We start from the raw sequence: 113825 nt of genomic DNA on the forward strand, positions 1-113825 counted from the left end.
GTTGGTGGCTCGCCCGGACGTAGCTTGCGGTAGATGTCCAGCAAGGCCTCGTCTTGGTCCTTGATGTTGTCCTTTTCCAAGGTGGCGCGAATGGATTCATACTGACCGAATTCGGCCAGGATCCGCTCTTCGCTCCAGCCCAGTGCCTTGAGCAGGACGGTGACTGACTGCTTACGCTTACGGTCGAGGCGCACGCCAATCTGATCACGCTTGTCGATTTCCAGCTCAAACCAGGCACCACGCGAAGGAATGATACGCGCGGAGAAAATGGTCTTATCACTGGTCTTGTCCGGAGCCGACTCGAAGTAGGCGCCCGGGGAACGAACCAGCTGGGAAACAACGACACGCTCGGTGCCGTTGATGACGAAGGTACCCTTGTCAGTCATCAGCGGGAAATCGCCCATGAACACGGTCTGCTGCTTGATTTCGCCGGTTTCATTGTTCATGAACTCGGCCTTGACGTACAGCGGCGCGGCATAGGTAACGTCGCGGTCCTTGCACTCGGCGATGGAGTACTTTGGATCGGCGAACTCAGGCTCCGAGAAGCTCAGGGACATAGTCTCCTGGAAGTCCTCGATCGGAGAGATTTCCTCGAAGATTTCTGCCAGACCGCTGACGTCTGGAACGCTGTTATCGCCCACGGCAACGGCCGCGGCCAGGCGTTCCTTCCAGCGCTCGTTACCGATCAGCCTGTCAAAGCTCTCGGTCTGCAGCGCCAACAGGTTAGGCACTTCAAGGGGTTCGTGAATCTTTGCAAAAGAAAGTCGGCCAGCGTACGCAGCGTCGCGAGCCGAACTAGCGGTTTGGTTGTTAGAGGTGCTCGAGGCGACCAAAATGGATCCTTCCACAGACCGTCAGGTTTCCGAAACGCCCATCGTGCCAAGGTATCAACGCGCGGCTGATAACCCCTTGTCACATGAACCCACCGCTATATGAAGGTCGCATGCGCAAATAGTACGGGCGCAAATTTCCACTCTACCCCAAGAGCACAAGCTTGTCGATAGCAATTTTTTGTATTCATGCTATAGTTTCCCACTCCGAATCGCGCTTTGCGCACAACAAGCTGGAAATGGAGCGCAGAAGAACCTAGTCAGCTATGCGTTGAGCGGCCAGCACCGAGCGGCGCTGGCCGCTCCCGGGCGATAAATGTGGCCAAGAGCATAGTCGACACGATCAGAATGACGTATTTTCGCAAATATTTATCTGTCGTTACGTCCGTGGTTGCGCTGAGTCTGCCGGCACCCGTGGTGAGGCAGCATTACCGGAGCCGGTGTGAGGTTGGCTGAGAGCCTCCGAATGTAGCAGAATGCCCGGTATGGATCGTGCACAGGAAGCTAATGATGCGCTGAGCCGGGTAACGCTTGATGCTCAACGCCGCTCCATTCCCATTGAGATCGTCCCGCGCCCGCCGGCCACCTCACTGGAGCATGCGGCGAGCCTGCTGGGTATCCCCGCTGCCAGGTTGATCAAGACCCTAGTGCTCAAACGCGCCGACGGCAGTTTCGTTTTTGCATTGATTCCTGGAGACCGGAGCATGAGCTGGCCGAAACTTCGCAAGGCTCTGGCGGTGAATAAGCTAGCTTTACCGGATGCGGATCAGGCCTTGGAAGTTACCGGGTATCGGCGTGGCACCATTACTCCCTTTGGTTCACGCAATGCCTTACCGGTAGTGATTGATCGGGCAACACTTGAAAGCCATCCGGGACACCCCATAACCCTTGGAAGCGGGGATCCGAACCACGCGCTGTTCGTGCAGCCACAGGATCTGGTTAGCGGATTTGGCGCCATAGTGGAAGATATTTCGGTTCCGTTATAGCTTGTGCGCGGCGATTGCGGTGAACGGTACGTAACGTGGATTCGAGCGTGCTGGCGAGCCGCGTGAATTCGTTGCGCAGCCAAAGCCCGGCAGGTTTCTCCACAAAGCGGGCCACCACGTAGGACAATCCCAGCATGGTCAGGATCGTAAGTGCCAGCAACACGTATTTGTTCAATGCACCACTGAATATCTCGATCAGCCACCATCCCCAGAGCTGGTGGAAGAGATACAGCGGGTAGGTGAGCATCCCGGCGGTGACCATCCATCGGGCGTGCACCGAACGTAACGGAGTTAGCGTGCACAAGAGCAACAGCCCCACGCACGCGAGCGTCAGCAGCGAGAAGTGCCAGGCTGGAATTTCCATCCCGGAAAGATAGCTCGCATCCTTGGCGCCCTTAATTCCGGTGAAGTAGCAGGCTAGAACCGTGTTGAACGCGAGTAATCCCCAGCGTAGGCCGGTGCGTTCCCCGCGGTACATCAGGTACACGATCATGCCAATAGCAAACAGCGGGGCGTACTGCCCCATCACCCATTCTTGAGCTTTCGGCGCCTCGATCAGATGTAGCACAACTCCGAGTACTGGCCAGAGAAAACTCAATCCCAGAATCACCTTATCGGTGACCTTTCTTAAGGCAACAAGGACCGCCAAGATGATGTAGAAACGCAGTTCTACCCAGAGCGTCCAGTACACCCCGTCCAGGTCCCGTACGCCCATGCCAGCTTGGGCCATGGTGAGGTTTGGGGCAATGTCCTCGGTGGTTCGTCCGTCCCGAATTTCGGGCCAAATTCCGAAGGTCAGTACGGCCGCCGCGACCACGGCTAACCAGTAAGCAGGATAGAGCCGCCCCAGACGTGAGGCGATAAAACTGATCAACCCCTTGCCTTGAACCGACATGAGAATCACGAACCCGGAGATCAGGAAGAAAAGTTGGACACCAATACTGCCGTAGATGGTGAAGTGAGAGAGCACAGGCCACGCTTCAGACACCGGAGTTCCCCAGTGCTGGTGTCCCCAAGCGGTGTAGTGGTAGAGAACTACAATCAGGGCTGCCAGAATGCGCAAAGCGTCCAACAGACCTAGCCGAGGGGCTCGTTTGGCTGAACGCTGGGATTCACTCACGGTCTTCACTTCATTACTCAGCACGGTTTATACCTTATGCCCCAAAAATGAATAACCCCTGTTAATACAATCGTTATAAACTGATTGTCTGGTTTATCGCTTTAACGGCCAAGGGCCTGAAGAACACGAAAGTGTTCTTCAGGCCCTTGGTAGTAAGGTGCGAGTGACCGCTGAAACTTACTTGAGGGTGACGGTAGCGCCAGCGCCTTCCAGAGCTTCCTTGGCCTTCTCGGCAGCGTCCTTGTCGACGCCTTCCAGGATAGCCTTTGGAGCGCCGTCAACCAGTTCCTTGGCTTCCTTCAGACCCAGCGAGGTCAAGCCACGAACTTCCTTGATGACTGCGATCTTCTTGTCGCCAGCCGATTCCAGAACTACGTCGAACTCGGTCTGCTCTTCAGCCGAAGCTGCGTCGCCGCCGCCAGCTGGGCCAGCAACTGCAACAGCAGCTGCGGTGACCTCGAAGGTCTCCTCGAACTGCTTCACGAACTCAGACAGTTCGATGATGGTCATTTCCTTGAAAGCTTCAAGCAGCTCTTCGGTGGTGAGCTTCGCCATGGTGGCGTCCTTTCGGTTATGGATCCCGCAGCGGGGAACCGCAATGTTTGTGGGTAATGTTTGCGAGAGAATCGCGAAGGCTTAGGCTTCTGCCGGAGCTTCCTCGGCAGCTGCGCCACCGTTCTCTTCGAGCTTGATGCGCAGTGCATCGACGATACGTGCAGCGGCAGAGGCTGGAGCCTGCAGAACGCCTGCAACACGTGCCAGTTGGTGCTCGCGGGACTCCAGAGCAGCGAGGGCAGCAATGCCGGCGCTATCCAGGGCGTTGCCCTCGAAGACACCAGTCTTGATGACCAGCTTCTCGTTGGCCTTTGCGAACTCCGTGAGGCTCTTTGCGGCAGCAACTGCATCGCCCTTAATAAAGGCAATTGCGGTCGGACCGGTCAGCTGACCATCGAATGCTTCGATGCCAGCTTCCTTCGCTGCGATAGCGGTCAAGGTGTTCTTAACAACCGCGAACTTGGTTTCCTGACCAAGCGAGCGGCGCAGTTCCTTGAGCTGTGCAACGGTAAGCCCACGGTATTCGGTCAGGACAGCTGCGGTGGATTCCTTCAACTCAGCGGTGATCGATTCGATCGCTGCGGTCTTAGTCTGCGTTGCCATAACACTCCTTCCGGGGTTCAGTTCGGTACCGTTCAATAACCGGCGGAGCAATAAAAAATGCCCCGCGCAGGAGCACAGGGCAGTTCAACTTTGAAAAAGTGAAACAAATCTATGAAACCTGCGTTGGTCGTCCTTGCGGACTCTTCGGAGCTCATTTCAAAATGATTTGGGCTCAACCGACGGTCTTCGGTGCTTCTATCCTAAAACGTCTGAACCGGTGAACACAAATCGAGAAAGGCGCACGGCATGTGAATTGAGCCTCACGGTCAGGATTGACAGGGCCAGGGAGAGCTTCGGCTGATTAAAAAGACAAGGCTCGTGGCCAGCACTTGGGGACGCTGGCGACGAGCTCTTGTCGACATGAAGCTTGGGGAAACTTCTATGTCCGAAGATTGCAGAGTCTTGGGGGTCCCATGCAATCTTCGCCGAAGATGTTCGGTGTCTTAACCGTACCACTGACCTACCCGAGTGAAGCAAATCGAGTTCTGCTTGTTCACTTGGAGCTAACCTCGCGTTCAGCTAGTTCGTGAATGCCCTTATTCCATTGAATATCAATAAAATATCCAACCGATCACAGCATTGCTTCCGAGTGCATAGCTCAAAGTCCCGGACAAATGCGGCGGGCTGGTCCAGAACGGCTAATATCGGGCGATAATTCTCAGAATTATCACAGGATCGGGCACAAGCTCTCGCAGAAAAGTGGCCATCCTAAGAGTAGGCTGAAACTACTCGACCGCCCTCACCAGTACGGTGGGGCGGTCGAGGCGTTTAGCTCAGATAGCGACTAGGCAGTTACGCGAGTCACGTTCGGGTCCAAGGCGATGCCTGGGCCGAAGGTGGTGGTCACGGTGGCCTTGGAGATGTAGCGACCCTTCGAAGCCGATGGCTTCAGGCGCAGAACCTCTTCCAGTGCGGCTGCGTAGTTCTCGGTCAGCTGCTTGGCATCGAAGGATGCCTTGCCGATGATGAAGTGCAGGTTGGCGTGCTTGTCGACGCGGAAGTCGATCTTGCCACCCTTGATGTCAGTAACGGCCTTGGCCACATCCATGGTTACGGTGCCAGTCTTAGGGTTTGGCATCAGGTTACGAGGACCCAGAACCTTACCCAAACGACCAACCTTACCCATCAGGTCTGGGGTTGCTACTGCAGCATCGAAGTCGGTCCAGCCGCCCTGGATCTTTTCGATCAGGTCGTCCGAGCCAACAAAGTCGGCCCCAGCTTCGCGAGCGGCTTCAGCCTTCTCACCGTTGGCGAAAACAACCACGCGAGCGGTCTTACCGGTGCCGTGTGGCAGGTTCACGGTACCGCGAACCATCTGGTCGGCCTTACGTGGGTCAACGCTCAAACGGAAGGCAACCTCAACGGTGGAGTTGGTCTTCTCGCCGGCGATTTCCTTGGCCAGTGCGATTGCCTCGGCTGGCTCGTAGAACTTGTCAGCCTGAATCTTGGCCGCTGCGGCCATATATGCTTTACTGCGCTTTGCCATCTGCGTTTTCTCCTTATGCAGTCGTGGTCATAAGGACCGCGCTCGGTCCTGCCACTGGCGGGGCTGTTGTCTAACAGCGTCCCTAATGAAAATTGTCTAGGTGTAGTCAACCGAAGTTGTCTACGAGGTCGGAGACCTTAGCCGTCGATGGTGATGCCCATGGAGCGGGCGGTACCGGCGATGATCTTTGCGGCAGCAGCCAGATCGTTGGCGTTGAGGTCTTCCATCTTGGTGTTGGCGATTTCCTCAACCTGAGCCATGGTCAGGTTACCGACCTTATCGCTCTGTGGAACGCCGGAACCCTTAGCAACGCCGGCAGCCTTCTTGATCAGCTCGGCTGCTGGTGGGGTCTTGGTGATGAAAGTGAACGAACGGTCTTCGTACACGGTGATTTCAACTGGAACAACGTTACCGCGCTGCGACTCGGTCGCTGCGTTGTAAGCCTTGCAGAATTCCATGATGTTGACGCCGTGCTGACCAAGAGCCGGACCAATTGGTGGAGCCGGGTTAGCGGCGCCTGCCTGGATCTGCAGCTTGATAAGTCCGGTGACCTTTTTCTTTGGGGCCATGTCGGGTCCTTCTACTTATGCGTTTCCCCTAAGCACAGGAGCGTGCTACGGGGTGTTGGTTGCCGTGGCGCGGCAACCGAACGTGTCAACCTCACGTAAGCACGCGTGAGTGACACGAAGTTTTAATCTTACTGGATCTTGGTGACCTGATTGAAGTTCAGGGTCACTGGAGTCTCGCGTTCGAAGATCGATACCAGCACTACCAGCTGCGCTGCTTCGAGCTTGATTTCCGAGATGGTCGCCGGCATGGTTTCGAATGGACCGTCGTTGACGGTGACCGATTCGCCAACCTCGAAATCGACGGTGACTTCGGTGATTGGAGCGCGGCCAGGCTTCGAAGCCGAAGGCTGCTCCACCGGATCAACCACGGTGTGCTCCAGCATCGAGAAGACTTCGTCCAGAGTCAGCGGGTTTGGGTCATGAGCGTTGCCAACGAAACCGGTGACACCTGGAGTGTGGCGAACAACACCCCACGAAGCGTCGGTGAGCTCCATGCGGACCAGCACGTAGCCCGGGATACGCACACGACGCACGATCTTACGTTGGGTGTTCTTGACCTCAACGACTTCTTCCATCGGGACCTGGATCTCGTAAATGAAGTCATCCATGTCCTGGGTCTGGATACGGGTTTCCAGATTCAGCTTCACCCGGTTCTCGTATCCGGCGTAGGTGTGGATCACGAACCAGTCACCTGGCTGGCGGCGCAACTTGGCGCGGAATTCTTCTTTCAGGCGCGCAACGGTGCTCTCGGGGTCTTCCTCATCGGCTTCGCCGTCTGCGGAGTCGCTGGGCTCTGCGGAGTCCTCGGCGTCAACCGTGGCCTCGGCGGCCGAAAAGTCAACGTCTTCGAAAAACTCGGAGGTTTCGGCAGGAACGTCTGCGTTGTCGACCTGCTCGTCAACGGTGTCGACGAACTCGGCTTCTACCTCGTTGTTGTTCTGCGGTTCGAGTTCCTGGTCGGACACTGCAGCTCCTGCTTTCTGTTACTGATCTACACCTTGGGCCCATGTACAGCACCGTGAACGGGCCGCACGGAAAATTTTACTGCTCTGGCCTGTTGGTGAACAACAGGGTCGAGCCGGCGCCGAAGACAAAGTCGAGGGCCGTGACAATGAGCATCACGATGGCTACGAACGCGATCACCACGAGCGTGTAATTCAGCAGCTCGCTACGCGTCGGGGTGACGACCTTACTCAGTTCGGCAATGACCTGGCGAATGAAGAGCACGATTCGACCAAAGAAGCCCTTATTGGACTGCTTGCTATTTCCCGATTGGGTGACAGCTGATTCGCTCACCGTGTTCCTCGTTTCAATAAAATTGTCCAGTTGAAACAATCACGGTGTGCCGCAGCCTGATCGACCACAACACACCGTGACGTGAGATTCGCTGTACGATTTTTCAATCGTTACTGCGCAGGGCAGACAGGACTCGAACCTGCAACCTGCGGTTTTGGAGACCGCTGCGCTACCAATTGCGCCACTACCCTTCGGGTGATTACCCCCAGGTTCTTTCAACTCTATCCGATACTTAGCTCGGAGCCGTCGAACCTCGATGCTTTCGCACCGAGAAATAACTCTACGCAATGATTTGGCGATTGTCGAACTGACCGGGCGCAGTGTGTTCCAGAACGCACCCGCATCCGGCTGGCGCGACAAGCTTTTGTCATCTTGCCTGTCAGATCGTGATTCAGCATGGCAGTTGGCTCTAAGCTAGAGAGACAGTTGATCCTTTTCTAGAGACCAGGATGCTCCAGATATGTCTAGAATTTCCCGCCGCATTGGCGCCATCTCCGAGTCCGCAACCTTGGCCGTTGACGCCAAGGCTAAGGCGCTGAAGGCAGCCGGGCGTCCAGTAATTGGTTTTGGCGCCGGTGAACCGGACTTCCCAACCCCCGACTACATCGTGCAGGCTGCGCTGGAAGCAGTCAAGGATCCTCGAAATCACCGCTACTCCCCTGCGGCAGGACTTCCCGAACTGCGCGAAGCCGTCGCCGCGAAGACCTTGCGCGACTCGGGCTACGCCGTGGAAGCTAATCAGGTGCTGATCACCAACGGTGGCAAACAGGCGGTCTACAACACTTTTGCCACGCTATTGGATCCGGGCGACGAGGTAATCATCCCCGCCCCGTTCTGGACTACCTACCCCGAAGCGGTGAGCCTGGCCGGCGGTATCCCTGTGTCGGTGTTCGCCGGTCCGGAACAAGGCTATAAGGCCACAATCGAACAGCTGGAATCGGTACTGACCGCTCGCACCAAGGTGTTGTTGTTTGTTTCCCCATCGAACCCCACCGGTGCGGTCTACTCCCCCGAAGAGGTTGCCGCGATTGGCCGTTGGGCACATTCCAAGGGCCTGTGGGTGGTCACCGATGAGATCTACGAACATTTGACCTACGGGGATGCTGAGTTCTCCTCGATCGCCACCTTGGTCCCAGAACTGGGCGACAAGGTCGTGGTGCTCAATGGTGTGGCGAAGACTTACGCCATGACCGGTTGGCGCGTGGGATGGATGATTGGCCCAAGCGACGTGATCAAGGCGGCTGCCAACTTGCAGTCACACGCCACCTCCAATGTGGCTAATGTGTCCCAACGAGCCGCCTTAGCTGCGGTATCCGGGCCATTAGATGCGGTCAATGAGATGAAGGTGGCCTTTAACCGGCGACGTCTGGCGATCGTCGAGGCACTCAATGCCATTGACGGGATTTCCTGCCCCACTCCGGAAGGCGCGTTCTATGCCTATGCCGATGTCCGTGGCCTGTTGGGTCGCGAAATCCGTGGCAAGGTCAGCCAGAGCAGTGCCGAATTAGCCGCGCTCATCCTCGATGAAGCAGAGGTGGCAGTGGTTCCGGGTGAGGCCTTTGGCCCATCTGGCTATATCCGTATGTCGTACGCGCTGGGAGATGCCGACCTAGCCGAGGGTGTGCAACGCATGGCTGCATTACTGGGTGAAGCGAAGTAGCCGCAGCACTAACAAAAAACTTCAGGGGCGTTCACCGGATCTTTTCTGGTGAACGCCCCTGCTAGTTTGGCAAAAGTTTGCGGATGCTGGCGGGCTAGAGAATTTTACGTTCAACGGCCCAACGGGTCAGTTCATGCCGGTTGGACAGCTGCAATTTGCGCAAGACATTGGAAACATGGGATTCCACGGTTTTCACCGAAATGAATAACTCTTTGGCGACCTCCTTGTAGCTGTACCCGCGAGCGATCAGCCGCATCACTTGTAGTTCGCGATCCGAGAGTAAATCTAATTCTTCGTCGACGTGCTCGACCGCGCCGCTGCCGAAAGCGTCGAGCACGAATCCGGCCAGTCGGGGTGAAAAGACCGCGTCCCCGGAAGCTACACGGCGCACTGCATCGGAGATTTCAGCACCCGAAATACTCTTGGTGACATACCCGCGGGCTCCACTGCGGATCACGGTCACCACATCCTGGGCAGCATCTGAGACGCTCAAGGCGAGGAACCGGGTGGTGGCCAATAAGGAGCTGCACCCGCGTAAGACTTCGGCGCCACCGCCACCTCGGCCGCCGGGTAAGTGAACATCCAATAACACCACCTCGGGGCGCAGTTCATGGATGCGTTCAATGGCTTCCTCCACACTTCCGGCCTCACCTACCACCGCGATATTGCGATCGAGGTCAGCCTTCAGACCGGAGCGAAAGATGGCGTGGTCATCGACTAAGACCACGTTGATAGTTTCCGGTTCACTGCCGCTATGCATTAGTTCTTGTCCTCTTCATTACCCAGGGGCATTCTCAACTGTACTTCGGTGCCATTTTCGTTGCTGCGGATACGCGCGCTGCCCCCGGCTCGTTGCATCCTGCCCAGCATGGATTCCCGCACGCCCAAGCGATCTTCGGGAATCTGTTCGGGATCGAACCCTTCGCCCCGATCGCGGACGAACACTTCCACACTGTCGGGGTGGCATTCAATGAAAACGGAGATGAGCCCGTCCGCGTGTTTAGCCGCATTCATCATCGCTTCCCGGCTGGCCTGAACCAGCGCTTGCTGCCCGGGGAAGGAACGCGCTGAGCCTACCGAAACCACATCAACCTCACGCAACATTAACTGTTCAAGCTGCGCGGCTTCGCTGGTGATCGCCACCACCACGTCATCCTGATTAACTTGTTCATCCCCATAGAGCCACTGCCGTAACTCGCGCTCCTGGCTGCGGGCTAAGGCCCGCACCGCGGCAGGTTCCGCGGCGCGCTTTTGAATGACGGCCAAGGTTTGCAGCACCGAGTCATGCAGGTGCGCAGCGAATTCGGCGCGTTGTGCAGCGGCCTGTCGGGAGGAGCGTTCTGCCAAATAATCACGCCAGAGACGGGTCCCCCAGGGCAATATGACCACTGCCGCTCCGGCGAAGATAGCTAAGGCGGCCCAGATCCCACCAAAGAGATCCGAGAGGCTAACCATTCCGCTAATAATTACCAGCAACCCACCGATCACCAGCAGCAGGCCAATCACCAGCCGGGTAATGGCGTGCACCGAGTGTGTGCGGGACCCGGAGAGGGGTTGTTGACCATCCAGCTGCAGCCAAGCTAGTAGCACTCCGGCCACAATCCCTAGGCTGGGCCAGATCAGGTCCCACCGAACATTCCAGCCCCACCATTGGCCCAATGCCAGCAGGGCCACGGCGACTAGTCCCGCGCCAATCAGTACTTCACGCATCGACCCAAGTTTCTGAGCCATCTCTCGTCCGCCACGAACGGTGGAGTCCGGGATACCCAGTTCCTCGGCTAAGGTGCGGCGGCGGGTGCCGACACTTCGTTGTGCGTCGGCGTGGGATTCCTCAATGCTGGGGGTAAAGACCCACAGCCAGGCATAGAGAATAATGCCTACTCCACCCAGCGCGGTGACCAGCAAGAAACCCAGACGAACGTATTGCACCGGCCAGCCCATGTGTTCTGCCAGCCCACCACAGACACCGGCCACTAAGCGTGACTCGCTACGCACAATACGCGGGTTGCTTTGCGGGGATTCCATGTTCCAAGTCAAACACGTTTGCTGGGCTTTCAGGGGCACTGACTAGTGGATTACGGGCGACTCAGGGTAAGAATCAGGGCAGTCCCGCATAGCGTGAAAACGCTGCGCGCGAGAGGATTGAAATATGAACACCGATCACTCAGCGCACAAATTCTTTGAGAGTCTGCGCAATAGCCGCATCAAACGCCGGGAGTCGCAGTGGCTGGGCGGGGTCGCCGCCGGGCTGGCCGAGAGGTATCAGGTAGATACGGTTCTGGTACGCGGAATCGCGGTGGCCCTATCGCTGTTCGGTGGTATCGGGATGATCGCTTACGGGCTTGCGTGGGCTTTCCTCCCCGATGAAAAAGGGCAGATCCATTTCGAAGAAGCTCTACAGAAGAACTGGACAACTGGGATGACCGGTGCGTTGACGGTCTTTCTTCTCGGTGTTGGTCCGGCGCCTTGGGTTTTCAGTAGCTTGGCTCCCTTCATTTGGCCGTTGCTGCTGATTGCTGCGGTGCTCTTTATCGTTTTTAGCCGCAAGAACACCAAATTTGCGAGCGGACCGAAGAAGCCTGCCGCTGGTTTCGGACCGGAGGGCTCCCCAACAACGGGTCAGGCAGCAAAGACCAGCGCAGACTACGGCTACACCACAGGTGATGATTACACCGCCACCACCCCGCTCAAGCCCTTCACCCCAGAGCCTGTGACGGAAGATCCATCTAAAGACTCGGGCTCCGAGGATTTTCGCGCTACCGCGGCCAGCTGGGAACCTTCGGCGCAACGTGGAGCCACAACCCACTTCCAGGACAAGGAGTATGGCATGAACGGCGAACCGGATGACGACTATGGCGCTTCCGCCGCGCAGCACAAGTCACCCAAGACCCCCGAGGCACCACCGGTTCCCGGATGGGTAGCAACCATCGTGGTGGGTGTGACAGCGCTGATCGTGGCCATTATTTTCTGCGCCGACTACTTTGACCTGTTCACCTTCCCCGGTGGCTCGTGGTCGCTAGCGCTCTCCTTGGGTCTACTCTTTGTGGGGGTGGTCTTAGTGATCGCTGCACTGACCCACCGCACTAGTGGGGGGCTGCTGGGACTGGCTATTCCCTTACTGGTACTGTCCTTGGTCTTTGGAAACACGGGCTTCAATGACAGCACCGGCTTCGGCGTACAGTCCGGAGGTGAGATACAGCAGAATTCTGATGGCGAATATAACGCGATTTTTTCCAACGCCACCGTTGATTTGCGACACTACGCAAATCTCAGCACTCCGGTTGAGGTTGAGGTGAACACCGTTTTCGCCTCGGTCGAACTGTTGCTTCCAGCTGGGGTTCCGGTACAGATTGAAAGCAACGGGGTCTTCCTCTCCCAGCAGGGAGATCAGCCTCAGGGACCAGGTGGAGATAACGCCACACCGGCAATCTTCGTTGAAGTCAACGGGGTCTTCTCCCGAGTCCTAAGCACTCAGGATCAGGCTGCTATCCCGTCTAACTCTTCAGATTTCTAAGGACTGTGTGAGCATGAATCCCGAAAATTACGATCGTCCCAAGTTTCCCACCGGTACACTCGTCTTTGGCTTGATCCTGGTACTCGTTGCCTTGGCGCAGTTGACCAAGCACGTGTTCTCCTGGAATTTCGATGCCCCGTTATTCTTCATCACCTTGATCGCATTAGCCGGCATCGCACTGATTTTCTCTGGCATCGCTTCGGCCCGCCGTGCCACCGCCAAGAAGAACTTGGCCCCGCCAACCGACCACAACGAATACTAAGGATGATATTCGATGGATAAATTCTTCAATTCACTACGTTCCATGCCGCTGCGCCGCGGTCCAGGTCGGATGCTTGGTGGAGTAGCTGGCGGTATCGCTGACAAGTTCGGCTGGGATATCTCGATCGTGCGCATCGTGATGCTGCTGTCCTTCCTGCTCCCGGGGATCGGCATTGCCGCCTACATCGTGGCGTGGCTCCTGATTCCGGCACAGGATGATTCAATCATCCTGCAGAAATGGCTACGCGGCTTCTAAACCAGCTATCGGCTTTCGGGCGGCGAGTTTCACGGAAAGTTCATCCGGGTTACTCGCCGCCTTGCTTATTTCCCAGTAGACTCGCGTTCAAAGACGGCTCAACGACGCGCTGCTGAACAAGGAACTGATCACCACCACCGGGTATCTTCCGGGGTTGGTGATCCAGAGGGAAGTGAGCGTCTATGCGTATTGGAATTTTTACCTCCGGTGGCGATTGCCCCGGATTGAACGCCGTGATCCGCGGAGCAGTGCTGAACGGTATCAAGACCCACGATTATAGTTTTGTGGGTTTTCGCGATGGCTGGCGCGGGGTAAAAGAGGGAGACATCCTTGACCTGCCACGGCATCAAGTCCGAGGTATCGCCAAACAGGGCGGTACTATCCTCGGTACCTCGCGCACCAACCCTTATGAAGGGGACAATGGCGGGCCCGAGAAGATTCAAGAAACCCTAGATCGTTTGGGCATTGATGCGGTCATCGCGATTGGCGGCGAAGGTACTCTAGCGGGGGCACAGCGGCTGTGCGACGCAGGTCTGCCTATTGTGGGGGTTCCGAAAACCATCGACAACGATCTGGACGCCACCGACTACACCTTCGGTTTTGATACCGCGAATCAGATCGCGGTGGAAGCGATCGACCGATTACGCACCACCGGCGAATCCCATCACCGTTGCATGGTGGCCGAGGTGATGGGACGTGACGTGGGTTGGATCGCACTGCATGCCGGGATGGCCGCTGGCGCACACGCCATCCTCATCCCGGAGGTCCCCACCAGCATGGAACAGATTTACACGTGGGTCCGTGAAGCCCACGATCGTGGGCGTGCCCCGCTGGTAGTGGTTTCCGAAGGGTTCGTTCCCGAAGGTTCCGACTCGGCGTTCAGCGCTCGCGGCGTTGATAGTTTCGGCCGTCCGCGGCTCGGTGGGATCGGCGAAGTGCTGGCCCCGCTCATTGAAGAGAATACGAAGATCGAAACCCGTGCCACAGTGCTTGGCCATATTCAGCGCGGTGGCGTGCCCACCGCCTTTGATCGGGTACTGGCTACCCGGCTTGGAATGGCGGCCGTGGAGTCGGTGGCTGCCAAACAGTGGGGCACTATGGTGGCCCTGCACGGCACCCAGATTCACCGTGTGCCCTTACGTGCAGCCTTGAATAACCTCAAACGGGTTCCGGCCGAACGCTACGCTGAGGCACGTATCCTTTTCGGCTAAACACGTTCCAAACCTCGTGTGGCCCGTCTCTGCTGAAGAGACGGGCCACACGGCTTAGGCTGATGAGTTATTTAGCAGTTGGCGGAGTGCGCAAGAACCCGGTGAAACGTCCGGCCACCTGACCGGCGTCCGGAGACACGATGATCTCTTGGGCTGCTGGATAGCGTGATTCACCGTCAACGACTTCCAACTGTGCCTCTGGTTTTACCGTACGGCGCAAGGTGGCCAAGGCAATGGGTCCGGCCTCAAAATGCAACGCCACGGATGTAACCCGACCAACCACACGTTCGCCGTCCATGACCGGGGATCCGGCGGCTGGCAGGGTGTGCATTGAACCGTCAAGATGCAACATCGCGATGCGACGCGGTGGATGCCCAATATTATGAACCCGGGCAATAGTCTCTTGCCCCTTGTAGCAACCCTTGTCTAGGTGTACCGCGGTGCGGATCCAATCCAGTTCGTGCGGGATGCTCTTCTCATCGGTGTCAACCGAAAAGCGCGGCTCCCAAGCGGCGATCCGCAAAGCTTCTACTGCCATGGTTCCTGCCAGCGGCAACTGGCCGACACGTTGTTCCAGCTCTGTCAACGGCACAATGTATTCGTACCACTCACGCTCGCTGCCAGGATGATCGGGCGTCGAGTAGGCGAAACCACCGACATGCACGTCCGGCCAAGGGTTTTTCCACACGACATCACCCAGCTCTGGCTTGGCCACGGTACTGGCCACCACCCCGTGGGTAAGCGACAAGTCCTCCACCTCCACACCAGACATGAATCGCATGGAATCGAGGAATTGTTGCAAGGCTGGTCCGTGCTGCGGCTCGGTAATGATCCACAACAGGTCTTCAGCTGCATAAACATTCAGGATGTGTTCAACACGCCCCTGCACGCTCAACAGCAGCGCTTGGGTGCTCTCACCGGGTTTCAGTCCGGTGATGTGCTGAGTGCTCAGCGTATTCAGCCAGGTCAAACGATCCTCGCCGCGAAGCTGTAGGACGTCGTAGTGGCTCAGATCCGCAACGGCTTTACCTTCGAAGAGATCACGAGCCTCACGGGTGGGAGCACCGTAATGCGCCGCAACGTTAGCATCGATCCCCGAGCCACCCACGGCGCCCTGCCTGTCCAAAAAGACGGAGCGATATTCTTGCGTCATCTGTTACTGCCCGACACTTTCTGCTTTGTCCTGCCCAGTACCGGACACCCGTTTCAGAGCGGCCGACGCATGGGCTTGCAGCCCCTGCTCGCCAACGGAAGTATCCCAACGCCAGAACAAATCGCCGCCAACCAGCCCAAAGATTCGGGTGGAGGAAGCATATGGTTTGGCGTTGGAACTGCGAAGCAATGCTTCGGTGGCCAATTGGATGCGTGGCCCGTTGATCAGCCCGTAGTACAGTTCGCTCAGTCCTCCGGGGTGGTTGATATTCACCTGGATTTTGAAGCCCTCGTCGGTACGGAACTTTTCCACGTCATCGGCCGAACGTAATACCGGGAAGGGATCTCCCGGGGTCATCCCCGGGCCTGGGTCGGCAGGTTCCAGCTTGCGGTCCAAGGACCAGAATCCGGTTTCAACTGCCAGTGTCCGCAGACGCGTTCCGTCGGCTTCGGTCAGCCACGACTCGGCGCGATATTCCAGATAGGCAAGCCCTACGTCACGGAAGCTGACCTGCTGCCAGAAGTACGCGTCATCCGCTTCGCCCTCACCCAAACGACCGGCACCTTCCCAGGTACCGATAAGCCAAGACAGGGGAACGAGTTCCGGGGTGAGATCCGTGGGAATTTCAATAGCCATTAAGGCACTCTCTTTCCGTGGATGTAAATGAAGAAGGCGCACACTGTGCAGTGTGCGCCGTCTTTACTTCTGACCCTTGAACAGACGCTTCAGGACCAAACCGGCGAACCCGGCCATACCGAGGCTGGCCAAGCCCAAGAGCGTCAGGAAGAAGATCTCTAATGCAAGATAATTTTCGTTCATAATCCCATCCTAGCGCCCTCTACTGGCACCGGGGTTAACCAAGGAGAGGTGAATCACGTCTATGTTGGCTTTGTTTCGTTTATATGTTGCCGGTGAGCTGCATTGCGTACCAGCTCACTGTCCCGGAAATCGTCAGAATCAGGGTGGCAACGGCCAAAATGTGGGTCCACGACTTCACCGCGCCGCTGGCTAAGATGACGGCACGCATTGCTCCGACCCAGATGCCCGAAAGCGCCCCGAGAAGCAAACTGTGAGACCAACTCAAGCCCAGTGGTAGCGCACTGAGGGCCGCGGCGAGCGCAGCGGCCGTCAGCAGCGCAAGGAGCAACACCGCCTGACTCGGGAGTTTGGTCATAGCTACCGCTCCGGCAACAAGCAGGCTCAGCACGGTCAGCACGATGATTCCGAAACCGCCAGGAACGGCGCCTAGTGCCGCTAGGCCAGCTCCTTGACTAACTAGCGCCACACCACTAATTCCGGCAACGGTATTGGTGAGGCGCCCTTCGGCTGCGGCTCCACGAAACACCTGCGTGACGAAGACCAGTAATGTGCCGGCAGCTAGCGCCAGCAGTGTGTGCTGCAGACCCGGGGTGTCCCAAAGACCCACCGCGCTCACACTGGATGCGATTGCGGCTAGAGCCAGGATGATGCGAATCGGCCAGGGTTTGAGGCAGCCAGTCAGTGTAGGCCAGCTATAGGCAAAGATTAGTTGCAATATTAAGGTCACCACCCCGACCCAGATACCGGGGGTGTCAAGGGCTGCTGCGACTAATACTGCGGCGGCCGCAAGTAATCCGCTGATCAATACCTTGATTCTCACACTATCCATCCTGGGCTGTTTCGTGGCGCGCACATGAGTCGACTCGCATTTATCGAACTAACTATTCCTTATACTGTGACACGTAAAAAAGTTTTTTCGCCACATCACCCGGCAGGAGGTTCCATCGAATGGCTCACCTGCTACTTCTTCAGGCCACCGATAACCAGCGCCCGCTTATTCTTCCCGCGCTCGAACTGTTGAGCCATGAGGTGTTGCTTTTACCTCCCCATGGTGATTCTTTGGCTAAGGCCGAGCACTGCGAGTTGGTGCTCATTGATGCCACTGGCGAGCTGGTCGCCGCACGCTCCCTGACACAGCTGGTCTCTTCGGTACTGGCATTGCCGATCCTGCTCGTGGTCAATGAGGGCGGGCTGACCGTGCTATCCCCCGACTGGAATTTGTCGGATTTTGTTTTGCCTACCGCCTCACCTTCTGAAGTTGAAGCGCGGCTACGTTTGCTCTTGATGCGCAGCGCCGCCCAGCACTCACCTGCTGCCCCCGAAAGTGTGGGTGGGCTACGTATCGATGAGCTGAGCTACACCGCCAAAATTGATCAGCGTGTTTTGGACCTGACGTATAAAGAATTTGAGCTGCTGAAATATTTGTCACAGTTTCCCGGTCGAGTGTTCACTCGGGAGCAGCTCCTTCACGAGGTGTGGGGCTATGACTACTACGGTGGCACCCGCACGGTAGATGTTCACGTGCGTAGATTGCGCGCCAAATTGGGTACCGATCACGAACAGCTGATCGGGACCGTACGCAATGTCGGTTACCGGTTCCATGTGGACAGTCAGTAGCTCGCCCGCTGTGAGCGGTCTCAGTCTGGCGTAAGTTTCCTAGCCGGGTGCGAAAAATCGGTCATGGTTTGGGTGCACGGCGCAAGCTAGGGTTGCTATATGAGCAATGACCCGAACCTTCAATTAGCACTGTCAGCACATTCCGGTGCGGTGTCCTCCGAGCTTCGCGAGCAAATCACTGCACTGGCTGCCACCGCCCAAGCACATGATGGCAACCCGCCATTGAATGATCAGACCTTCATTGAACTGGCTCAGGCCGATGATGAACGGCTAACTGCGGTTCTTGCCCACGGTTCGGCCGAACCGAATCAGGAAGAACTGCTAGGAACCGCGATCGCATTTCGTGACAGCGACTCCACGCAGTGGACCGTGGAGCTCGTGGTGGCCCCCAAAGCTAGGCGACGCGGTATCGCCAGCGCCATCCTGCAGCAACTCGAGGAACATGTCGGCGATCTGTCGCGAGTGCAGTCCTGGGCGCACGGGGATCATCCCGGCGCACAGGTGCTGGCTCAACGCTACGCGCTAAGCCGGCAACGTGATCTGAATAAGATGCGCCGTGAATTGCCTGAGAAGCTCGCGGTGCCGCCGCTGCCCGAGGACCTGACCTTGCGAACCTTCACAGTGGGGCAAGACGAAGTGGCCTGGTTGGCGGCCAATGCTGCGGCCTTTGCCGATCACCCCGAACAGGGTGGACTCACCCGGACGGATTTAGATGCCCGAATCGCCGAAGCATGGTTTGATCCGGCCGGGTTTTTTCTGGCCGAAGCTGCTAACGGTCAAATCCAAGCCTTCCACTGGACCAAACTGGTGGAACCCGAGACCCCGGACGCCGAACGGATCGGCGAGGTGTATGTGGTGGGAGTGCATCCTGCGGCCCAGGGTAAAGGCTTAGGCAAAGTACTCACCGCCACCGGTGTCAACTACCTATTGGATCGTGGGATGGATGCGATCATGCTCTACGTGGACGCGAGTAACACCGCGGCGGTGAAACTTTACCAGTCACTGGGGTTCACAGTCTGGGATGTCGACGTCATGTACGGCCCTACAAGGTAAGATAAGCACATCGCAGCTCATCGATAAATGCCGGTTTCCTTGTGGGCACCCTGGCATCGATCGAGGACGAGACTCTAGGTTAAGAAGCGAGAATTGCTGATGCCAAAAGCCGTGAACTACTCGACTAGCAAGCTCGAGGATGTCCCCTCGTCGCAGGCCACCGTGGACCGCATTGGTCTGCCGGATTTGGCCCCGATCACCGCACCGGCGGGTAACTTTTCCACCGAGAGGTTTCTCGACCGGGAGATCAGTTGGCTAGATTTTAACGCTCGGGTTCTAGAACTCGCCGAAGATGAGCAGCTGGCCCTGCTGGAGCGGGTGAACTTCCTCTCGATTTTCGCGTCGAACCTCGATGAGTTCTTCATGGTGCGCGTGGCCGGACTGAAGCGCCGCATCGCCACCGGGCTAGCGGTGCCCGCTGCCACCGGGATGAACCCGGTAGATCAGCTGGAACAAATTCTGGCCAGTGCCTATGAGCTGCAGTTGCGTCATGCCAAGGTTTTCGCGGAAACGGTTCGCCCCAAGCTGATTGACGAGGGCATCGAACTGGTGAAATGGAAGGATCTAAGCGGCAAGGAACGCGCAGAAATTACCGACTGGTTCACCAAGCAGGTCTTCCCGATATTGACCCCGCTAGCCGTTGATCCAGCGCATCCGTTCCCTTATATTTCCGGGCTGTCGCTGAATATGGCCGTGGTGGTGCGTAACCCGCAAACCATGAAGGAACTCTTCGCACGACTCAAGGTACCCGACACCATCACCCGGCTGATCTCGGTGGATGGACTGCGTGCGGCACACTCCTCACACCGCCAGGCTCGCTTTATCGCCTTAGAAGACGTGATCGCCCAGCACTTGGATCAGCTCTTCCCCGGCATGGAGATTGTCGAACACCACTTCTTCCGCATTACCCGTAATGAGGACCTCGAAGTGGAAGAGGACGATGCCGAGAACCTGTTGCAAGCCTTGGAAAAGGAACTATTGCGCCGTCGTTTTGGTCCGCCGGTGCGTCTGGAAGTAGCTGACGATATCAACCCGCAGGTCCTTGAGCTGCTGGTGCGCGAGCTGAACCTCGAAGAGGATGAGGTGTTTCGGCTGCCTACTCCCCTAGACCTGCGAGGGCTGGGTGTGATCGCCGGATTGGATCGCACCGAACTGCACTACCCGAAGCATATGGGTCACACCTCTAGCTTCCTGAACGTCTCGGAAACTTCGAAGGCCGCCAATGTTTTCGCGGCCGTGCGGCACCGTGACATCCTGTTACATCACCCCTATGAGTCCTTCTCCACCAGTGTGCAGGCCTTCCTCGAGCAGGCCGCCGCGGACCCGAAGGTCATGGCCATCAAACAGACCCTGTACCGCACCAGCGGCGACTCACCGATCGTTGATGCGCTCATCGACGCGGCGGAGGCCGGCAAACAGGTGCTGGCGCTGGTAGAGATCAAGGCCCGTTTTGATGAGCAGGCCAACATTTCGTGGGCACGCAAGCTAGAACAGGCCGGGGTGCATGTGGTGTACGGCATCGTGGGCTTGAAAACCCATTCCAAACTCTCCTTAGTGGTGCGCCGTGAAGGCGATAAGCTGCGCCGTTACTGCCATATCGGTACCGGCAACTATCATCCGCGTACCGCCCGTTACTACGAAGATCTAGGCTTACTGACCTGCGATGACCAGGTGGGCGAGGATGTTTCTAAGCTGTTCAACCAGCTCTCGGGTTACGCCCCACGCTCCACCTACCAACGGTTGTTGGTAGCCCCTCGCTCGTTGCGTTGGGGGCTGGTAGCTCGTATCGAGCAAGAGATCGCCAACGCTCAGGCCGGACTCGAAGCTCGGGTAGTGATCAAGGTGAACTCGATGGTCGATGAGACCATCATTGATGCCCTCTACCGTGCCAGCCAGGCCGGGGTGAAGGTGGATGTCATTGTGCGTGGCATTTGTGCGCTGCGCCCGGGGGTCGAGGGCTTGAGTGAAAACATTCGGGTACGTTCCGTTCTGGGCCGCTTCCTGGAGCACTCGCGGGTGTTCTCCTTCGCCAATGCCGGGGATCCGATAATCTACATCGGTTCAGCCGATATGATGCACCGTAATCTGGATCGACGGGTGGAGGCCTTGGTCTCGCTGGCGGAGAAGGAGGATATCAAGAACCTCATTGAGATCCTCGACCGGTACCTGGATGACAACACGTCATCCTGGCATTTGAACTCCGAAGGCGACTGGATTCGGCATCATCAGGACGAAAATGGGCAACCATTGCTTGATGTACAATCGTGGCTTATTGAGACACATTCGCGGCGCCGCAATCCCGGTCGCGGCAATTAGTGGCAGCTACCCAACAAAGGATTAATTACCACTGTGCTTTTGATTCAACGCTCCTCTGACCCAGAAGAAATCCTGCTCGGGGAGTTCGATATCATCGCTGCCGGCGCGATTCCGTGGCGAATCGTGGACGGGGAGCTTCGGGTATTAGTCATTCATCGGCCACGCTACGATGACTGGTCGTGGCCCAAGGGCAAATTGGATGATGGCGAATCTATCCCCGAATGCGCCAAACGTGAAGTGCGTGAAGAGGTGGGTCTTCAGCTACGCTTAGGCATCCCTTTGGAAGCTACCGCCTACACAGTCAACAACAAAGCTAAGGTCGTTTACTATTGGGCCGGCCAGGTCCTTGGCGATACCGCCCCAAAGGTGGACGGGGACGAATGCGATGAAGCCCGCTGGGTGGGCGCGAAGCAAGCGAAATCAATGCTCACCAACCCCACCGACGCGCTACCGTTGGACGATCTGATCGACGCGCATCTGGCAGGACTACTGGATACCCGGTCCTTCATCCTGGTCCGTCATGCCAAAGCCAAACCGCGGGCCAATTGGACCCGTGAGGAGGGACAACGCCCACTGGCTGCCACCGGACGCCGTCAGGCGTTGGCAGTGGCCCGGTTGATCGACTGTTGGCAACCGGATCATGTAGCCTCCAGCCCGTGGTTGCGTTGCGTACAGACCATCACTCCGTATGTCACCGAACGCAATCTCAAGCCCAAGATGGTCAGTTCAATGACCGAACACGCGGCGCAGCGCAAACCAGAAAAGACAGTTAAAGCGCTGAACAAGCTGCTGGATAAGGTTCGCTGCCAAGTCTTGTGCACCCATCGCCCGGTGCTGCCGCTGATCCTGCCGCTGATTTCCGCCCGGGCCCCGCAGGCGGTGCGTAAGTTATTACCCACCGTGGACCCCTTCTTAGAACCCGGCGGCATGATTGTGCTGCAACAACCCGCTGGGGAACACGAACGCATCGTATCCATCGAGATCCACGCCCCGTACAACGACTAGGCTTGGTCGTGGACTGTGCCCGGGTAGCGTACTAGGCTATCCTCATAGTGGTACACCACACATTGAAGGAGACATGCCATGTCATCACAGGATTCGGGGCAACTGCTACCAAAGATTGTGCATGAAGGACTGCGCCTAGATCACGATCCGGGACGGGGCCGTTTCGCGCTGTGGCATGGCTCGACCTACATCGGTTTTATCGGTTACCAGCGCGAGGATGAGCTGGTAACTTTGCAACACACCATTATCAACGAAGAGTTTGGTCGGCGAGGTTACGCGCGGGCGCTAGTGACTTTGGTCTTAGATAAGCTGCGCGCCGATGGGGTCAAGGTCATCTCCGAATGCACCTATATTGACGCTTATCTGCAACGCTACCCTGAGTATCAGGAACTTCTGCACAGCGGCCACTGATCGTGCCAACGGTGGCATCGAACGCCTCCTCCGGTGTAGTCGCTTAGACTTGAGGGGTGAGCATTCCAACCCCATACGAAGATCTGCTGCGTGACGTACTGGAAAACGGCGTCCTGAAAGAAGACCGTACCGGAACCGGTACCCACTCGGTATTCGGTCGGCAGATTCGTTTCGACCTGTCCGAGTCATTCCCGTTGATCACCACCAAACGGGTACATTTCAAGTCTGTGGCTTTGGAGCTGCTATGGTTCTTGCGCGGTGAATCAAATGTGACCTGGTTGCAGAACCAAGGTGTGCGAATTTGGAACGAGTGGGCCGACGCAGACGGCGAACTAGGGCCGGTCTATGGTGTTCAGTGGCGTTCCTGGCCAACCCCGGATGGCCAGCACATTGACCAGATTTCGCAGGTCGTTGACTCATTGCGGACCAACCCGGATTCGCGCAGGCACCTGGTTTCGGCGTGGAATGTTGCCGAGATTTCAAAAATGGCACTCCCGCCGTGCCACATGTTCTTCCAGTTCTACGTGGCTGAAGGCAAACTCTCATGCCAGCTCTACCAGCGCAGCGCCGATATGTTCCTTGGTGTTCCCTTCAATATTGCGTCCTATGCGCTCCTCACCCAGATGATGGCGCAACAGCTGGGGCTGGAACCCGGTGAATTCATCTGGACCGGTGGCGATGTGCATATATACACCAATCACATTGCCCAGGTCACGGAGCAGCTTTCGCGTGCCCCGTATCCTTACCCACAACTCAGCTTCGCGCGCCGCCCAGAATCCATCTTCGACTACACGCTGGAAGACTTTGTGCTGGAAAACTATCAGCATCACCCAACCATCAAGGGCAGCGTGGCCGTATGAGCCCCGCGCATCGTGCACCAAAGCAGCGTCCACTCCTCGGGGCGATCTGGGCCCAAGCCGGCAATGGGGTGATTGGTCATCAAGGCACCATGCCGTGGCATGTTCCGGAGGATTTGGCTCATTTCAAACGCGTCACCTTAGGGCACCCGGTCATTATGGGACGGAACACCTGGCAGTCCTTTCCACAGCAGTTCCGTCCTCTGCCCGGACGCACGAATATCGTGTTGACCTCACAACAAGAGATGTACTCGGAATTACGTGCGGCCGGTGCGGAACCGGCGGCCACACTCGATGAAGCCCTTGCCCTCGCAAGTCGCTGCGCGGGCAGCGAAGAGATTTGGGTGATCGGCGGCGGTGACCTCTACGCTCAAGTGATCGACAAGGTCGACACCGCGATTATCACCCGTTTGGATCTGCAGCCCACCGGAGATACCTCGGCGCCGCAGTTGCCAAACAATTTCACCCAAGAACTCAGTGACCCGGCCGAAGGCTGGCACACCTCCACTACCGGAACCAGGTATCGTTTCGAATCCTGGGCCAAGCAAAGGACCACATCTTAGTGAAAGAATCATTTGCAGCTTTGAAGCAGAGTCCCGAAGGACTCTTTATCATCGGTTACATGCTCTTCCCGCTATTGGCGCTGGCCGTGGCAGTGTTGGGTTTCTTCCTGGTGCTCGGTGGTCATCGGATCTTCGGGGTCATTTTGTTGCTGGTACCCACTCAGCTCTTTATTTTCTTGGCCTATCGAGCTATCACCGCGCGTAAGAAGCTTCTCGCCTCGGAAGACTAGGCCAGAGCCCACCACCGGCGTTAACCCATGGTTGTGAATCCTGTAACGAATCAGGGTAACGGGGCGAAAAACCCCTACCATTGAAGCATGACTTCTTCTGTTGGTTTTGTTGGTTATCGTGGCATGGTTGGTTCCGTGCTGATGCAGCGGATGGTTGACGAGGGCGATTTCGCCCATCTCGACCCGGTATTCTTCTCCACCTCGAATCCCGGTGGCGCTGCTCCTTCCTTCGCTCCGGGCGCGGGTAAGTTGCAGGATGCTTACGATATTGAGACTTTGGCCAAGCTGCCAATTATCGTCACCGCTCAAGGCGGGGATTACACCAACAAGGTTCATCCACAACTGCGTGCCGCAGGCTGGGACGGTCTCTGGATTGATGCTGCCAGCGCCTTACGCATGAACGATGACTCGGTGATTGTTCTTGACCCGGTCAACCGCAATGTCATTGACGCCTCGCTAGCAAACGGTTTGAAGGACTTTGTGGGCGGTAACTGCACCGTCTCATGCATGTTGATGGGCTTAGGCGGGTTGTTCCGCAACGATCTGGTCGAGTGGGGTACCGCAATGACCTACCAAGCGGCCTCCGGCGGCGGCGCCCGTCATATGCGTGAACTGCTGACCCAGTTCGGAGACATCAATTCCGCAGTAGAAAATGAACTGGCCGATCCGGCCAGCGCGATCCTGGAAATTGACCGTCAGGTTTTGACCACCCAGCGTAGCTCATTGGACGCATCACAATTTGGTGTCCCCTTGGGCGGTTCGTTAATCCCTTGGATCGATTCCGACTTGGGCAACGGCCAGTCCCGCGAAGAGTGGAAAGCGGGCGTCGAGACCAACAAGATCCTGCAGACCAGCGGCGATAAGCACATCATGATGGACGGGCTGTGTGTCCGTATCGGTGCTATGCGTTCCCATTCTCAGGCTTTGACCCTGAAGCTGAAGGAAGATCTGTCGATCAGCGAAATCGAAAACTTGCTGGCTGGTGACAATGAATGGGCCAAGGTCGTTCCAAATGAGAAGGAAGCGACCATGCAACAGCTGACTCCGGTTGCCGCCTCAGGTACCTTGGACATTCCAGTGGGCCGTATCCGGAAGCTAGAAATGGGTCCGAAGTACATCTCAGCTTTCACCGTCGGAGACCAGCTGCTCTGGGGCGCCGCCGAACCACTGCGCCGCATGTTGGCGATCGCTCAAGGCCGACTCTAAACTCCCAAACGCCAAACCTCAGTCAAGGCTATGGGGCAGAACCTCAAGAGGTTCTGCCCCATAGCCTTGACGCATATTCCATACCTTTTGCTACATGCTGAGTTGCCCTAGCTCAAGCCACTACTGATCCAATTGAAGGCCGATCAATAATGGCTCATTGACTAGGGTGATCCCGAATTTTTCGTGCACTCCGGCGCGCACCGCCCGCGCGATCTTCAGAATGTCAGCCGCGCTGGCCCCACCCCGGTTCGTGATAGCTAAGGTGTGCTTGGTCGACAGTGCGGCCCGGCCCCCAGCCAACAAATGACCGTTAGTTCGCGCCAGCCCATAGCCCTTAGCGAACCCTGCCTGATCGATCAGCCAGGCCGCCGAAAGTTTGACTTTCTGCGGATCATCCACCGGATAGTTGGGGGCGTTTTCTGGCAGGGTTTCAAGAACCTGCCGTTCGACAATCGGGTTAGTAAAGAAAGATCCGGTGGAATGCGAATCGAGATCCGCCGCATCGTAGACCATCCCCTTGCCACGCCGCAGCTCGAGCACCATCGCGCGCACAGCGCTGGCAGCGACCCGCTCCCCCACTTGCACGCCCAGACGTCGGGCCAATTCGGCATAACGCACCGGGGCCGAGAGCTGATCGTAGGTCAGCAGGAAACTGACTTTGAGCACCACATAGCGTGGCGAGCCTGCGACGCTGGTGCGCTTAATCAACGAGTCACGATAGGCAAAACTAAGGTCCGCATTGCTCAGCGTGAGCTGTTCGCCGCGGTGCCGGTCGTAGACCAGAACCGATTCCAAATATTGCGAGACGTCCGCCCCATAAGCACCCACATTCTGCACCGGGGTCGCCCCGGCACTTCCTGGGATCCCGGAGAGCGCTTCTAAGCCGCTAAGGCCGGCGTGAAGACTGTGGGCCACCACGGCATCCCAGTTTTCGCCGGCAGCCACCTGCAAGCGGGCTTGGGAATCATTGACCTCTTCGATATTGATGCCTTTTGTGGCAATCCGGATCACCGTGCCAGGAAAACCTTCATCACTAATAATGAGATTGGATCCTCCCGCGATCAGCAAGACCGGGGACTGTTCCGCGGCGGCCGAAACCAAGGCAGAAATCAGTTGCTGATCTGTGCGCGCGTCAACGAGGTGTTGCGCCGGCCCGCCCACTGCGGTGGTGGTGAGATTCTTGAGCATCAATCGATTCACTTTCCGATGGATTCATGGTCCGCCGCGTCTGGGTCCCTAGGGTACCCGGCGGCGTTAGAAGAGAGAATGAGCGCCAGTACAATCAACAGCGAAATACTACTTAGCGCCGGGAGCAACCCAATCTGATTGGCTAGCAGACCCAACAATGGTGGGCCGCCGAGGAAGGCACCGTACCCGATGGTGGATACCACCGAGACGCGTGCTGCCGCATGCAACGGGTCGTCAGAGGCTGCACTCATGGTCAAGGGGAAGGTCAATGCCACGCCGGCGCCCCAGAGAGCCAGCGCGATAAAGGCCAGCGGCAGGGATTGACCGAGGGTGAAAATCAGGAGCCCTGCCAGGGCGGTAAGCGCTGATACCCTTATCATGGTGACTCGGCCGAGCCGGAAGATTAATTCTCCTCCGAGCATTCGCATGGCGGTCATGGCGCTTACGAAAACCGCGTAGCCCAGGGCACCGGTGGCTTCGGAAGTCTCATACCCGTCAGCCAATGCCAGTGCCACCCAGTCAGCGGCGGCGCCTTCGGCCAAGGCCATGCCGAGCACGAGGATGCCCAGGAAGATCGTGCGGGATTCGCGCCAGGCCCGGCTCAGGGACTTGTCTGAACCGCTTCCGGTGCGTCGGCTACCGTCTTCACCAAAGTAGCGAGCACCGCCGAGCACACAACCGGCCACGAGCAGTCCCATCACGCCGTAGTGCGCTGCGAGGCTAAGGTTGATGGCCGCGGCACCTGCACCGATTCCGGCCCCGATGACTGTTCCGAAGGAAAAGAACCCATGGAGCAGCGGCATGATGGTTCGACCCAGCGAACGTTCAAGTGCCGCTCCCTGGACGTTGGAAGCGACATTCCAGCTGGCCACGCCCAAGCCTTGGGTAAAGAGAAATACCCCGGTGAGCCAAGGTTCATGGACGAACACTGCGCTGAATCCGACAAGAATGATTGATCCTGCGGCCAGCGCGGCGCACAACCGCATCACGGTGATCGCACCGAGCCGTGAAACCAGCTGCCCGGAGAGACTCACCGAGAGGAAAGAACCGGCACTCAGGCACAGTAAAAGTAACCCCACACTGCCGTGGTCCAAATCAAGTGCATCTCTCAAGGCCGGGAGTCGGGAGACCAAGGTAGAGAGCAATAGACCGCTGGCCAAGAAGGCGGCCAGCAGTCCGTTGCGCCAGCGACGCAGTGTGAGGTCGGAGGCTGAGATCAGAGTTGCACCACAGCCTGAGATTTGACCAGCACCTTGGTGCCTTCTACGGACACCGTGAGGTCCACGCGCGCGGTGCGTGCTGTGTCGTCCAACGCACCAATTTTGCCTTCAACGAGAATACTGGTGCCCTGGTGATCGCTCGGGTTGGTGCCCACTGGGTCCTCAATGATCACTGGCTTCGTGAAACGTGTTTGATAATCGATGATCGCGCCTGGGTCACCGATCCATGCGGTCACAACATCCACCGCGGACCCCATGGTGAACATGCCATGTGCGATCACATTTGGCAGTTCAACCTCCGTCGCAAAGCGTTCGTTCCAGTGGATCGGGTTGAAATCCCCGGAAGCGCCGGCATACCGAACCAGATCGGCACGGTTGACTTCGATGGTCTTCGAGCCAATACTCTGGCCCTTTTCCAGACTTTCAAATGCGATCATGGTTTACTCCTCGCCTCGAACCAATAGTGAGGACACCGTGGTAGCCACCTTTTCACCAGCAACGGTCGAGATCTCTGCCCGGGTGGTGATCATCGCCCCGGCACCCATAGCGCGGATCTGATCCACGTGAAGTTCGGTCACCAGTTCATCGCCAGCAACAATCGGGCGATGATGAGTGAAACGCTGATCAGCGTGTACAACGCGGGAAAAATCGATCCCAGATTCAGGGTCAGCGATCAACTGAGCATCGGCACGCTGCGCAATGATGATGGCGAAGGTTGGCGGTGCCACGAGATCTTTGTGCCCCAGCTCGCGAGCTGCGGCTAGATCGAAGTGCGCGGCTGCGGTCGACTTGGTAGCGGTTGCGAATTCGCGGATCTTCTCGCGCCCTACTTGGTAAGGCTCACCGGCCGGATAAATCCTTCCGACCAGATCGGTATTAATACTCATCTATGCTCCTTGCATTACGCTGCCGGGCAGTTGCTGGCTTGCTGATGTGAAAGCAGGGTTTATTTCTTTTTGCGTGGTTGCTGATAACCGTTGGCGATCCGCCAGGCGCGGGCATCACGGGCCCGAACAACAAGAGATGCGATATGCACGCACATGCCGATCCCCATCATTCCAATTGCGATAAACAATAGCGGCCGCGATGGCAGGTTTATTCCGAAGATAGCCAGAATGATCCCGCCACCCATAAGCGCCAACGCCGTCACAACGAATTTCTTATAGCGTGGCGAGGCAGCTTCCCAGGGAGTATTGGTCATATCTTCAGTCTAGTTCAGGCCCCGCACCGAACCTTGGTTACATGACCCGTGATACGCCAAACGTTGGTGGTGTCTAGAACAGACTGGACTGACCGCCTTGCCCACTAAAGTCGGCTTCGGCTACGGCCAGGGCCCGCGTCTTCAGCTCGGCAGCGTCCAACACCACCATGGCGGAACCTGGTCCGGTGTCCGCTAGTAGGCTTTGTCCCAGGATCCCATGTAGCTGCAAGGAAACGGTATGGCCGGGCAGCGACCCTCGGAAGGCATGCACCGCTCGCTCATCCCATGCATTGATGACGCGGCGACTATAACTGGGGTGTTCCCACCGCTCGTCAAGCAAAGTGACGCCATAGACATCCAAACCGCGCTGAGCGGCTAAAAAGTTTGTGGCCCGTTCGGCTTCAGCATCATTCAAAGCTTGTAAGGACTGCTCACTATAATCCCAGCTGTGCAGTCCCTTAATTTTGGCTTTCTGTCGCACCTGCTGGCGCAAGCCGCAATGCTCGGTAACTAGGTCTTCCAGCACCCGAACTGCTGCCCCATCGATTGTCCGCGCGATGTAGCGGGCGCAAACCACGCCTTGTGTAGCTAACCGCCCCCATTTACTTTGCGTAGATGTAGTCCCCACTTTGGTGGTGCCATCGGCGAAGGAAGCAACATAGAGAAAATGCGGTTGTTCCAGATATCGACGCATCCCCGCTGGCGCTTCACCGGTCCGATGAAAGTGATGCATAAACTTGGTCTGATCCAGTCGCCGACATCTCGCACATTGCGTACCGGTGTTCAACACCTGAGTTTTAGGGCACACCAAGTGACTGCGCTCACCGTCCGAACTCATAGTGACGTAGCCTAGACACCACTTCTGTTGGCTAGTTCTTAAGGAGAAACTCCGGCCTAGGGTCAAAGGCTCGTTGATCCATTCCTCGCCTCGGCGTAGCCGCAGTACCGGTGTTGGCTCCGTGGCAGAGAAATGTATCCCATGACAAATCGCTTGTTGGGTCTCTGCGCATTTCATGACTACCTCTCCCCCGTTTTCCTTGCACCCTCTACCGTAGGTCATCGCCAAGTCAAGTCGCGAAACGTAGCTGAGCACCTTGGAAAGTAAATTAGTGGCCGCAGGGCCAGTGTCATTGAGTTGCAAGCACCTATGTGGCCGGTTCTGGGCAGGAACAAAGCTATACGCGCTACGCTTTAGTTTCCAACATGAACATTGTTTGAAGTCCCGACCACCATCAACCCTGCACGAATTCTGGTCGGATCTTCGACAAAGTAGGGGTGAAAATTGAAGCAACCAGGTCAAGATCTCGTAGTGACCGGGAACTCGGAGATCGAGGACACCACGCCCGTAACCGCCGAACAGCTGCTGGCGTTCGCGAATCAGCTTAGACAGCAATTGCCTCGGTTCATGATGGAGTATCGCTTTGCTGTCGATGAGATGCTCACCAAAGTCTCGATTCTGCGTGAAGAATTCATCCACCTGCACCAGTACAATCCGATTGAGCATGTTACCTCTCGGGTAAAAAGCCCGGAAGGCATCCTCGAAAAGGTAGTTCGGCGTGGCTGTGCCCCGACGCTGGAGGAGATCCGTAAGAACATTACCGATATTGCCGGGATCCGAATTACCTGTAGCTTTCTCAAGGACGCGTACCACGTCCTAGATCTTGTGACTTCGCAGCACGATATTCGTGTGTTGCAGATCAAGGACTACATCAAGAACCCCAAACCCAATGGTTATAAGTCTTTGCACGCTATTTTGGAACTTCCGGTGTATCTTTCCCAGGGTCCTGTTCCGGTAATCGTCGAGGTGCAGATTCGTACTATTGCCCAAGATTTTTGGGCAAGTTTGGAACACAAGATCTTTTATAAATACGAAGGCGGAGTACCAGATCACTTGGCGGAGGATCTGGTCGCGGCGGCCGACGCCGCGGAACTGCTGGATAGGCATATGGAGCGGCTCTATGACGAGGTGCACGGTGGTGAGCAGTCTTCCCCATCGAACGCCTCCGAATCGACGGTAGATGAAAAGTTGTGGCGCAATCTGTGGAAGCTTGCGAGTAATGGATCGTCGTCCCAGAAACGGAACGAATACGGCGCTTCGAGCTAACGATCTTTCTGTAGCTGTCCCCGTGCAATGGTGGGAACCGTGTGCATCGTACCCTGCCCAAATCTCATGCGGCATGAGTGCACTACCGGTTGCACCGCACTACTCTGCGCGATCTGCAAGCGGCAGCCGAAGTTTAGGTGAACGGCTCAGTAGCAGTGTCGCTGGGCATAAAGGCAAGTTACCTCCAAGATCGAGATGGCCCCCAGTGCAGGGAAAGTTCAAATCCTGAGCCTTCGGCGCCCGGGATTGATGAAAAGCACATGCATTTTCGGTGTTCGTGTATCGAATACACCTTCTGTGCAGAAGATCTCCGGACTCGCTGGCTAAACGTAGCATCTGGTAACGGGTGCGCGGCGAAACGGTAGCAGTGATGCGCGTATCCGGTAGCACCCTTGGACACGCGCATCACCACCGCCAGGGTTTATCTCTCGATCTCGTCCTTCTTCAACGCGTGTTCATGACGGCGCATATTTGGCCCATCAAGCTGCACAAGCTCGCTGGTCAACACAAGCCGGTTCAAAATCGACTCGGCAATCACCGCATCATGCAATGATTTATACCAATCCTCAGGATCGAACTGTGAAGTCACGATCGTTGAGCCACGATGCTCTCTGGAGGCTAGGATATTAAGCACTTCACCTGCGGTTTCACCACTGATCGGGGTCGTTAAGAAGTCGTCTAAAACTAACACCTCGCAATCATGCAGGATTTGCAGGAAAGCTAGGCGTTGCGGATACGTCTAGCCAATCGTGTCACAGAGCAAGCCCGATAGCTTGAGCGGCGTTGTGCAGACCATGAATCGCGAAACCGGCGAAGTGCTCGACACTGTCGAGATCGCCCGGGTAGCGTCTCTCACGGGAGCGAGCACTCTCGCTGACACGACCGTTATGGCCGCAGAAGCATCCGACGGAACCGCCGTGTTCATCGTGGCCAATGCCGCAGGGATACTCGCTTCATATCAGTTTGGTGAGACAAACTTCTTCGGGTGGTCGCGCTAATCTCGGTGCTGGGACAAGCATTGCACTCAGAACCACGACGAGGATGATCGTCCGGCTGGCGATCAGGCTCATGCCCAGAGCAACCGGACCTTGACATTTAATCCGCAACGAGTTCACAGGTCCCGCTCCGGAACTACTTAACGAAGAAGACCCCCAGCATTTCACTGAGGGTCTAACCGGTAGCGGCGCCGGGACTCGATCCCGGGACCTCACGATTATGAGTCGTGCGCTCTAACCAGCTGAGCTACGCCGCCACAAGTGGGAAACTATCCAGTAGAAGCCAAGATAACTTCCCACTCAGAGCCCCCTGCCGGAATCGATCCGGCGACCTCGTTCTTACCAAGAACGCGCTCTACCACTGAGCTAAGGGGGCAACGAGTAAATACTCTACACGGATTCTGCCTCAAATAAAAATCGTCGAAGCCTCCCCTGACCCGGGCCCGTGGATAACGTAAACCAACAGGTCAGCCTAAGATTCTCAGGACTTAGATGAAGACGCGAACCACACTTGCAACAAAGCCTAATACAGTGACACTTATCACCTTGATTCAAGGCTGGACCACCAGAACTCCCCTGCGCCCAAATCGGCCCTGCAGATCACGGTCAAGAGTGCGAGCAATGGCCCAGTAGATTTCTTGCTGGGCAACCCTGCGCACGAACAACCACGCTCCCCCAGTGGTGCGCAAATTCGGTGGATGAGTTGGAATAACATGATATCAGCCACACGTCATTAGCTGATTTTGCAAACCTTGAAGATGTGTGTAAAGTATTTACCTGTTGCCCCCTTAGCTCAGTGGTAGAGCGCGTTCTTGGTAAGAACGAGGTCGCCGGATCGATTCCGGCAGGGGGCTCCATTCAACAGGGTCGGACCGCACTGCGGGCCGGCCCTGTTTTTCGTCGCAGTAGTAACTCTTTGCGCCTGTCGCCTGCGCCCCGGCGTCGCGAGATCCATCTCATCCCCCGCCCGAAGCGACCTCGATGAAGCACCCCAGTTACTCACGAAAGCGAACGTTCAGATTCGGGGCGAAACGGCAGCGAAAGAAGCAGGCTTGCTGCAGTGAGCTGTTTGTTCAAGATCGGACCGCGTTACAAAGGTTGCTTACGCCCGCGTTTTTCCCGGGGCTTTACTAGGCACGTAAGACGAATAAGTATAGTCATGTGCAGGTTGCCCGCAATACATATGCTCACCCCGACCATCTTCTCGCGCCAGAAGATGCTGGGGTTGCGGCAATAGAACACCTAAATCGGCTGCGCACAATCAAATTGCGTGCAATGCTTTAGATGTGTCAATCGTTGATCAGATGGTGTGTTTCTCCCTCTATGCTGCCAGCCGCGCCACGACGCGCGCCTATACCGAACTACTAGCCCCTTGGAAACTGACTTACACCCAGTATTTGGTACTGGTGCTAATTTGGACAGAAGGGGAGCAATCAGTCCGGCAGTTAGGCGATAATTTGCATCTGGACTCCGGCACGCTCTCACCGCTGCTGCGTCGGCTGGAACAACATGGCTATCTGGAACGCTACCGAGACGAGCAAGATTCTCGGATCGTGAGGGTGCGGCCGACCAGCGCGGGCCAAGAGCTACGTGAGCAGCTGGCTCATATTCCTGAACGCATCGCATGCGCCACCGGTTTACCAGACCTAGCCAGTGCACAAGAACTCTTGTCCTCGCTGCACCGGCTGACCGCCTCGATGAGCAACATTGACTCAGTGCGCGACTAAGCGCATTCCTGATCCCTAAGTACCGAAAGACCCTCTCTTGGAATCTCTCTACACCGCAGAAGCGCTCTCTACCGGACACGGACGCACAGGCCGGGTGGATACACCCGACGGTAGCTTAGGTCTGGTCATGGCTCCACCGGCCGCACTGGGCGGATCCGGTCAAGGAAGCAACCCGGAACAGCTGTTCGCGGCAGGCTACGCGGCGTGCTTCCACTCGGCGCTGCACGCAGTTGCCCGCAGCCAGAAACTCTCGATTGTCGATTCCAGCGTCGGCGGCCGGGTCCACCTGCACCGAGAAGGTCAGGGTTTCAAGTTATCGGTGGAACTTGAAGTAGTTCTCCCCAACATTCCGCAGGAGCAAGCTCAGGCACTAGCCGATGCTGCCCATCAAGTCTGCCCCTACTCCAATGCAACCCAAGGCAACATTCAGGTGATCATCAATGTCTCCGACGACTAACGAATCAACCAAATCGCCGGGGGCAGCCCGCCATCTGGGCAGGATACTGTTGGGCAGCGCATTGACTTTCGCCGGGATCAGCCATCTCACTGTGGCCCGTGAAGAGTTTCAAGCGCAAGTGCCCAACTTTGTCCCCCTCGATCGTGATGTAACAGTAATACTCTCTGGAATCGCCGAAATCGGGCTAGGCATGAGCTTGCTACTTCTCTGGCGTCGGCGCGTGCACGTGGGGTGGTTAGTCGCTGCGTTCTTCGTCGCGGTATTCCCTGGCAACGTAGCCCAATGGATCCACCAGCGCGACGGCTTCGGACTGGATACCGATACGGCACGGCTGGTTAGGCTCTTCTTCCAACCGGTCTTAGTGGCGTGGGCGCTGTGGTCAACCGCAGCATGGCGAGACCGTAAAAAGCTTTTCCCCCGCCGATAGGTCAAGCAGCCTCCCCGAGACGTCGAAAGAGCCCTAGGACTAGTCACTCCGATAGCCCGCCAAACAGGCTCTGACAGGTGCGCGGGCTCTGACGCCGCTCGACCCACACCTGGCACCGCAGATCCGCGCACATCTAAAAGCACACCGCGCCTTAAAGCACCGCGCCGACCCACCCTGTTAGAGGTTGGGTCGGCGCTGCTTGCTAACTAGCGGCGTTTAGTATTCGCGACGCGAGCTACGGCCGGCATCGCTGAAGCGGGACTTGCTCCGTCCGCCAAAGCGCTTCTCGCCGCCACCGCGACGATCATCACGGAACCCACCGCTCTGACGCTTACGGTCCTTGAAGCTCCCACGATCCGAACGGTATCCACCGCGGTCATCATCGCGACGTCCGCCGCCGCGTGGGCCGCGATCAAGCTCCAGGTTGATTGGCTCTCCACCAATGCGAGTGTTGGACAGGGCACGCCACTGGTCCTTGCTCAGCTCTGCTGGTAGCTCTACCAGGGTGTGGTCCGAACGAATGTCGATGCCACCGATTTGCGAGGAGTTGAAACCACCCTCGTTCGCTAGGGCGCCAACAATCGAGCCGGGCTGCACGCGGTTGCGACGGCCCACTGCCAGACGGTACATTGCATTGCCTTCGGCGGCACTCTTACCACGGTTACGTGGACCGGATTCGCGTCCTTCACGTCCTTCACGGCCTTCACGACCCATCCGTGCCTGCTTGGCAGGTGGGTAGGTTGGTTCGGTCATCAGCAGTGGACGTCCACCCTGTGCCATCAGGGCCAGAGCGGCAGCGATTTCCAGCTGATCCAGATCTTCGTGCTCAGCAGCGAACTTCTCAACGATTTCGCGGAAGGCGCTCAGATCCTGGCTCACGATGGTCTGATCGATCCGATCAGTGAACTTCTGGATGCGGCGGTCATTCACCGATTCCACAGTTGGCAGCTGCATCAAAGAAACCGGCTGACGGGTAGCCTTTTCGATGGCACGCAGCAGGTACTTCTCACGAGGGGTCATGAATAGAATCGCATCGCCAGAACGACCGGCACGGCCGGTACGGCCAATGCGGTGCACATAGGATTCGGTGTCATGTGGGATGTCGTAGTTGATGACGTGGCTGATGCGCTCCACGTCCAGGCCACGAGCGGCCACGTCGGTGGCAACGAGGATATCGATTTTGCCCGAGCGCAAATTCTCCACGGTACGCTCACGCTGCTGCTGTGGGATGTCACCATTGATAGCTGCCGCGGTGAAGCCGCGAGCCTTGAGCTTATCGGCCAGATCTTCGGTGGCCATCTTGGTGCGCACGAAGGTGATCACACCATCGAATTCCTCGGATTCGAGGATACGGGTCATGGCGTCTAGCTTGTGGGCGCCCATCACCTGCAGGTAACGCTGGGTGATGTTGGTGCCGGTGGTCTGCTTAGACTTGACCGAAATCTCTTCCGGGTTACGCAGGTATTCCGAAGCGATCCGACGGATGGTGCGTGGCATGGTGGCCGAGAACAGGGCCACCTGCTTGTCCTCTGGGGTGGCTTCCAAGATCTTGTCGACCTCTTCAGCGAAGCCCATCCGAAGCATTTCGTCGGCCTCGTCCAGCACCACGTACTGCAGGTTGGACAGATCCAGCGAACCCTTGTTGATGTGATCGATCACGCGACCCGGGGTTCCGACGACCACCTGTGCGCCGCGGCGCAGTCCGGCTAGCTGTGGGCCGTACGGTGCACCGCCGTAGACCGGCAGGACGGTGAAATCTTCTAGGTGCTTAGCGTAGGAGGTGAAAGCCTCGGCTACCTGAAGTGCCAGCTCACGGGTTGGAGCCAGCACCAAGATCTGGGTATTACGGGCCGGACCATTCAAGTCGGCTACCTCGGCCATACGCGACAGGGCCGGCAAGGCGAATGCTGCGGTCTTACCGGTACCGGTCTGTGCCAGACCAACAACGTCACGACCTTCGAGCAACAGTGGGATGGTTGCGGCCTGGATTGGGGATGGCTTCTCGTAGCCAAGATCGGCCACAGCGGCCATCACGCGGGCGTCGAGGCCCAATTCGCTGAAAAGCACGGTCGGCTCTTCGGTTGCATTGTCGTTGGTGGTGTTTGCAGGCATGTCAGTAGACACGAAGAAGTACCTCATTCGTTTGGGGAAGGCCTATACGTCCCCAAAAACGACGGATAGGCAACACAGTTAAAAACAACTCACGCTCATCAAGCGTTCCCCTATGACATAAAGACCCGCACACACTTTGCGGATTCACAACACGAAATAAGGGCTCTGGCCTCAAAAATTGGGCAAGATGCGAGGGATGCCAGATGTTCGCGAACAATCCATTCTATCGTCAGATCACCGAAAAAAGCAGTGCCGTAGCAGTGTGAGATCAGGCACCGCACACTTGCCATGCTGGCCTGCACTATGCTGAACGGTGTGAAGAACACCGTCTCAAAGAGCAACGCGCAACTGCCTTCGATGCCCGGCGAGCTGCGCATTGCCCGGCTGTGTTGGGTGCTGGTTGCCGCGCTTTTTGTGGGTTTCGCCGCGAATCTCTTCCTCTTAGCGGCCCGGTCAACGCAACCCAGTAGTGGACCTTGGTTCCTAGCGAGTCTGCTAACCGCGGCAGGGCTAGCAATCCTCTGGTTGGCTGTGCGGTTATGGCGTTCGAACCTTGCGGCGCGCACTCAGTTGACGTGGTTGGGGCTAATCGCTGCGCTGCCACTTTTCTTACGTTTTGGAAGGTACTCAATTCTTGCCGGGTTGGTGCTGATCGCTGTGGCACTGATGTGGACTCCGGCCAGTATCAAATACTTCCGAGCCCTGTATCCGAAGAAGTCACGGCGGAAATAGTTTTTTCGCCTTGCCACTGTGCGACCGAAATCGGCAGCATGCGCACAGCCCGTGGTGTCTTGTGTCCCCTGCTCCGCAAAGTGAGGCGAGCGTTTTCAGCTTCGCTTTGAGCTTGCCCGAGCCACATGCTGCAGGCGGTGGAGTCAGGCGCTCGCACTGGAAGAAATAACCGAGTTTCGGCACCGGCAGATATCCACCCGGACTCGTTCGTCGCAGCCACACAGGATGCTGTGGGTTCAGTTCGCTCAAGGTGGAGCGCTGCGAACATTAAATGCCGAACCCCGCCGGTGTGGAAATACCGATCCACACTGGCGGGGTTCGCTACTGAGCTGTTATAGCTTGGCGAAAGCCTGCTCAAGGTCAGCAATCAGGTCCTCGACGTTCTCGATACCCACCGACAGCCGCAGCAGGTTATCTGGAACCTCCAGCTCGGTCCCCTTGACCGAAGCGTGAGTCATCTCCGAGGGGTAGTTCATCAGTGACTCGATACCGCCTAGGGATTCGGCCAACTGGAACAGGCGGGTGCTTTCAGCCACCTGACGGGCCACCGCGGCGCCGCCAGAGAACTGTACTGACACCATGCCACCGAAACCGCTCATCTGCTTCTTAGCGATTTCATGTCCCGGGTGGTCTTCGAAACCTGGGTAGAGCACATGCTCGACTTCCTTACGGCCTCGCAACCAATCGGCTACCTGTGCCGCGTTCTCCTGGTGCGCGCGCATCCGCACACCCAAAGTCTTCAGACCACGGGTGGTCAAAAACGCATCCATCGGGCCAGAGACCGCACCGACGGCAAACTGGATGAATCCAATCTTCTCGGCCAGCTGCTCATCCTTGACTACGATGGCCCCACCGATCACATCCGAGTGTCCACCAATGTACTTAGTAGTGGAGTGCACCACCACGTCGGCACCCAGTGCCAGTGGTTGCTGCAAGAATGGGCTGGCGAAGGTGTTATCTACCACCAGCAGGGCGCCGAAAGAGTGCGCAATCTTCGCCACACGCTCGATATCCACGATCTTCATCAGCGGGTTCGAAGGAGTTTCCAGCCACACCATCTTGGCGTTGTTCTTCTCGATCGCGGCACTCAGAGCCTGATCATCATCCATGTTCACCGGGGTGTTACCGATGCCCCATGGGCCCAACACACGGTCGATCAAGCGGAAGGAGCCACCGTAAGCGTCGTTGCCCAATACAATGTGATCGCCCGGGCGCAGCAGTGCCCGAATCATCGAGTCTTCGCCGGCCAGCCCGGAGCTGAAGGAGAAGGCGTGGGTGCCACCCTCGGCCGCGGCGAGCTGGGCCTGCAATGAGTCGCGGGTCGGGTTGGTGCCACGACCGTACTCATAACCGTTACGCAGCTTGCCAATGCCCTCTTGGGCATAGGTGGTGGAGAAGTGTACCGGCGGTACAACGGCACCGGTGTGCGGTTCAAATTCCTGTCCGGCATGGACAAAACGGGTATTGAACCCGGCATTGTTTTGGCTCATCGTCATCGTCCTTTGTGAGTGTGTGGCTTATTTCGTCAGATGGGCTAGGAGCTCATCATGGGTCAGCGGAGCGAGTACCTCGCCATCCTGAGTGACCAGCATTGCCTCATGTGTTTCGAGTCGTGTACGAGCCGTCTGTAGAGACTGTCCGGCACCGATCAGCGGAAGTTCTGTTGGCTGCAAGTCGACCAGCTCGGTATCCAAAGCGACACCGTCCAGCAGTGCTTTGGTGACTGAGCGCTTGGTGAACACGCCCCGAATTTCTCCGATCCGTGCCGGTAAGCCGGTGGTAGCAACCACTACCGCGCTCGCCCGGTTGGTTTCCAGTGCTCGTGCCGCGTCACCCAAGGTCGCGACCGGATCCAGAATGTCCAGGGCCGAGGAATCGATTCCCGCAATCAGATCCTTGACCAAGGGTCCGTCGGTTTCTTCGGAAGTGAATCCCTGGGTTTGCATCCACGATTCGTTGAATATCTTCGCAAGGTAGCCGCGTCCACCATCCGGGGCGATGACCACCACAATGTCGTCTTCGTTCAGATCCTTAGCGATGCGCAGGGCCGCAGCTACCGCCATACCCGAAGAACCACCCAACAGCAGTCCTTCTTCTTGGGCCAGGCGACGGGTCATCGCGAAAGCCTCGGCGTCGGTGACCGCTTCGACCTGATCAGGGACCTCAGGGTCGTAGTTTCCAGGCCACATGTCCTCCCCCACGCCCTCAACGAAGTAAGGGCGTCCGGTGCCGCCGGAGTACACCGAACCATCCGGATCGGCAGCAATCACGCGGACCGGGCCGCTAGCGCGTTCGGCCGAAATCTGTTTGAGGTAGCGTCCGGTGCCCGTGATCGTGCCGCCGGTACCTGCGCCGATCACCACGTGGGTGAGTTTGCCATCGGTGTCGTTCCAGATTTCTGGGCCGGTAGTTTCAAAGTGGCTGTCCGGGGCTCCGGGGTTAGAGAACTGATCTGGCTTATAAGCGCCATCCACCTCGCGCACCAGACGGTCGGAGACACCATAGTAGGATTCCGGTGAGTCGGGAGCCACTGCAGTCGGGGTGACCACGACTTCGGCGCCGTAAGCACGGAGCACATCGCGTTTTTCCTCGCCGACCTTATCCGGGGTCACGAAGATGGTGTTGTAGCCTTTGAGCTGGCCGACCATCGCCAACCCAACACCGGTGTTGCCGCTGGTAGGTTCAACGATCGTGCCCCCGGGCTGCAGTCGCCCGTCCGCTTCGGCTTGTTCCACCATTTTCAGGGCAATACGATCCTTGATGGATCCGCCCGGGTTCAGATATTCGAGCTTAACCAATACAGTGGCTTTAATATCGTCGGTGACTCGGTTCAGTTTGACCAGTGGCGTATTGCCAATCAGGTCCAGGACTGTGGACGCATACTTCATGTCAAGAACTTTACCGCCGTGATTGCGACCTGTCGTTCCGCAACGTAGCTTTGCGTCATTGACTTGACAGAGCATCGGCTCCATTTATTTCAAGGAGAGTAGCGTGCCAGATCAGCGCGAGCCGGAAATCGGCAGCCACGGCGGATTGCACGCGATGTGGCGCAGCTCAGCAGCAATTGATCTGCGTCGCACGCTCTCGATCCTGCAACGAGGTTCGGGCGATCCAACAATTCGCCTCAGTGAGCACGAGGCGTGGCTAGCTTTCGCGACCTCCGCAGGCGATGCCACACTCCGCGTTGTTAGCAGGGGCCAGCGCACGGATTTCGACCTCACCGCTTGGGGCGCTGGAGCACAAACGGCGCTTGACCAGGCACCGCAACTACTGGGTGCCGGTGATGACTGGAGCGAATTTGATTCACCAGATTTTGCTCAAACACTGCCAGATGTGGTGCGCCGGGCACGCGCCACCCACAAAGATTTGCGTTTAGCCCGCACCGGGCGGGTCTTTGATCATGCAGCTGGCGCCGTCCTGGAACAACGTGTGACCGGAATTGAAGCTAATTATGCGTGGCGTTGGCTGATTCGGCATTATGGACGGCCCGCGCCGGGTCCGGCGCCTGCGGGGTTAGCCCTGTTCCCGTATCCGCAACAGCTGCGCACGATTCCGCGGTGGCAGTGGCAACAAGCCAGAGTGGAGCGCACACGCGCTGAAACGCTCGTCCGTCTCGCGCAGGCCGCTAGCCGGTTGGAGTGGTGGGCTGGCAGTGAATTATCCCGAAGCAAACCGGGGGCTGCCGGTGCCGGAACTTTGGAAGCGGCACTCTTATCGATACCGGGGATCGGCCCATGGACGGTTGCTGAAACCTTGCAACGCTCCCACGGATCTGGCGATCACATCTCGGTCGGAGATTATCATCTGGCCGACTTTGTCGGCCAGGTTTTATTGGGACACCGGGTTGATGATGCTCGGATGCTGCAGTTACTCGAACCCTACACCGGACAGAGGCAACGAATTATCCGACTTCTGCAGCTTTCCGGGCAACGCAAGCAGGCCTTTGGACCCCGCTATGCGCCCGAAGATCACCGCAACCGGTGATCGGCCGGTTTTAGTTCTCTTTTTGTTGCGCGGCTTCTTCGGCAATCTGGGCATGAACCTCTGACATGTCAATCCCCTTGACCGCGGTCACGAGGTCTTCCAGCTGAGCGGCGTTGAGCGCACCGGGCTGCGAGAACACCAGGACCTTTTCACGGAACGCCATCAGGGTAGGGATCGACGAAATATTTGCCGCACGGGCTAGGCCTTGCTCAGCTTCGGTATCAACCTTGGCGAAGACGACCTCTGGGAACTTGGTTGAGATTTCCTCATACACCGGCCCGAATTGCTTGCACGGTCCACACCATTCGGCCCAGAAATCAACCAGAACAATATCGTTCTCTTCAATGAGCTGTGCGAAGTCTGTTTCATTAACGTTTACTGTTGCCATGGTTACACGTTAGCCGAATTCGCTGGCCGACGCTTATTTTTGGGCGTTAGTCACAGGTCAAAATTTTGTGTTTAACCAAAAAATCCTCCGGATCTTGACGATCCGGAGGATTTTTGTGGCAGATACTGGATTCGAACCAGTGAAGGCGTTGCCAGCTGATTTACAGTCAGCCCCCTTTGGCCACTCGGGTAATCTGCCGAGTTTGTTCCGGTGGGAACGAGAAATAACTCTACCGGAACTTTTCTGGGATGAAAAATCCAAAAGCCAATTTTGTCTGTAACCCTCATCACGTCCGGTATTTCTTGGTGCAAACCGGTAGGCTATGAGTCAGATTTGACCGACGAACAACCCAAGGAGAACATTCGTGGCCAGCGATTCATCATTCGATGTCGTCAGCAAGGTAGATAGCCAAGAAGTATCCAATGCCTTGAATCAGGCAAGCAAGGAAATCGCCCAGCGCTACGACTTCAAGGGTGTTGGCGCGGAGATTGATTTCAGCGGCGAGAAGATCCTAATGAAGGCAAACTCGGAAGAACGCGTCAAGGCGGTTCTGGACGTATTCCAGTCCAAGCTCGTCAAGCGCAACATTTCCTTGAAGTCCTTGGATGCTGGAGAACCTTTCGCTTCGGGCAAGGAATACCGCATCGAGGCCAGCATCAAGGAAGGCATCGCCCAGGATATGGCAAAGAAGATCAACAAGTTGATCCGGGATGAGGCGCCGAAGGGTGTTAAGTCCATCATTCAGGGTGACGAGCTGCGTGTTTCGTCCAAGTCCCGTGATGATCTGCAGGCCACCATGGCGTTGCTCCGCGATTTCGAAGAAGTTGATCTGCAGTTCGTGAACCTGCGCTAAGCAGTCTCTGAGGGCCACGACAGCTCAACGCCCGAGGGATCACACACATGTGTGATCCCTCGGGCGTTTTTTAGTTCTACTCCCCCGAACCGGAGGCAAGGACCTCAGTTCCTCCTGCGCGAGTCAAAGTCCCTTAGATGATTAAAGGACTTACTGTCCACGTGCCATGGCTTCTAGACGGGCCACCCGCTCGTCCATCGGCGGGTGCGTGGCGAAGATTTTCTTCAGGCGGGATCCGAAAGGGTTAGCGATCATCAGGTGAGAACTGTTGACCAGCCGTTGGTCATCTTGGGCCAACGGAGCCTGATCGATGCCTCGCTCCAATTTACGCAGCGCACTGGCTAGGGCCAGCGGGTCGTTGGTTAACCTCGCTCCGTCTTCATCCGCATCGAACTCGCGAGTTCGGCTCACCGCCATCTGAATGACGGTAGCTGCGATCGGAGCCAGTAGCGACAGCAGGATAATCACCAACGGGTTTACATTGCGGTTGTTACTGTTCCCGGCGCCGAAGAACATCAGGAACTGAGCAATCGAGGTAATCACCCCGGCGATCGCGGCGGCTACCGAGGAGGTGAGGATGTCGCGGTTATACACGTGCATCAGCTCGTGACCCAGCACTCCTCGCAACTCACGCTCGTTGAGCATGTGCAAGATCCCTTCGGTACAGCAGACTGCGGCGTTCTGCGGATTACGTCCGGTAGCAAAGGCGTTGGGTGAGCTAGTTGGTGAAACGTAAAGCCGTGGCATGGGTTGCTGTGCCGTCATCGATAGTTCGCGCACAATCCGGTACATTTCCGGCTGGTCTTGCTCAGTCACCGGGTACGCGTGCATGGAACGCAACGCCAACTTATCGCTGTTCCAATAGCCGTAGGCGGTCGTGCCTAAACCGATCAGGGCGAAAACCCAAATAAAAGTGCTGTTTCCGGTGCCCGAAGCAATCAGGGAACCCAGCGCGAGCAGCAGGGCAAACATTCCCCCCAAGAGCAGCGCGGTTTTCAGTCCGTTGTTATGTCCATGCACCGTGAATGATCACTCCCAAACTAAAGCCCAACCTATAGTGGTTATTCTATTTCAACGTTTGAGCTCTATTGCGTGTTCCGAGCCGCGGCTATTAACTGCGTCACTGCTCACCGCAGGTTACCCAGCAGGGCCGGTGAAGTTGTGCGACTAGGCATAGTTGACATTTACGCCGCCTAGTCCGTCCAATGGGAACCATGGACTACGCCCAGTTGCTGCACGCTCATGACCTTAAGGCCACCACGGCCCGGATCTCATTACTTGAGGCACTGGACACTGAACCGCATCTGGATGCAGAGACCTTGGAACAGCGACTGATCGCTGCCGATATCATGTTGACCTCGCAGGCGGTCTATAACGCCCTCAATGAGCTGACCGAGCAAGGGATCCTCCGGCGATTCACGATCCCGGCGACCTCTGCCCGATACGAGATTGATCCCAAGGACAATCACCACCATGCGGTCTGCACCCGCTGCGGTCGCATCGAGAATGTGCCTTGTGCCCACGGCGCCGCACCCTGTTTCCATCCCGGGGGCGCCACGAGTTTCAGCATTAGCATTGCTGACGTACTGTTTTACGGTCAGTGTAAAGATCAATGCGCTTCCGAATCGGCAGCCGATATTGTGTTCTAGGATCACCACGGCGGTTCCCTGCTAGAGACCGAGGTAGCGTCGGGTTAAACGCGGCAAGACCTTTGCTTCGCGTTGCCCGGGGTCGTGCGCGGTTCGAGCTGTCGTGGTTTGTCAGCGCAACGGAAGCCAACCTAATGAAAAGAAATAGAGGCCAATGAGCCATAAAGTCGCGGCCAGTCCGCGCTCACCGCGCAGTGTCGGGATTCTTCAGGGCACCTCGGCCTATCTCATTTGGGGACTGCTGCCGCTGTACTTCCTGCTACTACCGCAGATTTCGGCCTTCGAATTCGTGGCAGCCCGAGTGATCTTCTCGTTGATCTTCTGTTGTCTGCTGCTGATGCTCACCCGGCAGATTCCGGCTTTGATCACGGTGCTACGCGATCGAGCCACCACCCTGCGGCTGAGTTTAGCCAGTGTACTGATTGCGGTGAATTGGACGCTGTATGCCTACGCTGTGCTCACCGGGCAAGTGCTTGAGGCTTCATTGGGTTATTTCATTAACCCACTGGTGGCGATAGCTCTGGGAGTACTCGTGCTGCGTGAAAAGCTCACCAGGATGCAATGGAGTGCCATTGTGTTTGCGCTGATCGCGGTGCTGGTGCTCACGCTGGGGCTGGGACGGATGCCTTGGATTTCTCTGGGACTGGCATTTTCCTTTGGGCTCTACGGACTGGTGAAGAATCAAGTTGGGTCCAAAGGCACGGCGCTGGTGACCTTGAGTGTGGAGACCGTTATCCTCACCCCGTTCGCCATCCTGTTTATTCTCTGGCTCGCCGCCCGCGGTGAGTCGGCGTTACTTAGCAGCGGTAGCGCCGAGTTTTGGTTCTTGACCACCAGCGGTGTGATCACCGCGGTGCCTTTGATTCTCTTCGGTGCGGCGGCCCGTCGCCTGCCACTGAGCACCGTGGGCTCTTTGCAGTTTATTGCCCCGATCGGCCAGTTCTTGCTGGGGTTATTCGTTTTCCACGAGGTCATGCAGGTTGAACGTTGGGTGGGATTTGGTTTGGTCTGGATCGCGGTGGTGATCCTCATCATCGACATGATCCGCGCACCTCGCGCTGGGCGGGGACCTGAGCCGAAGAAACTCCCCTGACCCACAAATTCCACACCCCACAAAAAATCAGCTGCCGAGTCCTTCTGTGAAGAGGGACCCGGCAGCTGATACTTTTACTATTTGTGTGTTTGGCCTAGCCAAGTTTGCGGATGGCGGATTCCAACACGTCAAACCCATCGGCAAGCAGTTCGTCACCGATGACTAGCGGCGGAAGCAGACGCACCACGTTCCCGTAGGTGCCACAGGTCAGAATCAGCACGCCCTGTTCCAAGCATTCGGCAGCAATCTTCTTGGTCAGCTCCGCGTCCGGTTCAATCCCACCTGGCTTGACGAATTCGATAGCCACCATGGCGCCGCGGCCACGCACGTCACCAATCGCCGCAACATCCTTGGCTACTGCCTTAAACCGGGCGAAGAACTGTTCTTGGATTTCCAAAGCACGACCTGCCAGATCCTGCTCTTCCATGAATTTGATGCTTTCCAAGGCCGCGGCCACTGCCACCGGGTTACCACCGTAGGTACCACCCAGGCCACCTCCATGGACCGAATCCAACAGTTCGGCGCGACCCACCAAACCGGACAGCGGCATACCACCGGCAATACCCTTGGCCACGGTTACCAGATCCGGCTCAATGCCTTCAACGGTGGAAGCGAACCAGGCTCCGGCACGGGCGAAGCCTGCTTGGACCTCATCGGCGATGAAGACAACCCCGTTCTCCTTGGCCCACTCGTTGATACGTGAAAGGAACCCGGTGGCGGGTACGATGAATCCACCTTCGCCCTGGATCGGCTCAATAATGATCGCGGCGATCTGGTCTCCACCGATCTGCTTTTCCATCGCCAAGATGGCTCGTTCGGCCGCTTCTTTGCCGGAGATGTTGGGATTTTCTTCGCGGAATGGGTAGCTCATCGGCATCCGGTAAATTTCCGGGGCCAGCGGACCGAAGCCACGTTTATATGGTGCGGCCTTAGCGGTCAGTCCCATGGTCAGGTTGGTACGCCCGTGGTAGGCATGGTCGAAAGCGACCACAGCTTGGCGGCGAGTTGCCACACGCGCCACTTTGATGGCGTTTTCTACGGCTTCGGCACCCGAGTTGAAGAACACCGCACGCTTGTCAAAGTTCCCCGGAGTGATTGACGCCAACTTTTCGGCCAGTTCAATGTAATTCTCGTACGGGGCCACCATAAAACAGGTGTGAGTGAAGCGTGCGGCCTGCTCAGCCACCGCCTGAGCCACTGCAGGGTTCGAGGCGCCCACGCTGGTCACGGCGATACCCGAGCCCAGGTCGATGAGCTGGTTGCCATCGACGTCGACGATGATGCCGCCATCAACATCGGCCGCGTAGACCGGCAAGGTGGAGGCCACTCCGGCGGCTACAGCCTTCTGCCGACGAGCGTTGAGCTCCTGGGACTTAGGGCCTGGGAACGGTCCGGAAATCTTGCGCTTTTGCTCGATACGGTAGGTAACGTCCACAGCGAGCTCCTTTCTGCTAATTGTTCAAGCCGACTCCATAAAGTGCGGCCGCGCGGAGCCAAGGATTGGCCCGAGATGATCAGTTCTGAAATGAACATTATTGCTTGACCCGCACGGTGCAAAACTATGAAGCACAGTGGCGAAAACCGGCTTTTGTGCAAGCGCACAAAAAGTCCCGGCCAGCACCCGCATAGGGGTGCTGGCCGAGAAGAGATTATTCAGTTGTTAGAGGCGGTGCGGTGCCTCAAGCAGATCGTCTTCCGGATCATCGGGAACATCCGGGTGACGGTTCAAATTGATCAACGCAAGCACCAGCCCGCCCCAGATCGTCACCATCGCAACGATCATCAAGGTAATGGCAATTCCACTCATTGCTAGTACTCCTTAACCGCGGTCTCGGGGATTTCTTCGCCCTCAACCTTGTCCATGTGTTCTTGGAATTCCGGATCGTCCAGCTTGGACTTCCTACTCCACGGAACCAGCGAGAGCAGGATTGCGATCACGATCAACGCTCCGGCCATGCCCCACCCAAAGACGCCGTTGAACCATACCGGGTAACCGCTATAGGACTCGGAGATCTTGGTCTGGAACTCGTTGAGCAGCATGTAACCCAGAGCTGCCGGACCAACACCGCCAACCAGCACCATCCAGCCGGTACGCAACTTGATGGAACTGTGCCGGTTCATGTGCTTGGCCAGCTTCGGTAGAGCGCCCAAACCGGAACCTACCACGATGACCACAACCAGGGCACAAGCCAGAATACCGAACTGGTTCACGAAGGCATCGAACGTATCGAGCAAGTACAACGAGGTGGTTGAGGAGAACAGGATAATCGAAATCAGTGCAATTGGCAGCGTGACGATCAGGGTAGCTGCCCGACGGTTCCAACCCAGCTTGTCTTGGAAAGCCGAGACGATCACTTCGAGGATCGAGATCAGCGAAGTCAGACCCGCGAAGACCAAGGATCCGAAGAAGAGTACACCGAGCAGCGAACCCAGTGGCGCTTCGGAAACAATGGTTGGGAAGGCAATGAAGGCCAGCCCAATACCGCCGGAAACCACCTCATCCACCGCGGAGCTGGCGTTGTAGGCCATGAAGCCTAGGGCAGCGAACACGCCGATACCGGCCAGAATTTCAAAGCCGGAGTTAGCGAAGGCCACCACGTACCCCGAACCGGTCAGGTCGGTCTTGCGACGCAGGTAGGAAGAGTAGGTGACCATGATGCCAAATGCTACGGACAGCGAGAAGAAGATGTGGCCAAAGGCAGCCGCCCACACTCCCGGGTTCATCAAGGCTTCCCAGTTAGGGGTGAAGAAGGCATTCAGACCATCCACAGCGCCGGGCAGGAAGACCGACTGGACCACCAACAGGATGAACATGACGATCAGCAGCGGCATGAAGACGACGTTGGCGCGGGCAATGCCCTTGTTCACGCCGGCCACCATGATGATTACGGTGACGGCCCAAACCGCCAGGATTGGGAAGAATACCGCCGAAACGATATCGAAGGAGACGGTAACTTCCCCGGCAACCTGCAGGAACTCGCCCATGAAGAAGCCTTCGGTGTCATCGCCCCAAGCCTTGGTGATCGAGAACCAGGCGTACATGGCCGCCCAAGCGATAATCGCAGCGTAGTAAATAGCGATGATGAAGCAGATCAGAACCTGCCACCAGCCGATGACTTCGGCCTTGCGGTTTAGACGGCGGAAGGCCAACGGGGCGGAACCGCGGTAGCGGTGTCCGATCGAGTAATCCAGGAAGAGCAGTGGGATACCGGCGCAAAGGATCGCCACCAAATAGGGGATCAAAAATGCGCCGCCACCGTTTTCGTAGGCAACATAGGGGAAACGCCAAATGTTTCCCAAACCAACAGCGGAACCAATGGCCGAGAGGATGAACAACTTGCGCGAGGAGAATACCTCGCGCTTTGCACCGGCCACAGGTGCACCTTGAGGTGATGATTGAGTGTTCATGTGATTAACGTAACCTACTTGACATCTTCTGTGTGGAATTTACCGGCATTGTTCTACCCGCACCCCCACCCCACAGCGGATCTAGGACGCACAACTCAGCGCCTAAACTTGAAGCATGGCAATCACCTTGGCGAACTTGTTTGAGCATACCGAACTAGCTTTGCGTCCCTTGAATGACTTTTCGGCAGCCGTAGAGAGCTCTATCACGTGGGGCGCGGTCACCGAGCTATTGGACCCCTCGGAGTTCCTCACCGGCCAAGAGATCGTTTTGACCACCGGTGTCAGACAAAAGACCACTGCCAGTCAGCGCGAGTTTGTGTTGCGCTTGGCCGACAACCACGTCATTGCCTTGGGGTTCGGAACCGGTTTGGGGCACCGCAATGTTCCGCAAACCATCCTGAAGACCGCCCAAGAGGTGGGGTTGCCAGTCTTTGAGGTCCCCTATGAAACCCCCTTCGCCACCATCACGAAACTGATTGCTGAGGCCCAGCACCGCTTGCATGTGGCCGAATTACAGCACCTGCTTCGTTCGCACCAGCAGTTGACCCGGTCATTGTTGTCCGCCAACCTCACCGGGATGCTGAGCGAACTATCCAAAATGTTAGGCACCAAGGTAGCGGTCTCGCTACACGGCACCCAAATCTATGGGCCAGATGTGATGACCGGGTCGTGGAGGGAGTTCCCGATCGCCACCGGGATGCGCGATAAATGCACCCTGTACTTGGAAGAGCCTTATGCGCACCACGGGCTGATCGAGTACGCCCAATCGCTGATCGGCTTGGAAGTGGCAAACAAGTCACGCTTACGCGAATCACAGCGCACCGCCCACGGGCAGATCGTCGAAGATCTGGTGACCGGGACCTTGGAAGGCTCGGACGCGGAGGCGCGACTACGTTCCCTGGGCCTAGATACCCGTCGGAAACACGTGGTCATACTGGTTCAGGCCGCTTCCCCCCAGTCCTTACTCTCTCGGCTACCGTTGCCTCCCTTATTGGAAGCCCAAGTGGTTTTCCTCAGTGATCAGAAACTTGGCGTGCTGATTCCGACCGACCTGCGTGAAAGGGTTGTGCCACTGCTAGATGAATACCTACAAACCGCCAACATCCCGGCCAGCATTGGTTACGGTGGCAGCTACGCCCAAGGCAACGGGGTGCGCTGGAGTTATTACGAAGCTCTCGAAGCCCTCCGCCAGGGTGGACGGGTGAACTCCCCGGCCAAGCTGTCCCTCACTTCCCTGCTCTTGACCGCCCGAGATGTCCCGATTCTTGACTTGGCCACCGAGGCCCTGGGACCAATCCAGAAGTTCGATGCGCAAAACAAGGGTGAGCTGCTCACCACGCTGCGCGAATACTTCAAATTAGACGGTTCGGTCGGAGCTGTGGCCGAGTCCTTGGGGCTCCACCGCAACACCGTGCGTTATCGCATGCAACAGATCACCGATCTATCCGGCTATGACCCCACCGTCACCGGTGACCGCGTGCAACTGTGGCTTGCGCTCAGTGCACTGGAACTGGCCTGATTCTCGATAGGATAAAGACATGGCTGACATGTTCCTAGAGAAGTTCCGTTCCCTTGTTCCCAAATACCTTGATGATGCCTGGAATCAAGCCGATGGGCTCAGCGGTGACGAACTGAGCGAAGCGCTGGAGCAATCCCGGGTGCAAATACCCTTGGTCCTCGAGGAGTTCTATCGTGCACTGGGTAATTGTGAAGACTTCATGGAGGCCTACCACTATTTCTTTGACCCCGAAGAGTTAGAAATTGAAGACGGCTATCTGCTGTTCCTAGAAGACGAAGAAGAAAAGTTCGTCTGGGGTTTCAAAACCAACCAGATCGATGTACCGGATCCGATCGTCTACCGCCGAAATAATGCCCGCGGCAGCTGGAGCAGCGAAGAAGGAACCTTCAGCGAATTCACCCTTGACATGTTCAGCTGGGTCTTTGAAGAACTCAGCGCCGAGTTGGAGAATTAGTGCAGTTCCCGTCCCACGCTCCGCACGGCTACCAGTGCCCCTTTTGTGAGCTCCTGGAGCACCGTGAATTCGGTCCACATAACCTATGTGCACCCAGCGATCTGATCTACCGCACCGAGCATGCGGCAGCGATCATGGCCTGCGACGGTTTTGGCGCCTACGGTGGGCATGTGATGATCATCCCGACCCGGCATTTAGAGACGCTCTATGACCTAGATGATGTGGTCGGTAACGCCATTATGCGGGAAACCAAGCGTGTGGCTCTCGCGATGAAACTGGCGTGGAATCCCGAGGGCACCAGTACCCGACAGCATAACGAACCTGCCGGTAACCAGCATGTGTGGCACTACCACCAGCATGTATTCCCGCGCTATTCCGATGACATGCTGTACCGACAGCTGCGCCACCGGGTTCCGGTAGAGGTGCGCGCGCAAAAGGCTGATGAGTTACGTGAAGCGGTCCGCTCGACGCATCACCCGATGTCACTGCCCGGCGAACAATTGATCTTTTAACAATCTCAGCAGCCTCGAATCGAGGCTGCTGAGATTGTTATTCTCTAGAATTCTTAGCTTTCGCGGGTGACCACGGCATCGGCGAAGGCGATCAACGCGGTCTTGACCGTACCATCTGGCAAGGGATCCAGCACCGTGATAGCCTCATCGGCCCACTGACGGGCGACCTCCCAGGCCCTCTGGGTGGCCGGGTGGGCACTCACCGCAGCAACGGCCTTCGCCAGGTCCTCGTCGCTGGTCAGATCCCCGTCTACCAGCTCCAGAGCAGACATCGCGTCCGCATCCCCGGCCGCTGCAGCCTCACGAAGCTTCAGCACCGGGAAGGTGGGAACTTCTTCACGTAGGTCGGTTCCCGGGGTCTTACCGGAGTCTTCGCCGGTAGCGACCAGATCGATCACATCGTCGGCGATTTGGAAGGCGACACCGACCTTTTCACCGTACTCACGAAGAATCTCGATGTACTCCGGGCGCTGCCCGAAGCGCGCGCCGAAGGCGCCGGAGGTTGCCAGCAGTGAGGCGGTCTTATCGCTAATTACCTGCAGGTGGTGTTCGATCGGGTCGTCGGTCTCGCGTGGACCGATCCATTCGTGCAACTGGCCCAAGCAGAGCCGTTCAAAGGTGCGCGACTGCCAGGTCACAGCTTCAGGGCCAAGCTCCGCACCGAGCACCGAGGCCCGGGCAAAGATCAAATCTCCGGCGAGAATCGCTACGGAGTTACCCCACACTTCATGCGCGGTAGGCGCACCACGACGCATCGGGGCGGAGTCCATCACGTCGTCATGGTACAGCGTAGCCAAGTGAGTCAGCTCCACCACCGCGGCCGCCTTAATGACCTCGTCATTGATTCCGTCGCCCAGCAAGGCTGTCAACAGCACCAGCAGTGGGCGGACTCGTTTACCACCGGCTTCTACCAGATGGCGCGAGGAGGCGTCGATCAGCGGATCGGAGTTAGCGATCGCATCACGCAATAGTTTTTCGACCTTGGCTAACCCGGTAGAAACCGCGGGCCCGAAGTCGGGGTCCTCAGCAATCGGTGCAAAACCAGCTGGAAGATTAAAGGACGCGGCCAAAACCGCGGTTTCAGGATTCAGGTCTATCGAGCTTGAGACCTGATGCCCGGCTGCAGTCCAATTGCTTTTCGAATCAGTCACTGTTTTACGGCTTACTTGTCTTTCAACGGGTTCGGTTTGTGTCCGAGGCGGACCGCTCGGTCGCATAACGCTTCCGAAACTCTTATCACTCTAACCGATGAAGTCCTCCGCTTGTGCTTCGGCGTGACGTATTGCCAGGCTTTTATCCGTGCTTGTCTGCAGCCTGTGGAAACTCTTTGTGATACCGCAGAGGTGAGAGATGCCACTGCCACTGCCTGCATGGCGCGGTTCGGCGGTAGGCTTAGCCTTATCATGTCTGCAGATTCGCCCGTCATTTCCCCTGTTCCGGTACAGGAAGATCTTCCAACGCTTGCCAGCGTGACCTTCAGTTTCGACCGCACCGATCAATCCTTCATCCTTGATGCGTTGCGCCACCAGGCTCTAGTTTGGACCCGCCAAGGCAATGGTCTGGTCGGTCTGGGTTCGGTAGCCCGGGTCAAAACCCGGGGCGAGGATCGTTTCCTCCAGGCACGCAACTGGTTTAGCGATGTGGTTGAGCGCGCTACGGTGATCGACCCGATTAACCGTCCCGGTAGCGGACCAGTAGCCTTTGGCGCTTTCTCCTTCTCCTACACCAGTTGCTACGAATCCCGGCTGGTAGTTCCGGAGATCATTTTCGGCAAAGACGGGGATAAGTCTTGGATCACCTTGACCAGCAGCACCCTGCCAGCCACCGAGCTGAGCTATGAAATCGCCATGCACCGTGCACAGCAGTTACTGGCCGAAGCAAGCTTTGCCGGGGCTGCCCACGGTTCGATCAGCCTCCTACCCGGGCAACTTACGGCCGGGGCCTACTTGGAAGCGGTCAGTGAGGCCTTGGAAGTGCTCGAAGGTGAGCAGATTTCGAAACTGGTGCTCTCCCGTGACGTGATCGCCCGCAGTAGCGGAGGCATCGACTTAGCCGATGTACTTCAGGAGCTCATCAAGGGCTACGACAACTGCTGGACCTACGCGGTCGATGGTCTGGTCGGCGCCACCCCCGAGATGCTAGTGCGGGTCACCAACGGCAAGGCCGAGGCACGGGTGCTGGCCGGCACGCTGGATCGGGCCACCGCGCCGGTTGGAGATACCAACTACCCACACCGCGAACTCTTTGAAGATCCTAAACAGCGGGTGGAACACCAGCTGGCCATCGATTCTTTGACCTTGGCTCTGGACCCGATCTCGCACGGTATGTCTGCTCCGGAGCAGCCCTTCATTTTGGAACTGCCCAATGTCTGGCATCTGGCCAGTGATGTCAGCGCCCAACTACGTCCGGGAAGCAACGGCCGCTTCCCCAGCGCGCTGGATATCGCTGAGGCATTCCACCCCACCGCCGCGGTTTGCGGCACTCCGACGAAGGAGGCCGGGGTGGCGTTGCGTGAATTAGAAGGTCTGGACCGCGGCCCCTATGCCGGCCCAGTAGGCTGGATCGATTCGCGCGGGGATGGTGAATTCGGTATCGCGCTGCGCGGCGGGGTTCTGGAAGATGAAAGCACGATGCGGCTGTACGCCGGTTGTGGCATTGTCACTGGTTCGGATCCAGAATCCGAGCTAGCCGAATCTTGGGCCAAGATGCGCCCGATGCTGCAGGCTCTGCACGCCGAGCGCTAAATAGCTAACGGCGACACCTTAGCCAATGCACCCTGCCATCGCGGGGTGCATTTTGCGTTCCCCCAGCGTCTTGCAAGCTACGGAGCGATGAGCAGATGAAGGCCCAAATACAGCTCAGACAATTCGTCGGAAAATCACGATCTCTGACGCAAGATGTCTGGCTGTTCGTGCGACTTAGCCATCATGTGTGTGCGATATGGAATGTATTGAAAAGCACAGAGCGTTAGCGATCTATGCTGGGCTAACCACCGCCATGACTCACGGGAAATGAGCGATGGGCGGGAAGTCACCGCCCAAAGGATAAGCTTTACTTACGGTAACATCACAGTTTGTGACTGGAATCTCACTCTGGTTCCTCCGTGGTTATGATTATCCCGACGCCTTATTACTCGCATTACTGAAAGTTGGTTCCGCTCATGCGAAGCTTCAAGAAAAACCTCCTCTCCAGCCTGGCAATAGGATCGGCCGCTCTGATCGCTTTGACCGCCTGCGGTGGCGGATCGGGTTCGGAGCAGACTACCGACGAGACTGCTGCTGCGGGTTTCACCCCACGCGAAGCTGGCAAACTGACCATGTGCTCAGACATTCCGTACGAGCCCTTTGAATTCAACCGCGACGGTGAAGTCGTCGGCTTGGATGTGGATATTGCCAAGGAAATCGCCAGCGATCTAGATCTTGAACTAACTATCATCGCCTCCAGCTTCGATTCCATCGAATCGGGCTTGTTCAGCACCCAGTGCGATGTGGCACTCTCCTCGATTTCCATCACCGAGCCACGCAAGGCAAATATGGATTTCTCCAACCCATACTTGGATGATGATCTGATGCTGATTGCCGCCAAGGGTTCGGGCATCACCGATCTAGAATCCGCCAAGGGCAAGAAGGTCGGCGTACAGCAGGCCACCACCGGTGAGAAGTACGCCCGCGAACAAGGCTTGGAAACCACCGGTTACGAGGACAGCGGCCTGCAGCTTCAGGCTTTGGACACCAACCAGATCGATGCTGCATTGGGTAACCAATCCGTGCTGCGTTACGCCATCGCCGGCAATGACAACTTCGAAATCGTTGAGGAGATCTCCACCGGCGAGCAGCTGGGCGTAGCCGTCCCGAAGGACAGCACCGAACTACTGGAAAGCATCAATTCAACCCTCGATCGTCTGACGAACTCCGGTGAACTCGAGGGCATGATCGACCAATGGCTCGGCCAGAAGTAATTTCGGTTTCGAGCGGAGAATAACCCGCTCATCATTTGCTTCGAAGAATTCCGCGCGGCGGTGTCCGACACTTAGACACCGCCGCGCCACTATTTCCGTGAGGTTTACCCATGGCCATGACCACAAGTCAGCGAGCCCGGATCAGTAAGATCATCCAGGCCATTATTTTTGTCGCGATTATCGCGGTCCTCGTTATCATCGCGGACTGGCCGAAAATTCGTACTTCCTTCTTCGCTTTCGAGAAGCTCGGACCGATGTTCCCCGATCTATTACTGATCGGTTTGAAGAACACCATTTTCTACACCGTGCTCTCCTTCGCGTTCGGTCTGGTGCTAGGCCTGATCTTGGCACTCATGAAAATGGCCAGCTTTGCCCCCTACCGCTGGTTTGCCACCGGCTTCATTGAATTTTTCCGGGGCGTACCAGCGATTCTCGTCCTGCTGGCCTTTGGCTTCGGTGTTCCGGCAGCCTTCCCCGAAGCGAAGTGGCCATTCGCGGTCACCGTCATGCTTTCTCTGGGTCTGGTCGCCGCGGCCTACATCGCTGAAACACTGCGCGCCGGTTTGCAAGCCGTACCTAAAGGGCAGACCGAGGCGGCTCGGTCCTTAGGTATGCCAGCTTGGCGTGCCATGGTCACCATCGTGATCCCCCAAGCATTCAAAATCGTGCTGCCCCCGCTGACCAACGAAATGATCCTGCTGACCAAGGATTCCTCCTTGGCCTTCATTCTGGGGATGACCGCAGCCCAGTACGAAATCACAAAGTTCGGCCGTGAGGGCATCACCTCCTTGGGTGCTGGTATCACTCCGTTGATCGTGGCCGGTGCCCTCTACCTGGTCATCACCATTCCGTTGAGTCTGATCACCCGTCGGTTCGAGAATTCCTCTGTTCGGACCAAACGCTAGGAGCACAAACAATGAGCAAAAGTGAGAAGCAGCCTGTGTTCCAGGCCGCCGGTGCCAACATTGTGGGCCTGCGCAAGTCCTATGGCAGCAATGAAGTTCTCAAGGGAATCGATTTGGAAGTCAAGCCAGGACAGGTGGTGTGCCTGATCGGGCCTTCCGGTTCGGGTAAGTCCACGCTCCTGCGCTGTGTGAACCTGTTGGAGAAGCCCAATGGTGGCACCATCCATGTTGGTGGCTTCGAGGCCACCGACCCCGAGGTGGATTTGGATCGCATGCGCCAGAAGGTGGGCATGGTCTTCCAACAGTTCAATCTGTTCCCACATTTGACCGTATTAGAGAATTGCACGGTCGCGCAGATCAAGGTGCTCAAACGCTCGCAGAGCGAGGCGAAAAAAGTTGCCCAAGAGAATCTGGAACGCGTGGGTCTCGGAGATTTCGGTACTCGCTACCCCGACCAGCTTTCTGGTGGGCAGCAGCAGCGCGTGGCCATTGCGCGTGCCCTGTCCATGGACCCAACCCTGATGCTTTTTGATGAGCCCACCAGCGCCCTGGATCCGGAAACCGTCGGTGAAGTCCTCGCCATTATGAAGCGTCTGGCCAAGGCCGGCATGACCATGTTGGTGGTGACCCACGAGATGGCATTCGCCAAGGAAGTTGCCGACCGGGTGGTCTTTATGGACGGCGGCGTCGTGGTGGAAGAAGGCCCTGCGGCCGAAGTCATCGGCAACCCACAGCAGCCTCGAACTCAGGACTTCCTGCGTCGCGTGTTGGATCCGACCCACGTGGATATCTAAGTTCCTGGCACAGGTTTCTCTAGGATGAACTGCGGGCTGCACCATGATCGGTGCAGCCCGCAGTGTTTAATCTGTAGTTAGTCATGCACCGCCGCTAACCTGAGGCTAACGGCCGGTGCTGCGCATCGCGGTTTAGTTCGCTCTGGCAGGAGTTTTCGGGGCTTGCACCTGCTCTGGCTTCACCTTGGCTGGAGTCGGGATGCACGATGCCACCACAGCGGCTAGCAGGCAGATACCTGCACCCAGCCAGAGCGTCACCTGGAAGCCGGTCAACGATGGTACCGCGACGCCCCCGAAATCGATGGTCAGCTGTGCCAATACCAAACCAATAACGGCCGCACCGGTGGTGGTTCCCAACGAACGCATGAGGCTGTTCAACCCGTTGGCGGCCGCAGTTTCGCTGCGCGGTACCGCGCCCATGATGATTGCCGGCATCGCGCCCTAGGCGAAAGCCACGCCGCTATTGATGACCACGCCCGTGATCAACAAGCCCCAAGCCGTTGTCATCCCCAGCTGCCCCACCACGTAGCCAACGGCCATGATCAAGATCCCCAGCACCAAGGTGAACTTTGGCCCCTTGGAGCTAATTAGCCGTCCGCTGACCGGTGAAAGTACCAGCATCATCAAACCGGCCGGGGCCATCCATAGACCCGCAGCCAGCACCGACTGGCCCAGACCATAGCTGGTAGCGCTCGACATTTGCAGGATCTGCGGCATCACCAGCGAACTGGAATACATACCAAAGCCTACGAAGATCGAGGCGATATTGGTCAGCAGCACCTGCGGGATGACCGCGGTACGCAGATCCACCAACGGGGCCGTGCAGCGCAGTTCCCAGAATCCCCAAGCAAACAGCACTGCCACGCCACCAATGAGCAACCCAAGGGTGAACGGTGAACCCCAGCCCCAGAAGGACCCCTTGGAAATACCCAACATCAGGCCGATCAGACCGATGCTCAACCCGATTGCCCCCAACCAATCAAAGCGTTGGCGGCGAGGCTGGCCTTCGACCTTCGGGATGAAGAAGAAAATCAATGCGGACACAATGAAGGTGACCAGGGCACCGAAGCAGAACAGGATGCGCCAGGAGGCAAACTCGATCATTGCCGCCGACAGTGGCATGCCGATCGCCCCGCCCACTCCCAGTGTGGCCGATACCGTGGCAATGGCCGAAGGTAACTTCTCCTTGGGTACCAGATCCCGCAGTATGGCGATGCCCAATGGCACCATGCCCGAACCCATCCCCTGCAAGGTGCGACCCAGGATCATAATTTGCAGGTTGGGAGCCACTGCACAGATCAGGCCACCAATAATGAGTGGCACAGTCAGTGCTAGCAGCATGCGGCGTTTGCCGATCATGTCACCCAGGCGGCCGGAAATCGGCATGACCACCGCCGCGGCCAGTAGTGTGGCCGTGATAATCCAGGTGGTATTGTCCGCCGAGGTGTTGAAAATGGCCGGCAGGCTCGGGATCAACGGGGTGACCATGGTGTGGGTCAGCGTTGAGGCGATACCTGCGGTGGCGAGAACGCCGACGATAAACCCAGGTTTAGGTGTGGTGGAGGTACGGGGCACGGGGCCCCTCCAAAGACAATGTGTAAGTTACATACAGTATGTATCTTACACATTAAAGCTATAATGGAGCAGACTCCTAGGGGAAGGGCCAGATGAAGCGCTATATCGCAGACATTGAATACGAGCAGTTAATGCTCAGTCGTTACACCATCGCCCATCACCGCCATAGTGGCGGCTTGGACCGTAGCGTGTACTTGCTCATGAGCCGCATCGAGGGGCAGGGTCCAATGTCCATCGCCGAGCTGAGCGAGACCTTAAGGCTGGACAGCTCAACGCTGCAGCGTCAGGTCACCGCCGCCATCAAGGAAGGCTATGTGCAACGTATTTCCGATCCGGAAGGCCAGCTGGCCCGCAAAATTGCCTTGACGGCTGAAGGTGAACAAGTACTCACCGCTGCCCGTCAGCTGTCCTATCAGAAGCTGGATCGAATTTTGGACGAATGGAGCGAACAGGACATTGAGCAGTTCGCTAGCTACCTGAACCGCTTCAACCACAGCATCGAAGAGTACTCCCACGCGCGGCGGCAGGCACGAGATTAGCCCCTAGTGTCCCGTCCAGGGAAGGCTGGCAACTCGCTGTTCCAACGCTAACCCCTGGGCGCGGCGCTGTTCGCGATCCGCTCGCACTTCGATCAGACGCACCTGGTCAGGTTGCTGATCAGCTAAAACCTGCTGCAACTCGGCATAGTCTTGTGGAGCCGCGTAGCTCCACCCGTATGCCCTGGCTAAGGCCTTAATTTGTGCCTGATGCGGGGTGGCGAACAAGCGTTCCACACTACGCCCATAGGCCCCTGATTCATGGACCTGGCCGTGCTCTAGGGTGGAGAAGATCGCGCCCCCGGCGTCGTTGAAGATCACCACATCCAGGGTTGGAGTGGGTTCATCCGGGGCGAGCAGCAGTGCCGAGGCATCATGCAGGAAAGTGATGTCTCCTAAGATTGCCCGGGTCGCTTGTCCACTACCGCGGGCTATGCCCAAGGCTGTTGAAATACTCCCGTCGATTCCGGCTAGCCCACGGTTGGCATACACGCGCGGCCCGGCAGTAGTAGCCGGGACAGCAGCCAAGTCGAAATCACGGACAATATTGGATGAACCAATGAATAGTGGGCCGGTACGTTGCTCCCAGAGCGCGCGTGCCACCTGGTAGCCAGTCAATGTCCGCTGGGTGGGCTGTGCTGCTTCGGCAACACTGTGTGCTTGTGCTTCAAGTTCCTGCCAGGCCTGCAACCATCCGGCCGGGGCCCGGCCAGCAAACTGCTGCAGCTGCTCCGCCTCCCCAATCACCTGTTCACGCCGCCGTCCAGGCGCATACCAGGACACCGATTGCGGCTGCCAGATGGCGGTAGAGATCTTCGGGTTGGCTAACACTCGACCCACCGGCCGACTGAGGGTTGGGCGCCCAAAAAGCACGACCTTCTCGATATGTTCTTCGGCTACTGCCAGGAGCAGACGATAATGGGCTAAGGCCTGTTCTGAAAAACGCGCGTTGGAGGAGGGCTCGGCGAGCAACGGCAAGCCCAGATGTTTGGCGAAAGCTTGAGCTTGAGTTCCGGCCTGATGACCGGCAATCACCACTGTCCGGTGCTGCGTGGCTGGTTCATCGACCCATGATGGCTCTGGGGTGTCCACTTGATCCCAGTGTCCGGGTTGCAGCTGGCTCGCCCATTCCTGGGCGGCTAACCGGGAGCCACTTTCGGGTGTCAAGGGTTCGCGGAACTGTAAGTTCAGCTGAACTGGACCAGCACTGTGTTGCCGGTCGCCGGCGAGCGCCTGCAAGGCGGTAGTGACTGCCTGGCCCGGGTTCTCCCCGGCCGGGACGCTGAGGCTAGCTCGGGTATGGTTTGCGAACAGGGGGTCTTGCAACGTGGTTTGACTTGCCCCGGTACCCTGTAACTCTTCGGGCCGGTCGGCGCTAAGCACCAGCAGCGGAGTGCCGCTATGATCGGCTTCCATCACTGCGGGCAGAAGCTCCCCCACGGCGGTACCCGAGGTGACCACAATGCCTACTGGGGTACCGGTGCTTTGGGCTAGGCCCAACGCATAGAAACCAGCGGATCGTTCATCGATGCGCACATGCAAGGTCAACAACCCGGCCGCTTCGGCTTCGGCCGCGGCGTAGGCCAAGGGCGCGCTTCGGGAGCCTGGGCTGAGAAGTAGGTGCTTGATCCCTGCTGAGACCAGTCCGGCCAAGACCTCGCGTGCGGTGCGGATCGCAGGCCGCGGGCTTCGCATCGGAGAGTTGAGATCGTCAGAGGGTTTTAGCGGTATGCACACAACGTCAAGTCTAAAGCTTTCGGCCGCAACCCCGGTGCTGGGCCACGGGATCCTCCCGTGCCCAACTACCGGGGTTGTGCGGTTCTAGCAAGAACCGTTAGTTAATACCAGGGAAATTCCAGCCCTTACGATACACCTGCACTACGCTGGGTCGCGGTCCGAAGAATTGCCCGCGCTTGGCACGGTGCGCTGCGCTGACATAGTCGGGGAATAGGGACTGTGGCTCATGGAAACTGCCACCTTCGCCCGGGTGCTGGACCGCAACGAACACCGAACGGTCCTGATCGCGGACCACCGGCCCGCAGGTTTCAGCACCTGTTGGAACAGCCAGAAACTGTTCGACTCGCCCGCGCTGCTCACCAACTAAGGTCACCTTGTGCAACGCATCGGAATAACCGATGGTGCTGGGTTGTCCATCGGTAGAGATCCACAGATTTCCCAAGGAATCGAAGGCCAGATTATCCGGGCAGGAGATCGGGGATACCTTCTCAGCCGGGTAACCGGAGAAATACGTGGATGAATCGAACTTTGGATCTCCTGCCACCAGCAGAATATTCCATTGAAAGGTCGTGGCGGTGGCATCCTGCTGGTTCTCGGTTAGCTCCAACACGTGGCCGTCACGGTTGCGCAAGCGTGGGCTGACCTCGGTAGCGCCTTCGTTGTCGACTTCTCCGCGCTCGGTGTTGTTCGTTAGTGCCACATATACTTTGCCGGTCACCGGGCTTGGTTCCACGTCTTCGGGTCGATCCAGTTTCGTTGCCCCGACCCGGTCGGCCGCCAGTCGGGTGTAGACCAGTACTTCGTCAACGCTCATGCCCGGCACTTGGGACTTGTTGTCCTTGACTAGGGCAACCCACTGGCCACTGCCGTCAAAGGATCCGTCGGATGGGAGCTTTCCGGTACCGTCGATTTCCGCGGCCGGAGAGTTCCCATTGAAGGTGGCAACGTACAGGTCCCCGGAGGACAGCAGGCTCATATTATGTGACCTGTCTGCTTCGCGGTACACCTCGTGGGAAACGAATTTATAAAGATACTCGAAACGGGAGTCATCACCAGAGTAGGCGATCACTTTGCCGTTCTCGGCGATGCGTACCGTAGCGCCTTCGTGCTTGAAGCGTCCCAAACTGGTGTGTTTGACCGGAATAGATTCCGGATCCTGTGGGTCGATCTCCACGATCCACCCGAAACGGTTGGCTTCGTTCTCGTATCCTGGGTGATTCAACCCGAAGCGTGGTTCGGTTAGTTCCCATCCGCGTTCGGTGGCTTCCGGTTTGATTCCGTAACGGGCTTCTTGATCAGTGCCGCGGCCACGGAAATACTGGTCGAAGTTTTCTTCACCGGTCAGTACGGTGCCCCACGGGGTGGTTCCACCGGCACAGTTGTTCAAGGTACCTAGAACCTTCTGTCCGGTGGGGTCATCGGTGGTGCGCAGCAGGGCACTGCCGGCGGCCGGTCCATCGACAGCGAACACACTGTGCAGGGTCAAACGGCGGTTTCGTCCATGTCCGCGCACGTAGCTCCAGCGTCGATCGGTGAAACGGCGTACGATTTCCACCACACTGAAGCCGTGTGCCGCCATGGCGGTACGGCGGGCCTCGTCCGGGTTCTGTTCCAGCCAAGCCGGATCGAACATCATCTCTTCGTTGGTGTATTCGTGGTTGGCCACCAATACACCGGTATTTGCGTTCTCCCCGTCCGGCAGAATGTCCAGGTAATCACAGTTGTAACCGAACTGCAGGGATTGGGCCCGTGCCGACTGGTTGTTGCCGTCAAAGTTTGGGCTGTGGCTAAAGAGCGGGTCACCCCAGCGAATTATGGCGCGCCAGTCATAGCCTTCGGGTACGCTCATGCTGTCCACCGAGCGTGACGTCGGCGGGATCGCGGTGAAGGGAAGCTTGCCGCTACCTGGTCCCGCCGCGGCTGTGGAGCTGGCGTGGCTGGCCGGGGCCGAGAGCAGGTCCGGCCCGATGACCATGGCCGCAGCGCCCAACGCTCCCAGGCCCAACATTTTCCGGCGGCTGAGCGCGGCATCGGCGATGTCCTTAAAGTACAGGTTGTCCGAGGTGTTCGCATCGGGTTGTGCACAGGCGTCGCCACACTTGTAGTGGCAGGTCGCCTCGGCACGGTTACCGCGGGTATGGCCGTGCATCGGAAGCAGGCGGCGGGATCACTCCATAACGGATCACTTTCCTTGGTGGTACTCACAAAACCCAACGCAACGTGGGCGAAATGAGCCTGACAGGTAAAAGTGACCAAGTCAGAGCCTAGAGGTTAACTACACGTAAACGACGAATCAGTTTGGCTCTGTTCTTGAAGATGCGCATAGCTCGCCGCAAGACGGCGCATCCACCAGTCATAAGCATCTGGTTCGACACTGTAGTGCCGAATCTTGGCTCGGCTCACGCTGGGGCGGCCCACCTTCAAGTACCCGGCCTGAGCGATCAACGGTTCTTCGCTGATGTCATCCTTATACAGCGTGCCGGTGGATAAGCCACAGGCATATTTCAGCTCCGGCAGGCTCGCGGCAAGGGCCGTGGCCTGACCCAGACCAATGGAGGTGTCCAAGGCGCTTGAAACCACCGCATCCAGTCCCGCTTGTTGAACCACATCCAAGGCGGCAGCGATCCCGCCCAGCGGCTGGGCTTTAATGACAATTAAGTCGGCGGCGCCCACGCGCGCCACTTCCACCGGGTCCGTATGCTTGCGCACGGACTCGTCCGCCGCGATCTTCAGTTGCACCCCGCGTGCAGCCAAGCGTTCGCGGAGCCTAGCCAAATCGGCAATTTCCGGCACCGGCTGTTCGGCATATTCCAAGTCATACTCACTCAGCCGGCTCAGCGCCGGAACAGCTTGGTCCAAGGTCCAGCCTGCATTAGCGTCCACGCGCAGCTTCGCGTCCGGGTATAGCCGTCGGGTTTCAGCCACCCGAGCGATATCGTCTTGCAAAATCTGTCCCGCCTCAGCCACCTTAATCTTGATGGTGTGCGGTTCATCGTATTGACCCAGCACTCGGGCGACCTGCTCGGGTGTCACCGCCGGCAAAGTGGCGTTGACCGGGATCTGTGTCACCGTGGTTTGCGGGTACGGCTGGTAAGCCGATTCGATTCCGGCAGCCAACCAGCGGGAGGATTCGGCCGGGCCATATTCTAAAAATGGGGAGAATTCGCCCCAGCCGGCAGGCCCTTGGAGCAAGAGGGCTTCGCGCTGCACGACACCGCGGAACATCACGCGCAGCGGTAGGCGCACCACAAAAGCGTTTTCACGAAGCTCTTCGAGGCTGGGTAATTCAAATTCCATACCTTCTAGCCTAATCAATCTGTGAGAAAACGCGCAGTGCGCCCACAATGAGACAAGCCAAAATATGGCACTGTTGAATTATGCACGCTTCCTCCGTCATCTCACGTCCCCGACACCTTCGGTGGTGGTGGGCGCTGACGCTACTGGCGATTATTGGGATCATCGAATATGTCTTCTTCGTGACCTCGCGCCCCGGGCAATGGTCCGATCAGGTTGCTTTCACGGCGTGGACGCAATGGTGGCCGCGGACCGGTTTGGATAGCCCGGTGCGGGATTTCTTAGATCTCCTCCCCGCGATCTGTGCAGCGATCGCGGCCCTGTTTCTGATCTACCGGGTCATCCGCGACCGCAGGTTTTCTCGGGCTATCTTCGCTGCGCTAGCTGTTGCCCTGGCGGTAGGGTCCACTCAGCTGCTCAAGCATGTGGTGCTGGAGCGCCCGGATTTTAATTTCGGCACCACCATGAACTCTTTTCCTTCCGGGCACACGACCACCGCGGCAGCAGCAATGGCGCTAATGTACGTGATTTCACCACCTAAACTACGCCCGGTGGTGGGGCCGGTGGCTTGGTCTTTTGCCACGGTTACCGGTCTGGCAACGTTGATCTCTGGATGGCACCGTCCCTCGGATATCGCTGCGGGGTTCGTCGTGGCAGGGTTCTGGATGGTCGCAGCCTGCGCGATCCTGCAAAGTCGGCAGCCCTTGGCCGCCCCCAGCAAACCCAGTAGGTGGTCTCGTCGTCTAGGGATTGTGGCGCTGATCTGCTGGGTGCTGGTCTTACTGCTCTCTTGGGCGCTGCCGCACCCGCACATCCAGCAGGTACCGACCGGGTTATTAGTGCTGTATGCGGGGTTGGGGGTACTGCACATTCTCGCCACGGCGTTCGTGGTGGGGTTATGTTTGCGCTCGGTCGTGCTCGGCCCGTCCCGGCCGGCCACCCGCCGTCGCTAGTCGCGTGGCCGGCCAGTGCGCGGGATGAAATAGCCAAAGAGTAGCGCCCCCAAGACAGAGATCCCTCCAATAGCGAAAATCCCGCTGCTCAGGCTGGCCACCACCACCAACCCGGATAGTAGCGCGGGTCCACCCATCGCGCCGACATCTGACATGAGCCTCCACAGGCCCAAAAATTTGGCTCGACCGCGGCTTGGCGAATAGTCCACGCCCAAGGTCATCACAATGCCCGATCCGATACCGTTGCCCAAGCCCAGTAGCATCGCTACGGCCAGCATCGTCCACATCTGTGCCGTGGCAGGCAAGAGAAATAGTGCCAGAGCCATAATCGTCATACACGGCACGGCCACCCAAACGCGGCCTCGTTGATCCATCACCTTTCCGGCTTGATAGAAAATCAACATGTCAATGGCCCCGGAGATCCCATAAATTAGTGAGATGGTGGCCGCGTCCAGCCCAATGTGCTGACCCCACAAGGGAATCACTACGTTGCGTGTGGAGCGCACCGCCGCAATGCAGATCACCGCGAGTCCCGGGCCTGCCAGGATGCGCCACCGCTGCTTGGCTATCAACGCCATGGACGGTTCATCATCCTTTGCGGCACGAGCCGTACCCGGCTCAACTTTGCTCACAAGTTCCGGAATCCACCAGCAGATCAGCATCGCACTGAGCATGGCGCCGACACCCACCCAGTAGGCGCCTTGAAGTCCCAACCATGTCATCGCCAGTGTGGCAATAAACGGTCCCAGGAACACGCCGATGCGCAAGACCCCGCCGAGGGTAGACATGGCTCGGGCCCGGTAGCGCAGTGGTACCGCTTCAGCCAGATAGCTTTGCCGAGCGAGGTTAAAAACCGCGCCGGCCATCCCTACCATGACCACCCCCAGCGCAAAAGCCGGGACGTTGCTGGGCAGAATCCCCAGTGTCATGCCCAGTGCAGCCCATAACGCGGCAAGCATCATGCTGACGCGTTCACCAATCCGGCTGGTGAGGATCGCCGCTGGTACATTGGCAACCAGCGAGCCCACGCCCAGCAGAGTGACGATTAGTGCTGCGGTGGCGAGGGAGGCGCCGCGTTCCAAGGCCGACAGAGTGATCACCGGGGTCACTGCCCCGATGGCTAGCCCATAGAGGAGCGAGGGTGAATACACCTTGAGGGCAATCTCGCGCAGGTTGAAGGGTTTGTCATCCACTCTTCAGATCCTACGCATAAGCGTGTTGTTCGCGAGGGTTACTGTTTCACTAGGCGAAGCCTAGTCCGTAGTGCGCTGGTTCATGCGTGCTAGGAGCTGATCACGGACTTCTTCGGAACCGGCCATGGTTACCGCGAAGCGTTTACCACCGGTGGTGTGCACCGTCAGCCCGTCCATGGCACCAAAAACCAGTGCCGATCCACCGGGGAAGAATCGCCAACCCCAGCCGCCCCATTGGCTCGGGCTGATGGGTTCGGTTTCAGCCGACTCGATGTCCTCCAAGGAAATCTTGCGCATCGGGAAGCCCAATAAAGCCGAGGAAACGACCAGGCCCCGATCATCAACCTGAACCTTGAGACGGCACATCCCTAGGAGCAAGGGACTAATCGCCAGTAATAGGACCAGCGAGATGACGAACCCGGAAGTTTCCTCGTGCAGGGAGATCATCGTCAGCACGACCACTACCGGGGTGAGCAGAGCAATAATCCACACCCACGCTGGAGCGTTGACACTCTTACTAAAAGGGGTTTCGGGAACCGGCAAAGGTTCCGGCAAGGGATGACCATGCGCCTTGGCCAACCGGACGGCACGGGTGTACTCGCTCTGGCGCATCAATTCGCCGTTCAGTCCGCTCAACCAATAAGGGGTGATGCCCATCAGGGAACCGATAATCAGCAGGACGAGCCAGCCACCCAACACCGCTTGTTCCGGGTCGCCGGCTAGGGCAGTGGTAAAAGCCGACACACAGACCCCAGCCGCCGAGGTCCACCCGGCCAGCCCACCGGCAAAGAGCATCCCGGCACGCCATCCGGTCTTGGACACACGCAGCCCAATCAATCCGATAATTGCGCCGAAAACACTGATCGCCAAGCAGGTGATAAAGGTTGGCGTGGTCGCGCTAAAACCATCGGGCAGCATGGTGCCGCTCCAGTGGGTGGCCAACGTCTCGGGCAGCTGCTCAAACAGCAGCATCCAGGTCACGGCCACGACGAGTGCGGGAACCACCAAGAGAATCGTCACGAGCGGTTTACGTCGATTACCAGCTGGCGTTGCCGCGGAACTCATTGATCTACTCCTTGCCCACTGGCCGCATCCAGGCCTTGGCTGAATGTCTGCTGAGAGGGTGCGCTAGGCCTCAATCATTCCTGCACCACTTCGCTAAGGCAAATCATTTGGTTTAAAAAGTACTCGCCCGGCTGTAGACCGGGCGAGTACTTTCGCTATCACAGAGTAACGATCAAACGTTTGGGGTTGGTCATCGCGTCGGCGACGAAACGGAGGAATCCTGCGGCCGTTCCGCCATCGCAGACCCGGTGATCAAAGCTCAGCGTGAGCTCACAGATCGAACGCACCTTGATCTTGCCGTTGACCACCCATGGCCGCTGCACTACCCGACCGATGCCTAGGATCGCGGCTTCGGGATAGTTGATAATGGCGGCCGAACCATCAACATTGAACACTCCGTAGTTGTTGATGGTGAAGGTGCTTCCGGAGAGGTCAGCAACCTGAGCCTTTCCATCACGGGCAAGGGCGGCCAGCCGTGCGAACTCGGCGGAAAGCTCTTCAGCATTCAGCTGATGTGCTCCACGCACGTTAGGCACCACCAAGCCACGCTCTGTTTGTGCCGCAAAACCCAGATTTACTCCGTCAAATCGGGTCTGCGTCAGCTGACCGTCGGAACCCACCTCGATCCGGCTGTTGAGTTCAGGGAATTTCTTCAACCCCTGAACCGCAAACCGCGAGATCAGTGCAAGCATGCTCGGTGCGCTACCGGTCTCTTCCTTATACTTAGCGCGGAACTTCAGTAGTTTGGTGACATCCACGTCCACCCAGACCGTCGCTTCCGGGATTTCCCGGCGTGAGGTGGTCATGGCATGGGCAATGGTCTTGCGCACCCCACTGAGCATGGTGCTGTCAGCAACCGGCAATCCGGTCCGTGAATCCAGCGCAGCCTCAGCACTTGGCTCCGATGCGGGACTCGTTGCCGGTGCGTTTCTCGGGGCTGCGGAAACACTGGCCGGTTGGGCGGGGGCTTGCTGTGGCGTGGATACCAACGCCTGGATGTCGCTGCGCAACACCATTCCGCCTTCACCACTGCCGGTGACGGTGGCGATATCGATGCCGTGATCTCGGGCCAGCTTGCGCACGATCGGGTTGATCACCAGAGGTGCCTGAACCGGATTGGTCTGTGCCGGCGTGCGATCGTTAACAACCGCCCGCGCACGGCGACGGCGCGACCCCTTACTCTTCCCGCCGGGTGTTCCGTAACCAATCAGAACGTTACCGCTACCGGTGTCTTCTTCCGGGACCTGGGTGCCGGCCATTTCTTCCTCACGGTAGGACTGCGCACCTTCAACCACCTGCTCGCCCACCTCTGAGGCAGTGTCCGCTCCCCCGGTTTCCACCGAGATAAATGGTTCATCCACCAACATCATTTGTCCGGCATCCCCATGCAGGGTGTGGACTACCCCTTCGAAAGGACAAGGGATCTCCACCAGGGATTTGGCGGTCTCTACCTCGGCGATGGGTTGATCAACGGCCACGGTATCTCCGGCGTTGACCATCCAGCGCACCAGTTCGGCTTCAGTGAGTCCTTCACCTAAGTCCGGGAGCAGGAAAGTCTTGACACTCATTTCTCTAGGCCTCCCACTGCAGTTGATCAACAACGTCCAAAATTCGCTCTGCGCTTGGCAGGTGATACTTTTCCAAGGTGGGTGCCGGGAACGGGATATCGAATCCGGTCACGCGCAGCACCGGGGCTGCCAGCGAGTGGAAACAGCGTTCCTGCACCCGGGCGGCAATTTCACTAGCCACCGAAACAAAGCCTTGGGCTTCACCAATCACCACAGCGCGCCCGGTCTTTCGCACCGAGGCGGAGACGGTCTCATCGTCAAACGGCACAATGGTGCGGATATCGATGACCTCAAGATTACGCCCCTCTTCAGCGGCCATTTCAGCTGCTTCCAGCGCAATCGAGACACTCGGACCATACGTGATCAAAGTGGCATCGGATCCGGCGCGAGCAATCCGGGCCTTGCCTTCCGCTTTGGCTGCACGTTGCGCCTCATACTGTTCGGCCAACTCGGTCAGATCCACCTGATCCTTGGACCAGTACAGCTTCTTCGGTTCAAAGAACACCACCGGATCCGGTGAGTCAATGGCTTCGCGCAACATCAGGTAGGCGTCGCTAACAGTGGCTGGGGTGAACACCTTTAAACCCGGGGTATGGGCGTAATAAGCCTCGGAGGAATCACAGTGGTGCTCCACCCCGCCCACGCCGCCGGCATAAGGAATGCGGATCACCATGGGCAGTGGCAAACGCCCTTGCGTGCGATTGCGCATTTTAGCCACGTGCGAAGCGATCTGTTCAAAAGCTGGGTAGGCGAAGGCATCAAACTGCATTTCAATGACCGGACGCATGCCATTCATCGCCATGCCTACGGCCATACCCACGATGCCGGATTCAGCCAGCGGCGTGTCAAAGCAACGGGTCTTCCCAAAGCGTTGAGTGAGCCCATCGGTGATGCGGAATACCCCACCGAGCACTCCGACGTCTTCCCCGAAGATCACCACCGACTCGTCGGCGCTCAGCGCGTCAGCCAATGCGGTATTCAGAGCCTTGCCAAAGGTGACCGGCTGATTAGCTGCGGCCTTGGCTGCAGCAGCATGAGCAGTTTCGGAGCTAACGTTGCTGGTTACTGCGGATGTGGTTGCGCTCATTTTAGGCCTCCTCGCGGGCTAGTTCATCGGCCAGCATGGCGGCCTGTTCTTGCAGCTGTGGTGTGGGCTGGGCGTACACGTGGGCAAATAGTTCAGCCGGGTCGGTGTCGGCGTCCTGGTTCATGCCATCGCGCAGCGTCTTAGCCACCGACTCGGCATGATCGGTAATCCGCTGGCTCACTTCTTCGCCTAACAATCCGGAGTCAGCTAAATAGGCTTCCATACGCTTCACCGGGTCCTTGGCTACCCACTCGGCCACCTCCGCGTCCTCGCGGTACCGCTTATCGTCATCGGCGTTGGTGTGAGCCTGCATCCGGTAGGTGTGGGCCTCAATGAGCAGTGGTCCCCCACCCTCACGGGCCAGACGCACAGCGCGACCCATGACCGCCATCAAGGCGATCAAGTCATTGCCATCCACGCGCTCGCCGGCCATGCCATAACCCACGGCCTTGTGGGCGAGCGATGGGGCCACGGATTGGGCGGAGAGCGGCACGGAAATTGCGTACTTGTTGTTCTGGACGAAGAAAATCACCGGTAGGTGGAATACCGCCGCGAAGTTCAGTGCCTCATGGAAGTCGCCTTCACTGGTGGCGCCGTCACCGCACATGGCCACCACCACGATCTTTTCCCCGCGCAGCTTGGCCGCGTGGGCCACACCCACGGCGTGGAGCAACTGGGTGGTCAACGGTGTGGCCATCGGAGCCACCTGGTATTGCTTGGAGTCATAGCCGCAGTGCCATTCACCCCGGAAGCTGGTCATCACTTCCATCGGGGCAACCCCCTTGGTCATTACGGCCACCGAGTCACGGTAGGTAGGGAAAAGCCAGTCGCCCTCTTCAAGGCACAGGGCTGCCGCTACTTGGCAGGCTTCCTGACCGTGGCTGGACGGATACACAGCCATCCGGCCTTGGCGAACCAGCGCCGAGTTCTGGTCGTTGACTCGGCGGCCCACGATCAGCGCTTCGTAAGCGTTGATCAGTTCTGCCGGACTGGGCAACGGGTATTCGTGACCGGGTTCGGTGCCCTGCTCATCGTGCGAACGCAACGACCCGTCCGGGTTCAAGAGGTTGATCATGTGCCGTGCAGGCAACATGTAATCTTCGGGGGTAATTCCGAATTTACTGCTGACTTCAGCGATGAGATCTTCGCGTGCTTCCGAGCTCATGGTGCCCCGCCTTTCTCCAACTTCGGGTGAATACACACCATGACATGTGAATTCACTCACCAAAACATCCTTTGGTTCCAATTATGAGGAGAGTTGACGTTTTGTCGCCAGTCGCCGGTAAAATCGCAGAAAGTTGTGAGTATTTTGCCTATAATAAAAGACAAATAGTTGTTTCAGGTCGCTATTTGGTCAGTTCCTGTCCGTCCAGCCCAAAGGAGCTCAAATGAGCAAGGATACCGAGATCAAACTCGATGATGTGGATCAGGCAATTCTTGCCGAGTTAACCCGTGATGGGCGCCAGTCGGTGACTACGGTGGCGCAACGTGTGCACATTTCCCGGGCTCACGCCTATTCGCGGATTTCACGGCTACAGGAGGCCGGAGTCATTACCCGGTATACGGCGGTGATCGACCCGGTCAAAGCCGGGCTGAAGGCCAGCGCTTATGTCACCTTGAAGCTACGTCAGCATTCTTGGCGGGAGCTACGTGATCATCTGGCCTCGATTCCCGAGGTGCATCATGTGGGATTGGTCGGCGGCAATTTTGATGTATTGCTCTTGGTCCGAGCCAAAGACAATCTGGATTTACGCCGCGTAGTTTTTGAACGCCTGCAATCGCTACCCACTGTATTGGACACTCAGACACTGCTGATCTTTGAGGATGCCGACACCCGCTAGACCTAGATGGCAGATTAGCGTGCTGCGCTCTCTTCGCAATGAGCCGCGCAACAGCAGCCTGAGAACGCTTTGAATATTTCGGACACCTTCACCTTGTACTTCGGCGACAGCTGCATGGCTCCTCGAAGATGATTTAGCCGAGATTCTTAAGCAGCAATAGATCGTGTTCTTCAGCCTGTTGCCGCGTTCCATCGGGAGCGACCCAAACGTACCGGCTCACATCGCTCACCCCACTGCGCCGATAACCCAACTTGTGATATAACTTCTCGGCTTCGGGATTCTCATCTGCCACGCCTACCGTCACCAAGGTTTTGCTATGACTCGCACACAGCTGCTCGGCCGCGGCGATTAACGCCGTACCAATGCCCCGACCACGGTACTCTTCGCGCACCTGCAAATGGTTGATTTCAACGGCCTGCGGAAATGCCTGCCGAGCGTTTTCTCCAACGCACCCGGACCACTGGATCACGGCCGAGCCCAGTGGCTCATCCACGCACCACGCAACCAGATAGGTGGTGGCACCAGCGGACTGACCCGCAAAGTGTGCCTCATGAACGTTCCCAGCTACCTGCCACTGTGTTAATAATCGGTCGAGGTCAGACTCGGTGCAGGGGCGTATATCCATCACTCTATTTAAGGGTGTTCCCAAGAAATTTGGAAGGGATTCAGCGAACAATTGGCCAACCTTGGCCTATTGGTTGGCCGTGGCCCGGCTGGTAGGCCTTAGCCGCTGGGATCATTGGGTGCCGGTTCGTGGAGCAGGTTAGAACCGTTTTTCGCTGATATAGGAACCCTTGTGCTGATCGTCCCCTCCCCTCGGGCAATGGAACACTTCGGGGTCAGAAGCCCAGAGCACGGATCGAACCTGACTGATAACATTCGTCTGGCACTGGCAGTCCAGACATCCACGCCCCTGCTTCTGCAACGGTTCTAGACCGGCACCGCCTAGCGTTGCGGCTGCAGAGCGTCGAAGCGTGCCTGCGCCGAACTAGTAGTCCGGCGCAGGCACGCTTAGCGTCTTTTTCGCTTTAACACGAAGCCAACCAACTTCGTGGTCCACGATTAGCCTCTAGCCCAGTAGTTGTTCCACCCGGTCGCTGGCTGCGGCGCTGTGTTCCGCGAAGGCACCACGGTGCTTGGCTGCCGGGTGATGTTCCGGTAGCAGATTGCCGCGCCCGAAAACCTTGTTGCGCAGAGTACCCTGAGCATATTCATCCTGCGCCAACCCGCGCCGACGCAATTCGGGTAACACCCCGTCGATGAAGTTATCGTAGGAGCCGGGCAGCACGTGGTTCATCACGTTGACCCCATCGATTCCCGCTTCCTGCCAGCGCTGCAGCTCATCAACAATCTGTTCCGGGGTGCCTACAATCTGCTGGGCCTTGGCCCGGTAGTATGCCAGGTCGCGGAGGGTTGGATTACCTCCGGGAACCGAGGCCCGCGCGGCTTCCAGTACACCCTGGGCTCCTTCGGTCTGAATATCGCCTAAGGGCGTGTCCAGATCCAGTCCCCCAAGATCTACGCCAATTCCGCCGCCAATATGCGCGATGATGGCATGCAAATCGAGATAGTCATCGTATTCGGCTTCCAACGCCTTGGCCTCAGCCTCACTGGAGCCCACGACGAAGGACAGGCCCGCGAAAACTTTGATGTCCTCGCGCGTACGCCCGGCAGCCGACAAATTCGCGATCAACTGCGCATTCTTCTTGGCAACATACTCGGCGTGCGGCGCGAAGAGGAAGGTGGCTTCGGCATGGGTCGCGGCGAACTGCGACCCACGGGGTGAAGAACCGGCTTGGAACAGGAATGGGGTGCGCTGCGCGCTGGGAATAGCCAGATGCGGTCCATCGATGGAGTAGTACTCGCCGCGGTGGTTGATCTTATTCACCTTGGTCGGATCCGCGTAGATCCCAGATTCTTTGTCGGCCAGCAGGGCCGCGTCTTCCCACGAGCCTTCCCAGAGCTTGTACGCGGCATCCACATATTCCTCAGCCCAGCCGTAACGGTCGTCATGAGCCACCAATTGCTTGCCACCGAAGTTGCGGTGCGCGTTTTCCAAAACACTGGTGACGATATTCCATGCCACGCGACCTTCGGACAAATGATCCAGGGTCGAAATCTGGCGGGCAAATTGGAAGGGGTGAGCTTGGATGACCGAACTGGTCATCGCCAGACCAATGTCCTTCGTGCTGGCCGCCAACGCGGAGAGCAGCACCAGCGGGTCATGGCTGGGTACCTGTAATCCCTTGCGTGCCAGCGAAGCCCAACCGCCCTCATGGTTGCCGTAAAGTCCCACTACGTCCGCGAAAAATAGTGCGTCAAACTTGGCCGCTTCCAGCTTCTTCGCCAGATCGACCCACAGCCCTAGTTCGTTAAAGCGATGCTGTTGCGCCTGCGGGTGGCGCCACATTCCGCCGAGAATGTGGCTGGAGGTATTCATCAAGAATGCTGAAAGCAGCAACCGTGGCCGCTGGGTGAAGGTTGCCATGATTAATTTCCCGCCTTCGCTTCACCAATGGAATTCAAACCAGTAGGAATCGTGCCGTTGATGAAGTAGTCGCCGACCGATCGTGCCTTGAAAGCCACCGGATTGTGCGTGGCTACGGTCCGGGCATTGCGCCAGAAACGGTCCAGAGATTTGGAGGTAGATACGGCCGAGGCGCCGGTGACGTCGAAGATCTCGCTGGTCGCGTCCAGCACCAACTTCGGGACCACCACGTGGGCCTGCTGCACAGCGAGTTCTGCGCGCAAGAACGCGGCTTCCGGAGTCAGTGCCAACTGCTGATCCTCGGCAGCATCCAGCTCGCGAGCCGCAGCCACTACGATCGACCCTGCAGCGAACACATTGCCGGCCAGCCGACCTACTAGCTCCTGAATCTGCACGTCATCCCTGAACAATGCGCCAGAACCGGTATTGAAAGTGCGTGTTCGGGCAGCCACGATCTGGGCGGCCGCGGCACGTGCGCCCTGACCAATACCGGCAAGCACGGCCAGCAGGCACAGTTGGAAGAAGGCCGGTTCTAGGGTGGAGGCCACCTTGCGCTGGATAATATTTTCTTCCGGGACCACGACATCGCTGAAAATTGCGGTGCCGGTTCCTGTCAGTGGCTGACCGAAACCATCCCAGTCATCGAGGATCTCTACGCCCGCCGCATGGCGATCGACAATCGCGTATTGCCGGCCTTCAACCCCTTCGGTGCTGGCCATGACCACCACCCAGTCCGCGAAGATCGAGCCGGTGGTGTAGTACTTCTCACCGCGCAGCACCCAGCCCTGCTCGGTGTTCAGCAGTTTGGTGTTGGTGCTGCCCAGCGCGTTACCACCACGTTCAGTCGCCGCGTTGCCGAAGATTTCCCCGGCCAAGACTCGCGGGAACCAGCGGTCTTGGAATTCGGTGGGCTGCAAGGCAATGGTTTCCACGAAGGAGAAGTGGCTGCGCAGCAGGTGAGCAACATTGGAATCGGCGGCAGCCAGCTCGATCAACAGACGAAACAAGTGTTCATGGCTGATCGGTGACCCTCCGTGACTGGCTGGAACCCGGAGGGTGGTGAAGCCAGCGTCCTTCAGCCACTGCACCTGCTCGTGGGGCAGGATGCGCTGCTGTTCACGCTCGGTTGCGCCCTGCGCAATGCGGGTAAAGGTTTCAGCGAAGTGCGTTCGGAGCTCTTGGTAGGCAGCTTCGCTGTGTGCTTGGGCGGTAGGACGGAAAATAGCTAGGGTATCGGCGCTCATAGTGACTCCTTGAGATGATTCAGAAAGTAGTGTTTGTGGCTTCTCACCCAGTGCGGGTGCCAGCCAATTCACGCAGGACCTTTCCCGGATTCGCTGCCAGGAGCGTGCGGGTGTACTCGTGCTGCGGGTTCGAATAGATTTCGGACACGGTGCCGGTCTCGACGATTTCGCCGCGACGCATCACGCCCACGCGGTGGCTGATCCGCTCCACCACATGCAGGTCATGGGAAATAAACAGGTAGGTCAGTTGCTCTTCGCGTTGCAGCCGGTCGAGCAATTCGAGAATCTGTTCTTGCGTCAGCACATCCAGTGCGCTCAACGCTTCATCGAGCACCAAGATCTTCGCTCCGCTGGCCAAGGCTCGCGCAATCGCCACGCGTTGGCGCTGACCACCTGATAATTCCCCGGGACGCTTGGTTTCTAGGGTGGCGGGCAGGTTCACCTGTTTCATCAGTTGCGCTACCCGGGCTGCGCGCCAGCGGGCGTCACCGAGCCGGTAGTTAACCATTGGTTCGGCGATAATCGCCGCGACCGACTGACGCGGGTCAAGTGCTGAGTCGGGGTTCTGGTAAACCAGTTGGGCTTCACGCCAGAGGTCATAGCGCTGCCTACCGCTCAGCATAGTCACCTCCCTGCCGTTGACTATCGCAGAGCCCTCCGAAGCCGCATGCAGTCCCATGATGATCTTCGCGGTCGTGGATTTACCGGAACCAGACTCCCCGACCAGCGAGAACGTGGTACCGCGCTGCACTTGGAAGCTGACATCGGTCAACGCCCGGTGTTCGTGGCGCCCTTTGCCAAAAACTTTGCCCAAGCCACTGACGGTAATAGCGATGTCCGCGAAGTTGACCGCTCCGACTTGGCGGTCCTGCTGCGAATACGCCTGGTCGAGCAACGCCTTGGTGTAGGGGTCAGTGCTCTGTGCGACCAGTGCCGGTACGCTGCGGTCTTCCAAAATACGCCCGGACTTCATGACCAGCACGCGGTCGGCGATATCGGTGGCCACCGCGAGGTCGTGGGTGACAAAGAGGACTGTCGTCCGCTTTTGCCGGGCTAGCGAAACAAAGACCTCCAGTACGGTGCGCTGCACGGTGACGTCCAAAGCGCTGGTCGGTTCATCAGCAATCAGCAGCTGCGGATCCAAGGCAAAGGCGATCGCGATCAGCACCCGCTGTTTTAACCCACCGGACAGTTCGTGCGGGTATTGCTTCAGGCGCTGCTCGGCGCGGTCGATCCCCACACTTTGCATCAGTTCAATTGCCTTGGCACGCCACTGTGCCTTGGGCACCGAACGGCTCGGGTGCAATCGAAATACCTCGATAATCTGGGCACCAATTGTCTTAACCGGATCCAATGAGGCGCCTGGATCCTGTGGAACTAAACCAATCCCCGATCCACGCAGCTTGCGCCAGGCGCTCAGCGACAGATTGGTGACCTCGGTGCCACCGAAGCGTACGCTGCCGGAAACCGATGCGCTTGCGGGCAGCAGGCCGATAAGGGTCTTGGTTAAGGTGGACTTGCCCGAACCGGATTCTCCGACGATCGCCACAATCTGGCCCGCTGGGATTTCCAGATTGATCTGGTCAGCGGCTACCGTGCCGTGAGCATAATGGACTTTTAGTTCTTCAATACGAACCACCGCGTCCGAAACATGATTCATTGCGTTCATAGTGTTCCCTCTCCTTTCGACGCGGCGCGCTAAAAGCGGAATGCCTTATTGATAGTTCGGCCCAGAACTGCGGTCAGCGTGACCGCAGCGACAATCACCAGACCAGGCAAGGTCGTCAGCCACCATGCCACCGAAAGATACTGGCGACCTTCGGAGACCAGTAATCCCCATTCCGGCGTAGGTGGCGGGGAGCCGAAGCCTAAGAAGCCCAGTCCTGAAATCGCAAGGATGGCAGCCCCCAAATCTACTGCCAGCAAGGAGAGCACCGGTCCGATAATGTGCGGGATGATGTGTCGTTTCAGCACGGTGAAGTACCGGCCACCACTCATCAGCGCGGCCTGCACGAAGTCTAAGGAACGCACCCGCAGTACTTCGGTGCGGACCAGTCGGGCGAAAGCGGCGATCGAAGCAATTCCGACACCCAGCCCCAAGGACACTGGCCCTGGTTCGGTGGCGGTCACCAAAATCAGCGCTATCAAAAACGCTGGAACGGCCAATATCACGTCAACAAAACGCATCGCGACCGAGTCCGCAAGTCGTCCGGCAGTGGCCGCCAGCAGCCCCAACACCGACCCGACCACACTACCGATTAAGCAGGCTAGTCCTGCGGTCAGCAAGGTTTGCCGGGTTCCGTAAACTACGCGCGCATATACGTCACGTCCCAGATGGTCGGTCCCAAAGGGGTGGGCCGCGTTCGGCGAAAGTAGTTTGTCGGCAGGGACCCCGGTAATCGGATCCGCTGTGCTAAAAGCGAAGGGGGCAATGGCCCAGCCCACGAAGATCGCCAAAGGGAGCAACACCCACCAGGTACCCAACCAGCTAAGCACTCGGTTGCGACGCGGGATGGATACCACTGGCTCCGTTGCTGCTGCGCTAGCTTCGCTTAACGGCTCGACGCGTTCAGATAATAGGCTCATTCTTCTTCCTTTCCTACGCGACCAAGGAACGAGGTGATCCGTTCGAAACGGTGACAATACGTGGATCAAGCTGCGGATGAATCAGATCCACCAGCAAATTGACCCCGGTGAAAACCACTGCGGTCAAAAGCACCAGTCCCTGAACCAGCGGAATATCTTGGGCGGTTACCGACTGCAGAATCAGCTGGCCAAGTCCTGCTCGGGAAAAGACGGTTTCGGTGATGACCGAGCCAGCGAGCAATGCACCGATGGTTATGCCGGCAATCGACAGTGCCGCCGGGGCCGCGTTTTTCAAGGTGTGCCGGAAGAAGATCCATGATTCACTCGCCCCCTTTGCCCGCAACACATCAACGAAAGGTTGGCTACTGACCTCTTGGGCGCTCTTAATCAGGACCTGAGCGATCGGGGCACTCAAATGCACCGCCAGAACAAAGATCGGCACCGCGAGAGACATGAACGAACCATCCGGGAACAACGACATGACCCCCAGCTGCACCGCCAGCAGTTGCAAGAGCACCAGACCAAGCCAAAACACCGGAATCGAGACCATCAGAGGTGGTAGATTCAGCAGCGCCTTGCGCAGTTTCTGGCCACTGGCCAAGCTGGCGGCCGAAGCGATCAGCAGAGCGAAAAGCACCGAGAGCACGAAGGCACTGCCAGCCAACACCAGCGTGGAACCGGCGACCTCCCCGATCCGGGTGGCAACATCCGAGCCGCTGGACAGGGAATATCCCAGATCCCCGCGCAGCAGTCCCACCAGCTGGGTGAAGTACTGGATGAGCAGCGGCTGGTCGTATCCGTAGTAGGCCTTCATCTGAGCGATGGTGGCTGGATCGGCCGCGGCATCGGAATTCAGGAAGATCGTCACCGGATCGTTTGGCAATGCCTGCACAGCGATAAACACTGCTGTGTAGGCCAACCAAATGACGAGGATTGCCTGCCCCAGACGCTTCGCAATGTATCCGCCCATATTTTGCTCCTAGTTTTCGCTCTTCCAAGCACCTTGGAAAATTGGTGCGGTCCCGGAAGTGAATTCGATGTTCACCGATTCGTTGGCACCATAGACCTGAACCTCGTCCCACAGCACCAGGGCAAGTGCTTCGTCTATGACCAAGGCACGCTGTTCGGCTTCAACCAGTTCTAGGTGTTCGGTTTCCGTGGTAGCCGATTGTTCCTTGAGGAACAGTTCGTTCAATTCCTTGTCCGCGTTCAAGGTTTGGGTGTTATTCGCTGGACCGTAGACCGGGCCCAGACCGCCATAAGCAAACTGGCGGGTTCCAAAAAATTCGATGGTGTCATCAACCAAGGCGTTGGTGAGGAAAGTGTTGTCCGCGGCACGGTTGATCAGCTTGACGCCCAACTCACGCCACTGCTGCTCGATCAGTTCGAAGGCGGGTTTGATGACTACGGAGTTATTGGAGGTAGATACGGTCAGCTCCAGCTTTTCGCCGTCCTTCTCGCGAATACCCTCGGTACCGGGCTTCCAACCCGCCTCATCCAATAGTGTCTTAGCCTTTTCGGGGTTGTACGCCAGTTCTGCGGAGAGATCTACGAAGCCCGGAGCCTTGTGGTTGAGTACCGATGCGGAAATGACGTAGCTATCCGAAAGCACCGTGTCCTTGATGGCCTGACGGTCGATACCCACCTGCAGAGCTTGGCGAACCTTGGCATCAGCTAATTTGCCCGAACCAATGCGCACTGCGGCTTGATTAACTGTCAGATCCACACCTTCAGCGGCGTAAACTTTTCCACCATTGGCCGTAAGCACCTGTTCGTCCACCGGCTGCAAGCCTCGGACTAGGTCCACCTGCCCGGACTGGGCCGCTCCGGCCCGACTGGCAACCTCGGGCAGGTACTTGATAACGAGGGTGTCTAGGTAAGCGTCCCCCTGGTTTGGAGCAGTTTCCGGTGCCCAGGCGTAGTCATCACGGCTGGTGAAGATCACTTCCTCATCCGGTTTCTCAGATTCAAAAACGAAGGGTCCCGACCCGACGATCTTTGAAATCGCCGACTGTCCAGCGTTATCCAGTTCCAGTGTCTTTGGCGAAACAAGGCCCGCGGTCACCGAGGAGGTTGCCCGCAGGAAGTTGGCATCGGGGCGCTTCAGGGTGACCTTGACCTTATTACCTTCCAGGACCTCAGCCGATTCGTATGCGCTGAAATCAACATTTGGTGCGATCTGCGCTTGCTCAATCCCGAGACCCAAGGCGTCTAGGTTGAGCTTGACCGCTTCAGCATCAAGCTTCGAACCATCCGAAAAGGTGACACCTTCACGAATTGTGAAGGTGAATTCAGTCTGGGCTTCGTTGGCCTCGAAGGCGCTGGCGATCCAGCCGACCAGTTTGCCAGCTTCCACGTCATAGTAGGTCAGGCGGTCCAGTACGGAATTGAGCACATTGGCCTTCTCATAGAAGCGAGCGGCCTGAGTCTGCCAGTTATTAATCGGGGTAACTTCAGCAAAGGTGAAAGTGCCGCCTTCCACCGGGGTACCTGCTTCGACGGCCGTCGTGGTTGAAGCAGAGGTGCCCGAGTTGCTTCCGCAGGCGGTGAGCGACAACCCTAGAGCGGCAAGGACTGCGGTGATTTTCAGCCCGAAGTGTGCAGTGCGCATAGTTGCAAATTTCCTCTCGGTTAGTGCCCGAGGATTACGCCTAGATTCGTCGTACGGACTGCGTGTGTGGATGCAGAACCCGAAATTGGGTTCTCCACCTGTAGCGGACCGGCGCGAAATTTAGCAATCTCCATCGGTCCTGGCCTTAGCACCGCTCCCGTTTGCGGGTGGTTGCTGCGACTTCAACGAGCCAGGTCTCTCGGTCGCTCTGGATGGGGTGTGCGGCTGTACCGGCCGCACAATTCAAGTCTGAAGTTCAGCTGTGGCGTGCACAAAAGTTACGCCAGACAGAGGTCATGAAGTCATAAAGTCGGCGTTTTTCACGTTGCATTGCTTAACAATCGGCGTCGTGAAGCGTCATCTACACGTCACAAAACTATTTGTGACGCGAATATTGACCAGACCACCCCTGCTGCGATAGCGCAAAGAGTTCGTGAAGTTCCCCTGCCAAATGCTGTAGGAGCGTTTGAGTTCCCAGAATTATGCTCGTGATTGGACCGGCCGTCAGCGTCTATAGCTTCCGCGATGGAAATGGCGTTCCGAAGGATCAGTCCGAAGTGCTTGTCAGCTGATCCCGAAGTATCCCGAACGGACTGCTCAACCCACGCAAGGGCTAGGGCAGGGTGGAGCGTCTATTTCATGGTTAACCAGCAGACCCCGGGTCACCGCCTTGAGGCGGTGACCCGGGGTCTGCTATCGGTGTTGGTGTTTAGCCGCGTCCGGTGAACTCCGGTGCGCGTTTTTCTTGGAACGCTTTGAAGCCTTCGGCGTAGTCTGCGGTGTCGCACAAGGCGGCCTGAGCCTTGTTCTCTGCGCGCATGGACTGCCAGAGACCTACGCGTTGATCGCGGATCTCGGCGACTAGTTCCTTGGAGGCAACGAAGGCTTGGGTAGCTCCGGCGGCGACCTTAGCAACGATCTGTTCGGTGCGCTCGAGGAGCTCCTCGGCGGCAAAGGCTCGGGAGAAGAGCCCCGAGTTCACGGCTTCGGCCCCGGAGATCAGTTCCGCGGTGTAGATCAAGTCCAGAGTGCGGTGTGCACCGAGTCGTTCGGTGAACAGCCAATGTCCGCCGGAATCTAAGGTGGCGCCCAAATTGGCGAAAGGGGAACCGATTTTGGCATTTTCGGCCACGTACACCACATCTGTAGCCACAGCCAGGCCTAGGCCCACCCCCAAGCAGGCGCCCTGAACCGCAGCGAAGGTCGGTGCTGGAAATGCTGACATTTTTTCCAGCAAGGGTTGGACCTTGCCATCGAGGTACCCCATCACGTCATCATCTGCCGGGGTCACCGTCGAAATATCCCGCCCGGCACAGAACCCACGGCCCTCACCGCGCAATAATAGTGCCCGCACCTCACCACGGGCGACCTGCTGCGCCGCCTGATCATAGGCTTGCGAGAGTTCGGCCAACGCGGCTTCGTCCAGTGAGTTCATTTTGTGCGGGGCGTTGAGCACTACGTGAGCTACACCCTCACTTACCGAAAAATCAATCATTGGCTACCGGTCCTAGGCGTCGAAGTCGACAGCGACTTTTTCGCTGGTTGGGTGAGACTGGCAAGTCAGCACGTAGCCGGCCTCGATTTCGTCCGGTTCCAGCGCATAGTTCTCCGCCATCTTGACGCTGCCACTGGTCACCTTGGCCCGGCAGGTACCGCACACACCACCGGCACAGGCGAAGGGAACATCCGGACGTACCCGCAAGGCGGCGTTGAGAACGGTTTCGTTGGTGCGCACCGGAGACTTAACTTCGCCCTGCAAGCCATCGAGTTTGAAGGTGATCTGGTAGCTTTCCTCATCATCGCTGACATCCACGGGACGGCCGATTTGTCCCTGCGGACGATTTGGCTCACCGGTGGTGAACAATTCGAAGCGGACCTTTTCGGTCGGAACCGCCAACTCGGTCAGCTGATCGCGCACCAACTGCACCAGTTCGAACGGTCCGCACAGGAACCATTCATCCACGCTCTGGTGGCGAATCACGGAACTGAGTAGCGCGGTGAGCTTCTGCGAATCGATACGGCCCGAAAGCAGCGGGGAGATACGCTGTTCTCGGCTGAGCACATGGTGCAGTGCCATCCGGGACGGGTAGCGGTCCTTCAAATCGGCCAGCTCTTCCAAGAACATCACGTCCATCGCGGCCTTATTGGCGTAGATCAGATCGAAACGGGTGTTCTCGTTGGCTTCCAAGATGGTGCGAGCAATGGCCAAGACCGGGGTGATGCCACTACCGGCGGCCACGGCCACAAAATGGTCCTGGTTAACGGTATCCACGCTCTTCGGGTCATTCATTCCAGTCAGTTTATGCTTCGAAATGAAGGCACCGGCTGGGCTCATCACATCGATCTGTTCCCCAGCGGCGAGCTCTTCGTTCGCCCACGTAGAGAAGAGACCACCGAGGTCACGCTTGATCGCTACCTTAATCTCACTGCCGGTCGGGGCAGCACAGATCGAGTAGGAACGGCGAACCTCCTGTAATTCGCCGTCGGCGTTAGGCAACTCTTTGCGCAACGCCACATACTGACCGGCAACGTAGTCATATTCTTCCGAGAGCTCCGCGGGAATAGCGAAGGTGACCTCGATCGAGTCCTTGGTCAGTCGGCGGACTTCGGATACGGTCAGTCGGTGGAAGGTAGCACGCCGACGCGTAGGTGTGGTTTGTTCACTCATGAAAGCACCTTGAAGTAGTCGAAGGGTTCTAAACAGTCGTTACAGGAGTACAGTGCCTTGCAGGCGGTGGAACCAAAGCGGGAAAGTTCCTTGGTGTTCAGCGAGTGACAACGCGGACATTTCACGCTCATCCCGAGGGTGATTCGGCCGCGGTGGCCGGTGCCGGTGGGTGGAGCGATGCCGTATTCGGAGAGCTTGCGCTTGCCGTCTTCACTCATCCAGTCTGTCGACCAGGCTGGCCAGAGCACCAGCTTCACGTCAACTTTTTCATACCCTTCGGTCTGAAAAACCTCGTAGAGATCCTGGGTGATCACGTCCATGGCCGGGCAGCCGGAATAGGTCGGTGTGATGGTCACCTGTACGGTGCCATCCTCCAGTTGCTCGGTTCCGCGAAGAATCCCCAGATCCGCGATGCTCAGTACCGGGATCTCCGGATCGTTCACCCGTGCGGCCAGCGCATTGAGTTTCTCGTTATCTGCTGAGATGATCTGCTCACTCATCGTCCCTCACCCGCTTGGTTTCTTTAGCTTGCTTTACCAGGTTGCCCCGGGGTGTTTGCGTGCCAAGACCTGCATCTCGGCAAGGATGAACCCGAGGTACTCGGAGTGCTCCCCTTGACGCCCCCTGCACATGGCCTGCGGAACCGTAGGAATTTCCAGTCCGGCCTCGCTTAGTACCTCAGAAATCTGGGCATCCCAAGCTTCACGCAGAGTCGAAGGACGCACAGCGATACCTTCGAGCTGATCGTGCAACGGCTCATCGGTGAACATTTCCTGCACATACGGCCACAGGATTTCCAGTGCGTGACGCATCTTGGCCGCCGATTCCTCGGTTCCTCGACCCAGACGAATAGTCCACTGGATTGCATGGTCGCGGTGGTAGTCCACTTCCTTGACCGACTTCGCAGCAATGCCTGCGAGGGTCGCATCCTTCGATTCCATCAGTTCGCGGTACAGCAGGTACTGATAGCTGGCCACCAGCAGCATCCGGATGATGGTCACACCAAAGTGACCGTTGTCCTGTTCCACCATGTGTAGTGAGGTGAAATCCTCTTCCTCGCGGAAGTAGGCCAAATCATCTTCGGTCTTATCCCAGGCCAGTCCGGCATAGGTGAGGAAGGAGCGAGCATGACCTAGCAGATCCAGGGTGATGTTACCCAAGGCAACATCTTCTTCTAGCTCAGGGGCACGGGAAACCCAGTGCGCCATCCGTTGCGACAGGATCAGCGAGTCATCACCAAGGCGCAACGCGTACTGAGCGATTTCTTCGCTCGGCTTGACCCCATCCTTGGCGATGTCCTCCGGGCGCAGTGCGTTACCCGGGGTGACCCGGGTAGCCGAGGCCAGCGCATCACCGAAGCTGTCCAGTGTTGCATCCAATTCGTCTGATTTCACAGGTGCTTCACCCCTTCGCTGGCCTTGTAGTACGTGGCGTGACGGTAATCCTTGCCCTTGGGTGATTCAAAGAACTGATCTTTGGAGTCCGGATCGGAGGAGATGATGTCATCGGACTGCACAACCCACAGCGATACACCTTCATTACGGCGGGTATACAGATCCCGGGCGTTACGAACGGCCATTTCGGCGTCCGGTGCATGCAAGGACCCCGCGTGGACATGCGACAGTCCGCGCGAGGAACGCACGAACACTTCCCACAATGGCCAGATGTTCTTATCGCTCATTGTTAGGCAACCTCACTCTTTGCTTGCTTGTTTGCGTATGCGGCGGCGGCTTCCCGAACCCAAGCGCCCTCACGGTGCGCCGCACGACGTCGTTCCATCCGGTTGGCATTCATTGGCCCGCCACCCTTGATCACGCTCATGAACTCGTCCCAGTTCAACTCCTTGTGGAGCCACTGGCCGCTTTCTTCATCGAAGCGCAGTTCGTCATCGGGCAGGGTCAGCCCCAGAACCTTCACTTGCTCGGCGATCATGCCCACGAAGCGCTGACGCAGATCGTCGTTGGAGAAACGTTTGATCTTCCACGCCATGGACTGCTTCGAGTTGGGCGACTGCTCATCGGGTGGGCCAAACATCATCAGCGCAGGCTCGTAGAAGCGGTTGATGGCATCCTGGGCCATCTTTTTCTGTGCCTCGGTACCGCGAGAAAGCGCGAGCAGAATCTCAAATCCCTGACGCTGGTGGAAGGACTCTTCCTTACAGATACGCACCATGGCGCGGCCGTACGGGCCATAGGACGCACGGCACAATGGCACCTGGTTGGCAATGGCAGCGCCATCAACCAACCAGCCGATGGCTCCCATGTCAGCCCAGGTACGTGCCGGGTAATTGAAAATTGAGGAGTACTTAGCGCGGCCGGTGAGCAACTGGTCGTTGAGCTCATCGCGGGCGGTACCCAAGGTCTCGGCTGCGGAATACAAGTACAGACCGTGTCCAGCCTCGTCCTGCACCTTAGCTATCAGGATTGCCTTGCGTTTGAGCGACGGGGCACGGGTGATCCAGTTGGCCTCGGGCTGCATGCCGATAATTTCGGAGTGCGCGTGCTGAGAAACCTGGCGGGTCAAAGTCTTGCGGTACGCCTCGGGCATCCAGTCCCGTGGTTCGATACGTGAATCGTCATCGATAATGGCGTCGAAACGGGCCTGAGCCTGTTCCTCTTCATAACTTAGAACGGCGCTCAACTTCGCATCGTTTTGTGTGGTTGCGGCCATGGTTCACCTCACTGCTGTCAAAGATATTTACCGACCGTTCGTTCAGTATATGCTCGTGCCGCGCGTCACGTCAACATCAGCAGCGCACAACCCGTCACTTTGGCAGTCCACACGACACGTTCGCGGTTAAAGGCAAAAGCACCCCCAACTCCCTGTAGGAGTCGAGGGCACAGATACTGCGAAAAGCTTAGACTTCGACTGCGGCGCGTTCAACAATCTTGGATGCGCGCAGCTCCGCAATGGTTCGGTCAACCGACAGTCGACCCGGACCAACCAGGGCAATGGCCAGAGCGCCAGCACCCAGCGCGCCCACCAACTCAAAACCGCCAGCTTCATCAAACACGCCGGCTGGAGCGTGCACCAGTACAGCCGCACCAATCATCCCCAGAGCCAGCACCCCGGCAAAGACCCGAGTAAAGACCCCAAGCACCAGCGCAATACCGCCTACCAGCTCCAAAGTGGCCATCGCGGGAGCGACGACACTGGCCAGCGGAACACCCATTTGCCCAAACGCGGCGACGGTTCCTTCAAGAGTAAATTGCACATACTTTTGCCACCCATGTGCCGCAAAGAGAAAGCCGATCACCACCCGCAAGATGGTGCGCGCAGCGGTAGTGGTTGCCGGGGTCTGGATGCTATTTGCCATTGGTACTTCCTCAAGATTTCTTACATCACCCTTTCGGACCTTTCGAGATTCCACCCTGACCATATTTTATTGAACCTTTAAGTGATATGGTTTATCTCTCAACTTTTTTCGCGGAAGGCACCAGCCCGATGGCAGTCTCTGACTATCTGGCGCCAGCATTGAATAGCGGTTAAAAACCACCGCCCGGTGGTCTTGTCACAACGTAGACGACAAGCACACCGGGCAGTGGTTCTCTGGCTGTTCTAGAGCACCTTGGAGAGGAAGTCCTGGGTGCGGGACTGCTGAGGATTGCCGAAAAGTTCGGCCGGTGGCCCAGCTTCACACACCACCCCGTCGGCCATGAACACCACCCGATCGGCAACCTCACGGGCAAAGCCCATCTCGTGGGTCACCAGCACCATGGTCATCCCTTCCTCGGCCAGTTCCTTGATCACCTGCAACACTTCCCCGACCATTTCCGGGTCCAATGCGCTCGTGGCTTCGTCAAAGAGCATAATTCCCGGGCTCATAGCCAGTGCCCTGGCGATAGCCACGCGCTGCTTCTGTCCACCGGATAGGGATGCTGGCCTGGCATCGGCTTTTTCTTTCAGACCCACCCGCTCCAGAAGTTCTAGGGCTCGCTTCCGGGCCTCGGCCTTGCTCAACTTCTTCAGCTCCACCGGGGCGAGCATAATGTTCTCGGCCACCGACATATGGGGAAACAGGTTGAAGTGCTGAAAGACCATTCCCACATGTCGACGCACTTCATTGATATTCACCTTCGGGTCGGTGACATCAAAGCCATCCACCACCACGGTGCCACCGGTGATATCTTCCAGCTTGTTCAAACAGCGCAAGAGCGTTGATTTACCGGAGCCAGAAGGTCCGATCACGCAGACCACTTCACCCTCAGCCACTTCCATGTCGATCCCCTGCAGGACCTCATTGCTGCCAAAGGCTTTGCGCAGTTGCTTAACCTCGATCTTCGGTGCGCGCTGAACCGGCGCCGTTACCTCACTCATTTGTTGAATCTCCGATCGGCGACGTTCGCCAGCTTAGTCAGGGCCATGATGGCCACGAAGTAGATGATGCCCACGATCAACAGGGTTTCGGTGACCCGGAAGTTCGCTGCGTAGATCTGCTGTCCTTGGTAGAGCAGTTCACCAAACCCAATGGCCAAGAGCAGCGAGGAGTCCTTGAGCATGATGATCAACTGATTGATCAATGACGGGGTCATGATCTTAAAGGCCTGCGGAATGACCACTTTTTGCATGGATTTGCCGTACCCCAAACCCAGTGAGCGCGAGGCTTCCAATTGCCCTGGATCAACCGATTGGATACCACCACGAACAATTTCGGCGATATAGGCAGCACCGTTCAGCGACAGGGTGAGCACACCGGCCACCCAGATATTGACCGTCTGCCCGATCAACTGAGCAAGTCCGAAGTAGAAGAAGAACGCCCACACCAGAATCGGGGTACCGCGGAAAAGGTTAATGAAGCCGGTCGCCAGCCCCCGCAGCACGATATTCCGGGAGAGTTTGAGGAAACCGAAGGCCAACCCCAGAATCATCGCCACGGCGAAGGAAATTCCGGTCACAATCAGAGTGTTGGACAGGCCTTTCATCAACGCCGGGAGGGACTGGGTGAGCAGGTCCCAGAAGGTGCTCGGGGCCGCCGCGGTCGGATCTGCCAAGTACTTATCGAGGATTTGCTGATATTCGCCGCTGGCTTGTAACTCGGCCAGACCATCGTTGAAGGCGGCCAGCAGAGCGGTATTCTGTCCCTTGTTCACCGCAAAGCCATAGGACCCGCCAGGTACTTTATCCGTGACGGTTTTTAGTCCGTTGCCTTGGGCAATGCCGTAGGCCAATACGGGATAGTCATCAATGACTGCCACCGCGGTTCCGGCCTTCACTGATTCGTACATGGTGGCCGACTGGTCCAGCGATTGAACACTGAAGCCGTATTCTTCGGCGATGGACTTAGCGTAGGACTCGCCCTCGGAACCGGTCTTGGCCACCACCGTTTCACCGGCTAGATCTTCATAGCCGGTGATCTCTTCATTGTTGCGGTCAATAGCCATCTGCACGCCGGACTCAAAGTACGGTTCGGAGAAGTCATAGACCTCCTTGCGTTCATCGGTGATCGACATGCCCGCGATCACGCCATCAACCTGATTCGAGGTCAATGCCTGCAACGCGGCGTTGAAACCCAATGAGCGGATCTCCACCTCAAAGCCTTGCTTTTCGGCAATCGCCCGCAACAGATCCATATCGATGCCGACCAACTCGCCATCCTGACGGAATTCAAACGGGGCGAATGTCGTGTCGGTACCAATGACGAAAGTTTGACCTTCGACACCCTCATCGGCGGGTTGGGCTAGGGCACTGGGCACCCCCACCACGAGGGCCAACGCGGCGAGCACAACGGTGGCCAGCCACCTGCTCCACCGCGTGAACCCGACGCTTTCATTGTGCTTTTTCACCTAGATTAACTCCTTCGCTGACATTGCTTCCTCACTGTCCTGCGTAAACCTATCGATTTTCACCCTATGCCCATTGCGGGGGCGAAGATAGCATCTAAACGGGGGAATCGGGATTTCACCTGTTATGGTTTTTGTCCGCGCTAGGCATAGTTTGCCTCGCTGCGCGGATTCCTGGGTTTAGATGGAAGCATGAATCCGGATTCGAAAACTCTTCAGCCTCCCGTGGCCGCCACCGTGCCGACCACCCGCACCCACCACGGCGACACCTTTACCGATGACTATGAATGGCTGCGTCAGAAACAAGATCCTGCAGTGCTGCAGCATCTTCACGCGGAGAACGCCTACACCGATGCCATCACCGCGGATCAGGAAGAATTGCGCACCGCGATCTTCGATGAGATTAAGGCTCGAACGGTGGAGACCGATCTCTCGGTTCCGGCGCGACGCCGCGGCTGGTGGTATTTCACCCGCTCGGTGGAGGGTAAGCCTTATAGCATCCATAGCCGAGTGAAGGCCGAATCCACCGGAAATGACAGCACAGACTGGACTCCCCCGCAGGTTGACCCGCAGGCTGCACTTCCCGGTGAACAGGTACTGATTGATGGCAACGCGTTGGCCGAAGGGCAAACTTTCTTCGCGCTGGGCGGGATGAGCATCAATGAGCCAAGCAATCTCTTGGCTTACTGCGTAGACACCACCGGGGACGAACGTTTCACCTTGTACATCAAGGATTTGGAAACCAACCAACTGCTCCCAGACGTCATCCCGGGTGTCTTCTACGGGCTGGCGTTCTCCCCGGACTCCTCCACGGTGTTCTATTCAGTGGTGGATGAGACCTGGCGCCCCCACCAAATCAAGGCTCACGTTTTGGGCAGTGATCCAGCCGAGGACAAGGTGATCTTCCAAGAGGACGATCCGGGCATGTGGCTGGGCTGTGAGCTCAGCGCGGATCACCAGACCCTGCTGATCTCCAGTGGCAACTCTGAGTATGCGGAAACCAGCATGCTGGATCTGACCAACCCGCAAGCCGCCGTCGAACTGCTAGTGCCGCGCAGCTTGCGTCTCTTGCACGGAGTTGACCTATTACCCGGGAACGAGTCACAGGTACTGATCACTCACGACTTCCAAGCGCCAAACAATATGGTTTCGCTGGCTGATCGTGCGCAGTTGGGCACGAACGCAGATCCGGCCGCCTGGCAGTGTGTCGTGCCGCACGAACAAACCGTGAAGGTCGAAGGTACCTCGCTGACTGCCACGCACTTGGTGCTCTCGGTGCGCCGCGACACCTGTGAGCGTGTCCAACTGATCCCCTTAGCGGGATTGGGCACCGAGCAGCAGCAACCGGCCAGCGAACCAGCTTTCGAAGAAGAGCTATTCACGGCCTTCCCCACCGTAGCGAACCTCGAATCCCCGTTGGTGCGGCTGTCCTACACCTCGGATTTCACTCCGGCACGGGTGTACGATCTGCAGCTATTGACCAATGAGCTGATCTTGCGCAAGCAGACGCCGGTGAATGATTACGATCCGGCGAACTATCGCGCTACCCGGCACTGGGCTACCGCAACCGATGGCACGAAGATCCCGTTGACGCTCATGCATCGCGCCGATCTGGATCTGAGCGCGCCGAATCCGGTGCTTATTTACGGCTACGGTTCCTACGAGGTGTCCATGGATCCGGGCTTCAGCATTCCGCGTTTGAGCCTGCTTGATCGCGGGGTGATCTTTGTCGTGGCCCACGTGCGCGGTGGCGGTGAACTGGGTCGTCAGTGGTACTTGCAGGGTAAAAAGCTGAATAAGAAGAACACCTTCAGTGATTTCGTCGATGCTACGAAGTATCTGATTGAGGCCAAACTTGCCGACCCGCAGCGCATCGTTGCCTTGGGCGGCTCTGCTGGCGGGTTGCTGATGGGAGCGGTCGCGAACCTTGCTCCGCAGCTCTATGCGGGGATTATTGCTCAGGTTCCGTTTGTGGATGCGCTGACCACCATCTTGGATCCGGAGCTGCCGCTGTCGGCCTTGGAATGGGAAGAGTGGGGTAACCCAATCGAGGACGAAGACGTGTACCAGTACATGAAGTCCTACTCCCCGTACGAGAACATTCAGGCTGTGAGCTATCCGCGAATTGCGGCGGTCACCTCCTTACATGACACTCGCGTGTTCTATGTGGAACCGGCCAAGTGGGTGGCAAAGCTGCGTGAAGTGAGCACCGGCAGTGCCCCGATCGTGTTGAAGACCGAGATGGAAGGTGGCCACGGCGGTGCCTCGGGCCGCTATGAAGCGTGGAAGACCCGAGCCTGGGATTACGCCTTTGCGCTGGATGCCTTGGGATTAAATCCGCAGCGCCCGGCATAGCCGAACAGTAGCCAGACTACTCTTCAGCGAAACGGCCGGTGGGACCCATGAAAAACTTCATCGGTCCCACCGGCCGTTTCCCTTTTGTCTCCCCGAGACCTTTCGGCTCCAGCCGAGGACATGCTGGCAGTTACTGCTGACCGATCCGTCGAGTCATGAACCAGCGCGATATTTCCTTCGACTTCGCTACCCGGAAACCCGTCCGCGATCCGCCGGAAACCACCGCAGTTCCCACCGTCCCGCAAGCCGTGGATCGTGACGTTTTCCGGTCAAAGCGGCGGGAAATACTGGACATTACAACTTGACTTGAGTCACAATTCAGTATTACCTAATGATCGTTCGGTAAATAATTCACCTAGGGGTGTCCATGAGCGAAACACAAACCACACAATCTCTGTCCCACGCAATCCTGACCGACGACCACGCCGCTGCGTGGATGGGCTTAGAGCTCTTAGCTGTGGGGGATGGCACCGCAACGATCAGCATGCAGCTACGCAAAGAAATGCTCAATGGTTTTGGCATCGCCCACGGCGGCATGGTGTTCGCTCTGGCCGACACTGCCTTTGCGCTGAGCTGCAACCCCGCCGAAGGATCAGCCGACACCATCACCGTGGCCTCCGGTGTGGATATCAACTTCCTCAAGCCTGGCATCCCCGGCCGCACCTTGACGGCCCGCGGCGAACGCGTGGCACAGCAGGGCCGAAGCGGCGTGTACGACATCACGGTAACCCAGTCCACCCCTAGCGGCGAGGATGAGGTGTTAGCGATCTTCCGCGGTCGGTCGCGCACGATCCCCAAGCCTGCCTAAACACTTCCCCGACCAGCAACGAGCGAAAGATTTGAGCATGTCCCAGAGCAACACGCCACAGAGCACCATCCGAGCCGAGCTAGCCAATCCGTTGGATCCCGAAGAGACGATGAGCCGCGATCAGATCGAATCGCTGCAACTCACCCGCCTGCAAGAAACCCTGCATTACGCATATGAGCGCGTGCCGTACTACAAGCAGAAATACGATGCTGCCGGAGTGCACCCGAGCGACTTAAAGGAATTGTCGGATCTGGCTTTGTTCCCCTTCACCGAGAAGGAAGATCTGCGCAAGTCTTACCCCTTTGGCATGTTTGCCGTGCCGCAACATGAAGTCGCCCGAATCCATGCGTCGTCCGGAACCACCGGTCGGGCCACCGTGGTCGGTTACACCCAGCAGGATCTTGATGATTGGGCGAAGCTGGGTGCGCGTTGCCTGCGCCTATCCGGGGTGAAGCCTGGCTGGAAAGTCCACAACGCCTACGGTTACGGGCTATTCACCGGAGGCCTGGGCGCGCACGGTGCCGCGGAGCGGCTGGGCACCACCGTGATCCCGATGTCCGGCGGACAGACCGAAAAGCAGATCACTTTGATCGGTGATTTCCAACCCGACGCGATTCTGTGTACCCCCACCTACCTGCTGACCATTGGAGATGCAATGCAGCGGATGGGAGTGGATCCACGCAAAACCTCGCTCAAAGTTGCGGTACTGGGTGCCGAACCGTGGACCGAGGAAATGCGCCACGAACTGGAAGAGATGTTCGGCATTGATGCCTGCGATATTTACGGATTGTCCGAGGTGATGGGTCCGGGAGTAGCCGGCGAATCCAATGAACTCAAAGATGGCAGCCACATCTGGGAGGATCATTTCCGTCCTGAAATTCTGGACGCCTTTGATGCCACCAAGGTGCTGGGCGACGGGGAACACGGTGAGCTGGTTTTCACCTCGCTGACCAAGCAAGCGTTGCCGATCATTCGGTACCGTACGCATGATTTAACCCGCCTCCTGCCCGGTACCGCACGTCCCGGACATCGTCGCATGGGTCGTATCACCGGCCGCAGCGATGACATGATCATCTTGCGCGGAGTCAACCTCTTCCCCAGCCAGATCGAGGAATTGATCCTGAAGGTACCAGCACTTTCACCACACTTCCAGCTGGTCCTCACCCGCCCTGGTCGCATGGATCAGCTGGCGGTAAAAGTGGAGCGGCGAATGGACGCCACCGCTAACGAGGTCGCTACCGCCAGTAAGGAATTAGCTGCGCTGATTAAGATCCACGTCGGTTCCAGCTGTGCCGTGGAGGTGCTCGAACCAGAAAGCTTGGAACGCTCCATGGGTAAGCTCAAGCGTATTTACGACAAGCGCAACGACTAAGTCAATCCAAACGGGGTGTGAAGCAAGGATGTGTTCTTGCTTTCACACCCCGCGGTTTTAACTCACCCCATGGGATAATCGAGGAACCATGCCTGCTATCGACCTCACCCCTAGCTCCGCGAAGCGCGGCCGTCCCGGCTACGACCAGGACACGGTACTGACCATCGCGGTAGAACTTTTTAATCAGCATGGCTACGACGCCACCAGCATGGGCAAACTCGCTGACCGTCTGGGAATCAGCAAGTCCGCAATTTATCACCACGTGCCATCCAAGGAAGATCTCCTGCGTTTGGCCCTCGATGAAGCGTTGATCCCCTTGGAAGCGGTAGTTCATGCCGAACCAGATCCCCACAGTAGCGCCGATGAACGTTTAGAGATGTTCCTGCGCGAAACCTTCCGGATCCTCATTGCGAAGCGCCCCTACGTCACCTTGCTGCTGCGACTACGTGGCAACACCGAGCTGGAACGATCGGCTCTGGCACGCCGCCGCGAGTTGGATCATAAATTGGCTGAGCTCGTGACCTTGGCACAAACCGAGGGGACGCTACGCGTGGATTTAGAACCCCGCGCCACGGCCCGTCTGCTCTTTGGCATGATCAACTCGGTAGTTGATTGGTATCGTGAAGACGGCCCGCTGAACGCCTCGATGCTGGAGCAAGACGCCATCTCCATGGTGTTTGAAGGTCTGCAATCAAAAGCGGCGAAAAAGTAGCTTCACAGGTTTTGGATATAGCATCGTGGGGGTACGTGGGTGACCACTGTCCATTCAGCAACACCCGTTCAAGCTAAGTAGTGTCGTGGAAGAATTATTCTTTAACCTTTTCTCACAGCTGCCGGGCACCGAGTCCGGTACTCAGGTCGCCCTGTTCTCGCTCAGCGCCTTACTCTCGGTAAGCGCCGCATTGTTGCTGGCGCACCGCAATGATCTGGGGTGGTGGGCGCAGATGCTTGCAGTCTTCGCCGGGCCAATGGTCATTGCTCTGCAATACGACCTGATGTTACTCACCTACGCCCTGCCGTACTTCGCGCTGGCGATCTTCGGGCTCTGGCGTTTCTCCCGCTTCGAATTTCAGGGCAAGTTCACCCGCAAGGTGACCTTGGGGAACTTTGGGGTCGCACCGATCGTCCTGACCCTGATCGGTGTGCTGGCATTAACCGCATTGCACTTGGGTGAGATGTTGACCACCGGCTTTGCCTTTAGCTCCGGAACCTCGGTCATCTGGTTGTCCTTCGTTTCCGAGGCCTTGGTGATCACTTCCTTCGCGCTGATTGCCTGCGGACTGCGTCCGGGCTGGCTGCTCATGGCCTTGGCTTCGGCGGTGTATGTGGTGACCATCTTCAATAACAACCCGGCCCTAGCGCTCTTGGGCACTTGGGTGTTTATGTTCTTAGCCTCGCTGTACGGCTGGTGGGCTTGGCGCGCCCTGCCCAAGCGATCGGCTGCCACCACCGAAGTGGCCACCGCTTCGGAAGCTAACTAACCGACCGTCTGCAGCTTCCCCAGCAACGAACCCCTTGACCACCCGTGGTGTGGTCAAGGGGTTCGTTCGTTCACCGGAGCAAAGGTACCCCCCCACCGGATAGAGCGGGGGCACCTTAGCGGTTTAGCTCTCCCAGTTCGCGTAGGTCAAATCGGTCTTCTCCACCAGAGTGAGCACATCATAGGTGGCCACGATCTCGTCGTTCTGGTTATGTAGCACCGCATCCCAAGCCACCTCACCGTACTCGTCGGTGACGCGCGGGGTGATCTTCTTGGCGGTCAGGGTGACACGGATCGAGTCATCTACACCCACCGGGGTGATGAAGCGCAGCGACTCCAAACCATAGTTGGCCAGCACCGGTCCCGGGGCGGGTTGCACGAAGAGCCCGGCCGCCCAAGAGACCAGCAGGTAACCGTGCGCAACAATTCCCGGGAAGAAGGGGTTAGCTTCGGCCGCGGCCTGATTCACGTGCGCGTAGAAAGTATCTCCGGTTTCGTTGGCGAAATCGGTGATGTCCTTTAAGGTGACCTGACGCAGTTCCGAGGCAAAAGCATCCCCGATCTTCAGCTCGGCCAAGGACTTACGGAAGGGGTGTACATTCTCAGGCTTCGCCCCATAGGTTTCGCTACCGGCGATCTGCTGATCAGCCCCCGTGTGCCAGACCCCGGTCAACGCGGTGAGCATATTTGGTGAACCCTGCACGGCGGTGCGCTGCATATGGTGCTTCACCGAACGGATACCACCGAGTTCTTCGCCGCCACCGGCACGACCTGGCCCACCGTGCACCAAGTGCGGCACCGGGGAGCCGTGTCCGGTAGAGGTCCGCGCGGTTTCCCGGTTCAAGATATGCACGCGTCCGTGGTGCGCGGCGATCCCCACCGTCAAGGTGCGCATCACCTCGGGGTCGTTGGTACATACGGTAGCCACCAGCGAGCCCGACCCCATGGCAGCCAATTCCACCGCCTCATCCAGATCCTGATAACCAACTACCGAGGAAACCGGCCCGAAAGCCTCACGGGAATGCAAGATCGGGTTCTGCGGCTCGTCCCAGCGCAAGACTACCGGGGACATGAAGGCGCCCTCGGCGACCGCCGCGGTCTGCTCTTCACTAATCCGCACCTTCGGCGCATCTAGGCTGCCATAAGCCAGCTCGCCACCGGCATCAAGTAGATCCTGCACAGCCTGACGGACATCGCGTAACTGATCTAAGGAAGCCAGTGCCCCCATGGTGACACCCTCAACACGCGGGTCACCGATGACGGTACGCGCCTCAATGCGCTCACCGACCGCCTTAATCACTGCATCCACCAAGTTCTGTGGAACGATGCTGCGGCGGATGGCGGTACATTTTTGCCCAGCCTTGCTAGTCATCTCGGTGACCACAGCCTTGACGAAAGCCTCGAATTCCGCGGTACCTTCCACCGCATCCGGACCCAGGATGGCCGCGTTCAGCGAGTCGGTTTCGGCGGTGAACTTTACTCCCCCGTCGATCACGTTGCGGTGTTCCTTGAGCCGGGTGGCGGTTGCGGCCGAACCGGTGAACGCCACCATGTCACGGTAGTCCATGTGATCGAGCACGTCACGAGCCGAACCGGAAAGCAACTGCAACGAACCTTCGGGCAACAAACCGGAATCGAGCATCATCCGGATTACTGCTTCGGACAGGTATCCGGTGGGAGTAGCTGGCTTCACGATGGTCGGCACCCCGGCAATGAAGGCCGGTGCAAACTTCTCAAGCATCCCCCAAACCGGGAAGTTGAAGGCGTTGATTTGCACAGCAACACCGGCCATCGGAGTGAAGATGTGCGACCCGATAAAGGAGCCGTCCTTACTCAGTGGTTCGGTTGCGCCATCGATGATGACATTAGAGTTCGGCAATTCGCGCCGGCCCTTGGAAGAAAAGGTGAAGAGGACTCCGATTCCACCATCGATATCGACCATCGAATCCAGCTTGGTGGCCCCGGTACGGAAGGAGACTTCATAGAGCTGTTTGCGACGATCATTGAGATACATCGCCAATTCCTTGAGCTTCAGGGCACGCTCATGCAAAGACAGTTTAGCCAGTTCGCGGTGCCCGACGCTGCGCCCGTAGTCCAGGGCGGCGGCGACATCAAGCTTCGCGGAACTCACCGTGGCAATATGCTCACCTGTGTTGGCATCAAGCACCTTGGTGCCCTCCCCGGCATCCGGGCTGATCCACTCTCCGGCAATATAACTGGGTACCACGGTAGTCTGGGCAATCGACATCGACACAATTCCTTCCTGAACGATCGGTCAGTATTAGAATCTAGAGTAACAGTATTGCGTGATGGGTAACACCTTTAGGAGAGCACTATGTCTCAGACGAACCGCACAGAGTCCACCATGGAGCCCTGGATCATCGAACTTGGCGAGCTAGATCGCAAAATGGGGGTTCGGATTATCGAGGAATCGGTGGACAAGGTGGTGGCCCGCATGCCGGTGGCCGGAAACACCCAATCCTTTGGGCTCTTGCATGGCGGGGCGTCGCTCGCCGTTGGGGAGGCGGTGGGTTCGTGGGCCGCGGTTAAATATGCCTCTACCTTCGGCAAGGTTGTCGTTGGCGTGGATGTCAGCGCCACCCACCACCGTTCGGCCACGCAAGGCGACATCATCATTACCGCCACCCCGATCAAGCTCGGCCGGCGTATGACCAGCCACGACGTGGTGATCACCGATGAGCAGGACCGCCGAATTTGCAGCATGCGCATCACTAATTTGGTAGTAGATAAACCTGCCCAGTAGTACCCGGCGTGCTAACTCTGGGGTGTCTGCGCATGAAATTGGAGGCGCCGCAAGATCGCTTCGGGAACTCCGATCTCGCGCAAAAACGTTTCGGCGCTACCCAGCCAAGCCATGAACTCTTCCAAGGCGCGGGCGCGGCTGTCGACCATGCGCTGCAGCTGGGCATCTTCCTGATAGGTCTCGTGAGGATGCCGATAGCCGCTGACACGGTGCCACTCATTGATCCCGCGGGTGGCTAATTCATCGTGTTGCAACACCCGCTCGGCTTGTCCGGTCAACTCCAGAAGTAGGCTGGCGACCAAGCCGGAGCGGTCGCGCCCCGCTGAACAGTGCAATACGACTCCACCGGCATTCTCCCCCAGTGCACTAAAAACTTCACGCAGGTGATCGGGAAACTCCTCGCAGACCAAGCGGTACATGGCCGGGTGGTTCATATAGGGTCTGGCCACGGCCGCGAAACGCGCATTATCAGGCTCTTCCAAGGGAAGCTGAAGGATCTCAATCCCTGCCTGCGCACTAGCTGGAACCTGCGGATCACGCGCCCGGATCCGATTCTCTCCGGGGTTTCGCAAGTCAATAATCCGCCGCACCCCGCTGTGCCGCATTTCTTCCCAGCCGCGCGCGGTCAGCCATTCACGGCGTCCCATCCGATAAATCTCGCCGACAATCCGCCGAGCATTGACCGACCCATCCCAGTTCAGATCCCCAGCTGCTGGCCGGTACCGCGAAAATTCCACCATAACCCCATTGCACCATATCCCCGTCCACGATAGTTTAATAGTGATTGATATTTCCCAATCAATATCTTTGGAAGGAGTGATTGCGATGGTTCTTTTTCATCTGCCCCGCACCTCGACCACCGCTTTTTCCAAGGACATCCAGTGGCTTACTCTGCTTCACACGGTCAGTTAGAACATCTCCCAGAAAACTTTGAACCCCGGCACCGAAACCGGGCGCGATGGGTCGAATCCGCCCGCGATCCATTGCCCGCGGAGCAACGTCATTCAACGTGGCCCTCGATCGCTAAAAGGCTACGCGGCCCCAGGCCTTACCCGTCATGGCTTATCGAGGATGCCGCGGCTATTGACACCACATTGGGCCTGCTAAAAACGGGGAAGGAAGGTGAAGTCTATTTACTGCAGCGGGCCACCGCGACTCGTTCGGTTCTACTGGCCGCCAAACGCTACCGGGCTGCGGAACATCGGCAATTTAACCGCTCGCAATCCTATAGTGAGGGGCGTAGCGTGCGCCGCTCACGAGACATGCGTGCGCTCAAGACTTCGAGCAGCTACGGCCGGGAAGTTGCGGCTCTGCAATGGGCCAGTGCCGAGTTCAGCTTCTTGGTGCGCTGCTATCGAGCCGGCATTCCGGTACCCTACCCGGTGCAGCTTGATGGTACCGAAATTCTGATGGAGTTCATCGCTGACCCGGAACGCCCCAGTAACGCCGCGCCGCGGCTACAGCAATTACCCCGTGGAGATCGGCGTTTACCGGACCTCTGGATTCAAGCGTTGGGGCTACTGGAGGGATTCGCATCCGAGGGGATAGCGCATGGGGATTTGTCTGCCTATAACTTGCTAATCTCCGGCGAGCGCCTCGTGGTGATCGATGTGCCCCAATGCGTAGACTTGGCTGGCAACATCAATGGCTTCGATTACCTTTATCGAGATTGTGAAAATCTCTGTCTCTGGTTTACGACCAAGGGGTTAGCTCAGGATCCGCAGATCGTCTTCGAGGGGTTGCTGGCACTCTTATTCACGGGTTAAAGCCTGCGCGCTCACACCCAAGAAGGTATGAGCGCGTAGGCTGCCGCTGTGGTTTCCTACCAGCTATAGAATCCTTGGCCGGTCTTTCGCCCCAGCTTCCCCTCGGCCACGAGGTCCTTGAGGATCTGCGGTGGGGCGAAACGTTCCCCGAGTTCGGCATGGAGGTACTCGGCGATTCCCAAGCGGACGTCTAGTCCAACGATGTCCGTAGTCTGCAGTGGGCCGGTGGGATGCTTGTAGCCCAGCACCATGGCGTTATCGATGTCTTCGGCACTTGCGACGCCTTCTTCCACCATGCGCATGGCTTCCAGTGCGATGGCCACGCCCAACCGTGAAGAAGCGAAGCCTGGTGCGTCGTTGACTACCACCGCAGTCTTACCTAACGCTTCGACCCAGCCGCGGGCTGCAGCGACCAGTTCTTCATCGGTCTGCTTGCCAATGACCACCTCGATTAAGGTGGAGGCCGGCACCGGGTTGAAGAAGTGCAGGCCAAGGAATCGGGTTGGACGCTGCAGTTCAGCTGCCAGACCACTGACCGAGAGGCTGGAGGTGTTCGAGGCGAGGACCGCGTCCTCAGCCATGACTGCTTCGACCGCCTGTAGCGACGAGACTTTCAGCTCCCACAGTTCCGGCACGGCTTCGACAACCAGCTGACAGCGGGCGAATTCCTGGTAGTCGGTGGCGACGCTGAAACGCTCCAGTAGCGTCTCACGGGTTTCGTTGACGGTACCCCGGGCCAAGGACTTGTCCACGGAGTCGATGACTCGCTCCCGGGCCGCTTCGGCCGATGGCAGGTCGCGTTCGACAACACAGACGGTGGCACCGCTGATCAAGAATGCGTGGGCGATACCTGCACCCATCCGGCCACCGCCAAGGACGCCAACGTATGAGGGAATGCTTGGGGTCATGGTGTTACTTCTTCTTTCGATCCAAGAAAGCTTGCATGCGGTCAAATTTGGCGTCGGACTCAAAGAGCATCCCCTGAGCCAAGGTGTCGATCACCGGGTGCACCTCACGTGGGGTGTGGAAAACGCTCTTGGTGATCCGCACTGCCAAGGGGTCTTGTGCCGCAATCTGATCCGCCAGCGCCTCGGCCGCGGCATCCAATTCAGATTCGGGATGTAACTCACTAATCAGCCCTGCGGCCAAGCATTCCTTTCCGGTAAGTACCTTGCCAGCCAGCAGAATTTGCTTGGCGAGGGCTTCTCCCACTAATTCCTTCAGCCGCCAGGTCGCGCCGGCCGCGGCCATAATCCCCAAATTCGTCTCGGGGTTACCCATCCGCAGAGCCTCGGTACCGATCCGGAAATCGGCGGCGTAAGCCAATTCAGCGCCCCCGCCGAGAGCGAAACCGTCCAAGGCGGCGATGACGGGCATCGGCAACTTGGCGATTCGGTCGAAAATCCCGGAGTTAATTCCGGCCAGCGCGTCATCGCGGCGGCGTTCCCGCAACTGGGCAATATCGGCACCGGAGGCGAAGATTCCCTTGCGACCTTTGGGGTTATCCGCAGTTGGCGCCTCCCCCGGGGTACCTGCCAAAATCAGAATCTTGGGCGTACGCTCCAAATACTCGCAGACATGGTGCAATTCGTTGACCATCTGCTGATCAATGGCATTACGCACCTCGGGTCGGTGCAAGCGCACGCGCAATCGGTCGGTGTCCTCACTGATGCGCAAGGTACTGAAGTCTTCGGCCCTTAAGCTCACCGGCTACACTCCTTCCACCAGCAGTGCGGTTCCTTGCCCCACACCGACACACATCGTGGCCACGCCCAACTTGCGCTCTTGACCACCCAGTTCGCGCTCCATCCGGCCCAGTAGTGAGATCACTATTCGCGAACCACTGGAACCCAGTGGGTGCCCCAATGCGATTGCGCCACCGTCGGCGTTCACGATGCTTGGATCAACGCCCAGTTCGCGCATACTGGCCAGCGACTGCGAGGCGAAGGCCTCATTGATTTCCATGGCTCCGATCGCAGAGATGTCTAGCCCGGCACGCGCAAGGACCTTCTGCGTGGCGGGAACCGGGCCCATGCCCATAATTTCAGGCGCTAGGCCTGCGGCTTGTCCGTCGACCACGCGAGCACGCGGAGTCAAGCCAAAGCGTTCGATGGCGCGTTCAGAGACAACCAGAATGGCCGAGGCACCATCGTTCAGGGTCGAGGCGTTACCCGCGGTGACCACGCTGCCATGCTTCACCACCGGGCGCAGTCCGGAGAGCACCTCCATGGTGGTACCCGGACGCGGCCCCTCATCGGTGTCCACCACAATCTCACCCTTGCGGGTCTTGACGGTCACCGGGACTATTTCATCGGCGAATCGGCCAGCCTCGATCGCAGCGATGGCCTTGGCATGGGACTCGACGGCGAACTGGTCGCACTCTTCGCGGGAGATATTGTAGACGCGGGCAACTTCCTCTGCGGTTTCCGGCATCGAGTAGGTGGCTTTGCCATCACGGGAAAGCTCTCCGGAAAGAAACTGCGGATTGGTGAAGCGCCAACCGATGGAGGTGTCGAAGACCGCGCCGGGTTTGGCGAAGGCTTTAGCCGGTTTTTCCATCACCCAAGGGGCACGTGACATGGATTCCACGCCACCGGCCACCACGATATCCGCCGCGCCGGCTTTGATCATGTGGCTGGCCATTGTGATGGCGCTCATCCCCGAGGCGCAGAGTCGGTTGACGCTAATGCCGGGCACAGTGTCCGGGAACCCGGCCAAAAGCCAGCCCATGCGAGCCACATTCCGGTTTTCCTCCCCGGCACCGTTAGCATTCCCGAAAATGACCTCGTCCACCGCCTGCGGGTCAATCCCGGCAGCCTCGATCACTTCACGGATGGTCAAGGCGGCCAGATCGTCGGGGCGCACCGAGCTCAGTGCCCCACCGTACCGGCCCACCGGCGTCCGAGCGCCTCCTACCAAGAATGCTTCACTCATGAAAACTCCTTTGTCTGCTACGCAGAGATCATCCGTGCAAGGCTACGGCCGGCAGCGCTCCGGGCAAAGTTCCAGGTGAGAAGTCCGGACTCATCAGCCAACAGATATACTTACCGACCATTCGTTCACTTATAGAATCCCATCCGACACGGATCGGGTCAAGAACACAACGTGAACCATTGCACATTATGGCACTGTTCACTTAGGTCAACCAGCATTTAGTCGGTCAGCAAACTCAAAGAATTCCATGTCAGACCTTGATAGCTGGCAAAGATACGAGTAACGTCAAATAACTGACCGACTCTGGGCGACGGCCCAGATCGTGGACCGTTACCAAGCGCGGGCAAAAACTGCCGCCCTTGGGCATCCGGTCGACGGAAAGCTGAGAGACGACGGAGCAGTAATGCCACCGGTAAACAGCCAACCCACTAATCCATCTGACAACACACCTTTCACCCCGGATCTATCCCAAAGCATCGGCCCTGACGAATCTACCGCGGCCGGTCGAAGCGAGATCCGCAAAGCTACGGCTGCTTCGGCCATCGGTAATCTCACCGAATGGTTCGACTACGGCGTTTACGCGGTGGCCATCACCTATATCACCGCTCATTTCTTCCCTTCCGAAGGCGGCAGGCTGCTAGCTCTCGCCACCTTCGCGATCTCCTTCCTTGTCCGCCCACTGGGCGGACTGGTTTGGGGCCCGCTAGGCGATAAATTAGGACGCAAGCGCGTCCTGGCTCTGACGATTATGATCATGTCGGTAGCCACGTTCTTAATCGGCGCCTTGCCCACCTTCGAACAAATCGGCATCTTCGCACCGATCCTGCTGGTTCTGCTGCGTATGGTGCAGGGTTTCTCCACTGGTGGTGAGTACGGCGGAGCGGCTACCTTTATGGCTGAGTACGCGCCGGACCGCAAACGTGGCTTCTTCGGTTCCTTCCTCGAGTTCGGCACCCTCGGCGGTTTCGCTTTGGGTACCGCGGTCATGCTGGGACTGCAATTATTACTCACCGACCAGGCCATGATGGAGTGGGGCTGGCGCCTGCCATTCTTCCTGGCCTTGCCCATGGGTCTGATTGGGCTGTACCTGCGGAATAAGATCGAGGACACCCCGGTATTCCAGGAGCTGGAAGCCTCCGGTGAAGTCGAACAAAGCAGCCCGATGCGCGACCTGTTCCGTAACTACTGGCGTCCCATGGTGGTCATGACCGGTTTAGTGATCGCCCTGAACGTGGTCAACTACACGCTGCTCAGTTACATGCCAACCTATTTGGAAACCCAGCTGGGTCTGGATCCGAATGCATCGCTGGCCACCATCTTGATTGGTGAGGTCGCCATGATGGCGTTGATCCCGTTCGCCGGTTCGCTCTCTGACAAGGTGGGCCGTAAACCGTTATGGTACTTTTCGGTGATTGGTCTCTTTGTCTTGGCGCTCCCGATGTTCTGGCTGATGGGTCAGAGTTTCGCGTGGGCGATCGTGGCCTTTGCGGTACTCGGGATCCTGTACATTCCGCAGTTGGCGACAATTACCGCCACCTTCCCGGCCATGTTCCCTTCCCATGTTCGTTTCGCTGGCTTCGCTATCACCTATAACGTGGCCACCGCGATCTTTGGTGGTACCGCTGCCATGGCCAATGAGGCACTGATCAACGCCACCGGGTTCCTTCTGGTTCCGGCCATCTACATGATGGTGGCTTGTGTGGTGGGGCTGGTCGCGATTCGGTTCATGCCCGAAACCGCGGGCGCATCATTGCGCGGCACCGAAATTCCGGATGCGACCGAGACTGGCATTCTGGCTCAGGTACCGGCCAAACAGTCGTAGTACCTGGTAGCCGCCCGGTCCGGCGCCGGTGCACCACGAAGCTTTGCGAAGCTTGGTGGTGCACCGGCGCCGAGCTGTTTCAACGGGCGGCGCAATGACCTGCACTCCCCATTCTGCGGTTCACCACCGCGAGAACATGCCCTAGGCGTCAGAACGTACTAGCATGCATAGGGTGAGTAGCCAGAAAATTTCCCCCGTGCCCCAGAAGGTTTCCGACATCTTTGACCCCACCCAGTGGCGGGTCGTCGAAGGCTTCGATTTCACTGACATCACCTATCACCGTCAGGTGGCGCGGGATCAACAGTCCGGTAGCGAGCGAGATTTACCCACCGTGCGTATCGCTTTCAACCGCCCCGAAGTACGTAACGCCTTCCGCCCACACACCGTAGACGAGCTCTACCGGGCCATGGATCATGCTCGGATGACCAGCGATGTGGCCACCGTACTGTTAACCGGCAATGGCCCCTCCCCCAAAGACGGTGGACATTCATTCTGTTCCGGTGGGGATCAACGCATCCGTGGTCGTGACGGCTACCGTTATGCCGAGGGTGAGACCCGCGAATCCATTGACCCGGCCCGTGCCGGCCGGCTACATATTTTGGAGGTGCAGCGCCTGATCCGCACCATGCCCAAGGTGGTGATCTGCGTGGTCAACGGCTGGGCCGCAGGTGGCGGACACTCACTTCACGTAGTATCCGATCTCACCATTGCTTCGCGCGAACATGGAAAGTTCAAGCAGACCGACGCCACCGTGGGGTCTTTTGATGCCGGCTATGGTTCGGCCCTCTTGGCTCGCCAGGTGGGTCAGAAGAACGCCCGCCAGATCTTCTTCCTAGCTCGTGAGCATTCCGCCGAAGATATGGTTCGAATGGGTGCGGTGAATGAGGCTGTTGACCATGAACGGCTGGAAGAAGTGGCCTTGGAATACGCCGCAGATATCGCCAACCAGTCTCCACAGGCCATCCGCATGCTGAAATTCGCCTTCAACCTGGCCGATGACGGTTTAGCTGGTCAGCAGGTCTTCGCCGGAGAAGCCACCCGCATGGCATATATGACCGATGAAGCGGTCGAGGGTCGCGATGCTTTCTTGGAAAAGCGTGACCCCAACTGGTCCAACTACCCGTACTATTTCTAAGTCCGGTCCTTGATGAAACCACATTCCCTGCATGCCCGGCTGCACCGGGCGTTAGCTCAAGCGATCAACGAGGACGGCCCAGCGGTGGAGGTGATCGCCGATCCAGGTCATCCCGATGGCGCCCGGATCACTTATGTGAGTCCCGAACAGCTTCCAGGATTCCACGATCCGCTTCTGGTGGTACGCACCTCTGGGTCCACCGGGCGAGCTAAACGTACGGTGCTGTCCACCGCGGCCATGGCTGCCAGCGCACAGGCGACCGCGGAATTCTTGGGCATGCAGGGACAATGGTTACTGGCACTACCGGTGCATTACATTGCCGGGATCAGCGTGTTAACACGCTCACTTTTTGCTGGCACCGAACCGGTAGTGATGGACCTGTCAGACGGATTCAGTGCCCAGAAGTTTGTCGCCGCCACCGCGCAGTTGACCTCTGCAACGAAACTGACTTCGCTGGTCCCCACCCAATTGGCCAGGCTCCTAGATAATCCCAGCACCGAGACCGTCACGGCGCTGAAGAGCTATGACGCGATCCTGCTCGGCGGAGCCCGCGCCAGCAAGGATCTGCTCACCGCCTCCCGGCACCTGGGGTTAAAGATTTTCCAAACCTACGGTTCCAGTGAAACCGCCGGTGGTCTGGTTTATAACGGCACCGCCCTGCCCGGGGTGCAATTACGTGTAGAAGAAGGCCGGATCTTGGTCACCGGGCCGATGCTGGCCGAAGGCTACGCGCAGGATCCGCAAGCTACCGCCGAACACTTTGTGCTACGCGATGAGCGACGGTGGTACCTGACCGATGATCTAGGCAGTGTGGAGAATGGCAAGCTACGGATTGCCGGGCGCGTCGATGATGTCATCAACACCGGTGGGGTAAAACTCTCGGCAAGTCAGGTCGAGCTGTTGCTCGAAGAATTCTTCACCCAGTGTCTGGTTGTCCCAGTACCCGACGCCGAATGGGGTCAAAGTGTGGGATTGGCGTATAGCGGGCCTACCGACACCCACGATGCTTTCGAAGCGGTGCGCCGCACCATCTCAGCGTCAGCCGTCCCCAAACGGGTTCTGCATTACCCGCACGGGCTGCCATTACTGGCTAACGGAAAGATCGATCGACGCACGATTATCCAGCAGCTGAGCTCGCTCTAGACTGGCCGATTCGCTCGCTGAGACTTTTAGAGCGAAAATGGAGGGTCGAAGGTTTTTATCCCGAAAGGACTACTCCCGTGGCCACCATCTCCCAGTGGGTTGCCGGTGCGCGTTTGCGCACTTTGCCGATTGTCGTTGCCCCAGTGGTAATTGGTACCGCAGCCGCGGTGGACCCGGAACAGCCGATCAACTGGGTACGCGCCCTGCTCGCCTTGTTGGTGGGCCTGCTCTTGCAGGTCGGGGTGAACTATTCCAATGATTACTCGGACGGAATCCGGGGAACCGATGAGCAACGTGTCGGTCCGCTGCGATTGACCGGTTCGGGCGCTGCGGCACCCAAACAGGTGCGCAACGCGGCTTTCGGCTGTTTTGGACTCGCCGCACTCTTCGGCTTGCTACTGGTCATTCTGTCCTCGGCGTGGCCACTGCTGTTGGTCGGAGTGGCCGCGATTTTCGCCGCTTGGGGTTACACCGGAGGTAAGAATCCCTATGGGTACCGAGGCTGGGGAGATATTTATGTGTTTATCTTCTTTGGATTGGTTGCCACCATGGGAACCACCTTCACCCAGGTTAACCGGATCACCGAAGCCTCGCTGATCGGCGCGATCGGTACCGGGTTGATTGGAACCGCGTTACTGATGGCCAATAACGTGCGTGATATCCCCACCGATAAGCCGGTCGGAAAGATCACTTTGGCTGTCCGTCTCGGAGACCGTAACGCTCGATTGAGCTACGTCGCAATGCTCACCATAGCTATTCTGTTACCGGTATTGCTCACCGATAGTTACCCGTGGATGTGGCTGATCCTGCTCACCTTCGGTGTGGCGATCCGGCCTTGCTGGCTAATGCTCCGTGAGCCGAATCTTGGCAAGCTGGTGCCGGTCCTGCAACAGACCGGCATCGTCAACACCGTCTACGCCCTGCTCTTCACCTTGGCCGTAGTCTTCCAGTACGTTTAACGGCTACTGGTTGCCCTCGGTCTTGCGCTGCTGCTCGTCGTAGGAATCTTCGATCTGCTCATCAACAAGCTGCTTCTGAGTCTTGTTACTGCTAGTGCGCGCAAAAAGTTTTTGCACGTCCTGGGCAGCAGCCAGACGCAACTTATTGAAAAACAGGTAGGACACGGCGAAGGCCACCACTAAGGCGATCAGACCGGCGAGGAAGATCGGCCAGCTCATTAGTTGCCACAGGCTAAAAAATACGGCCAAGAAGATACCGAGACGGATTACGGAATATTTGAGAAACTGCACGTAGTACAGTCTACCGAGCATTACGTCCGACAGATCTTTACTAGAATAGATCTATGGTCCGTTTTATTATTTTTGCTTCATTGGTCGCCGTTGCGTTGACGATCTATTCGACGATCGATTGTGCCCGGACCGAACGCCACAAGATCCGCTCTCTGCCAAAGGCAGCATGGTTGCTGATCATCTTGCTCTTGCCTTTGATTGGCGCGGGTCTCTGGTACCTCTTAGGACGACCCAACACCGCGAACCCGGCAAATGTGCCACCTCGGAGCAATGCGCCCGACGATGACGAAGATTTCCTACGCCAGTTGGAGGTTTGGCGTCGTCAACAGCAACGCGAGAGCGAGCTGGATCAGCGGGAGAGCGAGCTTAAGCGTCAGGAGAATGAACAGAAGGACCCTCCAACGCCTAAGGATCCACCGAGTTCAACCGACGAGTCAACAGACAACGCATCTGACCCGAATTCCAAGGAGAGCTAGTTCGCTCTCACCAAAATCGTTTGGGGCCCGCTACTGCCGGGCCCCAAACTTTTTTAACGCCTCACCGCACGCCTAACGCTGTTGACTGTGAATCGAGACGGTCCGAACTATTACGGGCCAATAACCATAAGAGAGCTAAATCACTAAGCTAGAAGGTAGATCAGGCACTGAACGTCAATCAAGTCACAGGGAGCACACCATGGGTAAGTCATTAAACATCGCTTTTATCAAGGCCAGCTGGCACGCCGATATTGTCGACCAGGCATTGGCTGGGTTTAGGGCAGATATGGATGCTTCGGGGCAGGATTACTCACTGACCGTTCTTTCCGTGCCTGGCGCATATGAAATGCCGTTACAGGCTCAACGCTTAGCGAAAAGCGGGAAATATGATGGGATCGTTGCGGCCGCTCTGGTGGTTGACGGCGGGATTTACCGTCACGACTTTGTTGCTCAGGCAGTAGTTGATGGGCTCATGCGAGTACAGCTAGACACCGATGTACCGACCTTCTCAGTGAGTCTCACCCCGCACCACTTCCATGCAGGGGAAGAACACCAGAAGTTCTACTTTGAGCATTTCCTCAGCAAGGGCGCCGAAGCGGCCCGCGCGCTGCGTACCGTGGCCGCAATCGAACTTTAATGAATCCGCGTAACAAGGTCGGCTGTTTTCTCCAGATTTTTCCGGTGAAAACAACCGGCCTTGTTGCGTTGCTGGCAGGATCCCTAGCGCCAGGTAGCCTGTTTCCCGTCAGACATAGGGAGAGCAGGTCTGAGAGATCCGGTGCGCCCTCAAGGACGGAATCGGCGGTCATACCCGCGCTCCGTTGACACATCCGCACGGCGGTGTCTCATACTCTGAGTGGAGTTAGTACCGACTGTCCGGAGCGTACCGGGCCTCGGTCTCTTTTCCGTTGCTCGCTGCGGCCACACCCACGCATTCCTCCCTGCGTATCCTGCCGCACCGCTCGGGTCTGCGCAGAGTCGGGGGCGAACCGATTCATTTTAATGCCGTAGGGGCGGCCCCAGTTGTCTGGGACCGCCCCTACGGCTTTCAGTCTCGCGGTTTTAGACTCCGGCGTAGGAGTGCAGGCCGTTGAAGTAGATATTCACAACGGTGAAGTTGAAGATGAGGCAGCCGTAGCCAACGATGGACAGCCAAGCCGAGCGTGGCCCGGTCCAACCACCGGTTGCACGTGCGTGCAGGTAACCGGCGTACACCACCCAAATCACAAAGGTCCAAACTTCCTTCGGATCCCATCCCCAATATCGGCCCCACGCGGCCTCGGCCCAGATGGCTCCGGCGATGAGGGTGAAGGTCCACATGACGAACGCGATGGTGTTGATTCGATAGGCGAAGTTTTCCAAGGCGCCAGCACCCGGTACGAGGCGCATAAAGCCTAGCTTGTCCTTCTTGCCTTCGCTCAGACGGTTCATCCGCGAGTGTTGCAACAGCTGGAGCACGTTCATGGCGAAGCTGATCGAGAACAGTGCCGACGCAAGTACCGCAATCGACACGTGAATCACGATCCACGGGCTCTGCAATGCCGGAACCAAGTGACCGACCGGGGTTGGGAAGCCGATGGTGGCGGCACAAAGCATCAGGGTCACCAACCCGATGATGAAGGATCCCACGAAACGCAGATCCTTGAAGAACAGTGCCACCATGTAGACCACAACCACTACCAGGGCACCGGTGGTCAAGAATTCGTACATGTTGCCCCAGGGCACGCGGCTCGCGGCTACTGCACGAGAGATAACCGCGCCGGCGTGAATGGCTAGGCCAAGCCAGGACAACACCACCGCGATTCGTGCCATATTGCGCCGGACACCGCGCGAGGTGTAATCCATTTTGTCGGTGACCACGTGCTCGCCGATGTTATCGGCGCGGCCGGCCTTCTTGCGGGAGGAGCCGCGGGCGGCGACTCCCGCGTGAGCCATGACCTTCTGGTCATTTTCGAGCGCCGCGGCGTCCATCGCTGCGATGGTTTTGTTGGTCTGCGCCAGATCCAGGGCGTAGAAGATAAAGGCCACCATATAGACCATGGCCGCAAGCAGCATGAACAACTGGCTATAGACGCCCAAGGTTTCGTTGATGGGGGTCATTGAGCTGTTATACCCACTCAGAGTACTAATCCTCACGGATTTCTCCTTGCTTTTCCTCGTCCTGGGCTAGCGGCCAGGTCTTGTCGAAAATATTGCGTAGTTCACGAGCTTCGTTTTCCAAGCGTGGATCTTCACCCCGGGCCAAGAGTGCAAACTCGATACCGGTGTTCCCCCCGGTGTTTCGTAGTTTCACCCAAACGCGGCGGCGTGGGGTAAACAGCGATACCGCCAACCCCAGCAGCGCCAGACCGGAGAAGATCGCGATAGGTAGCTTGCCCGGATCGGAGTTGATGTCGATGGCAATATAGCGTTTGAGATCTTCGAAGGTGATGCTACCTAAATTGTCCGGCAACTCATAGGTCTGCCCGGCTTCAAGGATGATGCCCCCGGCGTCCAAGGTGCGCGAGTTAACCTCGGTCATTTTACTGGTGTCCAGCACATACACGTTCTGCGGGACACCTTCATCGATACCCAGATCACCGGCATAGGCGTTCAGGTGCAGCTGTGGATTGACCGCATTCGGGTCAGCGGAAACACCGAAGTTATTCTCATCGAGCACTGCGGTAGGCAACAGGAATCCTTGGAAACCCAGCTGCTGGGGTGCAGCGTCGGGAACCTTGGCCACCATCACCGAGGTGTACACCGCATCCTGGGGCACCGAAACTACCGGACCGGAAAAGGCAACATTTCCGTCGCCGTCACGCACCGTGACCACCGGCGCATACCCGTTACCGACCAGATACACGTCCGCACCGTTGATGCGGAGCGGGTAATTCACCTTGATCTGTTCGGCCTCTGGCTCTGCACCGGGGCTACGTCGTGTGGTGACGTTGGCGGTGAAGTCCAGCGGCTGGCCAAAGTGCGTCTCGGAATCACGGTCGAACACAATCTCAAACTTATCCAGAGTGACCGAATATGGGACGAGATTCTCGGCATTAAAACTGGTGCCTGGGGAGAAGGAATCATAGGAGACCAAGGAGTTCACGAAGGTTTCACCCTCCACGATCACGCGCTGCCCGTTATAGCCGAAAGCGCCACCGATACCCATCGAGGCGAGCACTCCGACTAGGGAAATGTGGAAGACCAGGTTCCCGATTTCACGCAGGTAGCCGCGTTCTGCGGCCACGGACGGGGTTGCTGCGTCGAGGCGCGCCTCGACCCGGTAGCCGCGGCGCTTGAGGATTTTTCGGGTGGTTTCAATGATTTGCGCATCTTGCGGCACCTCACCGGCAGCAGTATCAAAATCCAAAGCGGTGTACTGCGGAAGCCGATCAAGTCGGGCTGGGGTGCGCGGTGGCGGGGTTCGCAACGCTTTGGCATGCTTCTTGATCCGCGGAACGATACAACCGATCAAGGAGATGAACAGCAGCAGGTAGATTGCCGAGAACCAGGGTGAGGAGTACACGTCAAAGAGGTGGAAACGGTCCACCCAAGGTCCGCTCACCGGGTTCAGCTCTAGGTACTCGGTCACCATTTCTGGATTCACCCGGCGCTGCGGGAAAATCGAGCCGGGTACCGCGGCTATTGCCAACAGCAGTAACAAGAACAATGCTGTGGGCATGGACGTCAGCTGTGTCCAGATCCAGCGCAGCATCCCCCAGGGTCCCAACGCTGGCGCTTCACTGCGCTTGCGCGGGCTCTTGGAGGTGGTCGCGGTCTTCTCGGTTCGTGCCATTAGATAGGCAACCTCACTTCATTGGCAAACCAGTTTTGTAATTCGGCTACCCAGCTTCCCCAAAGCCCGGTAGTCATCACCACACCCAGCAAGATCAGCATCCCACCGCCAAAGCGCATAATCGCCAGCTGGTGCTGACGGAAGAAGCCCATGGCGCCCATGCCACGACGCATTCCTAAGGCGATCAAAATAAAGGGTACGCCTAATCCCACACAGTAGAACAAGGTCAGCAGACCGCCTCGGGCCACGTTGGCGTCCGCGCCGGTGCTCATGATCAACACCGCACTGAGGGTAGGGCCTATGCACGGTGCCCAACCCAGCCCGAAGGTGAACCCCAGTACTGGGGCACCCCAGAGTCCGGCCTTGGGTCTGCTGTGAATTTTCCGGTCGCGTTGCATAAAGCTGATGCCGCCCATGAAGACCACGCCCATGAAGATCACCACCAGTCCCAAGAGCTGGGTTACCCAGGCTCCATTGAAGTGCAACCAGGCGGTGAGTTGGCTAAACAGTACTCCGGCGGAGATGAACACCACGGAGAAACCGGCGATAAATAAAAGCACCCCACCCAGCACCCGGCCTCGGCGGTGATCCTTCAGGTCCGCGCCGGTCAGTCCGGTCACATAGCCCAGATATCCTGGCACCAGCGGAAGCACGCACGGGGAGAGGAAGGAGACCAGGCCGGCGATAATAGCTACCGGGGCAGCTAAGAGCAAGGACCCATCCAGCACGATCTCCGCAAATGGATTGGAAGTCACCGAGGCGTCACAGCTCCTCGTCAAGCGCGGTTTGGATCAAGCTACGCAAGGTGCTTTCCTCCACCGCGCCGATGACCCGCGCCCGGACGCGGCCGTTACGGTCGAGTACCAAGGTTGTTGGTACCGCCTGCAACGGAACATATTGGGTCATGGCCAGCTGGATTTCCCCGCCAGTGTCCTGCACCGATTCGTAGGGGATCTCGAAGCTGCGTTCGAAAGCCAGTGCGGCTTCCTTCTCATCGCGCACATTGACACCCAAGAACTGTACCTGACCGGCAAACTGCTCGTTGAGTTTACGCAGGTGTGGAGCTTCAATCCGGCATGGGGCGCAGGCCGCGTACCAGAAATTCATCACTACCGGGGATCCCACATAGTTGGCAAAGTCGACCTTGGTGCCCTGATAGGTTTCGGCGGTGATCTGTACCGGTTCGGTGCGTGCAGCGACGGCGTATTCTTCCACTGCGCCGTCCCCGGCAATGTAATTCTTGTTATCCCCGGCACGAGCCT

General features: G+C 57.8%; 113 protein-coding genes, 5 tRNA genes and 1 riboswitch (2 of these 119 only partly in view). Of the genes, 49 read left to right on the forward strand and 69 right to left on the reverse strand.

Annotated features, from left to right (window positions below):
- A protein-coding gene (locus ACQQZ8_RS11095; RefSeq protein WP_431709868.1) for a DNA-directed RNA polymerase subunit beta crosses the window boundary here: on the reverse strand, nt 1-833 show its 5' portion. It extends 2674 nt beyond the left edge of the window; only the first 833 of its 3507 coding nucleotides appear in the window; the start codon lies at nt 831-833; the stop codon falls past the left edge of the window.
- 482 nt (nt 834-1315) lie between these two features.
- Between ACQQZ8_RS11095 and ACQQZ8_RS11100 the strand changes: the two genes are divergently transcribed.
- Nucleotides 1316-1816 carry an aminoacyl-tRNA deacylase gene (locus tag ACQQZ8_RS11100; protein WP_431709869.1) on the forward strand — a complete coding sequence of 167 codons (501 nt, stop codon included), beginning with the start codon at nt 1316-1318 and terminating at the stop codon, nt 1814-1816.
- Here ACQQZ8_RS11100 and ACQQZ8_RS11105 read toward each other — a convergent pair.
- The 8 genes from ACQQZ8_RS11105 to ACQQZ8_RS11140 form a co-directional block, all read right to left on the reverse strand.
- On the reverse strand, nt 1770-2960 hold the full coding sequence (locus tag ACQQZ8_RS11105) for an acyltransferase family protein (RefSeq protein ID WP_431709870.1): 1191 nt from the start codon (nt 2958-2960) through the stop codon (nt 1770-1772). The genes ACQQZ8_RS11100 and ACQQZ8_RS11105 overlap by 47 nt on opposite strands.
- A 153-nt stretch (nt 2961-3113) precedes the next feature.
- A complete protein-coding gene (gene rplL / locus ACQQZ8_RS11110; RefSeq protein ID WP_431709871.1) occupies nt 3114-3491 on the reverse strand; it encodes a 50S ribosomal protein L7/L12 in 378 nt (125 codons plus the stop codon).
- 81 nt (nt 3492-3572) lie between these two features.
- The gene (rplJ, locus tag ACQQZ8_RS11115) at nt 3573-4094 is read right to left on the reverse strand and encodes a 50S ribosomal protein L10 (protein ID WP_431709872.1); all 522 of its coding nucleotides are present in this window, start codon (nt 4092-4094) and stop codon (nt 3573-3575) included.
- Nucleotides 4095-4878: 784 nt separating this feature from the next.
- The gene (gene rplA, locus ACQQZ8_RS11120; protein ID WP_431709873.1) at nt 4879-5580 is read right to left on the reverse strand and encodes a 50S ribosomal protein L1; all 702 of its coding nucleotides are present in this window, start codon (nt 5578-5580) and stop codon (nt 4879-4881) included.
- A gap of 137 nt (nt 5581-5717) precedes the next feature.
- The gene (gene rplK, locus ACQQZ8_RS11125) at nt 5718-6149 is read right to left on the reverse strand and encodes a 50S ribosomal protein L11 (protein WP_431709874.1); all 432 of its coding nucleotides are present in this window, start codon (nt 6147-6149) and stop codon (nt 5718-5720) included.
- Nucleotides 6150-6277: 128 nt separating this feature from the next.
- Complete coding sequence (gene nusG / locus ACQQZ8_RS11130; RefSeq protein ID WP_431709875.1) at nt 6278-7114, reverse strand: transcription termination/antitermination protein NusG; 837 nt, start codon at nt 7112-7114, stop codon at nt 6278-6280.
- Between the two features lie 76 nt (nt 7115-7190).
- Entirely contained in the window at nt 7191-7445 is a 255-nt protein-coding gene (secE, locus tag ACQQZ8_RS11135; RefSeq protein WP_431709876.1) for a preprotein translocase subunit SecE, read from the reverse strand.
- A gap of 118 nt (nt 7446-7563) precedes the next feature.
- Nucleotides 7564-7636, reverse strand: a tRNA-Trp gene (locus ACQQZ8_RS11140).
- 269 nt (nt 7637-7905) lie between these two features.
- Between ACQQZ8_RS11140 and ACQQZ8_RS11145 the strand changes: the two genes are divergently transcribed.
- Nucleotides 7906-9105, forward strand: coding sequence for a pyridoxal phosphate-dependent aminotransferase (locus ACQQZ8_RS11145; protein ID WP_431709877.1), 1200 nt, complete (start codon nt 7906-7908; stop codon nt 9103-9105).
- Nucleotides 9106-9199: 94 nt separating this feature from the next.
- Here the strand turns inward: ACQQZ8_RS11145 and ACQQZ8_RS11150 are convergent, their stop codons facing one another.
- Both ACQQZ8_RS11150 and ACQQZ8_RS11155 read right to left on the reverse strand, forming a co-directional pair.
- Nucleotides 9200-9865, reverse strand: coding sequence for a LuxR C-terminal-related transcriptional regulator (locus tag ACQQZ8_RS11150; protein WP_431709878.1), 666 nt, complete (start codon nt 9863-9865; stop codon nt 9200-9202).
- The gene (locus tag ACQQZ8_RS11155; protein WP_431709879.1) at nt 9865-11130 is read right to left on the reverse strand and encodes an ATP-binding protein; all 1266 of its coding nucleotides are present in this window, start codon (nt 11128-11130) and stop codon (nt 9865-9867) included. Before ACQQZ8_RS11155 ends, ACQQZ8_RS11150 begins: the two co-directional genes overlap by 1 nt.
- A 124-nt stretch (nt 11131-11254) precedes the next feature.
- On the opposite strand from ACQQZ8_RS11155, the gene ACQQZ8_RS11160 reads away from it, so the two are divergent.
- From ACQQZ8_RS11160 to ACQQZ8_RS11175, 4 genes are all read left to right on the forward strand, one after another.
- Nucleotides 11255-12619, forward strand: coding sequence for a PspC domain-containing protein (locus tag ACQQZ8_RS11160; RefSeq protein ID WP_431709880.1), 1365 nt, complete (start codon nt 11255-11257; stop codon nt 12617-12619).
- Nucleotides 12620-12632: 13 nt separating this feature from the next.
- Complete coding sequence (locus ACQQZ8_RS11165; protein ID WP_431709881.1) at nt 12633-12881, forward strand: hypothetical protein; 249 nt, start codon at nt 12633-12635, stop codon at nt 12879-12881.
- Between the two features lie 12 nt (nt 12882-12893).
- Entirely contained in the window at nt 12894-13136 is a 243-nt protein-coding gene (locus tag ACQQZ8_RS11170) for a PspC domain-containing protein (RefSeq protein WP_431709882.1), read from the forward strand.
- Nucleotides 13137-13318: 182 nt separating this feature from the next.
- A complete protein-coding gene (locus tag ACQQZ8_RS11175) occupies nt 13319-14347 on the forward strand; it encodes an ATP-dependent 6-phosphofructokinase (protein ID WP_431709883.1) in 1029 nt (342 codons plus the stop codon).
- A 67-nt stretch (nt 14348-14414) separates the two neighbouring features.
- Here ACQQZ8_RS11175 and ACQQZ8_RS11180 read toward each other — a convergent pair whose 3' ends face one another.
- The 3 genes from ACQQZ8_RS11180 to ACQQZ8_RS11190 all read right to left on the reverse strand — a co-directional run bounded on the left by ACQQZ8_RS11180 (nt 14415) and on the right by ACQQZ8_RS11190 (nt 17139).
- Complete coding sequence (locus ACQQZ8_RS11180) at nt 14415-15500, reverse strand: YgfZ/GcvT domain-containing protein (RefSeq protein WP_431709884.1); 1086 nt, start codon at nt 15498-15500, stop codon at nt 14415-14417.
- 3 nt (nt 15501-15503) lie between these two features.
- Nucleotides 15504-16136: an FABP family protein gene (locus ACQQZ8_RS11185; protein WP_431709885.1), complete on the reverse strand. Its 633-nt coding sequence runs from the start codon at nt 16134-16136 to the stop codon at nt 15504-15506.
- A 262-nt stretch (nt 16137-16398) separates the two neighbouring features.
- Nucleotides 16399-17139, reverse strand: a complete 741-nt coding sequence (locus ACQQZ8_RS11190; RefSeq protein WP_431709886.1) for a hypothetical protein — start codon at nt 17137-17139, stop codon at nt 16399-16401.
- Nucleotides 17140-17267: 128 nt separating this feature from the next.
- On the opposite strand from ACQQZ8_RS11190, the gene ACQQZ8_RS11195 reads away from it, so the two are divergent.
- From ACQQZ8_RS11195 to asd, 9 genes are all read left to right on the forward strand, one after another.
- Nucleotides 17268-17936 carry a winged helix-turn-helix domain-containing protein gene (locus tag ACQQZ8_RS11195; RefSeq protein WP_431709887.1) on the forward strand — a complete coding sequence of 223 codons (669 nt, stop codon included), beginning with the start codon at nt 17268-17270 and terminating at the stop codon, nt 17934-17936.
- A 99-nt stretch (nt 17937-18035) separates the two neighbouring features.
- Complete coding sequence (gene mshD / locus ACQQZ8_RS11200) at nt 18036-18989, forward strand: mycothiol synthase (RefSeq protein WP_431709888.1); 954 nt, start codon at nt 18036-18038, stop codon at nt 18987-18989.
- Nucleotides 18990-19088: 99 nt separating this feature from the next.
- The gene (locus tag ACQQZ8_RS11205) at nt 19089-21305 is read left to right on the forward strand and encodes an RNA degradosome polyphosphate kinase (RefSeq protein WP_431709889.1); all 2217 of its coding nucleotides are present in this window, start codon (nt 19089-19091) and stop codon (nt 21303-21305) included.
- A gap of 33 nt (nt 21306-21338) precedes the next feature.
- Nucleotides 21339-22310, forward strand: a complete 972-nt coding sequence (locus ACQQZ8_RS11210; RefSeq protein ID WP_431709890.1) for an NUDIX hydrolase — start codon at nt 21339-21341, stop codon at nt 22308-22310.
- Nucleotides 22311-22388: 78 nt separating this feature from the next.
- A complete protein-coding gene (locus tag ACQQZ8_RS11215; protein ID WP_431709891.1) occupies nt 22389-22721 on the forward strand; it encodes a GNAT family N-acetyltransferase in 333 nt (110 codons plus the stop codon).
- Nucleotides 22722-22777: 56 nt separating this feature from the next.
- Entirely contained in the window at nt 22778-23581 is an 804-nt protein-coding gene (locus tag ACQQZ8_RS11220) for a thymidylate synthase (protein ID WP_431709892.1), read from the forward strand.
- Nucleotides 23578-24141 (forward strand): dihydrofolate reductase, encoded by a 564-nt coding sequence (locus ACQQZ8_RS11225; protein WP_431709893.1) that lies wholly within the window; start codon nt 23578-23580, stop codon nt 24139-24141. The genes ACQQZ8_RS11220 and ACQQZ8_RS11225 overlap by 4 nt, the downstream gene beginning before the upstream one ends.
- On the forward strand, nt 24141-24371 hold the full coding sequence (locus ACQQZ8_RS11230) for an NF038396 family protein (RefSeq protein WP_431709894.1): 231 nt from the start codon (nt 24141-24143) through the stop codon (nt 24369-24371). Before ACQQZ8_RS11225 ends, ACQQZ8_RS11230 begins: the two co-directional genes overlap by 1 nt.
- Before the next feature lie 123 nt (nt 24372-24494).
- On the forward strand, nt 24495-25577 hold the full coding sequence (gene asd, locus ACQQZ8_RS11235; RefSeq protein WP_431712183.1) for an aspartate-semialdehyde dehydrogenase: 1083 nt from the start codon (nt 24495-24497) through the stop codon (nt 25575-25577).
- 120 nt (nt 25578-25697) lie between these two features.
- Here the strand turns inward: asd and ACQQZ8_RS11240 are convergent, their stop codons facing one another.
- The 6 genes from ACQQZ8_RS11240 to ACQQZ8_RS11265 form a co-directional block, all read right to left on the reverse strand.
- Complete coding sequence (locus ACQQZ8_RS11240; protein ID WP_431709895.1) at nt 25698-26765, reverse strand: UDP-N-acetylmuramate dehydrogenase; 1068 nt, start codon at nt 26763-26765, stop codon at nt 25698-25700.
- An 8-nt stretch (nt 26766-26773) separates the two neighbouring features.
- Complete coding sequence (locus ACQQZ8_RS11245; RefSeq protein ID WP_431709896.1) at nt 26774-27877, reverse strand: MFS transporter; 1104 nt, start codon at nt 27875-27877, stop codon at nt 26774-26776.
- A 104-nt stretch (nt 27878-27981) separates the two neighbouring features.
- Nucleotides 27982-28422 (reverse strand): MaoC family dehydratase, encoded by a 441-nt coding sequence (locus tag ACQQZ8_RS11250; protein ID WP_431709897.1) that lies wholly within the window; start codon nt 28420-28422, stop codon nt 27982-27984.
- Nucleotides 28423-28425: 3 nt separating this feature from the next.
- Entirely contained in the window at nt 28426-28872 is a 447-nt protein-coding gene (locus ACQQZ8_RS11255) for an FAS1-like dehydratase domain-containing protein (protein WP_431709898.1), read from the reverse strand.
- A 59-nt stretch (nt 28873-28931) separates the two neighbouring features.
- Complete coding sequence (locus ACQQZ8_RS11260; protein ID WP_431709899.1) at nt 28932-29186, reverse strand: hypothetical protein; 255 nt, start codon at nt 29184-29186, stop codon at nt 28932-28934.
- Nucleotides 29187-29259: 73 nt separating this feature from the next.
- Nucleotides 29260-29919: a DUF2797 domain-containing protein gene (locus ACQQZ8_RS11265; RefSeq protein WP_431709900.1), complete on the reverse strand. Its 660-nt coding sequence runs from the start codon at nt 29917-29919 to the stop codon at nt 29260-29262.
- A gap of 576 nt (nt 29920-30495) precedes the next feature.
- Between ACQQZ8_RS11265 and ACQQZ8_RS11270 the strand changes: the two genes are divergently transcribed.
- On the forward strand, nt 30496-31290 hold the full coding sequence (locus ACQQZ8_RS11270) for a GTP pyrophosphokinase (RefSeq protein ID WP_431709901.1): 795 nt from the start codon (nt 30496-30498) through the stop codon (nt 31288-31290).
- Nucleotides 31291-31711: 421 nt separating this feature from the next.
- Here the strand turns inward: ACQQZ8_RS11270 and ACQQZ8_RS11275 are convergent, their stop codons facing one another.
- A complete protein-coding gene (locus ACQQZ8_RS11275) occupies nt 31712-31981 on the reverse strand; it encodes an ATP-binding protein (RefSeq protein ID WP_431709902.1) in 270 nt (89 codons plus the stop codon).
- A 94-nt stretch (nt 31982-32075) separates the two neighbouring features.
- On the opposite strand from ACQQZ8_RS11275, the gene ACQQZ8_RS11280 reads away from it, so the two are divergent.
- Nucleotides 32076-32288, forward strand: coding sequence for a hypothetical protein (locus tag ACQQZ8_RS11280; RefSeq protein WP_431709903.1), 213 nt, complete (start codon nt 32076-32078; stop codon nt 32286-32288).
- A 180-nt stretch (nt 32289-32468) separates the two neighbouring features.
- On the opposite strand, the gene ACQQZ8_RS11285 is transcribed toward ACQQZ8_RS11280, so the two are convergent.
- Nucleotides 32469-32542, reverse strand: a tRNA-Met gene (locus ACQQZ8_RS11285).
- Nucleotides 32543-32589: 47 nt separating this feature from the next.
- Nucleotides 32590-32661 (reverse strand) — tRNA-Thr (locus ACQQZ8_RS11290).
- Between the two features lie 406 nt (nt 32662-33067).
- Here ACQQZ8_RS11290 and ACQQZ8_RS11295 point away from each other — a divergent pair.
- The 4 genes from ACQQZ8_RS11295 to ACQQZ8_RS11310 all read left to right on the forward strand — a co-directional run bounded on the left by ACQQZ8_RS11295 (nt 33068) and on the right by ACQQZ8_RS11310 (nt 34896).
- Nucleotides 33068-33142, forward strand: a tRNA-Thr gene (locus ACQQZ8_RS11295).
- Between the two features lie 429 nt (nt 33143-33571).
- Entirely contained in the window at nt 33572-34012 is a 441-nt protein-coding gene (locus ACQQZ8_RS11300; RefSeq protein WP_431709904.1) for a MarR family winged helix-turn-helix transcriptional regulator, read from the forward strand.
- A gap of 37 nt (nt 34013-34049) precedes the next feature.
- Nucleotides 34050-34469, forward strand: a complete 420-nt coding sequence (locus tag ACQQZ8_RS11305; RefSeq protein WP_431709905.1) for an organic hydroperoxide resistance protein — start codon at nt 34050-34052, stop codon at nt 34467-34469.
- Nucleotides 34453-34896 (forward strand): DoxX family protein, encoded by a 444-nt coding sequence (locus tag ACQQZ8_RS11310; RefSeq protein WP_431709906.1) that lies wholly within the window; start codon nt 34453-34455, stop codon nt 34894-34896. The genes ACQQZ8_RS11305 and ACQQZ8_RS11310 overlap by 17 nt, the downstream gene beginning before the upstream one ends.
- Nucleotides 34897-35112: 216 nt before the next feature.
- On the opposite strand, the gene ACQQZ8_RS11315 is transcribed toward ACQQZ8_RS11310, so the two are convergent.
- Entirely contained in the window at nt 35113-37008 is a 1896-nt protein-coding gene (locus ACQQZ8_RS11315; RefSeq protein WP_431712184.1) for a DEAD/DEAH box helicase, read from the reverse strand.
- A 315-nt stretch (nt 37009-37323) separates the two neighbouring features.
- Between ACQQZ8_RS11315 and ACQQZ8_RS11320 the strand changes: the two genes are divergently transcribed.
- Nucleotides 37324-37740 (forward strand): hypothetical protein, encoded by a 417-nt coding sequence (locus ACQQZ8_RS11320; protein WP_431709907.1) that lies wholly within the window; start codon nt 37324-37326, stop codon nt 37738-37740.
- Nucleotides 37741-38072: 332 nt separating this feature from the next.
- Here the strand turns inward: ACQQZ8_RS11320 and ACQQZ8_RS11325 are convergent, their stop codons facing one another.
- Both ACQQZ8_RS11325 and ACQQZ8_RS11330 read right to left on the reverse strand, forming a co-directional pair.
- Nucleotides 38073-39230, reverse strand: a complete 1158-nt coding sequence (locus tag ACQQZ8_RS11325) for a cystathionine gamma-synthase (protein ID WP_431709908.1) — start codon at nt 39228-39230, stop codon at nt 38073-38075.
- A gap of 27 nt (nt 39231-39257) precedes the next feature.
- On the reverse strand, nt 39258-40628 hold the full coding sequence (locus ACQQZ8_RS11330) for a pyridoxal-phosphate dependent enzyme (protein WP_431709910.1): 1371 nt from the start codon (nt 40626-40628) through the stop codon (nt 39258-39260).
- 103 nt (nt 40629-40731) lie between these two features.
- On the opposite strand from ACQQZ8_RS11330, the gene ACQQZ8_RS11335 reads away from it, so the two are divergent.
- Nucleotides 40732-41724 carry a DNA-3-methyladenine glycosylase family protein gene (locus ACQQZ8_RS11335; RefSeq protein ID WP_431709911.1) on the forward strand — a complete coding sequence of 331 codons (993 nt, stop codon included), beginning with the start codon at nt 40732-40734 and terminating at the stop codon, nt 41722-41724.
- Between the two features lie 10 nt (nt 41725-41734).
- On the opposite strand, the gene trxA is transcribed toward ACQQZ8_RS11335, so the two are convergent.
- Nucleotides 41735-42112, reverse strand: coding sequence for a thioredoxin (gene trxA / locus ACQQZ8_RS11340; RefSeq protein WP_431709912.1), 378 nt, complete (start codon nt 42110-42112; stop codon nt 41735-41737).
- 116 nt (nt 42113-42228) lie between these two features.
- A tRNA-Tyr gene (locus tag ACQQZ8_RS11345) sits at nt 42229-42310 on the reverse strand.
- A gap of 166 nt (nt 42311-42476) precedes the next feature.
- Between ACQQZ8_RS11345 and ACQQZ8_RS11350 the strand changes: the two genes are divergently transcribed.
- Nucleotides 42477-42965 carry a YajQ family cyclic di-GMP-binding protein gene (locus ACQQZ8_RS11350; RefSeq protein ID WP_431709913.1) on the forward strand — a complete coding sequence of 163 codons (489 nt, stop codon included), beginning with the start codon at nt 42477-42479 and terminating at the stop codon, nt 42963-42965.
- A 150-nt stretch (nt 42966-43115) separates the two neighbouring features.
- Here ACQQZ8_RS11350 and htpX read toward each other — a convergent pair whose 3' ends face one another.
- Nucleotides 43116-43985 (reverse strand): zinc metalloprotease HtpX, encoded by an 870-nt coding sequence (gene htpX, locus ACQQZ8_RS11355; protein WP_431709914.1) that lies wholly within the window; start codon nt 43983-43985, stop codon nt 43116-43118.
- A gap of 194 nt (nt 43986-44179) precedes the next feature.
- Here htpX and ACQQZ8_RS11360 point away from each other — a divergent pair, with 194 nt between their 5' ends.
- Together ACQQZ8_RS11360 and rarD are read left to right on the forward strand one after the other, a co-directional pair.
- Nucleotides 44180-44614: a Fur family transcriptional regulator gene (locus ACQQZ8_RS11360; protein ID WP_431709915.1), complete on the forward strand. Its 435-nt coding sequence runs from the start codon at nt 44180-44182 to the stop codon at nt 44612-44614.
- 154 nt (nt 44615-44768) lie between these two features.
- Nucleotides 44769-45707: an EamA family transporter RarD gene (gene rarD / locus ACQQZ8_RS11365; protein WP_431709916.1), complete on the forward strand. Its 939-nt coding sequence runs from the start codon at nt 44769-44771 to the stop codon at nt 45705-45707.
- A 94-nt stretch (nt 45708-45801) separates the two neighbouring features.
- Here rarD and gabT read toward each other — a convergent pair whose 3' ends face one another.
- The 3 genes from gabT to ACQQZ8_RS11380 all read right to left on the reverse strand — a co-directional run bounded on the left by gabT (nt 45802) and on the right by ACQQZ8_RS11380 (nt 49115).
- Nucleotides 45802-47142 carry a 4-aminobutyrate--2-oxoglutarate transaminase gene (gene gabT, locus ACQQZ8_RS11370; protein WP_431709917.1) on the reverse strand — a complete coding sequence of 447 codons (1341 nt, stop codon included), beginning with the start codon at nt 47140-47142 and terminating at the stop codon, nt 45802-45804.
- 225 nt (nt 47143-47367) lie between these two features.
- Nucleotides 47368-47514 (reverse strand): methionine/alanine import family NSS transporter small subunit, encoded by a 147-nt coding sequence (locus ACQQZ8_RS11375; RefSeq protein ID WP_431709918.1) that lies wholly within the window; start codon nt 47512-47514, stop codon nt 47368-47370.
- Between the two features lie 2 nt (nt 47515-47516).
- Nucleotides 47517-49115 carry a sodium-dependent transporter gene (locus tag ACQQZ8_RS11380; RefSeq protein WP_431709919.1) on the reverse strand — a complete coding sequence of 533 codons (1599 nt, stop codon included), beginning with the start codon at nt 49113-49115 and terminating at the stop codon, nt 47517-47519.
- A gap of 115 nt (nt 49116-49230) precedes the next feature.
- Between ACQQZ8_RS11380 and ACQQZ8_RS11385 the strand changes: the two genes are divergently transcribed.
- The 3 genes from ACQQZ8_RS11385 to ACQQZ8_RS11395 are packed head-to-tail and all read left to right on the forward strand — an operon-like array spanning nt 49231 to nt 51600.
- A complete protein-coding gene (locus ACQQZ8_RS11385; protein WP_431709920.1) occupies nt 49231-50634 on the forward strand; it encodes a PucR family transcriptional regulator in 1404 nt (467 codons plus the stop codon).
- A 19-nt stretch (nt 50635-50653) separates the two neighbouring features.
- Complete coding sequence (locus ACQQZ8_RS11390; RefSeq protein WP_431709921.1) at nt 50654-51088, forward strand: hypothetical protein; 435 nt, start codon at nt 50654-50656, stop codon at nt 51086-51088.
- Nucleotides 51088-51600, forward strand: a complete 513-nt coding sequence (locus tag ACQQZ8_RS11395) for an HIT family protein (protein ID WP_431709922.1) — start codon at nt 51088-51090, stop codon at nt 51598-51600. The genes ACQQZ8_RS11390 and ACQQZ8_RS11395 overlap by 1 nt, the downstream gene beginning before the upstream one ends.
- Nucleotides 51601-51653: 53 nt before the next feature.
- Here ACQQZ8_RS11395 and ACQQZ8_RS11400 read toward each other — a convergent pair whose 3' ends face one another.
- The gene (locus ACQQZ8_RS11400; RefSeq protein WP_431709923.1) at nt 51654-52751 is read right to left on the reverse strand and encodes a polyprenyl synthetase family protein; all 1098 of its coding nucleotides are present in this window, start codon (nt 52749-52751) and stop codon (nt 51654-51656) included.
- 252 nt (nt 52752-53003) lie between these two features.
- Between ACQQZ8_RS11400 and ACQQZ8_RS11405 the strand changes: the two genes are divergently transcribed.
- The 4 genes from ACQQZ8_RS11405 to ACQQZ8_RS11420 all read left to right on the forward strand — a co-directional run bounded on the left by ACQQZ8_RS11405 (nt 53004) and on the right by ACQQZ8_RS11420 (nt 57257).
- Nucleotides 53004-54344 (forward strand): isochorismate synthase, encoded by a 1341-nt coding sequence (locus ACQQZ8_RS11405; protein ID WP_431709924.1) that lies wholly within the window; start codon nt 53004-53006, stop codon nt 54342-54344.
- Nucleotides 54345-54760: 416 nt separating this feature from the next.
- Nucleotides 54761-55558 carry an ABC transporter substrate-binding protein gene (locus ACQQZ8_RS11410; protein WP_431709925.1) on the forward strand — a complete coding sequence of 266 codons (798 nt, stop codon included), beginning with the start codon at nt 54761-54763 and terminating at the stop codon, nt 55556-55558.
- 110 nt (nt 55559-55668) lie between these two features.
- Nucleotides 55669-56463, forward strand: a complete 795-nt coding sequence (locus ACQQZ8_RS11415) for an amino acid ABC transporter permease (RefSeq protein ID WP_431709926.1) — start codon at nt 55669-55671, stop codon at nt 56461-56463.
- An 11-nt stretch (nt 56464-56474) separates the two neighbouring features.
- The gene (locus tag ACQQZ8_RS11420) at nt 56475-57257 is read left to right on the forward strand and encodes an amino acid ABC transporter ATP-binding protein (RefSeq protein WP_431709927.1); all 783 of its coding nucleotides are present in this window, start codon (nt 56475-56477) and stop codon (nt 57255-57257) included.
- 132 nt (nt 57258-57389) lie between these two features.
- Here the strand turns inward: ACQQZ8_RS11420 and ACQQZ8_RS11425 are convergent, their stop codons facing one another.
- Nucleotides 57390-57692 (reverse strand): hypothetical protein, encoded by a 303-nt coding sequence (locus ACQQZ8_RS11425; protein ID WP_431709928.1) that lies wholly within the window; start codon nt 57690-57692, stop codon nt 57390-57392.
- A 6-nt stretch (nt 57693-57698) separates the two neighbouring features.
- On the reverse strand, nt 57699-58832 hold the full coding sequence (locus tag ACQQZ8_RS11430) for an MFS transporter (protein ID WP_431709929.1): 1134 nt from the start codon (nt 58830-58832) through the stop codon (nt 57699-57701).
- A gap of 92 nt (nt 58833-58924) precedes the next feature.
- Here ACQQZ8_RS11430 and ACQQZ8_RS11435 point away from each other — a divergent pair, with 92 nt between their 5' ends.
- The gene (locus tag ACQQZ8_RS11435; RefSeq protein ID WP_431709930.1) at nt 58925-59371 is read left to right on the forward strand and encodes a MarR family winged helix-turn-helix transcriptional regulator; all 447 of its coding nucleotides are present in this window, start codon (nt 58925-58927) and stop codon (nt 59369-59371) included.
- Between the two features lie 3 nt (nt 59372-59374).
- On the opposite strand, the gene menD is transcribed toward ACQQZ8_RS11435, so the two are convergent.
- The 3 genes from menD to ACQQZ8_RS11450 form a co-directional block, all read right to left on the reverse strand.
- Nucleotides 59375-61063 (reverse strand): 2-succinyl-5-enolpyruvyl-6-hydroxy-3-cyclohexene-1-carboxylic-acid synthase, encoded by a 1689-nt coding sequence (gene menD / locus ACQQZ8_RS11440; protein ID WP_431709931.1) that lies wholly within the window; start codon nt 61061-61063, stop codon nt 59375-59377.
- Between the two features lie 139 nt (nt 61064-61202).
- On the reverse strand, nt 61203-63254 hold the full coding sequence (locus tag ACQQZ8_RS11445; protein WP_431709932.1) for a PhoX family protein: 2052 nt from the start codon (nt 63252-63254) through the stop codon (nt 61203-61205).
- A 122-nt stretch (nt 63255-63376) separates the two neighbouring features.
- On the reverse strand, nt 63377-64402 hold the full coding sequence (locus ACQQZ8_RS11450) for an o-succinylbenzoate synthase (RefSeq protein WP_431709933.1): 1026 nt from the start codon (nt 64400-64402) through the stop codon (nt 63377-63379).
- An 80-nt stretch (nt 64403-64482) separates the two neighbouring features.
- Between ACQQZ8_RS11450 and ACQQZ8_RS11455 the strand changes: the two genes are divergently transcribed.
- Nucleotides 64483-65352 (forward strand): phosphatase PAP2 family protein, encoded by an 870-nt coding sequence (locus ACQQZ8_RS11455; protein WP_431709934.1) that lies wholly within the window; start codon nt 64483-64485, stop codon nt 65350-65352.
- Here the strand turns inward: ACQQZ8_RS11455 and ACQQZ8_RS11460 are convergent.
- The 5 genes from ACQQZ8_RS11460 to pdhA form a co-directional block, all read right to left on the reverse strand.
- A complete protein-coding gene (locus ACQQZ8_RS11460) occupies nt 65349-66545 on the reverse strand; it encodes an MFS transporter (protein ID WP_431709935.1) in 1197 nt (398 codons plus the stop codon). The two genes, ACQQZ8_RS11455 and ACQQZ8_RS11460, sit on opposite strands and share 4 nt — an antisense overlap.
- Before the next feature lie 60 nt (nt 66546-66605).
- Nucleotides 66606-67610 carry a DUF3093 family protein gene (locus ACQQZ8_RS11465; protein WP_431709936.1) on the reverse strand — a complete coding sequence of 335 codons (1005 nt, stop codon included), beginning with the start codon at nt 67608-67610 and terminating at the stop codon, nt 66606-66608.
- Nucleotides 67611-67768: 158 nt separating this feature from the next.
- The gene (locus ACQQZ8_RS11470; RefSeq protein ID WP_431709937.1) at nt 67769-69178 is read right to left on the reverse strand and encodes a dihydrolipoamide acetyltransferase family protein; all 1410 of its coding nucleotides are present in this window, start codon (nt 69176-69178) and stop codon (nt 67769-67771) included.
- Nucleotides 69179-69182: 4 nt separating this feature from the next.
- A complete protein-coding gene (locus ACQQZ8_RS11475; protein WP_431709938.1) occupies nt 69183-70265 on the reverse strand; it encodes an alpha-ketoacid dehydrogenase subunit beta in 1083 nt (360 codons plus the stop codon).
- Nucleotide 70266: 1 nt separating this feature from the next.
- Nucleotides 70267-71430, reverse strand: coding sequence for a pyruvate dehydrogenase (acetyl-transferring) E1 component subunit alpha (pdhA, locus tag ACQQZ8_RS11480; protein WP_431709939.1), 1164 nt, complete (start codon nt 71428-71430; stop codon nt 70267-70269).
- Nucleotides 71431-71653: 223 nt separating this feature from the next.
- On the opposite strand from pdhA, the gene ACQQZ8_RS11485 reads away from it, so the two are divergent.
- Nucleotides 71654-72106, forward strand: a complete 453-nt coding sequence (locus ACQQZ8_RS11485) for an Lrp/AsnC family transcriptional regulator (RefSeq protein WP_431709940.1) — start codon at nt 71654-71656, stop codon at nt 72104-72106.
- Between the two features lie 133 nt (nt 72107-72239).
- Here the strand turns inward: ACQQZ8_RS11485 and ACQQZ8_RS11490 are convergent, their stop codons facing one another.
- From ACQQZ8_RS11490 to ACQQZ8_RS11565, 16 genes are all read right to left on the reverse strand, one after another.
- Complete coding sequence (locus ACQQZ8_RS11490; protein WP_431709941.1) at nt 72240-72731, reverse strand: GNAT family N-acetyltransferase; 492 nt, start codon at nt 72729-72731, stop codon at nt 72240-72242.
- 444 nt (nt 72732-73175) lie between these two features.
- Nucleotides 73176-74594: an NtaA/DmoA family FMN-dependent monooxygenase gene (locus ACQQZ8_RS11495; protein ID WP_431709942.1), complete on the reverse strand. Its 1419-nt coding sequence runs from the start codon at nt 74592-74594 to the stop codon at nt 73176-73178.
- Nucleotides 74595-74596: 2 nt separating this feature from the next.
- On the reverse strand, nt 74597-75838 hold the full coding sequence (locus ACQQZ8_RS11500) for an acyl-CoA dehydrogenase family protein (protein WP_431709943.1): 1242 nt from the start codon (nt 75836-75838) through the stop codon (nt 74597-74599).
- Nucleotides 75839-75881: 43 nt separating this feature from the next.
- Nucleotides 75882-77507 carry an ABC transporter ATP-binding protein gene (locus ACQQZ8_RS11505; RefSeq protein ID WP_431709944.1) on the reverse strand — a complete coding sequence of 542 codons (1626 nt, stop codon included), beginning with the start codon at nt 77505-77507 and terminating at the stop codon, nt 75882-75884.
- A gap of 29 nt (nt 77508-77536) precedes the next feature.
- Complete coding sequence (locus ACQQZ8_RS11510) at nt 77537-78424, reverse strand: ABC transporter permease (RefSeq protein ID WP_431709945.1); 888 nt, start codon at nt 78422-78424, stop codon at nt 77537-77539.
- A gap of 13 nt (nt 78425-78437) precedes the next feature.
- Nucleotides 78438-79394, reverse strand: a complete 957-nt coding sequence (locus ACQQZ8_RS11515; protein ID WP_431709946.1) for an ABC transporter permease — start codon at nt 79392-79394, stop codon at nt 78438-78440.
- A gap of 9 nt (nt 79395-79403) precedes the next feature.
- Nucleotides 79404-81035 (reverse strand): ABC transporter substrate-binding protein, encoded by a 1632-nt coding sequence (locus ACQQZ8_RS11520; protein ID WP_431709947.1) that lies wholly within the window; start codon nt 81033-81035, stop codon nt 79404-79406.
- A gap of 127 nt (nt 81036-81162) precedes the next feature.
- Nucleotides 81163-81254, reverse strand: a riboswitch (SAM riboswitch).
- Between the two features lie 490 nt (nt 81255-81744).
- The gene (locus ACQQZ8_RS11525) at nt 81745-82530 is read right to left on the reverse strand and encodes an enoyl-CoA hydratase/isomerase family protein (RefSeq protein WP_431709948.1); all 786 of its coding nucleotides are present in this window, start codon (nt 82528-82530) and stop codon (nt 81745-81747) included.
- Between the two features lie 12 nt (nt 82531-82542).
- A complete protein-coding gene (paaE, locus tag ACQQZ8_RS11530; RefSeq protein ID WP_431709949.1) occupies nt 82543-83703 on the reverse strand; it encodes a 1,2-phenylacetyl-CoA epoxidase subunit PaaE in 1161 nt (386 codons plus the stop codon).
- Nucleotides 83700-84203, reverse strand: coding sequence for a 1,2-phenylacetyl-CoA epoxidase subunit PaaD (paaD, locus tag ACQQZ8_RS11535; protein WP_431709950.1), 504 nt, complete (start codon nt 84201-84203; stop codon nt 83700-83702). Before paaD ends, paaE begins: the two co-directional genes overlap by 4 nt.
- A gap of 33 nt (nt 84204-84236) precedes the next feature.
- Nucleotides 84237-85097 (reverse strand): 1,2-phenylacetyl-CoA epoxidase subunit PaaC, encoded by an 861-nt coding sequence (gene paaC / locus ACQQZ8_RS11540; protein ID WP_431709951.1) that lies wholly within the window; start codon nt 85095-85097, stop codon nt 84237-84239.
- On the reverse strand, nt 85094-85384 hold the full coding sequence (gene paaB, locus ACQQZ8_RS11545; protein ID WP_431709952.1) for a 1,2-phenylacetyl-CoA epoxidase subunit PaaB: 291 nt from the start codon (nt 85382-85384) through the stop codon (nt 85094-85096). The genes paaC and paaB overlap by 4 nt, the downstream gene beginning before the upstream one ends.
- A gap of 2 nt (nt 85385-85386) precedes the next feature.
- Nucleotides 85387-86373, reverse strand: a complete 987-nt coding sequence (paaA, locus tag ACQQZ8_RS11550; protein WP_431709953.1) for a 1,2-phenylacetyl-CoA epoxidase subunit PaaA — start codon at nt 86371-86373, stop codon at nt 85387-85389.
- Nucleotides 86374-86560: 187 nt separating this feature from the next.
- On the reverse strand, nt 86561-87019 hold the full coding sequence (locus ACQQZ8_RS11555) for a DoxX family protein (protein WP_431709954.1): 459 nt from the start codon (nt 87017-87019) through the stop codon (nt 86561-86563).
- 242 nt (nt 87020-87261) lie between these two features.
- The gene (locus ACQQZ8_RS11560; protein ID WP_431709955.1) at nt 87262-88020 is read right to left on the reverse strand and encodes an amino acid ABC transporter ATP-binding protein; all 759 of its coding nucleotides are present in this window, start codon (nt 88018-88020) and stop codon (nt 87262-87264) included.
- Complete coding sequence (locus ACQQZ8_RS11565; RefSeq protein ID WP_431712185.1) at nt 88017-89426, reverse strand: amino acid ABC transporter substrate-binding protein/permease; 1410 nt, start codon at nt 89424-89426, stop codon at nt 88017-88019. Before ACQQZ8_RS11565 ends, ACQQZ8_RS11560 begins: the two co-directional genes overlap by 4 nt.
- A gap of 249 nt (nt 89427-89675) precedes the next feature.
- Here ACQQZ8_RS11565 and ACQQZ8_RS11570 point away from each other — a divergent pair, with 249 nt between their 5' ends.
- The 5 genes from ACQQZ8_RS11570 (at nt 89676) to ACQQZ8_RS11590 (ending at nt 95499) form a co-directional block, all read left to right on the forward strand.
- Nucleotides 89676-91838: a S9 family peptidase gene (locus ACQQZ8_RS11570; protein WP_431709956.1), complete on the forward strand. Its 2163-nt coding sequence runs from the start codon at nt 89676-89678 to the stop codon at nt 91836-91838.
- Nucleotides 91839-92205: 367 nt separating this feature from the next.
- The gene (locus ACQQZ8_RS11575; protein WP_431709957.1) at nt 92206-92646 is read left to right on the forward strand and encodes a hotdog fold thioesterase; all 441 of its coding nucleotides are present in this window, start codon (nt 92206-92208) and stop codon (nt 92644-92646) included.
- A 37-nt stretch (nt 92647-92683) separates the two neighbouring features.
- Nucleotides 92684-94018 carry a phenylacetate--CoA ligase family protein gene (locus ACQQZ8_RS11580; RefSeq protein WP_431709958.1) on the forward strand — a complete coding sequence of 445 codons (1335 nt, stop codon included), beginning with the start codon at nt 92684-92686 and terminating at the stop codon, nt 94016-94018.
- 88 nt (nt 94019-94106) lie between these two features.
- Nucleotides 94107-94730: a TetR/AcrR family transcriptional regulator gene (locus ACQQZ8_RS11585; protein ID WP_431709959.1), complete on the forward strand. Its 624-nt coding sequence runs from the start codon at nt 94107-94109 to the stop codon at nt 94728-94730.
- Between the two features lie 85 nt (nt 94731-94815).
- Nucleotides 94816-95499, forward strand: coding sequence for a nicotinamide mononucleotide transporter (locus tag ACQQZ8_RS11590; protein WP_431709960.1), 684 nt, complete (start codon nt 94816-94818; stop codon nt 95497-95499).
- Between the two features lie 123 nt (nt 95500-95622).
- Here the strand turns inward: ACQQZ8_RS11590 and paaZ are convergent, their stop codons facing one another.
- Nucleotides 95623-97746, reverse strand: a complete 2124-nt coding sequence (gene paaZ / locus ACQQZ8_RS11595) for a phenylacetic acid degradation bifunctional protein PaaZ (RefSeq protein WP_431709961.1) — start codon at nt 97744-97746, stop codon at nt 95623-95625.
- Between the two features lie 87 nt (nt 97747-97833).
- Here paaZ and ACQQZ8_RS11600 point away from each other — a divergent pair, with 87 nt between their 5' ends.
- On the forward strand, nt 97834-98262 hold the full coding sequence (locus ACQQZ8_RS11600; RefSeq protein WP_431709962.1) for a hotdog fold thioesterase: 429 nt from the start codon (nt 97834-97836) through the stop codon (nt 98260-98262).
- A gap of 11 nt (nt 98263-98273) precedes the next feature.
- Here ACQQZ8_RS11600 and ACQQZ8_RS11605 read toward each other — a convergent pair whose 3' ends face one another.
- The gene (locus ACQQZ8_RS11605; RefSeq protein ID WP_431709963.1) at nt 98274-99002 is read right to left on the reverse strand and encodes a tyrosine-protein phosphatase; all 729 of its coding nucleotides are present in this window, start codon (nt 99000-99002) and stop codon (nt 98274-98276) included.
- Nucleotides 99003-99143: 141 nt separating this feature from the next.
- Here ACQQZ8_RS11605 and ACQQZ8_RS11610 point away from each other — a divergent pair, with 141 nt between their 5' ends.
- Entirely contained in the window at nt 99144-100028 is an 885-nt protein-coding gene (locus ACQQZ8_RS11610) for an RIO1 family regulatory kinase/ATPase (protein WP_431709964.1), read from the forward strand.
- A gap of 56 nt (nt 100029-100084) precedes the next feature.
- On the opposite strand, the gene ACQQZ8_RS11615 is transcribed toward ACQQZ8_RS11610, so the two are convergent.
- From ACQQZ8_RS11615 to ACQQZ8_RS11625, 3 genes are read right to left on the reverse strand one after another with little or no spacing between them, the layout of a single operon-like run.
- Complete coding sequence (locus ACQQZ8_RS11615; protein ID WP_431709965.1) at nt 100085-100936, reverse strand: 3-hydroxyacyl-CoA dehydrogenase family protein; 852 nt, start codon at nt 100934-100936, stop codon at nt 100085-100087.
- Between the two features lie 4 nt (nt 100937-100940).
- Entirely contained in the window at nt 100941-101735 is a 795-nt protein-coding gene (locus ACQQZ8_RS11620; protein WP_431709966.1) for an enoyl-CoA hydratase/isomerase family protein, read from the reverse strand.
- Nucleotides 101736-101738: 3 nt separating this feature from the next.
- On the reverse strand, nt 101739-102962 hold the full coding sequence (locus tag ACQQZ8_RS11625) for a thiolase family protein (protein WP_431709967.1): 1224 nt from the start codon (nt 102960-102962) through the stop codon (nt 101739-101741).
- A gap of 403 nt (nt 102963-103365) precedes the next feature.
- Between ACQQZ8_RS11625 and ACQQZ8_RS11630 the strand changes: the two genes are divergently transcribed.
- The 4 genes from ACQQZ8_RS11630 to ACQQZ8_RS11645 all read left to right on the forward strand — a co-directional run bounded on the left by ACQQZ8_RS11630 (nt 103366) and on the right by ACQQZ8_RS11645 (nt 108021).
- Nucleotides 103366-104784, forward strand: a complete 1419-nt coding sequence (locus ACQQZ8_RS11630) for an MFS transporter (RefSeq protein ID WP_431709968.1) — start codon at nt 103366-103368, stop codon at nt 104782-104784.
- A 172-nt stretch (nt 104785-104956) separates the two neighbouring features.
- Complete coding sequence (locus ACQQZ8_RS11635) at nt 104957-105919, forward strand: 1,4-dihydroxy-2-naphthoyl-CoA synthase (protein WP_431709969.1); 963 nt, start codon at nt 104957-104959, stop codon at nt 105917-105919.
- A 12-nt stretch (nt 105920-105931) separates the two neighbouring features.
- Complete coding sequence (locus ACQQZ8_RS11640; RefSeq protein ID WP_431709970.1) at nt 105932-107062, forward strand: AMP-binding protein; 1131 nt, start codon at nt 105932-105934, stop codon at nt 107060-107062.
- A 77-nt stretch (nt 107063-107139) separates the two neighbouring features.
- Nucleotides 107140-108021: a 1,4-dihydroxy-2-naphthoate polyprenyltransferase gene (locus tag ACQQZ8_RS11645; RefSeq protein ID WP_431709971.1), complete on the forward strand. Its 882-nt coding sequence runs from the start codon at nt 107140-107142 to the stop codon at nt 108019-108021.
- 3 nt (nt 108022-108024) lie between these two features.
- Here the strand turns inward: ACQQZ8_RS11645 and ACQQZ8_RS11650 are convergent, their stop codons facing one another.
- Nucleotides 108025-108312, reverse strand: coding sequence for a DUF4229 domain-containing protein (locus tag ACQQZ8_RS11650; protein WP_431709972.1), 288 nt, complete (start codon nt 108310-108312; stop codon nt 108025-108027).
- Nucleotides 108313-108365: 53 nt separating this feature from the next.
- Between ACQQZ8_RS11650 and ACQQZ8_RS11655 the strand changes: the two genes are divergently transcribed.
- Together ACQQZ8_RS11655 and ACQQZ8_RS11660 are read left to right on the forward strand one after the other, a co-directional pair.
- Nucleotides 108366-108788, forward strand: a complete 423-nt coding sequence (locus ACQQZ8_RS11655; protein ID WP_431709973.1) for a PLDc N-terminal domain-containing protein — start codon at nt 108366-108368, stop codon at nt 108786-108788.
- A gap of 199 nt (nt 108789-108987) precedes the next feature.
- Nucleotides 108988-109425 carry a 6,7-dimethyl-8-ribityllumazine synthase gene (locus ACQQZ8_RS11660; protein WP_431709974.1) on the forward strand — a complete coding sequence of 146 codons (438 nt, stop codon included), beginning with the start codon at nt 108988-108990 and terminating at the stop codon, nt 109423-109425.
- A 425-nt stretch (nt 109426-109850) separates the two neighbouring features.
- Here ACQQZ8_RS11660 and ccsB read toward each other — a convergent pair whose 3' ends face one another.
- The 4 genes in view from ccsB to ACQQZ8_RS11680 are tightly spaced (at most 25 nt apart) and all read right to left on the reverse strand, a layout consistent with a single transcriptional unit that may run on beyond the window.
- Entirely contained in the window at nt 109851-110888 is a 1038-nt protein-coding gene (gene ccsB, locus ACQQZ8_RS11665; protein ID WP_431709975.1) for a c-type cytochrome biogenesis protein CcsB, read from the reverse strand.
- A gap of 25 nt (nt 110889-110913) precedes the next feature.
- Nucleotides 110914-112563 (reverse strand): cytochrome c biogenesis protein ResB, encoded by a 1650-nt coding sequence (resB, locus tag ACQQZ8_RS11670; RefSeq protein WP_431709976.1) that lies wholly within the window; start codon nt 112561-112563, stop codon nt 110914-110916.
- Nucleotides 112563-113318, reverse strand: coding sequence for a cytochrome c biogenesis CcdA family protein (locus ACQQZ8_RS11675; RefSeq protein ID WP_431709977.1), 756 nt, complete (start codon nt 113316-113318; stop codon nt 112563-112565). Before ACQQZ8_RS11675 ends, resB begins: the two co-directional genes overlap by 1 nt.
- Before the next feature lie 7 nt (nt 113319-113325).
- On the reverse strand, nt 113326-113825 hold the 3' portion of the coding sequence (locus ACQQZ8_RS11680; protein ID WP_431709978.1) for a TlpA family protein disulfide reductase. It continues 124 nt past the right edge of the window; only the last 500 of its 624 coding nucleotides appear in the window; its start codon lies beyond the right edge, outside the window; its stop codon occupies nt 113326-113328.

The sequence above is a fragment of the Glutamicibacter uratoxydans genome (assembly GCF_050753455.1).
GTDB classification, from domain to species: Bacteria; Actinomycetota; Actinomycetes; order Actinomycetales; family Micrococcaceae; genus Glutamicibacter; species Glutamicibacter uratoxydans_A.

Coding starts and splice junctions, on each gene's coding strand:
- ACQQZ8_RS11390 (WP_431709921.1), top strand. CDS start 50,654: ATGGCTGACATGTTCCTAGAGAAGTTCCGTTCCCTTGTTCCCAAATAC.
- ACQQZ8_RS11145 (WP_431709877.1), top strand. CDS start 7,906: ATGTCTAGAATTTCCCGCCGCATTGGCGCCATCTCCGAGTCCGCAACC.
- ACQQZ8_RS11205 (WP_431709889.1), top strand. CDS start 19,089: ATGCCAAAAGCCGTGAACTACTCGACTAGCAAGCTCGAGGATGTCCCC.
- ACQQZ8_RS11415 (WP_431709926.1), top strand. CDS start 55,669: ATGGCCATGACCACAAGTCAGCGAGCCCGGATCAGTAAGATCATCCAG.
- ACQQZ8_RS11225 (WP_431709893.1), top strand. CDS start 23,578: ATGAGCCCCGCGCATCGTGCACCAAAGCAGCGTCCACTCCTCGGGGCG.
- ACQQZ8_RS11185 (WP_431709885.1), bottom strand. CDS start 16,136: ATGGCTATTGAAATTCCCACGGATCTCACCCCGGAACTCGTTCCCCTG.
- rplL (WP_431709871.1), bottom strand. CDS start 3,491: ATGGCGAAGCTCACCACCGAAGAGCTGCTTGAAGCTTTCAAGGAAATG.
- mshD (WP_431709888.1), top strand. CDS start 18,036: ATGAGCAATGACCCGAACCTTCAATTAGCACTGTCAGCACATTCCGGT.
- ACQQZ8_RS11410 (WP_431709925.1), top strand. CDS start 54,761: ATGCGAAGCTTCAAGAAAAACCTCCTCTCCAGCCTGGCAATAGGATCG.
- ACQQZ8_RS11150 (WP_431709878.1), bottom strand. CDS start 9,865: ATGCATAGCGGCAGTGAACCGGAAACTATCAACGTGGTCTTAGTCGAT.
- ACQQZ8_RS11360 (WP_431709915.1), top strand. CDS start 44,180: ATGGACTACGCCCAGTTGCTGCACGCTCATGACCTTAAGGCCACCACG.
- ACQQZ8_RS11195 (WP_431709887.1), top strand. CDS start 17,268: ATGGCTCACCTGCTACTTCTTCAGGCCACCGATAACCAGCGCCCGCTT.
- ACQQZ8_RS11385 (WP_431709920.1), top strand. CDS start 49,231: ATGGCAATCACCTTGGCGAACTTGTTTGAGCATACCGAACTAGCTTTG.
- ACQQZ8_RS11560 (WP_431709955.1), bottom strand. CDS start 88,020: ATGAGTGAGGTAACGGCGCCGGTTCAGCGCGCACCGAAGATCGAGGTT.
- ACQQZ8_RS11455 (WP_431709934.1), top strand. CDS start 64,483: ATGCACGCTTCCTCCGTCATCTCACGTCCCCGACACCTTCGGTGGTGG.
- ACQQZ8_RS11605 (WP_431709963.1), bottom strand. CDS start 99,002: ATGGTGGAATTTTCGCGGTACCGGCCAGCAGCTGGGGATCTGAACTGG.
- asd (WP_431712183.1), top strand. CDS start 24,495: ATGGTTGGTTCCGTGCTGATGCAGCGGATGGTTGACGAGGGCGATTTC.
- ACQQZ8_RS11600 (WP_431709962.1), top strand. CDS start 97,834: ATGTCTCAGACGAACCGCACAGAGTCCACCATGGAGCCCTGGATCATC.
- ACQQZ8_RS11165 (WP_431709881.1), top strand. CDS start 12,633: ATGAATCCCGAAAATTACGATCGTCCCAAGTTTCCCACCGGTACACTC.
- ACQQZ8_RS11375 (WP_431709918.1), bottom strand. CDS start 47,514: ATGAGTGGAATTGCCATTACCTTGATGATCGTTGCGATGGTGACGATC.
- ACQQZ8_RS11585 (WP_431709959.1), top strand. CDS start 94,107: ATGCCTGCTATCGACCTCACCCCTAGCTCCGCGAAGCGCGGCCGTCCC.
- ACQQZ8_RS11250 (WP_431709897.1), bottom strand. CDS start 28,422: ATGATCGCATTTGAAAGTCTGGAAAAGGGCCAGAGTATTGGCTCGAAG.
- ACQQZ8_RS11260 (WP_431709899.1), bottom strand. CDS start 29,186: ATGACCAATACTCCCTGGGAAGCTGCCTCGCCACGCTATAAGAAATTC.
- ACQQZ8_RS11475 (WP_431709938.1), bottom strand. CDS start 70,265: ATGAGCGCAACCACATCCGCAGTAACCAGCAACGTTAGCTCCGAAACT.
- rarD (WP_431709916.1), top strand. CDS start 44,769: ATGAGCCATAAAGTCGCGGCCAGTCCGCGCTCACCGCGCAGTGTCGGG.
- ACQQZ8_RS11465 (WP_431709936.1), bottom strand. CDS start 67,610: ATGAGTTCCGCGGCAACGCCAGCTGGTAATCGACGTAAACCGCTCGTG.
- ACQQZ8_RS11240 (WP_431709895.1), bottom strand. CDS start 26,765: ATGCTCAAGAATCTCACCACCACCGCAGTGGGCGGGCCGGCGCAACAC.
- paaB (WP_431709952.1), bottom strand. CDS start 85,384: ATGAGCGATAAGAACATCTGGCCATTGTGGGAAGTGTTCGTGCGTTCC.
- rplK (WP_431709874.1), bottom strand. CDS start 6,149: ATGGCCCCAAAGAAAAAGGTCACCGGACTTATCAAGCTGCAGATCCAG.
- paaZ (WP_431709961.1), bottom strand. CDS start 97,746: ATGTCGATTGCCCAGACTACCGTGGTACCCAGTTATATTGCCGGAGAG.
- ACQQZ8_RS11500 (WP_431709943.1), bottom strand. CDS start 75,838: ATGAGCGCCGATACCCTAGCTATTTTCCGTCCTACCGCCCAAGCACAC.
- ACQQZ8_RS11435 (WP_431709930.1), top strand. CDS start 58,925: ATGAAGCGCTATATCGCAGACATTGAATACGAGCAGTTAATGCTCAGT.
- ACQQZ8_RS11255 (WP_431709898.1), bottom strand. CDS start 28,872: ATGAGTATTAATACCGATCTGGTCGGAAGGATTTATCCGGCCGGTGAG.
- resB (WP_431709976.1), bottom strand. CDS start 112,563: ATGGCACGAACCGAGAAGACCGCGACCACCTCCAAGAGCCCGCGCAAG.
- ACQQZ8_RS11215 (WP_431709891.1), top strand. CDS start 22,389: ATGTCATCACAGGATTCGGGGCAACTGCTACCAAAGATTGTGCATGAA.
- ACQQZ8_RS11505 (WP_431709944.1), bottom strand. CDS start 77,507: ATGAACGCAATGAATCATGTTTCGGACGCGGTGGTTCGTATTGAAGAA.
- ACQQZ8_RS11630 (WP_431709968.1), top strand. CDS start 103,366: ATGCCACCGGTAAACAGCCAACCCACTAATCCATCTGACAACACACCT.
- ACQQZ8_RS11490 (WP_431709941.1), bottom strand. CDS start 72,731: ATGGATATACGCCCCTGCACCGAGTCTGACCTCGACCGATTATTAACA.
- ACQQZ8_RS11660 (WP_431709974.1), top strand. CDS start 108,988: ATGGGTAAGTCATTAAACATCGCTTTTATCAAGGCCAGCTGGCACGCC.
- ACQQZ8_RS11100 (WP_431709869.1), top strand. CDS start 1,316: ATGGATCGTGCACAGGAAGCTAATGATGCGCTGAGCCGGGTAACGCTT.
- ACQQZ8_RS11450 (WP_431709933.1), bottom strand. CDS start 64,402: ATGGAATTTGAATTACCCAGCCTCGAAGAGCTTCGTGAAAACGCTTTT.
- ACQQZ8_RS11575 (WP_431709957.1), top strand. CDS start 92,206: ATGAGCGAAACACAAACCACACAATCTCTGTCCCACGCAATCCTGACC.
- ACQQZ8_RS11495 (WP_431709942.1), bottom strand. CDS start 74,594: ATGGCAACCTTCACCCAGCGGCCACGGTTGCTGCTTTCAGCATTCTTG.
- trxA (WP_431709912.1), bottom strand. CDS start 42,112: ATGGCAACAGTAAACGTTAATGAAACAGACTTCGCACAGCTCATTGAA.
- ACQQZ8_RS11155 (WP_431709879.1), bottom strand. CDS start 11,130: ATGGAATCCCCGCAAAGCAACCCGCGTATTGTGCGTAGCGAGTCACGC.
- paaE (WP_431709949.1), bottom strand. CDS start 83,703: ATGAGTGAACAAACCACACCTACGCGTCGGCGTGCTACCTTCCACCGA.
- ACQQZ8_RS11510 (WP_431709945.1), bottom strand. CDS start 78,424: ATGAGCCTATTATCTGAACGCGTCGAGCCGTTAAGCGAAGCTAGCGCA.
- ACQQZ8_RS11175 (WP_431709883.1), top strand. CDS start 13,319: ATGCGTATTGGAATTTTTACCTCCGGTGGCGATTGCCCCGGATTGAAC.
- ACQQZ8_RS11515 (WP_431709946.1), bottom strand. CDS start 79,394: ATGGGCGGATACATTGCGAAGCGTCTGGGGCAGGCAATCCTCGTCATT.
- ACQQZ8_RS11520 (WP_431709947.1), bottom strand. CDS start 81,035: ATGCGCACTGCACACTTCGGGCTGAAAATCACCGCAGTCCTTGCCGCT.
- ACQQZ8_RS11180 (WP_431709884.1), bottom strand. CDS start 15,500: ATGACGCAAGAATATCGCTCCGTCTTTTTGGACAGGCAGGGCGCCGTG.
- paaD (WP_431709950.1), bottom strand. CDS start 84,203: ATGAGTGAGCAGATCATCTCAGCAGATAACGAGAAACTCAATGCGCTG.
- ACQQZ8_RS11420 (WP_431709927.1), top strand. CDS start 56,475: ATGAGCAAAAGTGAGAAGCAGCCTGTGTTCCAGGCCGCCGGTGCCAAC.
- ACQQZ8_RS11405 (WP_431709924.1), top strand. CDS start 53,004: ATGTCTGCAGATTCGCCCGTCATTTCCCCTGTTCCGGTACAGGAAGAT.
- ACQQZ8_RS11445 (WP_431709932.1), bottom strand. CDS start 63,254: ATGCACGGCCATACCCGCGGTAACCGTGCCGAGGCGACCTGCCACTAC.
- rplJ (WP_431709872.1), bottom strand. CDS start 4,094: ATGGCAACGCAGACTAAGACCGCAGCGATCGAATCGATCACCGCTGAG.
- ACQQZ8_RS11615 (WP_431709965.1), bottom strand. CDS start 100,936: ATGACCCCAAGCATTCCCTCATACGTTGGCGTCCTTGGCGGTGGCCGG.
- ACQQZ8_RS11525 (WP_431709948.1), bottom strand. CDS start 82,530: ATGATTGATTTTTCGGTAAGTGAGGGTGTAGCTCACGTAGTGCTCAAC.
- ccsB (WP_431709975.1), bottom strand. CDS start 110,888: ATGACCCCCATCAACGAAACCTTGGGCGTCTATAGCCAGTTGTTCATG.
- ACQQZ8_RS11470 (WP_431709937.1), bottom strand. CDS start 69,178: ATGAGTGTCAAGACTTTCCTGCTCCCGGACTTAGGTGAAGGACTCACT.
- ACQQZ8_RS11315 (WP_431712184.1), bottom strand. CDS start 37,008: ATGCCTGCAAACACCACCAACGACAATGCAACCGAAGAGCCGACCGTG.
- ACQQZ8_RS11655 (WP_431709973.1), top strand. CDS start 108,366: ATGGTCCGTTTTATTATTTTTGCTTCATTGGTCGCCGTTGCGTTGACG.
- ACQQZ8_RS11425 (WP_431709928.1), bottom strand. CDS start 57,692: ATGCCGGCAATCATCATGGGCGCGGTACCGCGCAGCGAAACTGCGGCC.
- ACQQZ8_RS11330 (WP_431709910.1), bottom strand. CDS start 40,628: ATGAAGTATGCGTCCACAGTCCTGGACCTGATTGGCAATACGCCACTG.
- ACQQZ8_RS11325 (WP_431709908.1), bottom strand. CDS start 39,230: ATGAGCCAAAACAATGCCGGGTTCAATACCCGTTTTGTCCATGCCGGA.
- pdhA (WP_431709939.1), bottom strand. CDS start 71,430: ATGAGCTCGGAAGCACGCGAAGATCTCATCGCTGAAGTCAGCAGTAAA.
- ACQQZ8_RS11485 (WP_431709940.1), top strand. CDS start 71,654: ATGAGCAAGGATACCGAGATCAAACTCGATGATGTGGATCAGGCAATT.
- ACQQZ8_RS11570 (WP_431709956.1), top strand. CDS start 89,676: ATGAATCCGGATTCGAAAACTCTTCAGCCTCCCGTGGCCGCCACCGTG.
- menD (WP_431709931.1), bottom strand. CDS start 61,063: ATGCGAAGCCCGCGGCCTGCGATCCGCACCGCACGCGAGGTCTTGGCC.
- ACQQZ8_RS11640 (WP_431709970.1), top strand. CDS start 105,932: ATGAAACCACATTCCCTGCATGCCCGGCTGCACCGGGCGTTAGCTCAA.
- ACQQZ8_RS11310 (WP_431709906.1), top strand. CDS start 34,453: ATGTCTCCGACGACTAACGAATCAACCAAATCGCCGGGGGCAGCCCGC.
- ACQQZ8_RS11555 (WP_431709954.1), bottom strand. CDS start 87,019: ATGGCAAATAGCATCCAGACCCCGGCAACCACTACCGCTGCGCGCACC.
- rplA (WP_431709873.1), bottom strand. CDS start 5,580: ATGGCAAAGCGCAGTAAAGCATATATGGCCGCAGCGGCCAAGATTCAG.
- ACQQZ8_RS11160 (WP_431709880.1), top strand. CDS start 11,255: ATGAACACCGATCACTCAGCGCACAAATTCTTTGAGAGTCTGCGCAAT.
- ACQQZ8_RS11265 (WP_431709900.1), bottom strand. CDS start 29,919: ATGCATCACTTTCATCGGACCGGTGAAGCGCCAGCGGGGATGCGTCGA.
- ACQQZ8_RS11380 (WP_431709919.1), bottom strand. CDS start 49,115: ATGAACACTCAATCATCACCTCAAGGTGCACCTGTGGCCGGTGCAAAG.
- paaA (WP_431709953.1), bottom strand. CDS start 86,373: ATGGCCGCAACCACACAAAACGATGCGAAGTTGAGCGCCGTTCTAAGT.
- ACQQZ8_RS11580 (WP_431709958.1), top strand. CDS start 92,684: ATGTCCCAGAGCAACACGCCACAGAGCACCATCCGAGCCGAGCTAGCC.
- ACQQZ8_RS11170 (WP_431709882.1), top strand. CDS start 12,894: ATGGATAAATTCTTCAATTCACTACGTTCCATGCCGCTGCGCCGCGGT.
- ACQQZ8_RS11625 (WP_431709967.1), bottom strand. CDS start 102,962: ATGAGTGAAGCATTCTTGGTAGGAGGCGCTCGGACGCCGGTGGGCCGG.